Genomic DNA, 115,343 nt, shown 5'->3' with positions numbered 1-115,343 from the left:
TTCACCAAAACCGGATAAGCCGTCACTTTGTAATTCTACAATAAGGGAAGGCTGAAAATCAATTGATTCTCTTGATATGGTAAAAGTATGTTTGAGTTTTAAATTATACTCTCTTAAGATTAGTTTCATGATTGAATGATGTTTTAATTTTATTCTAATAGCCAAGCCAAAGAACAGCGTTTACAAAATTATCGCGCCAGAGCTTTTCATTATGTTCGCCGCTTTTTACAATCTTCGATTTCGTCAGATGCAGGCAATAACATCGATTACGGTCTAAAAGCGTTTCCATTTTCTTCATTTCTGCTACCATATCGTCACTTTCTTTGTCTCCACATAAAAAGTAGATTCTGGTTTTATTTTTTGGAGCTTGTTCTGTTAGGGTATAAATGTCTTTTGAAAACCAAAAGGAAGGCGAAAAAACACCTGCATTTCCAAAAACTTCCGGGTATTTTAAGATTGCATAGTAAGAAACCAAACCTCCAAGTGAACTTCCCATAATAGTAGTGTTTTTGGCTTTGGTTTTGGTTCGGTAATTTTTGTCGATATAGGATTTTAGTGTTTTTACAATAAAATCAAGATAATTGTCTGCATTTCCACCACCGTATTTTTCGTTTTTAAAAGGCGTCAATTCATCAATTCGTTTGTCATTTCCGTGTTCAATTCCTACGACAATAACAGGAGCTTTAAGGCTGTCTAGTTTTTCATCAACATTCCATTCACCAACATAAGAGGTTTTGGCATCAAATAAATTTTGTGCATCGTGCATGTAAATGACGCTGTATTTTTTCTTGGTTGAATCCGAATAACCTTCAGGTAAATAGATCCAGATTTTCTTGGTGGTTTTGAGTTGAGGAGCTTCGATCGTAAAAGTCGATACATTTTTTGAAGCAGTACTCTGTGCATTTCCTATGGAGATCATCCACAGAAAAATAAAAAAGAATAATCCTCTAATCATTAGTATTTTTGTGTTTAAATTTGACAGCAATATTTTAGCTAAAAATAATAAATTGATGAATACAGAAGCAGAAAAGAGAAGTTTACTTTTAGAAATGATAACTTTTTCTACCGTTGATGGAAAATTGCACAAAAGGGAGTATGATTTTTTGTGGCTTGTTGCCCAGGAATTAAATATTGATTTTGATGTTTTTAATGATTTGTTTCATCAGGAACATACAAAACAAATTATAAAATCAGAGTTTCAGCGCATTCAGCAGTTTTACAGACTGGCTTTAATTATGCATTGCGATGGAATTTTGCATGAAAAAGAAGCAAAAGGAATACAACAAATTGCCATTGAAATGGGTTTGAATCCCGGAGCAGTAAAAAGGGTTTTAGATTTGATGAAAAAAGCCCCAAATGCTATGATCGACCCTAAACTTTTGCTGAGAGTTTTTCAGGAACAACATAATTAAGATAATTGTTCCTGTAGTTTTTTAATATCATCACGTAATTTTGCAGCTTGTAAAAAGTCCAATTCTTTGGCTGCTTTTTCCATTGATTTTCGTTTCTCACGAATCATTTTTTCCAATTCTCCTTTAGATAAATAAGCCGTTTCTGGTTCTGCAGCAATTGACAAAGTATGTCCTAATTCATATTCGACCAACGGATTTTTGGTAAACGCACTGTCGATTTTCTTGTTTAAAGCTTGAGGAGTAATATTATTTTCAACGTTGAAATTAATTTGTTTCGTTCTGCGATAATTGGTTTCATCAATCGTTTTCTGCATGCTGCCTGTCATTTTATCAGCATATAAAATTGCTTTTCCGTTAAGATTTCTTGCGGCACGACCAATAGTTTGGGTCAATGATTTGTGATTACGTAAAAAACCTTCTTTATCAGCATCTAAAATAGCCACAAGCGAAACTTCCGGTAAATCCAAACCTTCACGAAGTAAATTAACACCAATTAAAACATCAAAAATACCTTTACGCAAATCCTGCATAATTTCGATACGTTCTAAAGTATCAACTTCAGAGTGAATGTAGCGACAACGAATATTAACTTTAGTTAAATATTTAGCTAATTCTTCGGCCATTCTTTTGGTTAAAGTGGTTACTAAAACTCTTTCGTCTAATTCACAACGAACCTGAATTTCTTCTATTAAATCATCAATCTGATTTAAACTCGGTCTTACTTCTATAACAGGATCTAATAATCCTGTCGGGCGAATGATTTGTTCCACATAAATTCCGTCTGATTTTTGCAATTCATAATCGGCTGGAGTTGCAGAAACATAAATAACCTGATTTTGCAAGGCCTCGAATTCTTCAAACTTCAAAGGTCGGTTGTCCATTGCAGCCGGTAAGCGGAAACCATATTCAACCAGATTTTCTTTACGGCTGCGGTCACCACCGTACATGGCGTGAACCTGTGAAACGGTTACGTGGCTTTCGTCTACAACCATCAAAAAATCGTCTGGAAAATAATCTAATAAACAGAAAGGTCTTGTGCCGGCTTGTCGTCCGTCAAGGTAACGCGAATAATTTTCAATTCCGGAGCAGTAACCTAATTCGCGAATCATTTCTAAATCGAAATTAGTACGCTCTTCCAAACGTTTTGCTTCCAGATGTTTTCCTATTTCTTTAAAATAATCAACTTGTTTGACTAAATCTTGTTGGATTTCCCAAATAGCGCCTTGCAGTACTTCCGGAGAAGTCACAAACATGTTGGCAGGATAAATGGTCAGTCTTTTGAATTTTTCAATGACTTGCGAAGTCTTGGCATCAAAAGATTCTATTTCTTCAATTTCATCTCCAAAAAAGTGAATCCTAAAAGCATCATCGGCATAACTTGGATAGACTTCAACGGTATCGCCTTTAATCCTGAATGTTCCGGGATTAAAATCGGCTTCCGTTCTGGCGTATAAACTTTGTACTAAGCTGTGTAATAACTTAGTTCGTGAAATGACCTGGTCTCTATGTATTTCAATTACATTTTTCTTAAACTCAACTGGATTTCCAATACCATACAGACAAGAAACCGAAGCCACAACCAAAATGTCGCGTCGCCCTGAAAGTAGGGAAGAAGTGGTGCTCAAACGCATTTTTTCAAGCTCTTCGTTGATAGATAAATCTTTTTCGATGAAAACACCCGTTACAGGCATAAAAGCTTCAGGCTGATAGTAATCATAGTAAGAAACAAAATACTCAACCGCATTATTTGGAAAAAACTGTTTGAATTCAGAGTACAATTGTGCAGCTAAAGTTTTATTATGGGCTAAGACCAAAGTAGGTCTTTGAACTTCCTCAATAACATTAGCAACTGTAAATGTTTTTCCAGATCCTGTAACACCTAATAAAGTTTGATATTTTTCGCCATCCCGAACACCTTGTGCTAGTTTTTGAATTGCTTGTGGCTGATCGCCTTTCGGACTATATTCTGAGGATACCTGGAAATTCATTTTTGACTGATGAAAAGTTTAGTTTTGTAAAGATACAAAGTTTGAATTCGATTTAAAAGATTAAATACCTCGTTAAGAGTTATTAGAGTATTAAATTAATCTAAAAAATTAACCATTGCATCATTCACGATTTTAGACTGATCAATACTTAAAAAATGACCCGCATCGGTTATTTTTTGAGTTTTATTTTTGATTAAATATTTCTGTGCTCTTTCTAAGCTTTCATCAGAATTGATGACGTCGTGATCTCCAATTAAAACTAAAACCGGATTTTTGATAGATTGTAGTTCATCATCTGAAAAGGGCATCATTTTCAGCATGCTTGAATTTGATTTTGCATATTTGTTGGCCAGATAAAATTGTCTTTTATAAATGGGGCTAATTTTTTCGGGATGCGTTGAAAATGTTGTTAGGGTTTTGGTGAATTTCTTTTCACTAGGGAAGAGTTTCAGCATTAAAGCATTACTTGTTTTTCCAACCTTATCAATAAATTTAAAGGTTTGCGCCGGACTTAATAACACTATTTTATCAATATTATTTTCCTTTTGGATAGCTAATAAAGTTGCAATCCAACCCCCTCGGGAAGCCCCAACAATATCAAATTTCTTTAATTTATAATGTTGGAAGATTTCATTGTACCATATTACCATTTCCTCACGAGAAAGTGGTTTTGCTGTTAAATTTGATTTTCCGGGTTCCATCAAAAAGTCTATCGCGTAAATACGATGATTTTTAGCTAAGGCTTTAATATTCGGATACCACATCGTAGAACTGGCGTCCATTCCATGAAGTAAAACAAGATCTTTTCCGTTTTTCGGACCTGCCATAATGATGTGTGCAGTTCCTAAACTGGTTTTAATATTTTCTTCTTTATACGGGATTTCCCAAAGTTTTAAAGCTTTATCATATGAAGTTAGATAAGCTTGTTTTTCGGTTTTTGTTTCAAAAACGTAATCTTCAAATTTTGCTTTTTTAGAAGAAGCACAACTTACAAGTAATAATAATAGGGCGATTCTCAAGCATATTTTTGGTGTATTCATAAAATTCAATTTACCTTAAAGGTACTGAGAATAATACAGATAAAGTATTAGAATTTTGTTTTAATATATCAGAATTACAATCTCTTAGGATGTAATGAAAGTTAAAAGAATAATTTTTTTTCAGTAAATTTATCTTTTGACAGATTCTTTAATTGATCGTAAGAACTTGATTCGTTGTCTTCGTGATTTCTCCAAATAAAATTTGCATACCAGTCTGCAAACCAGATCATTTTGTTATTAGTGCTTTCTAAAAAGTGGCAAGAAATTTCTATGTCGAGGCCGTTCCCCCAGATTTCGGTTTTTATGTAATCAGGAAAACTTTCCCCGTGGCTTACTTTGATAGTTCTTTTGTCCAGTATTATTTTGGCACTCTTAAATTGAATAATTTCGGGTTTTAATAATAACCCCAAAACATAATTATAGAATATATTTTTATCCTTTCTCAATGAATCAAAAACTTTTGATTTATTTACAGTAATAGAAATGATTTTGAATGAATCACATTTGTTAATTATTTTATTTGCAAGTTGGGAAGTTATGAAAGAAGAATGTTCTGGTAAAAAATTAGCACCTTTCTTTTCAATATTTGGAGTTAGATTATATTTTTTATAGATATCAGCTATGAAGCGAGAAATAAATTTTTCTTCATCTTTTGAAATAACAACACCTGTAATTGTGATAAATTTACTTGAACCTCCATGTCTATTGGGTTTATCCAACTTCCATCCTAAATCACCACTTTCGTCTATGTATATATTCATGGGCATAAAAAAAAGGGCTATAAAAGCCCTTTGGTATTTTTAAAAATAGACCCTGAGAACGATGTATTAAAAATACATTTATGGTAGATGTCTCACCGCCACGTTGAATCAGGAATTACCTATTTATTTAATGCAAATATATAATAAAAATGATGAATAATAAATTTTTGTAAGAATTGTTTTATTTTTATATGGAACTATAATCTCTTAGGATCTTTAACTGTTAAATGATAAAGCTGCACAACAGCCAAAATAGCATTTGGAATAATAACGGGTAAAAGCCATTGACTGACATCGCTATAATCTTTTAAAAAGATGCCATAAATAACAAAACAAATACATCCAAAGAGATTAATAAATCGGATTGTTCTAAGGTCTTTCAGTAAAAAACCTCCCACAATAAAAACGGAAGCCAGGTAACCAATATAATCTGCCATGTTTTTGATATTAAATGATTTACAATCAAATCTACCAAAAGCAAATAATAATATCAAGTTTTATTGCTGAAAATCAGCGTTTTGAATTTTCCAGGATTTTTGCTGTGCTTCACTTAAAAAAGTCCACGCTACAATTCGGCTTGTTTTTTGGCCCTGAGCCATATCGATAGTTTTGATGGATGCTGCATTTACTTTATTTAAAGTTTTGTAAATACTTGAAAGATTTTCTTTTTTAGAAACCAAAGTAGTAAACCATTGACATTGCATGGCATATTTGGCACTTTCATAAATCATTTGAGTTACAAAACCTATTTCACCACCGTTGCACCATAATTCGTCGCTTTGTCCTCCAAAATTTAAAACAGGATTAGTAATTTTCTTTTCCTTTGGATTTAAATTAGAAACTTTTCTAGATGTACTTTTATTCGCTTCTTCAGCTGATGCATGAAAAGGAGGATTGCACATTGTGAAAGTAAAACGATCCTCGGGAGTAATTATGTTTTTGAAAATAAAACGAGATTCTATTTGTAATTGTAAACTTATTGCATCAATTAGTTTTGGATTTCTTTCGATAATCTTACTGCAGTTTTCGATAGCTTTCTTATCGATATCAGTTCCAACAAAACTCCAGTCGTAAATTGCATTTCCTAAAATGGGATAAATACAGTTGGAACCTGTTCCAATATCTAAACCTAGCACATCTGCGCCCAAAGGAATTATTCCGTTATTGGTTTCTGCTAACAAATCGGCTAAATAGTGTATGTAGTCTGTTCTCCCGGGAATTGGAGGACAAAGATAATTTCTGGGAATATCCCAATTTTGAATATCATAATACGTTTGCAATAAAGCCTTATTCAAAACTTTTACAGAAACAGGATTACTGAAATCAACAGTTTCAATTCCATGAAGATTAATGGCAACATGCGCTTTTAATTCAGGACAATTTGAAATAAGAAGTTTGAAATCATAGCGTGAGCGATGAAGATTTCGAGGATGTAAATTGTTTTTTTCAGAATTGTCTGTTGCTTTCATTTTGTAAATTTGGTGCAAAGATAGTCATTCCTTTTTTAGAAAAGATTTTGTAAAACTTTCAATTAAATCAAATGCTCAAATCGGTTGTAGTAGGTTTGTGTGACTGCCTTTTCTTATTCGGTACATATTCTCCATAATCCAAATAGAAAAATTATGACAAAAAATCCCCTAACACGATTATCTGAACTTTTTTCACCCTCATTGAATTGGTCCTCATTAAATATTATGTAGGAGTTATCGTTTTTTAAATAATATATAGGAATAACTTCAGTTTCTTTATTTAAGTTATGCTTATTGCTTTTGTGAATTTTAATTTTAATTTTTCTGTTTGGTACCAGAGTCTCTGTTACTTCTGTCCATCTACCATAAGTGCCACCAACATAAATTCCAAAACGATTAGAATATTCTTTAACTGTAAAAGAAAGTTTGACTGGATTTCTTTGTCCACCGGTTTTCCATTCTTTATAAACGGTTACATCTAATTCAACTAACTCATTTTTGTTAATTTGAAATGTTGGATTTATGATATACAATAACCATCCAAAAAATACAAAAAAACAAATTAGTTTAAACCATTTCTCTTCGTGAAATTCTAATTTAATTTTTCTTTTATAACGCATTTTTTTTATTTCGGCTTTTTTCAAGGTAGCTCACAACGTTCTAATATTACAGCGGGTTTGGTACTAATTAAGCTCATTTTTCGAATTTGCAAAATCTCTTAAATACAAAACAAATCTTTTATTAAGACACTTGCCTAAATCCGTTGTAGTAGCTCTAGTACTTATTTACCTTTGCAAGTTGTCAGGTATTTTGTGTATTCCTTAATAAATCTATCACGCTGTTTTTTGTAGTCGTCAACATTTTCAAAATTTCTGTATTCTGGTTTGAGATTGTTGAAGTAGAAATAAACTGTAACACCATTTCCTGGGAACATAATAAAGGTTCCTAATGTACTTCCAGATTCAATACTTCCTCTGCTAAGTCCATAAATTTTGTAACCATTAAATTCAAGTTCTATTAGGTCTTTGCTTTCCATTCCACTTGAATTTGAATTTAAATATTTTAAGTTTTCAATTAGGTGTTTTTGGTCTTTTTCATATGCTTTACGCTCTGAAAGCTCTACTTTTAGATTTACGAATGGAACTTTTTTGTTATTATTATACAAAACTCTATAACCATCAATACAAGTGATTTCGACTTCGCCTTTATACGTGGTAACTTTTCTTCCTTTTCTATAAGCCTCAGGAAGTCTGTCTGGTGTTGCAGGTGTTAAATTGGTAGAAGATTTAAAAGAAATAAAACATTCTTCAATTTCATTTTTACTAGTGAAACTAAATATAAGTAAAGTGATTATTAAAATTGTTATTAATTTTGATTTCATAGTTGTTGTTCGTTTCTTTTGGTTGTATTGGTACTAACGGTGTTGGCTGTAGCTTTTTCGATTAGTTGATGTAAATTGGTATTAGGATAGTATAAAAGAACCTTCGACTTCCCGCTCAAAAGAACAATTTAATCAATACACTCCATCAACAACAAATCGCCATTGTTGTGCGTGATCGTTACAAGCCCGTCTTGTGCGACTGAATTACTACTTCCGGTTCTATAGCCCATTGTCAGCGTATCATTTTGAAGTGGATAATTTAAGTTGGTCGAATTAATTCCGTTTACAACGCCAATTGGAATCAACGAAATGGGGGTTTTTGCCGTGTACCATTTTTCGAATTTATTCGGCAATAAAAATATTTTGGAGTGATCGTCGAGAATTACAATTTTAAGCAAATTGCGATAACGAACGATATTAGTAAGATTGGTAATCGTATGATCGGCACGTCTTCCGGTGGCCCAAACTACATTGACGGCTGGAATTTTTCTCGCTATTAAATAATCGAAAGCTTTTTCAAGATCAGTTTTGTCCTGATCTGGGGCATGTACAATTTCGATTGGATATTGTGATGTTTTATAGATTTCGGGATCGAAACCACGATCAAAATCACCCAGAAGAACGTCGACTTTTATGTCTAATTCAATAACGCGTTCGATAGCCGAATCTAAAACAACAACAAGCGGTGACCATTCCAGTAATTGTCCTAATAGTTCAGGGTTGCAGGCGGCTCCATTGGCAATGATTAAAGCAGGTTCCTGATCGTCTCGAACTATATGATGTGATGACATGCTGAATTGTTTTTTTATTGTGGTGCAAAGGTACGTGTACTATTTTAGATTTCGGATTTTAGATTTTAGATTTTTTTGGAATCTAAAATCTAAAATTAAATAAGACGTCTGTGATAATTGATTTGTCCCAAATGATAGGCTAAATGTGTCGAAAGATGTACTAAAAAGAATTCTGTTGTCATTTCTTTTTCGAAAACGATTTGAGGATAAATGGCTTTTAAATCGGCTTCAGTCAAAGAATCAAGCGTATTATTTACTACTAAAATGGTTTCGTCGATTTTGTTGATTATTTCAGATCTTGGCACATCTTTCAAAGAAAACTCTAAAGGACGATTTCGAACATAACCGGTTTTTCCCAATTCGGTCCCGATATAAGTGTTAATATTTCCAATGAGATGTAAACAAAGATTTCCGGCCGAATTTGAAATGTTTTTGTCAATTGCCCAAATTTGACTTTCGTCCTGATAGGATTCTATCTCAGCTTTTAGTTTATTGAGATCACGGTTAAAAAGTGATTTTAGCGTTTCGGTTAGCATGATATTTGTTTTAATTTATCTTGAAAAAAGAAATAATATAACCATTGTTAAAATTGTACCTGCAAAAGAACTTAAGAAGACTAATATGTTGTCTCTAGTCTGTTTTGTAATTAATTTTATTGCTTGATAACAAATAAAATAAACTCCAATTATTGGGTAAAAAACAAATTTGCCTAATAAAGATGTGACTAAAATGTAGAAAATTAAACTAATTATAATGCCTATAATCATTCCAACTAAACTTCCGAATATTGTTTTTTGGTCAATTTTTCTATTCTTTAAGAATGCTTGATTTTGCTCAAATTTTAATGTCACCAATTTATCTAGTTCATTATGTTCTAATGTTTCGGATTTTATGAGACCTTTTATAAATTCTAAATCATTAAAATCTTTACTAAGATTGTAAACTTCCTGAGATATTCTATTGATCTCCTCTTTGTTAGATTTGTTAAATTCTATGTTTGATAGAAAAACGTCAAGTCCCCCTCTTTTATCAATTTCTAAAAGAATTTCATTACTTGCTTTTCCAGAATAATCCAACATTGTATTATAGGCTTCAATTAAATCTTCATTAGAATAATTTTTATAATTCATAAATGATAATAGAGTTTTATTTACGGTCTGTTTTTTATAGGAATCCAAATTTCTTCTTCAGAATCAGGATCATCCTTTTTGTATCTTTCATCCATTACAGCAAAATGTGGTCTGTCATCTACTATATAATCAGAATTAGGAAGCCATTCTGCAAAGATGGAATGATAAGTTTGATGCGCTTCAGTGGCTGGACCTTTATGTATAAAAATAGCATATATTCCGGTTGGAATAATTAACGATTCCATTTCAGCTGGTAGAGTATCAAAATCTTTGACTTCTACAGCAGCCCATTTCTGGAAGGTTCTATTTGCATCAAAATTATCAAAATAATCCTGTGGAAAAACTTCAAGCGAATATAAATTAGAATCGACCGGATTTTTTATTTCCTTTCGTCTTGGCATAAACCCGCTCCATAATTGAAAGGTTTTATTTTCCATAAACGACATGATTATATATTTGCCGATTAATTTTTTTTCGGTTAAAATTTTAATTTGGGCTTCCATTTTTGTTGGTTTATTTTACGGTGTATTTTTTTAAATCGGTTTCGCAAAGTGAGAAATAACCTAAAGGGTAATTGTTTTTATCGGTTGTATTGATGATATTTCCCTTGACAGTTGCGGGAGGGGACTGAAATGGTCCTCCAACATTACTGCCTGCAATGCTAACTAAAATATTCATGTAATTATAATACTGTTTCGAAATTCCGTAATGCGTTATTTCGATTTCATTTCCAACTTCTAGTTCATCATCATCTGAAAGACTGAAAAATTCATTTCCGTTATAAAATTCATCATCATCAACATAATAGGTTGATTTGATTTTATTAGAGTATACATATTTGTATAAATAAAAATTCTCCGAATCTGACGGATCACTATAAAAAGCTTTTATTTCAATATCTTTTCCCGTAAAACCACCTTCGTTATTTTGTTCAATTCGTGTAATGGGTACTACTGATTTTAAAACCTCAATTGCAGTATAAGTATTTCCATTACTAATAACAGTTAATGTATATTCTTCATCGATTACAGGCTTAAAATTAGTACATACATATCGACCCGTTTTTGGAACTTCTATAAAATTAAACCGTTCATTACTACTGTTATTTACATAAACCGTCGCACCAGAAACGGTTGGAATTACGTTTTCAAAATAACCAGTTGTAGTAGTTAATTTTATAGTCTGTTGTTTACCTGTTGTGCCTTTTTGCCAGTTTATTGCCGCTTCAATTACCAATTTTGGTGGTGCGGTATCTAAATCAACATCAACAACTTCTTCGCAACTGGTGAAGAAAATTGCTGTAAAAAATACGATTAGTAAAGTTACTTTTTTCATGGTATATATTTTTAACTTCTTGAGCAGAAAGTGATTTTAAAATTTAAAATTATAACTCACAGCAGGTACAACTCCGAAAATAGATACTTTTACAGCTTCGTTTTGACCAGTGTCTACATTTTGACGGAAATTAATAGAGGCTGCATTTTTGCGATTATATAAATTATAAATACTGAAAACCCATTCGCCTTTCCAGTTTCTGTCTCTGTTTTTTCTTGGAGTTAATGTCGCCGAAACATCTAAATGATGGTATGCAGGAAGACGATTCTCGTTTCTTAGACCGTAACTTGGGACAGTTATTCCTAAATATTCATATTGTCCGTTCGGATAAGTTACTGGTTGTCCGGATTGTAACGCAAAGTTAGCGCCAAATGACCATTTCTCGTTCAGGTTATAAGCAGAAGTAATGGCTAAATTATGTGTTTTGTCGTATGCAGAACTGTACCATTGTCCGTTATTGATTCCAGATTCATCAGGAGTTCTTCCCGGTGTTTGCTGTTCTGATTTGGATAAAGTGTACGAAATCCAGCCATTGAATTTACCTTCATTTTTTTTGAACATCAATTCTAAACCATAAGCTCGCATTTGTCCGTTTAAAATTACTTGTTCAATAGCATTGTTTGCAATCAAATCGGCACCATCAATATAATCCAGTCGATTTTGAATTTCTTTATAATAGGTTTCAACTTCCAGAGAGTAAGCACCGTTTTTAATATTTCTGAAATAACCCAGCGCCACCTGATCTGCAATTTGTGGTTTAATATAAGTATCACTTGGCATCCAGACATCAAGTGGAGTAGGAGATGAGGTATTCGATATCAACTGAAGATATTGTGCCATTCGATTATAACTTGCTTTTATTGCCTGATCGTCATTTAGCTGGTAAGAAGCTGAAAAACGAGGTTCGAGGTTATTAAAGCTCTTGATGACTTTATTTTTTCCGTAATATTTAGTTCCGATTGGCGTTCCTTTTTCGTAAATCTGCAAATCAGAGTTAAAGACAACTGCATTGTTGTTTTCGTATAAATTAACGGTAGATTCTCCTAAACGGTAAAATAAGCTATAGCGCAATCCATAAGCAATAGTGATTTTTTTTGAAAGCTGATTTTCGGCGTCAATGTAAAAAGAAGGTTCGAAAGCATATTTTTTGTCTAATTGATCGGGGTTAATTCCGGATTCGGGATCACTAGGTTTAATGGTTCCGGGATTAAATTCGTAATAGATTCCGTTTAAGCCATAATTCAGTTTGAATTTATCTGAAATATAATGTTTGAAATCATATTTGATATTGTAATTTCTGATGCCTGAATCCCATTTGAATCCCACAAAATCCAGATCTAATCCATAATAATAGTCGCTGTAAATTAAAGACAGGTTTGAAAATAATTTTTCAGAAAATAAATGATTCCAACGAAGATTTAAGGTTGAGTTTCCATAGATATTAGTGAAGCTTTTATTTAAACTGAAAACATCACGCCCAAAATATCCTGATAAATACAAATTGTTGTTATCGTTCAATTTATAACTCAGTTTGGTATTTAAATCATAAAAGTAAGCGGAATTGTCTTTTTGATCTTCTGATAGCTTAAGGAATAAATGTGCGTAAGAAGCTCTACCTCCAATCAAAAAGGAACCACGATCTTTTACGATAGGACCTTCCGCTAAAATCCGACTTGAAATTAAGCCAATTCCTCCATTTACATGAAAATCTTTGCTGCTGCCATCTTTTTGATAAATATCCAGAACAGAAGAAGCTCTTCCGCCATATCGTGCCGGAATTCCTCCTTTATATAGTTTTAAATCCTTAATAGCATCGGGATTAAAAACAGAGAAGAAACCAAAAACGTGAGAGGAATTAAATATTGTGGCTTCATCTAATAATATTAAATTCTGATCAGCGCCACCACCACGAACGTTGAATCCGGAAGCACCTTCACCGGCATTCGTAACACCCGGAAGTAATAAAATTGATTTTAAGACATCGACTTCTCCCAAAACAACCGGCATTTTTTTGATGGTGGCGATTGAGAGTTTGTTCGCACTCATTTCCGGAGACTTGATATTAATTTTGCCTTTATTGTCTTTGATTACAACTTCCTGAAGTTCTTCGCCGCCTTCGTTCAGTCCGAAATTCATTTTGGTATTCTGATTTAAGTTAACCGTTTTTTGAACCGTTTGGAATCCAACATATGTAATCTCTATTTGATGTTCGCCTGTTGGGGCAGTAAGCGAATAAAAACCATATTCGTTAGTGGTAGTTCCTATCTTTAATGAAGGAATATAAATATTGACACCAATTAAGGTTTCGTTATTTTTAAAGTCAGTTATAGTTCCACTCAAAGTGAATTTTTCCTGCGAAAATGAAGTAAAAGTCGTAAAAATTATAAAAATTAAAATACTGATTTTCTTTGTAATCATCTTCGTTATTTTGATTTACATAGTTAAGAATTCTTACTAAATATTAGTATGTAACGATTGTTAAACATTAGTTAAGATAAAAAAAAAGACAACCAAATGGTTGTCTTTTAAATATAATTATAACAATATGTTACTTATTTTATTTTTGCAATAATTGCATTGAATGTTTCGCTAGGACGCATTGCTTTGCTAACTAATGCAGGAGTTGGCTGGTAATAACCACCAAGTGTTTGAGGCTTTCCTTGTGCACCAATTAATTCGGCATCGATTTTAGCTTCGTTAGCTTCAAATTCAGCAGCGATTGGAGTGAAGATCGCTTTCAATTCTGCATCTTTATTTTGAGCAGCCAATGCCTGAGCCCAGTAAAATGCAAGGTAAAAATGAGATCCACGGTTGTCAATCTGACCAATTTTACGAGCTGGAGATTTATCATTAGCTAAGAATTTGTCGTTAGCCTGATCTAAAGTCTCAGATAAAACAATTGCTTTAGAATTGTCTAAAGTTTGTCCTAAATGCTCTAATGAAGCACCAAGAGCTAAGAACTCTCCTAATGAATCCCAACGTAAATATCCTTCTTCCGTAAATTGCTCAACGTGCTTAGGAGCAGAACCTCCGGCACCAGTTTCGAACAATCCACCACCATTCATTAATGGAACGATAGATAACATTTTAGCTGAAGTTCCTAATTCTAAAATTGGGAATAAGTCAGTTAAATAATCACGTAAAACGTTTCCAGTTACAGATATAGTGTCTAAACCTTTGATGATTCTGTCTAAAGTAAATTCAGTTGCAGCAATCGGATTTAAGATGCGGATATCTAAGTTAACAGTATTGTAATCCTTTAAATATTTTTGAACTTTTGTGATCAATTCTCTGTCGTGTGCTCTGTTTTCATCTAACCAGAAAACAGCAGGAGTATCAGATAAACGAGCTCTGTTTACAGCCAGTTTTACCCAGTCCTGAATAGGAGCGTCTTTCGCCTGACACATTCTGAAAATGTCATTTGTTTCAACGTTTTGTTCCATTAAAACATTTCCGTTTGTGTCAACAACGCGAACAACTCCGTCACCTTTAATTTGGAAAGTTTTGTCATGAGATCCGTATTCTTCTGCTTTTTGAGCCATCAAACCTACGTTAGGAACACTTCCCATTGTTTTAGGATCAAAAGCACCGTGTTTTTTGCAGAAATCAATTGTAGCAGTATATAGTCCAGCGTAAGAACGGTCCGGAATGATAGCGATAGTATCTTGTTGTTTTCCTTCTTTATTGTACATCTGTCCAGAAGTACGGATCATCGCTGGCATAGAAGCATCAACGATTACATCAGAAGGAACGTGTAAGTTTGTAATTCCTTTATCCGAATTAACCATTGCCAAAACTGGTCCGTTTTCAATCGCTTTAGTGATATCAGCTTCAACTTGAGCTTGCTCAGGTCTTCCTGCAATTTTTGCGTAGATATCACCTAAACCATTTCTTGTATCAATGTTTAATTCATTGAATAAAGCTTCGTATTTTTTGAAAAGATCAGCAAAATAAACTTCAACGATAGCGCCAAAGATAATTGGATCTGAAACTTTCATCATTGTCGCTTTTAAGTGAACAGAAAGTAATAAACCTTCTTTTTTAGCATCAGCAATTGCTTCAGCAGCAAAAGATTTTAACTTGTTCACACTTAAAACAGAACTGTCGATTATTTCTCCTGCTTTTAAAGGAGTACTTGCTTTAAGAACAGTAGTTGTACCGTCTTTAGCAACGAATTCAATTTTTACATCATTAGCTTCTGCAACAGTAAGTGATTTTTCACTTCCGTAGAAATCGCCATTTGGCATTGAAGCTACCTTAGTTTTTGAGTCAGCAGACCATGCACCCATAGAATGCGGATTTGCTTTTGCAAAGTTTTTAACTGCTCTTGGTGCTCTACGGTCAGAGTTTCCTTCACGTAAAACAGGGTTTACAGCAGAACCTAAAACTTTAGAATATTTTGCTTTAATTTCCTTTTCAGCATCATTTTGAGGCTCTTCAGGGAAATCAGGAATTTTGTAACCGTGAGACTGTAATTCTGCAATAGCCGCTTTTAATTGCGGTACTGATGCAGAAACGTTTGGTAATTTGATAATGTTAGCTTCAGGTTGTGTTGCTAATTGACCAAGTTCAGCTAATGCATCTCCAGTTTTTTGAGCATCTGTTAAAACCTCAGGAAAATTAGATAAAATTCTACCTGCTAACGAAATGTCTCTAGTTTCAATAGCAATCCCAGCCGTAGCAGTAAATGCCTGAACAATTGGTAACAAAGAATAAGTCGCTAATAGAGGCGCCTCATCAGTTAAGGTGTAAAAAATTTTTGAATTCTGTGTCATTTTTTTTTTTTTTTTTATAATCGTATCGTCAAAGGATGGCGATGGAAAAGGTATAGTCGGCTCAAAATGAGCGGAGCAAATATAATAAAATCAGTCCGAAAACGGTGTAGTTTTAGAGAGAAATACAGGATTTATCAGATTGTTATTTTGGAATCTTTAAATTGTCAAATCGATGATTTTGATATTAAAATTTTACGGTTTTGATATTTTAAAAATTAGGCGCAAAAAAAAACTCGTTTCAAATGATATGAAACGAGTTTTTTATAACAAAGAGATAAATGATTATCTTCTTTTATCTTTAATCTTAGCTTTTTTACCAGTAAGTTCTCTGAAGTAGAAAATTCTAGCTCTACGTACAGCACCTTTCTTGTTGATTTCAATTTTTTGTAAAGCTGGCAAGTTTACTGGGAAGATACGCTCAACTCCAACTGCTCCTGACATTTTACGAATAGTAAAAGTTTCTGTGTTACCAGAACCTCTTCTTTGAATAACAACTCCTTTAAAAAACTGAGTTCTTGTTTTTTCACCCTCTTTAATTTCGTAGAAAACTGTGATAGTATCTCCAGCTCCGAAAACAGGGAAATCTTTTTTAGCAACTAATTCGGTTTGAACGAATTTCATTAAATCTGCCATGATATCTTATAATTATGGTTTTTATAATAGAGCAACATTCACGGATCTCGCCAGAGGTTAGTCTAATTCGGGTGCAAATGTAGAAAATAATTATGAATTATAAATTGTAAATTGTGAATTATTTTAACTCATTGATAAATTGCGTGTTAGTCTCGCTTTTCGGTCGCAGTTAACAGGTACTCGAATTCACTGAAAACTGAGACTGGGACTGAAAACTACTCCTGGAGTAAATCCGGTCGTCTGTTCTTTGTGTGTTCATACGCCATATCCTCGCGCCATTTATCGATTTTGGCAAAGTGACCGCTTGTCAAAACTTCTGGAACTTTCCATCCTTTATAGTCTGCTGGTCTTGTGTATATAGGTCCTGAAAGTAAATTATCCTGAAAACTATCTGTCAATGCTGAAGTCTCATCACTTAAAACACCCGGAATTAATCGGATCAAAGCATCTGATAAAACCAAAGCGCCTAATTCTCCTCCGGATAAAACATAATCTCCAATCGAAATTTCTTTGGTAATAAAGTGATCACGTACCCGTTGATCGACACCTTTATAATGTCCGCATAAAATGATGATATTTTCATACATCGACATGGTGTTGGCCATTTTTTGGTTTAGCGTTTCTCCATCAGGTGACATATATATAATTTCATCGTATTCGCGTTGGCTTTTCAAATGCGTAATACAGTCGTCAATAGGTTGCACGGTCATTACCATTCCGGCACCACCTCCAAACGGATAATCATCGACACTTTTTTGTTTATTGGTAGTATAATCACGCAAATTATGAAAATGTACTTCGACTAAACCTTTATCAATGGCACGTTTCATAATCGAAGCTTCAAAAGGGCTTCTTAATAATTCTGGTAAAATTGTTATAATGTCAATTCGCATTGTTTTTCTTCAAAAGTTCGAGGCTGCAAAGATACAAAGTTAATAATTGAGAATTTGAAAAAAAACAAATGTCAAATGTTTAAGTCCTTATGATATGCCCTTGAGTAAACCATAAAGAACTGATTTTTTTATTTAGAATTGAATAGGTAATAATTATATAACATTAGAATGATTTTGTGTAAACACCTATCTGTTAACTTTAATTAATATTACATACCTGAATAATTCAGTCCTATTCTGCCAAAAATATTAAACACCAATCTTATGAAAAATTATATCGTGTTTCTAGCAATATTAGTTTTATGTGCCTGTTCCAGTTCACAAATTGCAGGAGATAAATGGGTTGGAAAAACGAAACAAAGCCTAATAAAAACCTGGGGAACTCCTATAAGAGTTTTTGATAATAGCACTGACGGTGAAATACTTGTTTATGCAGACCAAATCTACCATGAATCTAATGGAAGTGATTCTAGAGCTGCAGGTTCAAGTTATTGGAACTACACCTATATGTATGTAGATAAAAGTGGAAAAGTCTCTTCTTTTAGAAATGAAAAGCAAAACTATCCACCACAATCGCTGGATTCAGATAAATTATCAACGATGAATCTATTGACGGCAAAGTAATTGTTTAAAATCAGATTGATAGTTTTTTATGTCAGGAGTATTTGGCTAATTTTAGTATATTTAGATAAAATTTAAAACTAAAATTAGGATGCGAAAATTACTAACACTCATGGTTGCAGTTTTTATAATTATTTCCTGTAATAATCAAAAGCAATCAAAAGTAATAGATACTTCAAAAAACGAAAAAATTATAAAGCAATATTTTGAGTATTTCAATAGTCATAATTGGAAAAAAATGGCTGAAATGTATACGGAATCTGCTGATTTCAAAGATCCTTCATTAGGAAAAGGAATTGTAAAACAAACCCGTAAGCAAACAGAAGATAAATATGCGGAGTTAAATGAAATTTTTCCTGATCTGCACGATAAGATTATCCAAATTTATCCTTCCGGAGAAAATCATATTGTTGTAGAATTTATTTCAACAGGAACAGCTCCTGATAATTCAAAATTAGAATTACCCATTTGCACTATTTTCACGATTGAGAACGGATTAATTACCAAAGATTTTACTTATTTTGATAATTTTCAGGCGGATACTACTAAGAAATAAAGGAATAAATTGATAATGCCAAAACCAATTAAAATCTTCGCCATTACGGGCAGCACAAGAAAAAATTCAAGCAATTATAAAATCTTAAAACACATTTCGGAAAATCTTAAAACAGAATTTGAAGTCGAAATATTTGAAGATTTAGAAGAATTGCCACATTTCAATCCCGATTTAGATACGGAGAATCCACCGGCGGTGATTACTTATTTCAGAGATAAAATTGCTCTGGCCGATGGAATCATAATATGCACTCCTGAATATGTTTTTAGTTTACCCGGAAGTTTAAAAAATGCACTAGAATGGTGTGTTTCGACTACGATCTTCTCAAAAAAGAAAATCGGATTGATTACAGCTTCGGCTTCCGGAGAAATGGCTCACGAACAATTGATTTTGATAATGAAAACCTTAGAAGCGCAATTTAAAGATGAAAATTTGATTCTGATACAAGGTGTTCGTGGAAAAATTAATGAAGAAGGAAAAATCATAAATAATGAAACACTTACTACTATTAATAAGTTCATGATGAATTTCGAAAAGGAATTTTTAACTGAAATATAATAGCATTTCAATAAAAAGAGTAGCTTTACTTTTGGATTTTTTTTAAGATAAAAAATGGTTACAAGAAGAAACTTTATTATTAATACAGGCTTGGCTGCAACAGCGGTTTTAGCTTCACCATCATTTGCCTTCACCATGGATAAAAAAGAAATAGGCTTACAGTTATATACTTTGCGTGATGAACTTCCAAAAGATGTAAAATCGACTTTAGATAAAGTTGCAAAAGCTGGATATACAACAGTCGAAACATATGGCTTTTCTATAAAAGATCAATTTTGGGGGCTGACTCCAATTGAACTTAAAAAAATCTTAGATGCCAATAACTTAAAAGCGGTGAGCGGACATTATAACTTAGGAAGCTTTTTATATGATGGGAATTTAGAAGAAGTTAAAGCGGCGATTGAAGCTGCTAAAATTTTAAAAAATGAATATTTAACCGTTCCCTGGGTTGAGGAACCTTTTAGAAATGATTTTCATAAGATTGCCGCTCGCTTAAACGAAGCTGGAAAAATGTGCGTAGCTGCGGGTTTAAAACTAGCGTATCATAATCATGATTTTGAATTTAAAAAGCAGGATGGTGTCACAGGCTATGAGATTCTGCTGAAAGAAACCGATAAGAATTTAGTTTCTTTTGAATTGGATTTATATTGGGTAGTTCGTTCAGGTAATGATCCGCTTCAATTGTTTAAGGAAAATCCGGGACGTTTTAAATTGTGGCATGTTAAAGATATGGACAAAGTAAATCCTGCTCTGAATACTGAAATTGGTTCGGGTTCTATTGATTTTAGGCCCTTTTTTGCAGCAGCTAAACAATCAGGAATGATTTATTTTTTTGTTGAACAGGAAAATAATTATGTTCCAAATGCTTTTGAATCTGTTAAAACAAGCTGCAACTTTATTTCAAAAAAAATAATCTAAATAATTTGGTATGAAGAAACTTCTTTTGTTGTTTATGGTGGTTTTTTGTTCCTGTCAATCAGATAAAAAAGAAAATTCAAGTCCAAAATTACAATCAAACCCGGAAGAAAACATACCGTTGCAGCCTTATTTTACAGACATTAAAATTAATGATGTTAAACTTGGAGAGCCTACTTTTGGGGAATGGCTGGACACTCATAAAGAAAAAGGGCAAAGTTTTAAACAATTCCTGAGAACACCACATATTGTCCCATCGAAAGAAGAGAATGTTATCTATTTAAAACCTATCGGAAAATTTGATTCGCTACAAGTAAGACAAATTGAATTAGTCCGTCAATATTTGCAGGTTTTCTTTCAATTAGAAACTAAGGTTTTAGAAAATGTTTCAAACGACATTATTCCTAATAAGGCCAGACGAATTGGCGATGTGGGACAAGAACAATTTTTAGCAGGTTATATTTTAACCGATGTTCTGAAAGAAGAAAAAACACATAAAGGAATTGCTTTGATGGCGATAACAGAAAAAGATTTATATCCCAAACCCGAATGGAATTATGTTTTTGGACTGGCATCTTACAGAGATAAAATTGCAGTAAGTTCGATTTATAGAATGCAACAAGAAGCTGATTTCAATTTATGTTTAGATCGATTGTTGAAAATTTGTTCGCATGAAATTGGGCACATGTTTGGTCTGCATCATTGTATCAATGCTAATTGTGTAATGAATGGAACTAATAGCATGCCGGAAACAGATAGACATTCTATAAGATTGTGTTCTCTCTGCCAAAGAAAATTAAATTCAGGATTTAAATACGATAATAAAAAACGCTTAGTAGAATTAGAAAAGTATTTTCAGGAAAACAATTTAACTGAAGGAATAGGGTTAATGAAGAAAGACTTGAAAAGTGTTCAATAAATAAAAAAGTAAATTAAAATATAAGAGTATGCAAAGTTTCGGATCAAGCAAAGAATTTATAAAAGGAGATGATATCGAATGGGAAGTGGTTGGCGAAGGAATCAAACGTAAAATCCTGGCCTACGATGATCGCGTGATGTTGGTTAACGTTCATTTTGAAAAAGGCGGAATTGGTACTTTACATGAACATTATCATACTCAGGTAACTTATGTTTCTAGCGGTAAATTTGATGTTACGATTTCCGGAGTTACTCAAACATTAAAAGAAGGCGATAGCTTCTATATTCCGCCTCATGCGATTCATGGTGTTGTTTGTCTGGAAGAAGGAATGTTAACAGATGTATTTAGTCCAATTCGTGAAGATTTTATGAAAAAATAAAATCTTAAAAGACCGTGCAATTTCTAAAATACCGATCTGATTTGATCTTAACCTTGAAAAATTTATACTTTTTTTAAAGTTTTGGTTACAATTAGATTGGTATTTTTGCAAAATGAATTTATCCAAAACGAATGTCTTATTTATGGCAGCTTGCACTGGACTTATAGTTGCAAATCTTTATTACTGCCAGCCTTTAATTGTTTTAATTGCCAACGAATTTAAAATTCCTGAAGCCAATGCGGGAACAATAACCTATCTGACTCAAGCCGGATATGCGATTGGTTTATTTTTTATGGTTCCGCTTGGTGACAAGTTAGAACGTAAAAAGCAAATTTTAATAACCACTTTTGCTTCTGTAATTGCTTTAATATTAGCAGCTACAGCGAAAAGTTTCTTTCTTTTACAAGTTGCTTCTTTGTTAATCGGAATTACTTCAATAGTACCACAGCTTATTTTGCCTTTAGCTGCTTCCTTAAGTTCTGTAGAACAGCGAGGAAAAGTCATTGGAACAATTATGAGTGGTTTATTGGTTGGGATTTTACTTTCCCGAACTTTAAGCGGTTTTATTGGTCAGGTTTTAGGCTGGAGATCGATGTTTTATATTGCTGCCGGAATTTGTCTTTTGATCTTTTTTGTGATTCAGAATAAATTTCCAGTTAATAAACCGCAGTTTCAGGGAACTTACGGACAATTAATTCAATCCCTTTTTACTTTAATAAAAACACAACCTATTTTACGAGAAGCAACCATAATAAATGTATTTAGTTTTGCACAGTTTGGTGCTTTCTGGACGACTATGGTTTTATTGCTTTCAGGAAAGCCTTTTGACTTTAATAGCGCGACAATTGGTTTATTCGGAATTGTTGGAGCTTCAGGAGCTTTGGCTGCTCCATTAGTTGGAAGATTAGGAGATAAAGGCGGTTCAAGAGTTGCTGTAGGATATGGTTGTTTATTGATATTATTGAGTTTTATAATTTTCTATTTTTCAATAGAAAGCGTCATCGGAATTGCAATTGGAATTGTTTTTATTGATATAGGAATTCAGGGTGTTCACATTTCAAACCAAACCAGAGTTTATTCATTGCTGCCAGAAGCCAGAAACAGACTAAATACGGTATTTATGTCGTTTAGCTTTTTAGGAACTGCCGCAGGATCTGCTTATGGATTGTTTTTGTGGAAATTGGGTGGATGGCATGCCGTAGCTATAGGTTGTGTGGTTTTATCATTATTATCATTAACTGTTTATGGTCTCACATATAAATCAAAATCTAAAAAAGAGATAAAAAATTAATTCGTAAATTTGCAATCAAAATTAAAAATAACAACATGGAAAACGGAATATACGCTAAATTCAACACAAGCAAAGGTTCGATTTTAGTAAAACTAACACACGATTTAACACCAGGAACTGTAGGGAATTTTGTAGCTCTTGCAGAAGGAAATATGGAAAATAAAGTAAAACCTCAGGGACAAAAATTCTATGATGGACTAACATTTCACAGAGTTATTCCTGATTTTATGATTCAGGGTGGATGTCCTAAAGGAACTGGAACTGGAGATCCAGGTTATAAATTTGATGATGAATTTCACCCAAGTTTAAAACACGATCGTCCTGGAGTTTTAGCAATGGCTAACTCAGGACCAGCAAGTAATGGTTCTCAATTTTACATTACACACGTTCCAACTTCTTGGTTAGATGGAAAACATACTGTTTTTGGCCACGTTGTAGAAGGTCAGGATGTTGTTGATGCTGTTGCTCAGGGAGATAATCTTGATGCAGTAGAAATCATCAGAGTAGGTGAAGAAGCTGAAAAATTTAATGCTATTGAAGCTTTTATTGGTTTAAAAGGTGCACGTCTAAAAAGAGATGCAGCTTTGAAAGCAGAATCTGAAGCAAAAATGGAGCAATTAGCTGCTGGTTTTGATAAAACAGAAAGCGGTTTACGTTACAAAATGATCCAAAAAGGAGACGGTAAAAGAGCAGAAGCTGGTAAAACAGTTGCAGTTCATTACGAAGGTTCATTAGAAAACGGAAAAGTTTTTGATTCTTCTTACCCAAGAAAAAAACCAATCGAATTTAGATTAGGTCAAGGTCAGGTTATCGAAGGATGGGATGAAGGTATCGCTTTATTACAAGTTGGAGACAAAGCTCGTTTTGTAATTCCATCTGATTTAGCATACGGACCATCAGGTGCAGGAGGAGTAATTCCACCACACGCAACTTTGATTTTCGATGTTGAGTTAATGGAAGTAAAATAAGAATATTAAATACAATTTAGTATTGTATAAATAGTAATCCCATATGTTTCGGCATGTGGGATTTTTATTTTAGAATAGAAATAAAAAAAAACACCTTCATGATGAGGTGTTTCAAAAATTATGAATGGTCTGAAGTACTATTGTCAACAGCAATTATTTTTAAAGTTTTTATTCCGGCTGGTAATTCCCAATCAACCTGATCGTTTTCTTTAAATCCAATTATGGCAACGCTTAAGGGAGCTAAAATAGATATTTTTCTTTCCGTTACATTAGCTGCTGATGGCAAAACAATCTGGATTTTCATTTGCTTGTTTGCCTTTACATCTTCAATGGTAACATGAGAGCCGATTCTGATAATTGAGCTATCTAAAGTGTTTTCTTTGCTAATAATGGCACGATCGAGTTCTTGCGCAAGCTGACCGACTTCTTTAGCATTTGTTTCATTTTTGCTCTTTAAAATCAGCTCTCTTAAAAGCTGATAATCTGTTTTACAGAAAATAGGTGTTGGTTTCATATTCTAAAATATTAATTTATTAAACGTTGCTTATTAGTGTGCGTATTGGTATTTCCAATCTGTGCAGGTGTACAAATTGAAATTTAAAAATGGTTTGTTTTTGGAAAAATGGGATAAAATGAAAGCAATTATTTATTTGAAGAAAATGAATCTTTCAAATAGAATAAATAGTAAAATTTGGTAAAAAAATCCTCCGCCTTAAAGAAGAAAATGAAGTGGACGGAGGCCTAATTAATAAAGGCCTTGCTGTGTGAAATAATTATAACAGCGACTGGTTTTCTTTTTAAAGAAAACAACAATATTGGAGCTGTAAATAATATAATAGTCACCACCATGGAAATGTAATAGAATTGTAAAGATAAAGGAAAGTAGATTAAAATACTAGTTTATTTCCATTTGATACTGCATCCAACACTTGGTTTTTGCTGTTCATTCAAACTTCTGTTATAAATCAAAGCGTCTATGGCACTTCGTAGATCGCTTCCGCTTAACGGAATTCCATTGTTGGGTCTTGAATCATCCAATTGACCGTGATAGAATAAAAGATCCTGATTATCATACAGAAAAAAATCTGGTGTGCAGGCTGCGTCATACGCTTTGGCAACTTCTTGAGTTTTATCAAATAAATAAGGGAAATCTATTTTGTTTTCAAAAGCAAATTCAGTCATCAATTCCGGAGAGTCTTCAGGATATTTTTCAATATCATTACTTGAAATAGCAATTACGCCAAGTCCTTGAACACGGTAATCATTGGCTATCATTATTATTTCGGGTAACACATGAAGTACAAAAGGGCAATGGTTGCACATAAAAATGACAAGTGTTCCTTTTGATCCTTTTACATCTTCAAACGAATATTCGTTATTAGAATTGGTGTCTTTTAGATGAAAGTCTGGAGCAATTGTTCCAAGCGGAATAATATTTGAAGGAGTTCGTGCCATTTTTCTAAAGAATTAGTTAGTCAAAAATAACTTTTAATTCTGTAAAAGAAAGACCACGAGGGTAAAAATATATCCAAAGAAGTTTTTCGCATAAAGTAAACTTCTTTGGATATAAATTTAGTTTTTTACGAGTTTAGAAAATTTAATAAATCTTCATTTAAACGATCTTTCGCTGTATAGAATAAACCGTGTGGAGCGCCTTCATACACAATAAAAGTATTATTGGCTATTGCTTCTGCAGTCTTTTTTGAACTTACCTCAATCGGAACATTTTTGTCTTCGTCTCCATGAATAATTAGAGTGGGAACTTTTATAGTATGAAGTTCATCTCTAAAATCTGTATTGTTTAAAGATTCGGCGCATTTTAACGTTGCTCTTGGTGAAGCAGCCGAACAAAGCTTTGTAAAATATTCAAGTAATGACGTACTCAAAGGTTTATTTATAATAGTAACGCCAAAAAATATTTTTCCAAAATTTTCAAGAAATCCTATTCTGTCTTCTCTAATGGCAGCTGCTGTAGCTTCTCCTTTTTCTTTTGGACGCCCTTCTGGATTGTCATCCGTTTTTGCTAAAAATGGAATTATGGATGAAATTAAAGCGGCTTTTGTAACACCTTTTCCACCATGACGACTGAAATAACGAACTACTTCTCCACCTCCCATAGAAAATCCTACCAATGTTGCATTTTCTAATTGCAGCTGCTCAATAATTTCACTCAAATCGTCAGCTAGTGTATCGTAGTCATAACCATCCCAGGGTTGTGATGACTTACCGAAACCACGACGGTCGTATGCAATAACTCTATAATTATTTTTAACCAGGAACTCAATTTGATATTCCCACATTTCATTAGAGAGTGGCCAGCCGTGAATTAAAATTACAGGTTGTCCTTTTCCGTAATCTTTTACATATAACTGAACATTTTTGGCCGTTTTTATATATTTATCGGTATTCTGTTCCTGAATATCAAAATCAAAGTCTTTTAGGGAGTGGTCGCTATTAAGTATCGTATTTTCCATTTCTGCTTTTTTTTATAGTTAGCTTACAATTTGTTACTCGTAAATTTAGGAGCGCAGTTTAAAAAAAGGGTTACAGAATTAACGATATTAATTACAGAATTAATAGGTTTGTAAATCAACTATATTAAAGCAAAATGGATTTAACCTGGAGTGAATTTGAAAGAACTGAAATGCGAGTAGGAACCATAATCGATGTGAATGATTTTCCGGAAGCAAGAAAACCAGCTTATCAGCTAACAATTGATTTTGGTAATGAAATTGGAATCAGAAAATCATCGGCACAAATCACTGTGCATTATAAAAAAGAAGATTTAGTAAACCGACAAATTATAGCAGTAGTTAATTTTCCTAAGAAACAAATCGGAAAGTTCATGAGCGAATGCCTGGTTTTGGGTGCGATAGGCAAGGAGGGAGATGTAATTTTATTAACTCCTGATTTTAAGATTGAAAATGGCTTGCGAATTGGCTAGTTTTTAGTATATAAATTTAACCGCAAAGTGCGCAAAGGTTTTTGCAAATGATGCTTTATAAAAAATAAAGTTCGCAAAGCTTTGTGAACTTTGCGTAAAATCTTTGCGCACTTTGCGGTTAAATTATAAGTCTATTTTTTCAATTAATTGCTGCAATATCAATTGTCCCTCTTCCCAATATTGTAGATCAGAATCAGAGTTAATGTGTCCTTTTTGACCTACATTCACAAAATCACTTCCCCATTTTTCTGCCAAAAACTGTTTCCTTTCAAATGAAGCGTAAGGATCATTTTCGCTCGCCACAACTATGGAAGGAAAGGGTAGTTTGAAAGTTGGAATCGGCGAAAAATTACGTGTAGATTCAGGTGTATGTTGAGGTGAATCGACGTCAGCAGGCGCTACTAATAAGGCACCTACAATATTTTTGTTAGTATTGGCTTCAGCCCAATGCAATACCAATGAAACAGCTAAGCTATGTGCTACAAGAATAGTGGGTTGATTGAGTTTAGAGATTTCCTCGTTTAATCTTGCCAGCCATTCTTCGCGAACAGGTTCATCCCAGTTGTCCTGAACCAAACGAATTGAATTTTCGAATTTTTTATGCCAAAAGGTCTGCCAGTGTTTGTCACCGGAATTTCCTAGTCCGGGTAATATTAATAAGCTTGTTTCCATTGCCGTGGATTTATTAAATGATTATTTTTTGGTTTGTTTCTCTTTTATAATTCGGTTAACTTCGTTTACAAGTAACGGAAACCCTGGTTCTGTCATTCCATGACCATAACCGTCCAATTCGTAAAGTTTGGTTTCTTTGTGTCCAACCAGCTTCATCATACGTTCCATGTAGGCATTTTCTTCATATCGCCCTAACATCTCTAATTCGCGATCACCCGTAATTAATAAAATCGGAGGAGCATCGGCACGAACATGAAATAAAGGTGCGAAAGTATCAATAGTCGGTTGTTTTTCCGGAATTCCATTTTCTCTTCTAATTTCAAAATGTGTAATACATTGTGCGCTAAGCGGAATCAATCCAGCAATTTTATTAGCATCAATTCCTTCTTTTTGCAACCATTTCTTATCTAAGCCATTCATCAGAGCTAAATAAGCACCAGCAGAATGTCCTGACACAAAAATCTGAGCAGTATCGCCTCCATAACCTGCAATATTGTTAAAAGCCCAGGCAATAGCTGCTGCAGCATCTTCGATACATTTTACAGCTTTAACTTTTGGAGATAATCTATAGTTTACTCCAATAATGGCAAAACCTTTATTTTTTAAAGCTTCAGGAATTTCTTTACTTCCTCCTGTCAATCCGCCACCGTGAAACCAAACTATTGTAGCAAAACCTTTAGTGTTTTTCGGATAATAAATATCCAAAACACATCTTTCATTTATATAAGAGTCAGACTTATTAATTGTTGAGCTATAGTACTGAATGTTTGATTTGGTTTCGTATTCAAGTTTTTGAGCAAAAGAAGAAACTCCAATAAAAAGGAAACTAAGTAAAAGAATTATTTTTTTCATTCTATGTTTTTTAAAAATAGTATTCTAATGGTAGCTAGTTAAGAAAGCTCCAGAGGAGCATAATGTTTATAGCTAATGGTATTTTTTTATTAAAGCTCCAGAGGAGCGATATTTTTTTGATAACTAATATGCCACGCCACCCCGTTGGGGTTTTATTAAATAATCTAAAAAAGGTCTATAAATATTGTGTCCCCCAGGACTGGGTCTTAACACATTTAAAAAATTGCATATTGATTGTTAAAATAACAGCAAAAATTAAAGATATAAAAAAAGTCCAAAATGCAGGACAAATTGGACTCGTACTTTTTAAAAAGTTATTGGGGACTAAATATCATCAAAATCAATATCAGTAAAGCTGGATCTTTGTCCTTCAGGTTTGTCAGAACCGTATTCTTTTTTAAAATCTTTTTGGTGTCTTTCAGAGATTACTTCTTCGCCTTTGTGGTTCAAGACGTATGAAGTCATTTCTTCTAGTATTTCGGCAAAAGCTCCAAAATCTTCTTTGTACAAGTAAATTTTGTGTTTTTTAAAGTGAAAAGAACCATCTTCCTCAGTGAATTTTTTACTTTCGGTAATTGTGATATAATAATCGTCAGCCTTAGTAGCTCTTACATCAAAGAAATAAGTTCTTCTCCCTGCTCGTAATACTTTAGAAAAGATCTCTTCTTTTTCTAACATGTCATTTTCTCTCATAATACGTTCTATCATTTTTGGAATTAATAGTACTCAAAAATCATAAAAAATTATCTATTACACAACAATTAAAGTAATTCTTTTTCCGAAAGTTGTTTTAAATATAAAGATGCGTAATAACCTTCCTGATTTATTAATTGATTATGAGAACCTTGTTGAATAATTTTACCATCTTCCAGAATGATAATTTTGTCTGCATTTTTAGCAGAAGACACCCTGTGGCTGACAATAATTGTGGTTTTATCTTTGCAAATTTCGAACAAATTGTTCAAAATTGTTTCTTCGGTTTCGGTATCTACCGCAGACAAACAATCGTCAAAAAGTAAAATAGCCGGATTCTTAATAATCGCTCTTGCAATAGATACACGCTGCTTTTGTCCACCCGAAAGTGTGATTCCTCTTTCTCCTAAAACAGTGTCATATTGTTTATTAAAGGCAATAATATTGTCGTGAACAACGGCACTTTTTGCGGCATCCATCACTTCTTCATCAGTAGCATTCTGATTACCAAATTTGATGTTATTTTTAATAGTGTCTGAGAATAAAAAAGCATCCTGAGGTACAATTCCAATATTGTTTCGAAGGTCGTTTAAGTTCAAAGTACTTATTTCATTTTGGTCAATTGTGATTCTTCCTTCGGTAACATCATACAAACGGGAAATCAAGGATAAAATAGTTGATTTTCCAGAACCGGTTTTTCCTAAAATGGCTAAGGTTTCTCCTTTTTTGACGGTGAAAGTTACATTTTTCAGCGCTTCAATATTAGTATCTTCATAAGTATAACTTACATTTTCGAAAGCTATTGAACCCTGAATATCGGATGAATTTTCGTTGTTGTTTTTGATTTCCGGCTCAATTTTCAAAAATTCATTCAAACGTTTCTGAGATGCTTCTGCCTCCTGAACCATTGATGAAACCCATCCTAAAGAAGCAACTGGCCAGGTTAACATATTTACATATAAAATAAACTCAGCAATAGTTCCAATATTTGGGATTGTTCCGTTAATGTACATTACACCTCCAAAATAAATTACAACCAAATTACTAATTCCAATAAGGGCAATCATCAAAGGTCCAAATAGCGATTGTACTTTGGCTAAATCCAAACTTTTCTTTTTGCTTTCATCGGCAAGAGCCACCATATTATTTTGGTGTTGATTTTCTAATGAATACGCTTTAATAACACGAATTCCGGAAAAAATTTCCTGCGAAAAACTAGAGACTTTAGACAGATATTGTTGGAAGGTTGTACTTCTTTTATTGATTTCTGAACTCAGTTTAAAAATACAAAACGAAAGGATCGGCAATGGCAAAATAGTATAAAGTGTCAATAAAGGCGAAACATTATACATATATATAATAACGATGGCGAAACGAATAAAGGTATTGATCGTATACATAACGGCCGGCCCAACATACATACGAACCTTTGAAACATCTTCGCTGATACGGTTCATTAAATCTCCGGTGCGGTTTTGTTTGTAGAAATTCTGAGAAAGATTTTCATATTGCCTAAAAACTTCATTTTTCAAATCAAATTCAATATGACGCGACATTACGATTAAAGTCTGGCGCATTAAGAAGGTTAGAAAACCTGCTACAATGGTAGTAGCTATGATTAGCAGTACGTTATGAATTAAATCCTGACGATACGCATCGATTATTACCTGCGAAGCTTGTTGAGTTTCAGGTAATTTATCAAACTTTTCAATAGCGTTTAAAGACTTGCTGATAAGCTTAGGAGTAAACAAAGAAAAAATTTGTGCGATTATGGTTATTAAAATTCCTAGCGAAAAACTGTATTTATATTTGATGAAATATTTGTTTAAATAGCTTAATTCTTTCATTTTTTTAAGAGATTCAATGTTGAAATGAATTGGATTTGCGAATTATCTTCAATAAAAAGTAATTAAAGATATCATTAATTCAAAACAAATCTATTGTAAAATTGTTATTTTAAAGATAAAAAATTAGCACATGTGTATTTTTTAATTATGTTTGAGATGTCTTTTTGACAAATTCATAATTTTAACTAATAAACAACTAGCGCTATGGATGCAACTTTCGCAACTGGAAAGGAACTTCAAAAAATGGATCCTGTTTTTGGTCAATTATCTTTTGATGATCACGAACAAATTGTATTTTGCAATGACAAAGATACAGGTTTAAAAGCAATTATTGGTATTCATAACTCAGTTATGGGGCCTGCTTTAGGAGGTACCAGAATGTGGAATTACAATACTGAATGGGAAGCTCTGAATGATGTTTTACGTCTTTCAAGAGGGATGACATATAAATCTGCTATTACAGGACTAAATATTGGTGGTGGTAAAGCGGTAATTATTGGTGATGCTAAAACGCAAAAAACACCAGAATTGATGCGTAAGTTTGGTGAATTCGTTCACTCTTTAAGCGGAAGATATATTACTGCTGAAGATGTTGGAATGGAAACTAAAGACATGGATACTGTTAGAGACGTAACACCTTATGTTACCGGAATCTCTGAAGAAAGAGGTGGTTCTGGAAACCCTTCTCCTGTAACAGCTTACGGTGTTTATTTAGGAATGAAAGCGGCTGCAAAAAGCCAGTTTGGTTCTGATGTTTTAGACGGTAAAAAAGTTTTGGTTCAGGGAATAGGTCACGTTGGTGAGGCTTTAGTAGAATATTTAACTAAAGAAGGAGCAGTCGTTACTATCGCTGATATCAACGAAGAAAAATTATACGAAGTAGCACAAAAATATAACGCTACCATTTATACTGGTGAAGATTTATATAGTGCTGATGTTGATATCTACGCGCCATGTGCAATGGGAGCAACTATCAATGATAATACAGTAAACAAAATTAAAGCTAAAGTTATTGCTGGTGCTGCCAACAATCAGTTAGCGGATGAGAATGTTCACGGTGCAAGATTACAGGAAAGAGGTATTTTATACGCTCCGGATTTCTTAATCAACGCGGGTGGAATCATCAATGTTTATGCTGAATTAGCAAACTACGGTAAAGCGGAGATCATGACTAAAACCGAAAATATCTATAATACTACTTTAGAAATTATCGATTATGCTGTGAAAAACGGAATTACAACGCATAAAGCTGCTCTTACAATCGCTCAAAATCGTATCGATTTAAGAAAAATTGAAAATGCTTCTAAATAATTAGTATTCAGTGTTCACTTTTTTAGTGTTTACTCTTAAGTTTAAAGTCTCAGTCTACAAGTCAAATTGTATTCTGAGATTTTTTTTATGCATATGCTAAAACGGATCACTTAAAAACTGACCACTGAATACTAAAAATAACGACTTTTTCACGAATTAATTTTATTATAAGCTGTTAAATTCTTATTTTTGCAGACTAATTTTTAAATGTTCTTACAAGGTGGTAAATAGAAGACACATACGCGTTAAAGTAATGCAATCCATTTATGCAATGCATCAAAGCGGTTCTGATAATATGGAAAAAGAAGAGAAATTTCTTTTTTATAGCATAGATAATATTCAGGACTTATATCTTATAATGCTTTCTTCATTGATTGAAATTTGCAAAAAAGAATCTGTTTTTTTACATCTTTCAAGCAAAAAACATCTTGCAACTGCTGCAGAACGTAACCCGAATGAAAAATTTATCAAAAACAAAATTTTTCAACTCTTAGCTGAAAGTAATTCCCTTAGCATCGCTTTAGAAAATCGTAAAATCAATAACTGGTCATTGAATGATGATTATATTTTGTTGCTTTTAAATGATATCAAATCAAGTGAAGTGTATGCAAAATACATGTCAAACACTACAAATACTTTTGAAGAAGACAGACAATTTATAATTGATTTGTTTGCTGATGTAATTGTTCCGAATGAAAAATTATATGAGTATTTAGAAGATGATAAATTAACTTGGGTTGATGATATTCCGGTTGTAAATACACATATCGTTAAACAATTGAAAGCAATCAAAACGGAGGATCCGGACGATTTTAGAGTGCCAAAATTGTATAAAGATGTTGAAGATAAAGATTTTGCAAAAGATTTGTTCAGAAGAACAGTTTTAAACGAATCAATCTTCGCAAAAGAGTACGATGATAAAACGCCAAACTGGGATAGCGAAAGAATTGCTGAAATTGATACTATTATTTTAAAAATGGCAATTTGTGAATTTTTAAAATTCCCTTCAATTCCGGTAAAAGTAACCCTTAACGAATATTTAGAAATTGCTAAAGAATATTCTACTCCTAAAAGTAGTATTTTTATCAACGGAATTTTAGATAACCTTGTAAAAGAGTTAACTGCTAATAAGAAGATGGTAAAAGTAGGAAGAGGATTAATGTAATTGGAGAGAAATTCCAATTTTTAAATTCCAAATTCCAACGAATAAATTAATATTAATAACAAAAATAAAACCCGAATACTATGCAAGATTTAATGAAATTTGCTCCTTATTTACTAATGTTTGTAGTGTTGTATTTCTTCATGATCAGACCACAACAAAAAAGAGCAAAAAACGAAAAAGAATTTGAAAGCGGCCTAAAAGTAGGTGACAAAATAATTACTAAAAGTGGTTTTCACGGTAAAATTGTTGAGCTTGCTGAAACAAGCGCAGTTATCGAAACTATGTCTGGAAAATTAAAAATTGAGCGTTCAGCTATTTCTATGGAAATGAGCGCTGCTTTGGCTAAAAAAGCGTAATTTTTTAGAAATTCCAATAAAATTTAAATCCCAAATTCCAATGTAAAATTGGAGTTTGGGATTTTTTTTGGTTAAAATGTTTACAAAGAATGTCATTCCGAGGAACGAGGAATCCCCGTAAGTAGCTCGACAAAGATTAGTGATTTTGATTGTGGAGTTTCTCGCGGAGATTCCTCGTTCCTCGCAATGACTTTGTTTGCGCATAAAAAAACCTTTGTCAAAGTTTTAAACTTTGACAAAGGTATCTAAGATTTCCAGTTTGGAATTTGGAATTTTTTTATTGGAATTTAATTCATCTGTATTTATCATTCAGCCCAACATTTCCTAATATCATCGGAATCACTTTCTCAATTCTCGTTAATTTCGTTTTTTCCTGTTTGGCTGTTTCAATATATTCTAAAAACTCATATTGTTTATACGGACTGAATTTTTGAAAAGCTTCCGCTAAAGCCGGATTTTGATTCATTTCCTTTTGTAATAATTCAGAAATAATTGCCTCTTTTTTGGAAGGTTTAATGATTTTTCCTTGCTTTTCATTTTCAATGGCTTCAGCAATATATTCTAGTATTTCCTTCTCGTTTACGTCATCCTTTGAAGTAAATCTCCATTGACGCAACGATTTTGTTTTGTCTTCCTGAGCATTGATTAATTTCTTTTTCTCATCTTTCAGGAAAACTCCATTGTAGAACCAAATCGTAAAATAATCTTTAAAACCTCCTATTCCGATAACATTCTTTTTATTGTAAACATAAACCGGGCCTCCCCATTTTATAGTTTCTTCCAGTTCCGTTTTATCTATAATAAATTTAAGAAGAAGTAACTCTTCCTCCCATAAATGGTTACTGTGCCAAACGTGTTTTTTATCAGAATTCGGTTCCAATTTATCTTTTTCTTTTAGGTTTTTCGGTTACATCAAAAATACCAGGAGTAGCTGTTAATTCTGCAATTTTTACAATTACATCTGTTGCTTTCTGGATACTTTCTGCTGGAACATATTCGTATTTTCCGTGAAAGTTATGTCCACCTGCAAAAATGTTTGGACAAGGTAATCCCATAAAAGATAATTGAGATCCATCAGTCCCGCCACGAATAGGTTTAATGATTGGTTTAATGTCTAATTCTCTCATTGCTTTTTCAGCAATATCAACAATATGTTTTACCGGAAGTACTTTTTCCTTCATATTATAATATTGGTCTTTTACAACGGCAGTTACAATATCTTCTCCGAATTGCTTAGCGTATTTTTTATTGATTTTTTTGGCAATTTTCCCAATTAAATCTTTTCTCTTTTCAAACTTGATCTTGTTATGATCTCGGATAATCAATTCTAAAACTGTTTCTTCAATACTTCCTGTTAAGTGATGTACGTGGAAAAATCCTTCATAACCTTTCGTTTCCTGAGGCGTTTCTCCTTTCGGAAGTTCATTGATAAAATCATTAGCGATCAACATCGAATTGATCATTTTTCCTTTGGCATAACCAGGATGAACGCTTTTTCCTTTGAAAGTAATTTTGGCTCCGGCAGCATTAAAATTTTCATATTCTAATTCACCAATCTGACTTCCGTCCATGGTATAAGCCCATTGAGCGCCAAATTTCTCCACGTCAAAATGATGCGCGCCACGGCCGATTTCCTCATCTGGTGTAAATCCAATTCTGATTTTTCCATGTTTAATTTCCGGATGCTGAACAAGATATTCCATTGCCGAAACAATCTCGGTAATTCCCGCTTTATCATCGGCGCCAAGCAAAGTTGTTCCGTCAGTAGTAATGATGGTTTGACCTTTATACTGCAATAAATCTTTGAAGTAGTTTGGAGAAAGAATAATGTTTTTCTCTGCGTTTAAGACAATATCTTTTCCGTCGTAATTCTCAATAATTTGAGGTTTTACGTTGGCTCCGCTAAAATCCGGTGAAGTATCAAAATGCGAAACAAAACCAATAGTTGGCACTTCATGCTCTACATTACTTGGTAGGGTAGCCATGATGTAAGCTTTGTCGTCTATAGTAACGTCTTCGAGACCAATTGTTTTTAGTTCTTCGACTAATTTATTGGCAAGATTCCATTGTTTTTCTGTACTAGGTGTAGTTTGCGAATTTGGGTCCGATTCTGTATCAATTGTTACATAACTGATAAAGCGATCTATGATATGCTGCATTTGTTTGTTTTTTTAGCAAAGATAAGTAAATATATAGGCGTTTAAAAAGATAAAAGAGTTTGCCACGAATTCACGAATTAGTGCTACTGAATTTAAATACAAAAAACCAATTTCACGAATTACATTTTTCATGAAATTGATTTTTTTTAAGCTTTGTGATGTCACATTTTAATTAGTGAAAATTAGTGACTCGAGCGATAGCGACAGGCGAAGCAAATTCGTGGCAAAAAAAAACTTTATTGTACGCATCTAAAACCAATATGATTTGCTGGTGATTTGTAATCTCCTTTTCCTCTGGTTCCTACCATATATCGTGTACAGTATTGATCTGTACATAAAAAGGAACCTCCACGCTGTACTTTTTTAGGTAAATCTGGTTCTCCCGGATCATAAGATTTTTCAGGTCCTTGAGGGTTTTTGACAACTTGACCATTATCACTTATAACAGCATAATAGTCTGCAGTATACCAATCATTTGTCCATTCCCATACGTTTCCTCCAACGTCATATAAGCCATAGCCATTTGGTTCAAATTGAGCCGTTGGAGCAATTCCGATATAACCATCTTCTCCAGTATCGCCTTTCTCAATTGGGAAATGTCCCTGATAAATATTGGCTTGAAATTTTCCTTTAGGTTTTAAGTTATTCCCCCACGCATAAAGTTCTCCGGTTTTTCCACCGCGAGCAGCAAATTCCCATTCTGCTTCAGTAGGTAATCTTTTTCCGGCCCATTTTGCATAAGCAGCTGCATCATCATAGGAAACCTGCACAACGGGATAGTTACCTCTTCCTTTTATAGAACTTCCGGCTCCTTCCGGATGTCTCCAGTCGGCTCCTTTTGCATACGTCCACCATTGCATATAATTATTCAAATCTACTTTAGCAGGAGTAGGAGTAAAAACTGCTGATCCGGCTACTAAATTTTCTAATGGAGCATCAGGATATTCTTCATGTGTTGGTGCTTTTTCTGCTAATGTTACATAACCGGTAGCTTTAACAAAAGCTTCAAATTGATCATTTGTAACCTCAGTTTGATCCATATAAAAACCATCAACATAAACTCTGTGTATTGGTGCTGCATCTTTAGTGACACCTTTAATGCTGCATAAACTTTCGTCTTCGACATTGCTTCCCATAGAAAATTCACCACCCGGAATCCAAACCATTCCTTTAGGTGTTTTACCTGATGGTTTGTTTTTATTCTCTATTGTCGGTTTAAACAAAGAAGCAGAATCCGCATTTGGAGTTTCGGCACAATCCATTGCAGCCAATTTTTGTTTAGGAACAATAAGCTTCGTATAGCCATAGGCGATTGAAATAATGGAGATTGTTAGTATCGCAAAAATCCAGTAGGTCTTATTTTTCATTATAATAGTTTTAATCTTAGAATAGTTGTCAAATAGAGAGCGATAAAAGTAAAAAAATAACCCAATATAATTCTAGTTATTTTATAGAATTAATAAAATATAATTATTATTGTTCAATCATCTTTAAAATCAAAATGAAAAGACAGTTTTGAATATGTTTCATTTTCAATATTTTATGTTGGTTAAAGTTATGTAAAAAAGAATTTTTATCCAAAATAGATTCGCCTCTTTTGAAATTTTAAAGTGCTTTATAATGAAATGTCCCATTGTATTCTAAAGCGCCACCCTTGTTCCAAAGGCAAGGTTTTGTCCTGAAAACTAAAATAAGATACTTCTGAAGTTAATTTATTTTTGTGTCCCTTAAAAAACCAATTAAAAGCAATTGTTGTTTCATCTTGTAAATTTTGTCTGATCGAATTGTCTGGACGATAGGCTGCATGTCTACCAGCTATTTCTAAATGTTTTGGCCACCAATCGAAAGCATTATGAAAGAAATAGCCCGCCTGAACATAATAACCTTTCAGAGTAGTGGTGTTATCATTATTTAATTTATCGATGATCTCTTTGGTATGCCATTCGCTTTGCCAGGAAAAACCACGATACATAAAAGCACTTTCTAAATTCCATTGATTCACCCGATATTGACCTGGTAAGCCATTTTCGTAACCTTCTAAAGAACCTCCTCCAGATTGTGAAAATCGGGTATAAGGGCTTCGGTTTGTTAATCCTGAAAAGGCGATAATTGGAGTTGGTTTTTCGTGAAATTCCAGATCGCTTCCTTCAAAATCAAGAAAACGTCCTAGAAAGTTCCATTGCGCTCTTCCAAAATACATAAGATTATTATCATCGTTTGAAGTATTTCCTCGCCCGGTTCCTGTTAAAGCCGCTGCCCAGTAATTAAAATCCGCAATACCGCTTCCTTTAAGATGTCCGTATAGTTCAACTCCCATTTGTCTGTCTGCTGTAAAAGGACGATTGATAAGAGATCTATCGACGGTTTGTTGTTCACCGCTGCTTATAAAACGTTCTCTGGTATATTCTACCTTCCATTGTCCAACTTTAAAACTCAGCCATTCCCATTTTTCAATCATGATTCTAAAATCAAGTAAATTGGATTGACTAAGTTCATATTCCCAATAATATTTTAACCAGGGTTCAAAAGCATGACCACCCACTTTTAATCTTGCTCTGTTAATTTTGAAAGTTGTTTCTTTATCCTGACTATAATCATCATACGTCAATGGATCCTGATCGTTTGGTGTAGAAAATCGGAATTGAAATCGGCTTTGTAATTGAAAAAGAAATTTGTTGTCTCTGGTTCGTAATTCTATTCCTTTATTTCCATAACTAACATTGATTAATTTGGTAGTGTCTTTTATTTGCTGAGACCATCCATTTAAGCTTAATAGTAATATTAAGCCTAATAGGATACTTTTTGAAATACGAATTAATAGGCTGGCTTTATACATATTGTTACTTAGTGGTATAATTTGTATTTACTATCGCTATTCTTAAGTTTATTTCTTCTTTTTAAAAGGATTTGCTGTTTACATCAAATACAATTTGTAATAAGAATTTTCTTTAGTGTTTCAAATTTAAATAATAAATGATTCAAATAGTTCCATTAAAAGGCCTGACGTTGTTTCATTTTATAATTTGCAACGTTTTATAATTTGTTTTAGATAAAAAGAGCCATTTTAAACTATTATAATTAAATTTGCACCCGAAAATAACACAACAACACTCTTATGTATAAATTGATAATTCGCCCGATACTTTTTTATTTTGATCCTGAAGAAGTACATTATTTTACTTTTTCATTTGTTAAATTCATTTCGAAAATTCCGGGAGTTTCATCAATTATAAAATCAATTTACGAAGTAAAAGACAGTCGTTTAGAGCGTGAAGTTTTCGGAATTAAATTTAAAAACCCGGTTGGATTGGCTGCAGGATTTGATAAAGACGCCAAACTATACAAAGAACTTTCAGACTTTGGTTTTGGTTTTATTGAAATCGGAACTGTAACTCCGGTTGGCCAGGAAGGAAATCCTAAAAAACGTTTGTTTCGTTTAAAAGAAGATCAGGCGATTATTAACCGAATGGGATTTAATAATGGCGGAGTTCTGGAAGCCGTTGAACGTTTGAAAAAGAATTCAGGTGTTTTAATTGGTGGAAACATAGGAAAAAACAAAGTGACTCCAAACGAAAATGCTGTTGACGATTATATCATTTGTTTTGATGCCTTGTTTGATCATGTAGATTATTTCGTAGTGAATGTAAGTTCGCCAAATACTCCAAACTTAAGAGCTTTACAAGATAAGGAACCTTTGACAGCTTTGCTTCAGACATTACAAAACAGAAATGTAGAAAAGCAAAAAACAAGCAGTCAAAAAATAAAACCAATTCTTTTAAAAATTGCTCCGGATTTAACAGACGAGCAATTACTAGATATTATTGATATTGTAAAAACAACACAAATTGCAGGTGTAATTGCAACAAATACAACTATTTCAAGAGAGGGATTACAATCTCAAAATCAATCTGAAATGGGAGGTTTGTCTGGAAAACCATTAACAAAACGTTCGACTGAAGTCATTCGTTTTCTGTCTGAAAAAAGCAATAAAGCATTCCCGATTATTGGAGTAGGAGGAATTCATTCTGCCGATGATGCAATAGAGAAGTTAAATGCAGGTGCAAGCTTAGTACAATTGTATACTGGTTTTATCTATGAAGGCCCGGCTTTAATTAAAGAAATCAATAAAAAGGTTTTAAAGGGATTGTAAAATCAATGCCTGGACAACAAGTCCAGAAATTATAGCAATTCCAAAACTAATCAAAGTACCAATTAAAACATACTCGGTTAGTTTTCGGTCTTTGGCTTCTTTTAAATCCCCGAATCTAAAAATAGATTTGGCAGCCAATAGAAAACCGATCGCTTCAAAATGCCCGGTTAAGATAAAACAGAACACAAATAAGCGTTCCAGTATACCAATGTAATTTCCTGCATTGGCAAGTGAATTGTCTGCGTGTGTATTTTCATTTTCGGGACTCCAAATCGATATGATGGTTTTGATGATAATGGAAGAAGGTTTGGTAACGAATAAGATTCCGGTCAATAAAATCCAAAACTCATTATTCTGCCAAAAATTAATAATGCTTTTGTTTTCATATAAAAGTACAACTCCGATTAAAATTATAATATGTGCAATCTGGTCAGTAATGAACCAGCTGCGTTTTGTTTTTGGTTGCTGAAAATTTAGCTTTATGAGGTCGATAATTCCGTGGGTCACAGCAATTAAAACGGCATAAGGAATAAAGCGGATTTCCCAAACCAAAATTGCTGCCAACAGGCCGTGAATCAATATATGAAGGTATAAGAAAACACTTTTATGTTTTTTAATTTCTTTATCGGACACCCATGAATTGGGCTGCCAGATAAAATCGCCTAATAAATGCGCTAACAGTAGTTTTATAAATAAAATCATGGGGCTGTAAGTTGTTTTATTTGTGTTCTAAAATAACGATCTAAATTCATAACCAAATCAAATTGAGCACGTTTTTGTCTACGACTCACGGCAGCTTGATTAATGCCTAGTTTTTGTCCTAATTCTTCTTGAGATAAAGTAGGGTTTTCTATAGCGACGGCAACAAATTCTGCAGATTGTACTAGCCAGTTATCCATAAAGGTCAAAGCCAGCTGAAGCATCAAATTCATTTTTTTATCAATGTCAGTATTTCCGGTTCTCATCGCTAACGTTACTTTTTGTTTTTTCAAAGTTTCAAAAAGTTCTCCTGAATGTATAAAAGCATCGCCATTGCTTTCTGATATTTTTTCGGCATTATGTGTTTTGTTTCCAAAACCAATGCTCATTCTCGCATCTAATTTTATAGATCGTAAATGTGCTTTTATTAAGATAGCCGACAATAAGGCTTCTTCTGGATTTTGTATTTCGATTTGAAATTCATCTCCCCGATAAACTTCCCATTGGCTTGGTGTCTCGCCAAACGGAGACAAGATTTTTTTTAAACCTTCGACCCAGTCTTTTGATTTTTGCTTTCTTGAATCGATTATATCACCTGTAATTACACTAGTCATAATTCAAATATAATTAAAAATAAATAAAGTTTTATATTACAAATATAAGGAATATTTTTAAATATTACACTTTTGCGTAATATTTGAGTTTATTACCTTTTTGTGTAATGTTTTTACTTATTACAATATTAAGTAATATTTTACTTAATGAAAATTATAACTTTTATTTCTTTAAAAAAGAAGCTAACTTAGCCTTCACAAAAGAATAAGCTTTGAATAAAGAAATCAAGATTATCGAATGTCCGCGAGATGCCATGCAAGGTATCAAAACTTTTATTCCAACAAAAAATAAGGTTTCGTATATACAGTCTTTGCTTCGCGTAGGCTTTGATACGATTGATTTTGGAAGTTTTGTGTCTCCAAAAGCAATTCCGCAAATGCAGGATACTGCTGAGGTTTTGGCGCAGCTTGATCTTTCTCAAACTACAAGCAAATTACTGGCGATAATTGCCAATACACAAGGAGCGGCAGCAGCTTCAGAACATGAAGCTATTCAGTATTTGGGATTTCCTTTTTCTATTTCAGAGAATTTTCAAATGCGAAATACCCATAAAACGATTGCCGAATCATTAATTACACTGGAAGAAATTCTTGAGATTGCCAATAAGAAAAACAAAGAAGTCGTAACCTATCTTTCAATGGGGTTTGGAAATCCGTATGGAGATCCCTGGAATGTTGAAATAGTAGGTGAGTGGACGGAGAAACTTTCAAAAATGGGCGTGAAAATTTTATCACTTTCAGATACTGTCGGAAGTTCTACGCCAGAAGTGATTACTTATCTTTTTTCTAATTTAATTCCAAAATACCCTCAAATAGAATTTGGTGCACACTTACATACAACACCAGACAGTTGGTTCGAAAAAATAGATGCCGCTTCAAAAGCGGGTTGTAAACGTTTTGACGGAGCTATCCAAGGTTTTGGAGGTTGTCCAATGGCAACCGATAAACTGACGGGAAATATGCCTACAGAAAAACTGATTTCCTATTTTACAGCCAATAAAAAAACAACCGGACTAAATTCCTTAAGTTTTGAGAGTGCTTATAATGAAGCATCAAAATTGTTCGGTAAATTTCATTAAAAAGTAGTACATTTATTATTTATATGTAATAATCATTTGTAAACCAGTGTTATTACAGACGATCTAATAGAGTAGTTATGAAAGCAAACATCCTAAATAGAATTCCTAAAATTTTAGTTTTTGCATTCCTTTTTTTTTCGTGCTCAAGTGATCTGGATTTTGATCAGACCAAAGATCTTAGGCTGGAACCCGTATTTGTAGCTAATCTGGCTTATTTTAATGTTGCGGCGACCCAATTGATAAATGACGGATCGCCACAAGTAGTGTCTGATGTTCAGAGTTTTGATGCGTTTAAGGATGAATTTTTTAGAGATAATCTGGTAAAAGCCGAATTCGATTTTGAAGTTGAAAATACTATAGTTAGGGCTTTTCGAATCGAAATGTTGCTATTAGATGCTAATGATCAAACACTTGAAGCCAATTCGTATTCAGTTCCCGCTTATTCAGCAGGTTCTAATGTTATCAAATTTCCGACAGAAGTATACGAAAATCAAAGACTGGACCTTTTAAAACAGACTGTTAAATTGAAATTTATTGTCGCAATGGAGTCTGGACCGCCATTAGACGAACACAGTAAAGGAAATCTGAAATTTCGCTCAAGTGCAAACGTTTATATGGTGATCGAATGAGAAAAGCGTACTTAATTTTAATGCTGTCTCTACAGTTTGTTTGTTTTAGTCAAAACAGACAGCTTCTGTATAATTTTACATCAATTCCGCAATCATCATTGGTCAATCCGGGTGCTGACGTTTCGTATAAATACTATTTTGGTATTCCTGTATTATCTGGAATTTCGGCTAACGTTGGATCAAGCAGTTTTTCGGCTTATGATTTATTTGCTAATAATGGAGTCGATTTTAATGATAAAGTCCGAAATATTGTAAACAACTCGTCAAACAAAGACAAAGCTCAGGTTAATGAACAATTAGAATTGTTTTCGGGCGGTTTTAGAGTTGGAGGAGAAGACAGTCAGTCTTATGTTTCATTTGGGGTCTATCAGGAGTTTGATTTTTTGATGTATGTTCCAAAGGACCCTGCGATATTTGCCTTATACGGAAACAAAGATTATGTCGGAAAATCATTTAATTTGGCAGATATCAACGTTAGGGCAGAAGTACTTTCTGTTCTTCATGTCGGGTTTCATAAAAAACTAAGTGAAAAATTTGTTCTGGGAGGTCGTGCCAAGTTGTATTCAAGTGGTGCCAATGCCACCTCTACACGAAATTCCGGGTTTATTTATACAACTCAAATTCCGGGAACTCCAAATCTTTATACACAAATAATCTCTTCAAATCTGGAACTTAGAACTTCCGGACTTGCCAAATTTACCAAAGATGAATATGAAGGAAATGTAGCGGAAGATATTGCACATAATACCTTTTTTAATGGTAGTTTAGGGTTGGGGTTAGATGCCGGATTTACTTATTATTTCAGAGATAATCTACAGTTTACGGCAAGTATTATTGATCTCGGATTTGTAAATCAATCCAAAGATATTGAAACTATAACCTACAAAGGGAATTACAGATACGAAGGTGCAAATCCTATTTTCGAATTTACAAATGATCCTGAAGATGTTTTTGATGATTTCGAAAAAGCTATTCCACGCGACACGCTTTATAACAAATACACTACCTGGCGCCCAACCAAATTGTATTCATCTGTTCAATATTCTTTTGGAGAATCCAGATCAGATGAAGAATGTAATTGCAAGGCCTCTGCTAAAAAAAGATATCTTAATGCAATTGGAGGACAAATGTTTGCTATGACAATGCCAAATGAGCCTTTTATAGCATTTACAGCTTTTTATAGAAGAAGCATCTTCGAAAAATTAGATTTCAAGGCCACTTATACATTAGATTCTTATTCAAGTAAAAACATTGGCTTGGGACTTTCCGGAACGATAGGAAAAGTCAATATTTATGCTCTCGTCGACAATGTTTTAGAATATAGAGATGTCTCGAAAGCCAATAGTCTAGCATTTCAATTCGGAATTAATTTTATTGTCCCTGAATCAGAAGATTAGTTTTTAAAATTCCAATAAAAAAATTCCAAATTCCAATTTGGAAATGTATTTGTAAGAAGTTAGAATTTGAAATTTTTTTATTGGAATTTGTTTTTCTTTTGTAAGAACATTCTCTGGTATAGAAAATTAAGAAAAAGTTAGTACTCAAGTTTCCAATTTATTCACTATATTTGCACGCAATTCAACTAGAAATTGCAACATGATAGCACACAACTCCAAGATCATCGGCGAAGGTTTAACTTACGATGATGTATTATTAGTACCTAACTACTCGAATGTGCTTCCTCGCGAAGTGAGTATCAAATCAAAATTTTCAAGAAATATAACACTAAACGTTCCTATAGTATCAGCTGCTATGGATACCGTTACAGAGAGTGCAATGGCAATCGCTATGGCGCAGGAAGGCGGAATTGGTGTTTTACATAAAAACATGACCATCGAGCAACAAGCTGGAAAGGTTAGAAAAGTAAAACGTGCAGAGTCTGGAATGATTATCGATCCGGTAACATTACCGATGACTTCGACGATTGCAGATGCGAAAAATGCAATGAAAGAATTCGGAATTGGCGGTATTCCAATCGTTGACGAAAACAAAATCCTAAAAGGTATCGTTACGAATCGTGACTTACGTTTCGAAAAAAACGGTGCAAGACCAATTGCTGAGGTAATGACAAGTACAAACTTAGTTACTGTTGCCGAAGGAACTTCATTAGAACAAGCAGAAGTAGTTTTACAAGGTCACAAAATTGAAAAACTACCAGTTGTAAATGCTAAAAATGAATTGGTTGGTCTAATTACTTTCAGAGATATCACAAAATTAACTCAAAAACCAATCGCAAACAAAGACGTTTACGGACGTTTAAGAGTTGCGGCTGCAATTGGAGTTACAGGTGATGCTGTAGAAAGAGCTGCTGCATTAGTTGCGGCAGGTGTTGATGCTATTATTATCGATACTGCTCACGGACATACTGAAGGTGTTGTAAATACATTAAAAGAAGTAAAATCAAAATTCCCGCAAATAGATGTAATTGTTGGAAACATCGCAACTCCTGAAGCAGCTAAATATTTAGTAGCCAATGGTGCTGACGGTGTTAAAGTTGGAATCGGACCTGGTTCTATCTGTACAACACGTATTGTTGCCGGTGTAGGTTTTCCTCAATTTTCAGCAGTATTAGAAGTTGCTGCAGCTATCAAAGGAACTGGAGTTCCTGTTATTGCTGATGGTGGAATTCGTTATACGGGAGACATTCCTAAAGCAATCGCTGCCGGTGCTGACTGTGTGATGTTAGGTTCATTATTAGCAGGAACAAAAGAATCTCCGGGTGAAACTATCATTTTTGAAGGAAGAAAATTCAAATCATACCGCGGAATGGGTTCTGTTGAAGCCATGCAAACAGGTTCTAAAGACCGTTATTTCCAGGACGTTGAAGACGACGTTAAAAAATTAGTTCCGGAAGGAATTGTGGGTCGTGTTCCTTACAAAGGAGAATTAAACGAAAGTATGCTTCAATTCATTGGTGGTCTTCGTGCCGGAATGGGATACTGTGGTTCAAAAGATATTCCAACTTTACAAGAAACAGGACGTTTTGTTAGAATCACGTCAAGCGGAATTACGGAAAGCCACCCACACAACGTAACGATTACAAAAGAAGCTCCAAATTATTCAAGATAATTTTTAGTTTTCATTATTATAAAACAAAAGGCATAAGAGTTTTAATCTTATGCCTTTTTTTATTAGTTTTTCGAGATTTCGGAGGTTTGTTTAAAATCACTTTTTGATTTTAATTGTAAAGTAAAATCGGTACTTTTTAGATCAAGATTAAAATCCATTACTAAAGTATTTCCGGTAATAAAATGATTTGGAATATCATAAATTAAATCCCCTTTTCCTATTCCGGCTCCATTTGTTTCAAATCTACTGTCCGACATTTTCATAGTATAAGTTTGTGTTATATCAAAGAATGCATTTTTTGAATTCATGCTTTTCAAACGGTATGTTGTGGTAATTTGCATTTCAATATTAATACCTGCAATTGGTAATGTTAAAGGGCTTTCCTGAATAAAAGATTCACCTATTTTTAGTTTTTTCTGCGGCATAACCAACTGTGAAAATGTGCTTTTGACGGTTTGGAAAATGATATTTTTAAAACTTTCTTCCATGCCTTTTGAGACGATAGAATCCATTTCAGGCATAGTAGAAGATGACGTTTTACCATACAACAACGTACCGTTTGGAATTATAGTTTTTCCATTTGCGTCAATAGATTTTAAGTACTCAATTGTTATCGGAAAGTTGCCGCTTTTATCAGTTTTACCCGTTTTAGAAAGTGTTTCTAAATTAAAGCTATTTTTTATTTTCGTTGGGTTTACTATTCCATTTTGCTTTAAATTTTCTAAAAATTTTTCGTTTCCAGAATACACAACTTCATAATCTGAAGAATTAGATGTTGCTTGACGATAAATAGTTTCAAGAGAGTAACCAGGTTTGAAATCTAAAATTTGATTTGATTGTCCGTAATTAAAAAAAGGAAATGAAATAAGAAAAAGTAGAAGTATATTCTTCATGGTTTTAATCTTAAAAACTATTTTGGTTTTTAGATGTTTTAAGAGAGACGAAAATAGGAAAATAAAAGTGACCAGAAGTAAAAAAAAATACATTTTGAAGTTTAATCTTCTCGAAAGTTTAGGCTATGCTTTTTCAATTCTTCCAATAGTTTTGGAATTGAGCTTGGTCCAATTCCGTGTAATGATATGATTTCTTTTTTTGAATATTTTGATAAATCCTGTACAGTTTCGATTCCTTTATTTTCTAAAGCTCGTCTTGCCGGGGCTGACAATACAGATAAAAGCCCCGATTGTGGTTTACGCTCCTGTTCGCAAATTGGACAAGTAGGGCAATCGCTCGTTTTAAAATAGTGATGCCCTTTTTTACAAGTTCTGTTATTTTTAGAAGAGGAGATCATTTTTGTTTTAGATTGGAATATAAAATTACCTAAAAAAAACAGCTGATGCAATATTTTAAAATTGCATCAGCTGTTTTATATAAAATATAATATTCTAAAGAGCAGCAGTTTGCTTTTCTGTTTCTCTAATTTTCTGATTTTCTAAAATCTTTTGAACAAAAGGTTGAACCTGAGTTTCAATTTCCGACTCTGAGATATTTAATGCTTCTGGATTTTTTACTAATTCCAGCCATGGTTTAGGTCCGTCAAAATTATAGCTTCCAAAAACGATTACAGGTGTTCCTTTAACTTTTACATTTTCACTGTCTTTCAAAACCCATTCGTCTGCCCATTTATAAAGGTATTTTGCATCTTTTTCTAATAAACGCAGACAAGAATGCGAAGCTGGATAGCCGGGTAATTCATATTGGTGAAAACCAACTCCCAGTTTATTTTCAATATTAAAATTCCATTTTAAGTCCCATTCGTCATTAAAAGTACTTGTTGTTTTTTCAGCCTTCCAATTGGTGAAAAACAATCCTGTTGGTGTTGGGTCTTTTTTTCTTCCCATATTGGTTGGTCCGGTATAAACGAGTTCGCCGTTTTCATAAGCGGCAAAAGTCTGTGTAGGATAGGAGAAAATCAAAACTTTAGAAACCTCTTCTAAAGCTGATACGTGTATTGGAAATGGTAAATAGTAAACCAAATCGCCACTAAAATCATTCGGAATTACAACCGAATCCATTTTGGCAATATTTGCTTTATCCGTTCTATTTATAGCGTAGGCAATATAAAGTTTGGTTGAATCACCTTTAATGGAATCAAGCCATTGTTTTGTTTTTTCAAATTTAAAAGCAACAGTTGATTCTGGTTTTTTGTATTCAACGGTTTTGCGAATTTTTGTTTCACTTTGTCTTATAGTCTTCTTTTGTTCACAAGAACCTAACAAAACTAAAACAAACAGGAACAAAACATTTGATGTGTAATATAACTTTTTCATAAAACTGGTTTTTTATATGATGTAAAGTTATTTTATTAATCGTCTAAATTAATTACACAATTTGCTGAATAGTTTATTTGATTATCATCCTTGCAAATTTATCTTTTCTTATAGTTCACTCCTTATTAAACAGCATACATGTTTTTATAGTAATTACTATTTTACAGTCTGTGTAAATTCATTTACTATTTGGTAATCTTTGTTTTTAACTATGATTTTATATTCTCCTTTTTTCAGGATTAGGTTTGATTTTTCACTATCACTAGCAAGTTCAATTATATCTGCGGGAATACCATTTTTTTCAAATTCATTAATTCGATAGGCTAAGACTAATGCAGGATATTCCTTGATTTTAGAATTTTCAATTTTAATTGTTTTTCTTTCTTTTGAAAGATTCAGCCAATCAGGTCTGTTGTTTTTGTATTTTGTGATTGGGTGGATAATAGCACAGTCTATATTTTTAGTGTTTTCTCTATCTCCACTAAAAGCTTTATTTTCATTATTTATCATAATAACAGGGTAATCAAGATTTACCATTTCAATGTAAGGAGAATTTAAATTTGTATTTCCTTTTTCAGAATAATACGTCTGATCAATTGTAAAAGGATTTATTCCTGTCATTTCTATAATTCTGCCAGCCATTGCTTTTTCCCAAGTTTTTATTCCAGGAGTACCTTCTATGATGTGTTCGTATCCACAATGAATTAAGAATTTAGAATTCGGATTTTCTTTCATCATCTTAACAATGTTTTCAGCTTGCTCGATTTCTCTGGTTTTGCCGCCGTCTCTTACTTTTGAAGTTGATTCATATTGAAATACTGTAAATCCAATTTCTTTTGCTTCCTTTATTAAATTGCCAAATTGAGGTTCTTTAATGTAAAATCCATCTTGTAAAGTAGCAAATTCTTTTCCATCCAAATTTTCCCATAATGCCTCTAATCCAAGAAATCGATATCCGTTATTATATAAATCGTGGAGTAAGGATGTTGTGAAAACTCTATGTCTGGAATTATTATGAGCTTCATTTATAAGAATGATTTGTTCGTTTTTTGAGCGATCAATGATATATTTTTTAGCATTTACTGGCTTAAAGGATTTAAAATAAAGACTGTCTTCTGTTGAAATAGTTTTCTTTTTAGAAAAATCTGCCCCAGCTTGTTTGTCCCAAGTTTCAAGCCCTAATTTATAGTAGCCACTTATCGAAAAATTTGTAGCAGCAATCTGATATCTGGCGAGGGTTTTGTCATTTTCAAAATTGGCAGTAATATCTTCTGAAAAAAGGTAAGTTTCTTTTTTTTCTTGAGAATATAATTTTATAGAAAGAATAAGTAAAAAAAGGATTATTGATTTATGCATCAGTTTGAATTAATTATTGGAATTTATTTGATGTAATTGATCTAAAAGTAATTTAAAAAGGTGAAGCAATGATTTTAAAGTATCTAAACTACGAATTTCACCATCCATAAAGTAGGCTAATTCATATTCGTTTTCGGGAAGCTTTTCCTCCCATATTCCTTTTTGATCTGAAATTTGGAGATTAATTTCGTTTTGAGATTCAATAAGATTTCTAATTTCTTTATTTCGTAATAATGTTTTTATTTTAAATTCATTATTACTTTTAATTGTAAATGCTTTGTCAAATTCCGGATAGCCAATTTCTACATCTTGTGCCCCAAATATTTTCTCTATTTTTCGAATAAAACCTTCGCGATATATTTCAAACTTAAAATTATTTGATAGAGCAACTGGAGCAATAACCCTTGTGGTTTTGCTACTGTATTTTCCTGACCAAACTGTAAAATTATCAAAAATTATTTTCCAGTTTTTGTATTCGATTTCGGTTGAGTCGGAGCGCCAGGAGTACCCTTCTTTAAAAGTTCCTCCGGCTTCTTTTGCAAATTCTTGCCAGATGTTAATTTGATTTTTCATAGAATTTTAAGTCGACTGCTCTTTCCATGTTTGTAAAAACCATTTACCATCTATTTTTTCAAAGTAGAAATCGGAGTAAATTCCATTATCTACTCCTCTAATTTCGACAACTGCTCTATTATTTTTTATTTTTATTTTTTGCGTATACCGATCTAATTCTCGAGTTAATGCATCTTTTGGATAGGTGAAATCAAGTTTAGTATAATCTGATTTTAAAATAGTTCTTTCTTTAAAATCGGATTTGTTTTCGTCTAATTCTACCATAGATTCCAAGTCAATTTCTTTGACTTTTAAAGGGAACTTTACCCTGCTGATTTGAAAAATAGAATCCTGACTAAATTTATCTAAAAACATTTCAAAGTTTTCGTTAGCTACCTTTGGATTTTGTTTTGCAGCATTTTTATCTTTTTGTTCTGTAATTTCCTGTTTTTTTATTTTTTGTTTTACTATTTCATTTTTGCAATTAAAAAACAAAAACGCAATAAAAAAAAGCAACACAATCGCTTTTTGATTCATATCAAATTAGATAAAGTTCTTCATGTAGTTTTTTTGAACTAATATACTTATAAAAAATCTAAATCAACCCTTTTATCTTAGCATGTTGCAGTAAAATAATAGTTTTAGCATCTACAATTTCACCAGATTCAATCATCGCATAAGCTTCATCAAAAGTGTATTCTAAAACCTGAATGTTTTCTTGCTCAGAGGCTAATCCTCCTCCTTCACTCACTTTCATGCTTTCATTATATTCACCGGTAAATAAATATAAAATTTCTGTTACAGCACCTGGAGACATATAAGTTTGTGTTACTTTTTCTACTTTTTTGATACGATATCCAGTTTCTTCTTCCGTTTCACGAATGATACATTCTTCAGGATTATCTTCGTCTAAAAGTCCTGCACAAACTTCAATCATCATTCCAGTTTTGTTTCCATTAAGGAAAGTTGGTAAACGAAATTGTCTTGTAAGGATAACCGTTTTTTTAGTAGAGTTGTATAATAAAATTCCAGCTCCATTTCCGCGATCGTACACTTCCCGAACGTGAGTCTGAATTTTTTCATTTTCTTTTTGATAACTGAAAGTAACCTTATTAAGGATATACCAATTGTCTGATAATAACTTCGTTTCTCTAACTTTAATTTCAGGGTTTTTCATGGCGTAAATATTTATATAAAAAAAACGCCCTGATTATCAGAGCGTTTAGTGATTGTTATTTTGTTATTGTTTGCTTTCTGTCTGGCCCAACCGATACAATTTTGATTGGCACTCCAACTTCTGCTTCAATAAATTCAATATATTCTTTTAGCTCAATTGGCAATTGCTCATAAGTCGTTAAACCAGTTAAGTCTGCTTGCCATCCTTTAAATTCTTTATAAACAGGAGTTACATTCTCTGGCTCAATGTTATAAGGAAAGTGCGAAATGATTTGTCCTTTATAGTTGTATTCAGTACAAACTTTTAAAGTTTCGAATCCTGAAAGAACGTCACCTTTCATCATCATTAATTGTGTAACACCATTTACCTGAACAGCATATTTTAAAGCTACTAAGTCTAACCATCCACAACGTCTTTGTCTTCCTGTAACAGATCCAAATTCGTTTCCAACTCTTGCCATTGTAGCACCAACTTCGTCAAAAAGTTCCGTTGGGAAAGGTCCGCTACCAACACGTGTAACGTAAGCTTTAAAAATTCCGTAAACTTCTTTGATTTTGTTAGGAGCAATTCCTAAACCAGTACAAGCTCCGGCAGCAGTAGTGTTTGATGAAGTTACGAAAGGATAAGTTCCGAAATCAACATCTAATAAAGATCCCTGAGCTCCTTCACATAAAATAGATTTACCCGCTTTTTGAGCCTGGTACATATATTCTTCACTGTCAATGAAATCTAATTTTTTTAATTCTTCAATAGCTTCAAAAAACTCTTTTTCAAGTTCAGCTAAATTATATTGAATAGCGACATCATAAAAAGCAATCATTGCTTCATGTTTGTCTGCTAATGCTCTGTAACGTTCTTTGAAATCTTCCAATTCAACATCTCCAACACGCAATCCGTTTCTACCTGTTTTGTCCATGTAAGTTGGACCAATTCCTTTTAATGTAGAACCAATTTTTGCTTTTCCTTTCGATGCCTCAGAAGCTGCATCTAATAAACGGTGTGTTGGTAAAATTAAATGTGCTTTTCTTGAAATGATCAATTTGCTTTTGATGTCAAGGTTAAATTTCTCTAAACCTTCAATTTCTTTTTGAAAAACTACCGGATCAATTACAACACCATTTCCGATGATGTTTACTGAATTTTTATGAAAAATTCCTGAAGGAATGGTTCTTAGTACGTGTTTAATTCCGTCAAATTCTAATGTATGTCCTGCGTTTGGTCCTCCTTGAAAACGTGCAATAATATCATAATTTGAGGTAAGAACGTCAACAATTTTTCCTTTACCTTCATCTCCCCATTGTAATCCTAGTAATAAATCTACGGTCATTCTGTTTTAATTTGCGTTGAGGCAATTTGAGTTGCCCTACTGATTAATGTAGTTAATTTTCTTTTTTTTTATTTTTTGAATAATTCCCTTTCCGGATTATTGTTTTTGCTTTTTGTTTCCGTAGAAATAAAGTGAATGATTCGTAATTTCGATATCAAATATTTCTTCGATTGTTTTTTTGATGGTTTGAATTCTTGGATCGCAAAATTCAATTACTTCGCCAGAATCGGTCATAATAATATGATCATGCTGTTTGTCGAAATACGATTTTTCGTAGTAAGCCTGATTTTGTCCAAATTGATGTTTTCTAACCAAAGCGCAGTCTAACAATAACTCGATCGTGTTGTATAACGTTGCTCTACTCACACGATAGTTTTTGTTTTTCATTTTGATATAAAGGTTTTCTATATCAAAATGCTCTTCGCTATCGTAAATTTCCTGAAGTATAGCATAACGCTCAGGAGTTTTGCGATGCCCTTTTTGTTCAAGATACATTGTAAAAACATTTTTTACAATTTCTTGATTCTTAGTGTTGTCAGTTGAAATGAGTGTCATATCCGGCAAAGATAATTTTTTATTTTTAATGAATAAAAGTTTCGGGTTTAAAGTTTAACGTTCGAATATCAATTTGATTGATAATAATGCAATAAATACAGGCTTTTCAATCCATTATTTTTACGAAGTTCAAGGAAACTTAATTAACATAATTATTTTTATTTATGATAAAACTAACAAATTTTTATTTGGTTTTTGACATGTACATATACCAGTTCCATTCCCAGGTTTTTCCATTATCATCAGACATGGCCTGACTCCAAACGGGATTGTTTTCATCTCTGGCGTCCCAACGAAATACTTGTAATACATTTTTACCTTCAAAAATATCTTTTGAGAAAAAATGCCCAACTTTATTCTCGAATGAACCAACAACAGGTTTATCTAAAGTTCCCGAAGTTGAATCGGCCCAATAAATACTCCACAACTTTGTTTTCGGATTAAATAATCGAACAGTCATCCCTTCAAAAGGTTCGCCATCAAAAGTGGCAAGGAAATTATCGATATTGCCAATGCCATTCAAAATCTTGTACATTTCCTGAGTTGAAGTAAATTCAATCCATTCAGTACAATTGGCAAATCGCTGTTTTAGTTTTTTATTTTTGATAATAGATTTTCCCTGAAAAAAATCGAAATCATCTTTTGAAGAATATTCGGAAGCAACAATTAAAAGCGCTCCATTTTCATCAAACTGTATTTTCGGAATTTCTAAGGATTCTGTTTTCATTGATATTCTTAATATAAGAATTAAGTTCTGTATTCTCTCGTCACTTTATCAACTCCGTCAATTTTTTTGATAGCATTGATCATTTTCTTCAAAATCGTATTATTCTTTACAATAACTGCGATCTGTCCGTGGAAAATTCCGGCGTCAGTACTCAAAGATATACTCTGAATATTCACACTCATATTGTTCGAAATAACTCTTGTCAATTGGTTGGTAAGCCCTAAAACATCCATTCCGGTAATGTTGATAATCGCTTTGAATTCTTCCTGAGATGAATCAATCCATTTCGCACTCATGATACGATAGGCATAATTGGACTGCATTCCAATGGCATTTGGACAGTCTTTTTTATGCACTTTTATTCCTTCGTTAATGGTAACGAAACCAAAAACATCGTCACCCGGAATTGGGTTACAACATTGCGAAAGTTTGTAATCGAGTTTGTCATGTTCTGTACCAAAAACCAGCATGTCATAATTACTGCTGATAACCGGTTTATGAATATCCTCGTCTGCAGTATCTTTATTTCTTTTAATTTTATTTTTAAAGAAATTGATAATCGTGTTGCTTTTTTGAGCCGCATAATCTTTTAACTGCTGATTTTCGATAGCACCAATTCCAACTCTGTAAAATAAATCCAGACTGGTTTTTAATTTGAAGAAGTTTACCAACTCATTGATAACCTGTTCGCTGATGGTTATTTTAAGATGTTTTAATTTTCTTGTAAGTAGTTCTTTTCCTTCCTCAGCAATTTTTTTAGTATTCTCGTTAAGAACGTTTTTGATTTTATTTTTGGCACGTGATGTTGTTACATATTCCAACCAGTTCACTGTTGGCTTTTGATTCGCTGATGTAATAACTTCAACCTGGTCACCACTTTTTAATTCGTAATTTAACGGAACTAATCGTCCATTTACACGCGTTCCTCGGGTTCTAATTCCAATTTCAGAGTGAATACTAAAAGCAAAATCTAAAGAAGTAGCGCCTTTTGGCAGCGATTTGATTTCTCCTTTTGGTGTAAAAACAAAGATTTCTTTTGAATATAAATTCATTTTAAAATCTTCCACAAAATCCACCGCATTGGTTTCCTGATTCTCTAATGCTTCACGAAGAAGATTTAGCCAAACATCCAATCCGCTTTCTTCCGTTGCACCATTTTTATATTTGTAATGTGCTGCGTAACCTTTCTCTGCAATTTCATCCATACGTTCGCTTCGAACCTGCACTTCAACCCAACGGCCTTTTGGCCCCATGACGGTAATGTGCAAAGCTTCGTAACCGGTTGATTTTGGAGATGAAATCCAGTCGCGCAAACGGCTCGGGCTTGGTCTGTAATGATCTGTTACAATCGAATAGATTTTCCATGCCACAAACTTTTCATCGTGCGGATCTGCTTTGTAAACAATTCTAAGCGCAAATTTGTCGTAAACTTCGTCAAAGCTTACATTTTGTGCACGCATTTTTCGGCGAATCGAATAAATAGATTTCGGGCGCCCTTTTATAATATAATCTATTTCTTCTTTATCCAGAGAATTCTTCAAAACATCAGAAATATCTTTGATATAAGCATCTTGCTCTTCTTTTGTTTCTCTGATTTTGCTCACAATATCATTGTAAACATTAGGTTCTGTATATTTTAAACCTAAATCTTCGAGTTTGGTTTTAATATTATAAAGTCCCAAACGATGGGCGAGTGGGGCATAAATATATAAGGTTTCTGAAGCAATTTTGGTCTGTTTGTATTCCACCATTGAATCCATTGTCTGCATATTATGAAGACGGTCAGCCAATTTTATCAGAATAACACGAACGTCATCGTTCAGTGTCAGAATCATTTTTCTGAAATTCTCTGCCTGCATTGAGGCATTTAAGTCTTTTTGAACCAGCGAAATTTTAGTCAGACCTTCGACTAATTGTGCCACTTTTGGGTTGAATAATCTTTCAATATCTTCAACTGTAATTGGAGTATCTTCAACAACATCGTGTAATAAGGCCGCAGCAATAGAGGTCGCTCCCAAACCAATTTCAGAGGCAACAATTTTTGCAACTGCAATAGGATGAAAGATATACGCTTCGCCAGATTTACGTCTTTGTTCTTTGTGGGCGTCAACAGCCACATCAAATGCTTTCCGGATTAGTTTTTTATCAGCGGGTGTTAAAGTCTGGTAACTTATTCGAAGTAATTCTTTGTATTCCTGCGCAATTGCTTTGTTTTCTTTTTCAATATCTATTTCTATCATAACGGCATAGTTCAAGTACTAAAAATAAGCATTAGTTTGAATATACGCAAGGAATCTATAGAATGAAATTATTTTGTTTCAGGTTTCAGGTTTCAAGTTTTTTGCCACGGCATTCAACGTGAAACCTGAAACTTGAAACCTGAAACAAAACTCTATTCTTTAGAAAAATCCAAATCCTGAAAGTCATAACTAAAATCAGTCAACTCAGAAATTGGAAGCATTTTTAGGTTGATTACTTTACCAGATTCATCATATTTAAAAAGCAAATGTGCATCAGCATGGAAAAAGGCATTGTCCCATTTTACTACATAATTGCCCTCTTTGTAGAAAAAGACTTCTCCAACTAGTTGAGAAGATCGTTTTGAGGCAAAATAGAGTTTTCCTTTTTTCTCTGTTATTGTAATTTCTCCAAACCAATTGTCTTTGTAAGTTCCTGTGATTTTAGAAAAGTCGGTTTTTATTTTGTCTTTTTTGTTTTTGGCTACAGTTGCCCAAACTTCATCGGTTACTTTATCTGCGGATGCTTCACTAGCTTTCACTCGGTTGCTGTAAACGGTCACATAATCATCAGATTTAATACCTAAATAGCTGTCTTTTATTGTATTAGTAATAGCGCTAAATGCCGCTCCGGATTGTTGATTGGTTAAAACTATAATTCCCAAACCTATTTCCGGAATCAATGTGGTTTGTGTCACATTTCCTTCCAAACCTCCGGTGTGTGAAACTTGTTTGTATCCTTTTACATCACTTAAAAACCAGCCTAAGCCATACCCTGAAAAATGAGTATTATAAGGAGGTCTCGTTTTGGCTGGAATAATGGTTTGCAATTGCCACATTTCATCGTGTTCCTTCTCTGAAAACAATTGTTTATTATCCCCGTATTTCCCGTTATTGATTTGTAAAATTGCCCATTTACTCAAATCATTTACACTTGAATAAATTCCGGCAGCTCCATCAAAAAGATTATTTTCATAACGTTTGATTGTTTTTAATTTTCCATCAATCGGAACGTGAGGCGTGATGACATTTGAAGTATCTTTTAAGCGTTTTACCGAAGCCACACTTTTATCCATTTCTAATGGCTTCATGATACGTGTTTCTACAAAATCAGCCCATGTTTGACCTGTCACAACGTGTACAATTTCACCTGCGATAATGTACATCAGATTGTCATAATCGTATTTAGTCCTAAAACTTGAAACAGGTTTTAAATATCTTAAATTATGAACAATATCGGCTGCTTTAAAATCACTGCCGTCAGGCCAGATCATCAAATCTCCGGCACCAAGTCCCAGTCCGCTTCTGTGTGTCAATAGGTCGCGAATCGTGAATTCTTTGGTAACATAATCATCATACATTTTAAAATCCGGAAGATATTGAATCACTTTATCATCCCATTTTATTTTTTTCTCATCAACTAACATAGCAAGAGCAGCACTTGTAAAAGCTTTACTGTTTGATGCAATTCCGAAAAGGGTGTTTGCATCGACTTTTTCCTGCGTTGTTATCGATTTTACACCATATCCTTTTGCTAAAACTACTTTTCCGTCTTTGACAATGGCAACAGCGATTCCAGGAACATCAAAAGCTTTTATGGTACGATTGACCAATTCATCTACTTCTGGATTCGTGATTTGTGCCGAAAGGGAAAAACTAAATAATAATGCTAAAATTGATAATTTGTAATTCATAAGTAGATGATATTTAAGTTTTAGTTAAATCCTCTTTGGCGTTTGGCTTCAAAAATTAAAATCGCAGCCGCAACCGAAACGTTCATGCTGTCAATCTCACCTTGCATCGGAATTATGATGTTTTGTGTAGCCGCATCACGCCATTCTTGTGTTAATCCGGTGGCTTCGGTACCGACAACTAAAGCTGTTGGAGTAGTGAAATCCTGAGTATGATAGGATGTTGAATTTTGTAAAGTAGCGCAATAAAAATCAATCTTTTTTTCTTTCAAATAAGCAATGATTTCGTCTGTGGTTCCCGTTGCAATTTGATTGGTAAACAAACAACCTACGCTTGAACGCACAATATTTGGATTGTATAAATCACTTTTTGGATTGGCAATTAAAACCGCATCAAGATTGGCAGCATCCGCAGTACGCAAAAGCGCTCCGATATTACCTGGTTTTTCAGGTGCTTCAGCTACTAAAATTAATGGATTATCAGATAATTTTAAATCTGATAATTGCATTGATTTGGTTTTGGCTACAGCCAAAATTCCTTCGGTAGTATCGCGATACGCTAGTTTTTGATAAACTTCTTTGGTGATTTCAATTAATTGAACTGGTGAGTTTACCAATTTAGTAATTTGACTTTCAGTAACCAATTCCGGTAAAAACAAAACCGTTTCTACTTCATAACCACCTTTTAAGGCGATTGAAATCTCTCGTAAACCTTCAATCAAAAATGTTCCGGTTTGTTTGCGGGCCTTTGCTTTTTCCTGCAGTAAAACAAGTGATTTTATAAATGGATTTTGAATAGAAGTAATTTGTTTCATTTTTTTAAAGGCTCAAAGTTGCAAAGGTTCAAAGGTACAGAGTTTTTTTCTTCCTGCAAGGTTTTCGAAACCTTGTAGGTTTCAGTAACATGAAACAAAAAAGTTTGCAACGAATTCCAAAAATTTCCACTAATTACTTCTGCTTTGTTTGGATAAAATATTAGTGGAAATTCGTGGAATTCGTTGCAAAAAAACTTTTAAATTATTTTTTTAGTAATTCTGGAATTTCATTGGCAACAGGATGTGTTGTGGTGAAATTGTACCCCATAATTTTGGCGATGGTTTGAGCAAATTGTTTTTGATACAATTGACCTTCTGTTTTAATTTCACCTTTTGCTGCAATTTCTGGTCCCATCACAGCAAACCAAATTTCAGATGCTCCTGGCACATCAGAGCCATGATCTGTCCATTGGGCTTTTGTTTTGTCGCCACGGCCGTGATCTACAGTGATCAATAAAGTGGTTTTATTTTTGTATTGCGGGTCGTTTTGTACAAAGTCCCAGATTTCTTTGATCCATTTATCAACTTGGTTGGCGGCGTCCAGATACGATTTGTACTGTGCATGATGCGCCCATTCATCTGTTTCACCGTAAGCTATATAAAGTACTTTTGGTTTATTTGTTTTGAGTTCGTTTAAGGCCTGATAATGGGTGAAAACATCCAGACATTCGTCTTCATGAAATGGTTTATACGAATTATTACGCATGTCATTTAACAACTTTTGAGTTGCTGTAGGTTTGTTTCCTCCCACATTATCATACGCTGAAATAACCGGAAAACCACTTCTTTCTTCGTTCAAAATTCTGTCAAAAGCGTCCCAGGCACCAAACGCAGCTGTTTTTCCTTTAAGTTTTGGTTGTTGATTTAGAAATTCTAAAATATTCACATTTGGATTCGCTTTATAACTATTTGAATTAATAGCTACATCAACATTTCCTGTCATAATTTCGCTATATCCCGGATAACTGAACCAATAAGGATTGGATACATCGACTTTGTTCCCTAAATCACGATTACCATAAATTTGCCCTTTCGAAACAATTTCTGACCATAAAAAAGGCATTAATTTTTTACGGCTTTCTTTAATATCGGCACTTGAATATTTCTTATAAATGTAAGTACTGTCTCCCTGATTGAATCTTTTATCATTGGCAATTGCCGGATCCATTCCTTTAAATACTTCCTGCCATCTAAAACCGTCTGTGGTAATGATGATGATGTTTTCTGTTTTTTGGGCGTTACTTAAAAAGCTTATTAAAACAAACGCAGATAATAATATTTTTTTCATTGTATCTTACTTTAAATTAATAGATTTAAAACAATTATAACTAGAGTTAGGTTAAAAAACTAATGAGACAGATTATTTCTTTTTTAAATATTTTATTGCTTCTTCCAGTGTTTTATCTCTGTTATTTAAATAATCGTTAAGAGTTGGAATAATTTCAATATCTGGTTTGATACCATAGCCTACAAATTCTCGTCCATCCGGATAAGTATCTTTTTTGGTGCAAACTCTGGCAGAACCGCCACCTGGCAAATCAAATAAAAAAGGCTGTCCTGTACTGCCAAAAGATTTCTGGCCCATTTTTATCATATGTTTTTGATTATCGGCATAAATTAAAAAATCCTCAGCGGCAGAAGCTGTATTATGTCCAAGTAAAATTACTGTGGGCACAACAATTCTTTTTGCTTTTAACCGAATCGTGCCAGGATGATATTCAAAATCATAAAAATATTGATCATGATATGACAAAAAAGCTTTTTTCTGCCATGAATTATTTAAAGTATCTTTTTCATTAACAAATTTTCCCCATGCTTTAAATGCAGGAATATGAGATCGGCTTTTTTGTCTTGATCCATAAACAATGGTATCATTTGTTAAGTACTGTAATATTTGGACACCAACGTTTGTATTTCCGCCGCCATTGTATCGCAAGTCAATTATTAATGATTTTGCTTTGTATAACTCGGGGAGTTTTTCAATAAATAAACTGTCAATTTTTTGATCTCCAAAGGAGTTTAATGAAACATATGCTGTTTCTTTATTGATCCATTTGAAATCCAAAAGTTGCCTATCTGGTTCAAAAGGAGGGAACACTTCTTTTTCTTCTGTCTTTTTATGGGTTAAGGTAAGTTCAATAATTTTTTTATTAGGTTTTTTTATTTTAATTGTAAAAGTTTCTCCTTCCAAACCTTTTAACAAATTAGAAATGCTCCAATCTTGTAAAACATAATCTGTTGATGATGATATATAGGGCGCAACATCTTCATCAATGAATTTTTGCGTTGACTTTCCATTAACTTCTATAATCTCACTACCGGCTGGAATCTCTTCTTTCTTACTTAAATTAGTCCTGATTATTATTGCTTTGCCTTCTATGTTTTGAATAAAAAGTCTGTAATCACCAAACATGGTATTCATGGGCTCAATACCCTTTGGAAGGTAAACATTCGTGTGTCCGTCTTTTAATAATGCACACAACTTTTGTAGTTCGCGATAATACTCGTAATCATTTTTTGTGTTTTGAACAATTGGAATAAGTTCTTTAAATCGATTATCCCATGTGGTTCTGTTTACTTTATCTAAATAAACAAAGTTATAATTGACTTCCTGCCAGAATTTTGAAAGTCCGTAAACTTTATCACTTGGTGTTAATGTGTTCGGAATTTGTCCAAAATGGTTGATCGAACAAAATAAGAACGTAACAATAAAAGCTTTTTTCATTTTGATATTTTGATTTGACTATGATTGATGTACTTAATAGGATGAGCTTTATAAAATCCCCCTCGCCTTAATCTCCAAATACTTATTAATAGCATCCAAAGTCAAATTCTCAGGCTGTGTCAAAACCGAATGAATTCCGTATTTCTTCAATTCATTGGCGATTAAGCGTTTTTCGAACATGAATTTTTCGGCTATGACTTTATCGTAAATTTCCTGAACAGTATCTGTTTTTTTGTTGATGATAGCGTTTAATTCGGTATTGCTAAAGAAAACAACAACTAATAAATGGCTTTTTGCAATTCCTTTTAAATAAGGTAATTGTCGGTTTAAACCATCCATGGTTTCGAAATTGGTATACAAAATAATCAAACTTCTCTGATTGATATTTTTCTTAATGTCGACATACAATCGGCTGTAATCACTTTCAAAAAAATCAGTTTTGACGTTGTATAAAGTCTCCAGAATTTTTTGCATTTGCGAAGATCTTCTTTCTGCAAAAACTCTGTTTTCTACTTTTTTGGAGAATGCAAAAATTCCGGCTTTGTCTTGTTTTTTCAGAATAACATTCGATAAAACAAGTGTAGAATTTATGGCATAATCTAGTAAACTCAAACCATCAAAAGGCATTTGCATCACACGGCCTTTATCAATCGCCATATAAACCGATTGTGATTTTTCATCCTGAAACTGATTCACCATCAATGAATTTTTCTTTGCCGTGGCTTTCCAGTTTATTGTTCTTAAATCGTCTCCCTGAACATATTCCTTAATTTGCTCAAATTCCATGGTATGACCAATTCGGCGAATTTTCTTGATTCCGTATTGATACAAATTATTCGAAAAAGCCAATAAATCGTATTTCTTCAATTGAATATACGAAGGATAAGTCGGCACCATTTGATCTTTATCGAAAGTAAATCTTCGGGAAATTAATTTTAAAGGGGAAGAAACATAGATGTTTAAATTCCCAAAGTAATATTCTCCTCGTTCTGTTGGTCGTAAATCATAAACCAATTCTTTTTGAGTAGAAGCCGGAATCGTTTTAATGATTTTGAAATCACGTACCTGAAATTGAAACGGAATTTCATCAATAATTTTAATCGAAATCGGAAAAGTATAACCGTTTTTAATTGTAATCTGAATGGGATTTAAATCACCGTTTGAAAGTTTTTCTGGTGTTTTTCTTGAAGCTTCAATTCCTTTTGATACATATAAAAGCAAAATGTCCAGACCCAAAAACGTGGTTAAAACCAAAATAATAAACCAAACGCTGTTGTATAAATTCGGAAAAATAAAAGCACAAACAAACATTCCTATAATCCCTAATAGAATGTAGAAAAAGAAGTTATTGAGATAAAGGCTTTTGATGAATTTCAATTTAAAAAAGGTTTTAAAGTTTCAAGTTTCAGGCTTCAGGTTTCGCACTAATTGTCAATTCACAATTATCTTGGTATTTCAACTGTTTCAAGAATTTGCTTGATGATTTCAGAGCTTGTAATGCCTTCCATTTCACGTTCAGGATTTACAATAACACGGTGTTGTAAAACCGGAATTGCTGCTTCTTTAACATCTTCAGGAGTTACGAAATCGCGACCACGAATGGCAGCGAAACCTTTGGCTGCATTCAAAATTGCTATTGAAGCACGCGGTGAAGCTCCTAAGTATAAAAAAGCATTTTCTCTGGTGTTAACTACAATTCTGGCGATATATTCTAAAAGATTTTGTTCCACTCTAATTTGTTTTACCAAACCTTGATAGCCTTTTATTTCTTCGGCAGAAAGTATTGTTTTAATCGCTTCCAGTTTTCCGTGATCCTGCAATAAATGCTCTCTCTGAATGATTAGGATTTCTTCGTCTAATTTTGGATAATCAATTGTTATTTTGAATAAAAAACGGTCTAATTGTGCTTCAGGCAAACGATATGTTCCTTCTTGCTCAATTGGGTTTTGTGTGGCAATAACCAAAAATGGAGTTTCCAATTGAAAGGCTGATCCATCAATAGTAATCTGGCGCTCTTCCATAACTTCAAAAAGGGCAGCTTGTGTTTTGGCAGGAGCACGGTTTATCTCATCTATCAAAATTAGATTGGAGAAAATAGGTCCTTGTTTGAATTCAAATTCAGAACTTTTTAAATTGAAAATCGAAGTTCCTAATATATCTGACGGCATCAAGTCCGGCGTAAACTGAATTCGGCTAAAGCCAATATTTAAGGTTTTTGATAATAGTTTTGCGGTAATCGTTTTGGCAACTCCCGGAACACCTTCCAACAAAACATGTCCGTTTGATAAAATCGCAACCAAAAGCTGATCAATCATTTTTTGTTGCCCCACAATGACAGTTTCTAATTCTGTTTTAATAGCATTTACATGCTCCAAAAGAGGCGCTAAATTTATTCTGGTTTCAAAATTCACATTTTCATTTGTGATCTCGGTTTCTGGGGTATTGATATCGTCCATGGTTTGGTATGTTTTTCTTCTGTTAAATTTTTTATTTTTTTTTACGCAGATTTTGCAGATTTTATTTGAATTTTATTTGTGAAAATTTGCGCAGATCTGCTAGAATCTTTTTTAATCTTCGTGAAATATTTAACCTGTGCTAATTATTTCTTAATGTAAAATTTTCTCGATCGCGTTATTAATTCGGATTAAATCTTCTTCGAGACTTCCGTGATAACTATTTCGATGTTCATTAATCAGAAAAACCAATTCCTGAATATCGGCTATATTTTTTCCTGTTTTATGATGTAGTTTTTGAATAAAAACATCATCCAATTTTGTTGTGTCAATTAAATATTCATTTCTGATTTTCTCCAGAAAATAAATGATTTTTTTATCGATTAAATTCTCATGGTCACCTTCCTGATAATATAAATTTCCAATCGTTTTAGTGAAATCGACCGTTAAGTTAGGTAAAGGTTTTAATACCGGAACAATTCTTTGTTTTCGTTTGGCATTAAAAATAATAAAAATCAGAATTCCGATTAAGCTTAAATACCAGGCCCATTTCAGCGCAGGCTGACTGTGAATATAACGCAAAGGAGAATGCGAAATCGATTTGTCGTTTTGCAATTTGGTATACCAAAAAACATCGCCTTTTGGGATATAGGACAGCACATTTTCAGCATATTGAAAATGATCTTTTTTTAATAAATGAAAGTTCGTAAACGCCGCTGGCTGCGTATGCAGGTAAAAATTACCGTCTTTATAGGGGACTTTTATAAAATTGATGTCTCTTTCTTTTTTCTCATTGCTTTGATATCCTAAAACTGTTGTATTTGCAGTATCGATTTTAGTAAAATAATCTTCTACAGCTTGTTGAAAAACGTATTTTTTAGAACTTACATTTTTATTTGCCATCCAGATTATATTATTTTTTGGCTGGTGGAATTCAAATTTGGTATCAATTTTCAGGCTGTCCATTAAGGCTTCTGGAAATGTTCTCATGCTTAAAAATGCATTATTTCCGCGTGAAACAAAATAAAAAAGTTCTTTAACCGATTGTTCGTCAATATTTTCAAGATCTGAAATGCTTAAAAAAGTACCTTGTATTTTGTAATTTTCAACCAAAGTATCAGCATCGTATTTTGAATCCAAATATTCATACGGTGTTATGTCAGCAATTCTTTCAATTTTCTGATTTTTTAAAAGAGGTTTAATTTCTTTATTCAGAATATATAATCCGTACGGAATTTTATCGTGTACAGAAAATGTTGGGCGCCAGTCGATAGGCTTTTTCTCGTCGCGGTCTGAAATTAGGATTAAGGCTAAAACAAAAACCAGAATAGCGACATAAATTTTGATCGATTTATTCATTGCTAAAGGTTTTTATAGATTTCTTAAAGCGGTTTTCGGCTTTTGTAAAAGTGGTTTCATCAATTTCAAATTCGCCATACCAAATGTAATTATACAAGTAGGAGAGATAGGTAAAATCTTCTTTGTAAACCGGACTTTTTAGTTCGTATAAATAATCTGAATTGGTTTTTTCGATATCCCATTCAATGTAATTATTCTGCGCCATTACTTTTAATAACCATAGATAATAGTACCTAATGGCGAGTCTTTTTTCTCCGTTTTGAATACTTTCCTGTATTAATTTTTTAAAATCCAGTAAATGAATGTTTTTTTCGATATCAGAATATTGAATGGCTCTTTTATTGGCATTTTTTCCAAAAATCCATTGTCCTTCTTTATTGATTAAGGCTTTTACGATCAAATAAATGACCACAATAATCACCAAAACGGCCAATATTCGCAATATAATAATGGTAACGGTGATAGACGTTTTGGCATCAGTAAAAGAGAAAATTTTCCTCAATAAATTGGCAATCCATTCTTTAATATTATCCCAAAGCCCTCTTTCCGGTGCTTTTGGTTCGTAATTAAATTCCGGATCGGTATATTTTTTTTTGAAGTTTTCGGGAAATGTTTGGGCTTCAATAGTATCTGAATCGATCTGAATGTCCTTTTCAGTATATTTTATTGCAGCCACTTTTGGAGGTTCGGCTTCCGCCAAAGTATCCTGAGCATGTGAGATACTAAAGCAAAAAAAGAAAGATATAATAAGAAAAATTCTCTTCATTATTGGATTCGGTTAAGTCAATTTGGCTGATAATTGTTGTGCTTTTTTGTGTACTATAAAAGGGTAAACTAAATAATAATAGGAGATTAAACTCAAGGTTGATAGTATTATAAGAATGCTTAACCAAATAGGCATATCAATAGAATATCGTGTAACAAAACCTTCCAGAAATCCTGCCATAAAAGTAAAGGGAAGTGTGCTTAGGTAGATTTTGAAACTGTTTTTGAATCCAATTTTAAAAGAATTTAATCTCGAAAAAGTCTTAGGAAAAAGGATAGAAGCGCCAAAAATAAACCCGGCTGCCGACTCAATTACAATGGCAAAAATTTCCATAGAACCGTGAATCCAGATACCACGAACACTTTTCCAGAAAACACCATGCTCGAAGAAAAAATACTGAAAGGAACCCAGCATAATACAGTTTTGTAATAAATAATAGAAAGTACCAAGTCCGCCAAAAATGCCATAAAAATAGCATGCCGCTCCCACCTGAATATTGTTTACCGTAATACCAATAAAAGTTCCCCAGTTGGCAGAAGAACCATAAACAGCCATCGGATTCCCTTTTTTGATGTTTTCTAAAGTCATATTCACATAATCATCGCCCATAATTAATCGGGTAAAATCGGGATCATAGCGGGCAGAAATAGCGCCGATAGCAACAAAGGCAAAAAAGAAAACAAAAGCATACAATAAATACCTTTTGTATTCGTAAACAAGCAAAGGAACTTCTGTTTTAAAGAATTCTACTAACTTGTTTTTTTCAGTTCGTTTCGTTTTATATATTTTTTGATAGATCTGAGAAGCCAGATGATTTAAGTAAATAACCGTTTTACTTTTAGGATAATAAGTTTGTGCATAGGCGAGGTCATTCATCATTTGAATGTACAAATTAGCTAACTCATCAGGATTTTTTTTAGCTTTACCAAAAATAGCGAGTTCAAACTCCAGCCATTTTTCTTTATTTTGTTTTATGAAGGCAACTTCTCTCATTGTAGGCTAAAATATAAAATATGTCAGAATTATCTATTAACACAACACAAAATGTTAAAATAAATTTTATCGCTGCCTCTGTTGGCGAGCGATTAGGGTCTTATTTTATTGATTTAATCATTAAAGGATCTTATTTACTGGTTGTTGGTTTGATACTTTTTTACTTTTTTCATTTTGAAAGAGTATTCGATTCATTGGATACCTGGTCGATCAGAGCCGTTGTTTTTATTATAAGTTTCCCTATTTTGGTTTATACGATTACTTTAGAAAGTATTTTTGAAGGACAAACTTTTGGTAAAAAACTACTCAAGATAAAAGTGGTTAAAATTGATGGTTATCAGGCCGGCTTTGGAGATTATTTTATCCGTTGGTTTTTTAGATTGGTTGATTTTTCGATTATGGGCGGAATGGTCGCTTTGATATCTATAGTTACAAGTAAAAAGTCACAACGATTAGGCGATATGGCAGCGGGAACGGCTGTTATTACTTTAAAAAACAAAATAAATATCAGTCATACTATTCTTGAAGAAATTGGAACTTCTTATGTTCCAACTTATCCTTTGGTTATTAAATTATCGGACAACGATATGCGAATCATAAAAGAAACGTTTCAGAAAGCGGTGAAGAAAAATGATCATGAAATTATTTATAAACTGGTTGCCAAAATTGAAAGTGTAACCGGAATTAAAAACCAATCTGGCGATAATAGCGATTTTATTAAAGTGGTTTTGAAGGACTACAATTATTATACTCAGAATATGTAGGTCCAAGAGGCTAAGTTTCTGAGATTCTAAGAGGCTAAGTTTACTCTTTTTTCTTTTGAAAATAATTGCCCTAGCCCCGATGGGAGCAAAAATCCTTTTGTACCGGTCCCGATAGCTATGGGGAGGCACAAAAGATTGGAAGGAACGGCAGGACATAGCTCCTAAAAATTCTTATTCTTATTTGTAATCTATCATGGTTTTTGTAAGATGATTTCTTAACTTTGTTAAGAACGTTAATTTTTTAAATTTAATTTAATCTAAATACCATGAAAATAAAGAAAGTTATTGCAGTAATTTTGATGTTGTTTGTATCTGTTTTTGGTTTCGCTCAAGGCGGAAAAAAACTCGATAAAATTATTAAAAGAGATTATACGATTATTGAAGGAACAATCTCAAAAATATCTGACCAAACGGTTGAATATTCTTTACCAGGAGAAGCGATTCAAATTTCATTGGATGTTTCGCAAATTGCCAGAATTGATTTTGCGAGCGGAAGATCACAGACTTTTGATGTTTCTGCAGGAAGCACATATATACCATCTGCTCCAGGTCCAATTAGTGTTGCTGAAATGAAACCAAACACAATTGCCGTGCTCCCAGTTCCTTATGTAAATTCGGACAATATGCAAAGTTCTGAAGATATGTCTAAATTCGCCCAAAATGACATGTATAACAAATTGCTGGACAAATCGGCAAACATTTTTCCGCTAACGGTTCAGGATCTTAGAACGACAAATAGTTTATTGCATAAAGCTGGAATTGATCACCATAATATCGACGAAACGCCAATTGCAGATCTCGAAAAAATTCTGGGAGTTGATAATATCATTGCGGCAAAAATTTCATACACGATGTCAACAAGTTCAACTGCATCAACTTATGGAAGCGGAAGTACAACAATAAGCAACAACGATAAGAAAATAAAATCAAACGATTATTCGACAACAATTGCCAATACACAAATGTATTATTACTATAATGTGTATTTTGACATGTATAAAAACAATACTAAAATTTATTCTCAAACGCGCAAACCTTTCCTTAATTTGAAAGACAGTTGGATCGATTCGATTACGTATTTATTGAAGAGAAGCCCAATTTATATTAAAAAGTAATGGCAACATTTAAATCGAAAATTAGTATTGGGCTAGTGCTTTTTTTGGCAGTTGTTTTAGGCGGAATGTTTATAAAATTGCTTTATGATGGTTCGTGGTCTGTATCTCTTTTGATTTTTTGCCAAATTCTTTTTATTGCTCATATGTTTTCAACCACTTTTTACACTATAGAAAATGAAAAGTTGCATATTAAAAGTGGTTTTTTAGTCAATATTTCGATTGAAATTCAGCAGATAAAAAAGATTTCTGAAACCAATACCATTATGAGTGCACCGGCAGTTTCTTTTGACAGACTGGAAATTTTATATAATAAATTTGATACCGTTGTGATTTCTCCAAAAGAAAAGGTGCAATTTATAGAAGCAATTAAAAAAATAAATCCTCAGGTAGAAGTTAAATTAAAGAATAAAACCTTAGTAACTTAGCATCTCAGAACCTTAGCATCTCAAAAAAAAATGTTTCACTTACTAGATATTATCGGTACAATGGCTTTTGCCATGTCCGGCGCTTTAACGGCAATGCATAAAAAACTGGATCCGTTTGGGGTTTTTATTATTGCTTTTGTGACGGCCGTTGGCGGTGGAACACTTCGCGATGTTTTAATTGGGAGAACCCCGGTGGGCTGGATGAAAGATTTGCAATATGTTTATGTAATTATTCTAGGCTTTTTGCTTGCTATTCTTTTCCGTAAAAAGTTTGAAAAACTGAGAACTTCGTTGTTTTTATTTGATACAATCGGATTGGGCGTTTTTACTTTAATTGGCCTGGAAAAAGGGATTTCAAAAGGATTGCATCCTGTAATTTGTATTGCTTTAGGAACGATGACGGCTTGTTTTGGTGGTGTAATTCGGGATATTTTATGTACTGAGATTCCAACGATCTTTAGAAGAGAGATCTATGCTACGATTTGCATTTTCGGCGGAATCGTGTTTTTTGCACTAAGAAGCCTGAACTTAGATAACGATATTTTATATTTACTGACTTCGGTTGTGATTATTACCGTACGTTTGCTGGCGGTAAAATTCAAATGGTATTTACCGGCATTTAGTCATAAATAAGATTTTATAAAATAATAATTGAAGATTTTTAGCCACGAATTCACGAATTTTATTAACCAGGAAACAAATAAAAATTCGTGAATTCGTGGCTAACTTTCACTTGAAAATAAATAGCATTAGTTGAAAATGACCAAATATTCTATAAAAAAATACGATCAGAACGATTACGTCATCTGGAACGATTTTGTCGCTCTGGCTAAGAATGCTACGTTTTTGTTTCATCGTGATTTTATGGAATATCATCAGGATCGTTTTGAAGATTTTTCGCTTTTGGTTTTTGAAAATGAAAAACTCAAGGCTATTTTGCCTGCCAATATAAATGGAAAATCGGTATATTCTCATCAGGGTTTAACATATGGAGGATTATTGTTTGCAGCTAAATTAAAGGCAGAAAAAGTCGAATCCATTTTAGATGAAATTTTATCTTTTTTAAAAGAAAATTCAATTGAAGCTTTTCATTATAAACCCATTCCGGGTTTTTATTTTTCGAAGGGAAATCAGGAAATTGATTTCTTTTTGCATCAAAGAGGCGCTTTGCCAGAACGAAAAGAAATGAATATGGCAGTAAACCTGCAATTGCCTTTGCATATTTCTAAAAGCAAAATGAAGCATTTTAGAAGGATTGAGAATCTTGATTTAGATATTATAGAAGAAAAAGATTTTGAACCTTTTTGGGAAACGATTCTGGAACCAAGATTATTGGAGAAATTCAACGCAAAACCTGTTCACACTAAAGAAGAAATAACTTCACTAAAACAAAAATTCCCTGAAAAGATCAGGCAGTATTCCGTTTATCAGAAAGATGAAATTATCGCCGGAATAACTATTTTTGAAACGGAGAATGTAGTCAAATCGCAATACGGCGCCACTTCTGAAAAAGGGGAACAAGTAAGAGCATTGGATTTTTTATTCATTAATTTGATGCATAAATATAAACGAAAAGGCAAAAAGTTTTTTGATATGGGAATTGTGAATGAGGAAAATGAAAAAGGGTATCATTCCGGTCTTTTGCAACAAAAAGAAGAATTAGGCTGTGCTGTTTACAATCAGGATTTTTATAAAATCGATATTAAATGATACCATTTCTGGATCTAAAAAAAATAAACGAACCGTATGAAACTGCTTTTCAGGAAAAACTGCAATTGGTTTTAAATAATGGCTGGTATATTTTAGGAAAAGAATTGGAGACATTTGAAAAGGCTTTCGCTGAATATAACCAAACGAAATATTGCATTGGAGTAGGGAATGGTTTTGATGCCTTAGTATTGATTTTTAAAGGCTACATTCAATTAGGAAAGCTTCAGAAAGGCGATGAAGTTGTTGTTCCCGCAAATACTTATATTGCCAGTATTCTAGCCATTTTACAAGCCGATTTAATTCCAATTTTAGTCGAACCGAAATTAGAAACCTACAACATCAATCCGGATTTGATTCAGGAGAAAATCACTCCAAAAACAAAAGCAATTTTAGCCGTTCACTTATACGGACAATTGGTTGAAATGAATCAAATAAATGAAATTGCAATCCAAAATAATTTAATTGTTGTTGAAGATAGCGCCCAATCGCATGGAGCCTTTGAAAATTCCAATAATTTTAAATTCCAAATTCCAAACGATACGAATGTCACTCTGAGCGAAGTCGAAGAGCCTTTGCGAGCGATAGCTTATAGTTTTTACCCAGGAAAAAATCTTGGATGTTTGGGTGATGGAGGCGCAATTACAACAAACGATTCAGAGTTAGCGAAAGTACTTTTCTCACTTCGTAATTATGGTTCTGAACAAAAATATTATAACGAATATATTGGTGTAAACTCCAGATTAGACGAGCTTCAGGCTGCATTTTTAAATTTGAAATTACCAAATTTAAATGCAGATAATGAGAAGCGTCGTGCGATTGCAAAACGTTATTTGGCTGAAATCAAAAATGATAAAATAATATTGCCGTTTTGGGATTTCTCGACTAATCATGTGTTTCATTTGTTCGTGATTAGAACCGAAAATAGAGAAGCTTTACAGGAATATTTAATGCAAAATAATATTCAGACTGTAATTCATTATCCAATTCCGCCACATCAGCAAAAAGCTTTTTTAGAATGGAATAATTTGTCCTTTCCAATTACGGAGAAAATCCATAATGAAGTTTTAAGTTTACCAATGAGTCCGGTTTTAACGGAGACAGAAGTCGATTTTATTATCGAAATTTTAAATCAATATTAATTCGTGTCTGATAGTAAATCTTCATATCAGCAAATTCTAAAAACGACTTCACTTTTTGGAGGCGTTCAGTTTTTTAATATTTTGATTTCGATTGTCAGAACCAAATTAATTGCGGTTTTTATCGGTCCGGCAGGAATGGGAATTATTGCTTTGCTGAATTCAACTTTGAGTATAATAAGCAGTATTTCAGGCTTCGGAATCGAAACCAGCGCTGTGAAAAACATCTCAGAAGATTATAAAAATGACGATTTAAAAACAGTTTCAAAGACCATTCAAATCGTAAAAAAGATTGTTTTTTTTACGGGAATTTTCGGAATGTTGCTGACGATTCTTTTTTCAAAAGCATTGAGCGTAATGACTTTTGGAGATTCGAGTCAGACTTATTCGTTTGTATTTATTGCGATAACCGTTTTATTTAAGCAATTATCGTCGGGTCAATTAGCCGTTTTACAAGGATTACGACAAATGAAATTGCTGGCCAAAGCCAATTTATATGGTAATTTATTCGGATTGCTTTTTTCGATTCCGTTGTATTATTTTTTAAGAATTGATGCAATAATTCCAACCATAATTATTGCTTCTTTATCGGCATTAATTTTCTCATTTTATTATTATAATAAAATCAAAACCGAAAAAGAAAAGCTTTCCACTTCTGCAGTTTTATTAGAAGGAAAATCAATCGTTAAATTAGGTTTTATGCTGACAATAAGTAGTGTTTTGACACTTTTGTCAACGTATTTGGTTCAGATTTATATTGGAAAAAATGGAGGTTTAGAACAAGTTGGATTTTACAACGCCGGTTTTACTTTGCTGAATTCTTATGTCGGAATAATTTTTACCGTAATGAGTACCGATTACTTTCCGAAATTATCTTCCATCAATTTTGATAATGGTAAAGTTAGAGAGAGCGTTATGCAACAGGCATTTATCTCGATCATTATCATAACGCCAATTATTGTCTTGTTTCTGACTTTCATTTCGGTCATAGTTCCAATCATTTATACGGCTAATTTCAATGCTATTATTCCAATGGTTTGTTTTGGGATTATAGGAATGTTGTTCCGTGCCGTTTCCTGGGCGATGGGATTTATTTTGATAGCTAAAGGAGATTCGAAAATGTTTATTAAAACCGCAATCGGTTTTAATATTTTGTCCTTGATAATGAATGTTTCAGGTTATTATTTTTATGGATTAGAAGGTTTAGGATTTAGCTTTTGTGTTTATTTTTTATTCCATTTTATTGGATTAAAAATCATTACCAGAAATCGCTATGATTTCTATTTTAATTCCGATTTTTATATCATGTATTTCGTTTGTTTTATGATTTGCATAAGTACATTTTTGCTTCGATATATTGAAATTTCAGTTTTAAAATACAGCTTAATGACTTTGATGATTTTGATTTCGTTTGCGTTTAGTTTTTATCAATTGAATAAAAAGATAAATCTAAACGAAATATTTACGTCATTTGTTCAGCGAAAAAAAGATAAAAATGATTCAGAATAGTTATAGAAAATGTCGCTCTTTTTATCAGAAATTCCGGTTTTACTGCAAAGTAAACTGGATCAAAACGCTGTATTTTAATTTTAAGAAATTCCCTTTTGAAACCGCTAAAAAGCTCCCGGTTTACTTTTATGGAAGAGTAAAATTTACTTCGATAAAAGGAGATATTCAGATTGAAGGAAATATCCAAAAAGGAATGATTGGTTTTGGTCAGCCTTACGAACTCAATTCGGCTCATAAAGGAATTGCTGAAATCTTTATTTTAGGGAAATTGACATTCAAAGGAAAGTTCCAATTTGGTAAAGATTGTTTTGTTTTTGTCGGAGAAAAAGCTTCGTGTGAATTAGGAAATATGGCTTCAATGGGGTCAAACGGAAAAATAATTTGTACGGAAAAAATTGTTCTCGGAGATTATGCACGATTTGGTTCTGAAGCTCAGATTATAGATACTAATTTTCATGATTTAATTGATACGCAAACAGGCGAAAAATTGCAGAAATCAGCTCCCATTTTTATCGGAAATTACAATTTTGTGAGTAATAGAGTTTCTATTATGAAAGGAACGCAAACACCAAATTTTTGTACAATTGCCTCGAATAGTTTGTGTACGAAAGATTATAAAAGTTTAGGAGAACACATTTTGATTGGGGGAATTCCGGCAAAATTGATTAGAAATAATATTTCAAGAGATTGGGAAGGCGAGAAGGAACAATTGGATGATTTTTTGACGATTTGATTAAGATTGATAGTAAAAGAGAAGTCCCATCGGGACGTCATGTGTATAGAAACATAATTTAATATTTTCCAAAACCCCATAGGGGTGCCATGTTAAATTTACACAAAGTAACGATGTCGCTCCGCTGAAGCTTTTAATCGGAATCTACTAATTTGCTATAAACATTTTGCTCCGCTGGAGCTTTTTTAAATGTGATGTAAAAATTTTCTATAAATATTTTGCTCCTCTGGAGCTTTTCTATTTTGACATGAATGATCTTTTTGCACTTATGTGCATATTATCCGAAATCTTTGTTTTATTTCTAATAAAATATACTTGAAAAACAACCTATAATCACTCGTTTTAAAAGCCAAAGTCATTTCAAAATGCATTCGTCTCAGAATGGCTTTATGTTCGATTTTTGTTCGGTTTAACCGAATCGCTTTCTGAATTATTAGATACGTAGAATAATTTATTTTCTTAGATCTTGCATCATTTTTAATGAAAAAATGAGTTCCGAAAGAAGTGGTCGAAATCCTTTTTTTAATTAAAATTTCATCAATATAATCAAAATCATAAATTCGGGAAGCTCTAATCCAAAGATCTAAATCTTCATAAGACAGATTCTCATCGTAACCATTCAAAGCATCAAAAACTGATTTTTTGACCATTGATGAAACCGAGCAAATACTATTTCCACCAGAAATAACACTCAGATAAATATCGCCTGTTGCTCTTTTTTCGATCGTTTTTTTATTAAAATCAACAGGGAAATAATAAAAATAGAAATCGCCTTTTTCATTAATTAATTCGGCATTTCCATAAACAACACCTAATTTTTTAAACGAACTTTCCTGAAAAGCTTTTAACTGTAAGGAAACGCAATTGGACAGTAAAATATCATCGCAAGCTAAATCAATGATATAGTCACCTTTTGCTAATTTTAATGCTTTATTGAATGATTTTGTACTTCCTAAATTAGTTTCATTGGCAATAAATCGAATTTCAGGATAATCAATAAGCCATTTTTGAATTACTTTTCGTGAATTATCGGTACTAAAATCATCCACAATAATTACTTCAACAAAAGGATAATCTTGATGTATTGCCGAAAATAAACTCTCCACAACATACTTTTCCTGATTGTAACACAAGCAAATAATGGTCACTAATGATTTATCTTGCATATTGTTTTTAAAGAGTTATATATTTGATACGAAAATAAGAAATCACGGATGATAATGTCTCACAAAAAAAAGAAAATTGCTTTAATTGGTTACCGTCTGAGTGGAGGCGGAAGCGACAGAGTAATGGCAAATTTGTCAATCTTTTTTCAGCATCAGGGTTTTGAAGTCAATATAATTATTGTTTTAGACGAAGTAAGTTTTCCGTATTTGGGTAAATTGGTAAATCTCGGTTTACTCAAAAATAAAAGCAACGGAATTTTTAATAAAGCCGAAAGATTATGGGCTTTGCGAAAATATTTGAATGAAAATGAATTCGATTTTATTATCGATTTTCGTTTTCGAACCAAGATAATTCAGGAACTTGTTCTTGCTCGATTTATTTACAATACCAAGACGATTTTTACCGTTCACAGTTTTTTGATCGATCATTATATGCCGAATAATTCCTGGCTTACAAGATTGATGTATAATTATTGTTTTGCGAATGTGGCGATTACAAATGAAATGAAAACATTGATTGAAAAAAAGCATCAGTTAAAAAACGTTGTCACGATTCATAATCCAATTTATTTAGAAGAAATTATAAAAGAACAAAATGAAAAAATTGAGTTAGAATTTGATTTTATAATTGCTATTGGTCAGTATGAAAATGGAATAAAGCAGTTTGATAAACTCATTTCAGCTTACGCTCAATCTGATTTATCTCAAAAACAAATTCATTTTGTTATTATTGGAAATGGCGACGAAGCAAAGCTTAATAAAGCAATTTTAGAAAATAATATTTCAGGATTTGTCCATCTTTTGGGTTATCAAAACAATCCTTTTAAATATCTAAGCAAAGCTAAATTTTTGGTTTTAAGCAGTAAAAATGAAGGTTTTCCGAATGTTATTTTAGAAGCTTTGGCGTGTGAAATTCCTGTTGTTTGTTTTGATTGTGATTTCGGGCCGAGAGATATGATTACTTCTTTTAAAAATGGAATTTTGGTCGAAAATCAGAATTGGGAAAAACTTTCAGAAGCAATGAATTTATTTGTTTCAGATTCCTTTTTATATCAATCTTGTAAAGAAAATACACTTAGAAGTATTGATCCATTTTTATTAGAAAAAATTGGACAAGAATGGTTACATTTACTCAAAGCCAATTAAAATATGACAACAATTCAGGACATAGCATTACTAAAAATTCCGGTTGTAGAGGACTTAAGCGGGAATTTGGCTTTTATTCAAAACGATATTTTACCGTTTGAGTTCAAACGTGTTTATTATCTTTTTGATGTGCCGAGCAGTGCTTTTCGTGGCGGACATTCGCATATTGAACAACACGAAGTTTTGATTGCTTTAAGCGGAAGTTTTGAAGTAACTTTAAATGACGGTACCAATAAAAAAAGTTATTTGCTGAACAAACCCAATATTGGTTTGCATCTTCCAAAAGGAATTTGGAGAGAACTGGAAAATTTCTCTTCCGGTGCTGTTTGTCTGGTTTTGGCTTCTGATGTTTTTGAAGAATCCGATTATATTCGGGATTATGATGTTTTTTTGAAATCTAAAAAATGAGACTGCTTTACATTGTTCCTAAAATAAAAAATGCTGGCGGAGTTGCCAGAGTTTTGGCTATTAAAGCCAATTGTTTTGTGGAGCATTTTGGTTACGAAGTTCATATTTTATCTCAAAATGAAGACAAAGAAATACCATTTTATGATTTTGATTCAGAAGTTGTTTTTCATAATATGATTTTGAAAGGCAATGTTTTTAAGTTCTTCAATTCTTTTCAAAAAGAAATTAATCAAAAGATTAGCGAAATAAAACCAGATGTTATTTTGGTGGCTGATAATGGTCTAAAAGCATTTGTTTTTCCTTTTATAGCCAAAACGAAAACTCCAATTGTATTTGAATGTCATGGTTCTAAATTTATTGAAGAAGAATTTCAAAAAACGAACTTTATTTCTAAGTCAATTCAAAAAGCAAAATATCAATTCAAAGATTTCGGCGCTCGAAAATTTACCAAAATAGTAGCGCTTTCTGAAGGAAATTTAAAAGAATGGAATGTTGCAAACGGCGTTGTGATTCCGAATCCGTCCTGGATAAAAACTAAAAAATATGCCGATTTAAAACAGAAAAAAGTAATTGCAATTGCACGAAATTCATATGAAAAAGGTTTAGACCGATTGTTGTTGATTTGGAAAGAAATTGGCGAAAAATATCCTGACTGGACATTAGATATTTATACGGATGATGTCGATGCTCTGGAACAAGACGCAATAAAATTAGAAATCGAATCGGGAATCAATTATTTGCATTTTGTCAAAAACATTCAGAAGAAATATCTGAAAGCTTCTATTTGTGTAATGACTTCCAGAACAGAAGGATTTCCAATGGTTTTATTGGAAGCTATGGCTTCTGGCCTGCCTTGTATCTCATATGATTGCCCGACTGGCCCACTAGCGATCATTACAAATGCTGAAAATGGTTTTCTGATTCCCGATAATAATATTGAAATGTTTGTTGAGAAACTCTCTTTTTTGATTGAAAATGAAGAAGTAAGAGCGAAATTTGGTTTGGATGCTAAAGAGACTTCGAAAGAGTATTCGGTTAAAAAGATAATGGAGCAGTGGAGGGAGTTTTTGGAGAGTTTATAGTAAAGTCCTAGAGGGATGCAATATTTATAGAAATTGATATTTATGTTTCCCAAAACCCCATCGGGGGTGGCATGTTTAAATTTTACGCAATATGGATATCGCTCCGCTGGAGCTTTCTTTTACGATGTTGTTGGATTAGCTATAAACATTATGCTCCGATGGAGCTATGTCTTGCCTTCAAAAATGTTTCAACTTACAGAATTAAAGTCCCAGCGGGACGTGATGTTTATAGAAACAGATAGCTGATATGATTTCCAAAACCCCATCGGGGTGGCATATTTAAATTTTACGCAATATGGATATCGCTCCGCTGGAGCTTTCTTTTACGATGTTGTTGGATTAGCTATAAACATTATGCTCCGATGGAGCTATGTCTTGCCTTCAAAAATGTTTCAACTTACAGAATTAAAGTCCCAGCGGGACGTGATGTTTATAGAAACAGATAGGTGATATGATTTCCAAAACCCCATCGGGGTGGCATGTTTGTTTTATGTAATATGAATGTCGCTCCGCTGGAGCTTTCTTTTACGATGTTGTTGGATTAGCTATAAACATTATGCTCCGCTGGAGCTTTGTCTTGCTTTGAAAAATGTTTCAACTTACAGAATTAAAGTCCCAGCGGGACGTGATGTTTATAGAAACAGATAGATGTTATGATTTCCAAAACCCCATCGGGGTGGCATGTTTGTTTTATGTAATGTGAATGTCGCTCCGCTGGAGCTTTCTTTTACGATGTTGTTGGATTAGTTATAAACATTATGCTCCTCTGGAGCTTTGTTCTTTAATCTACAAAAATAGCCCAACTTATAAAGATCAAACAAGAACAAAGAAGGGTTCTCAGAAAGTAAATTCCGTTCAATTTTGATTTGATTTTTTTTGAAAAGAAAAGCTGCAAATCGAGTTAAATTTAGTTTTTTTAGCAATTCAAAAGCTTTAATGATTTTACTGTCTTCTGATGAAATTTTGTTTGAATTATAAAGAAAAACAAGATTTTCTAAAGTGGTTTTCGTTTTATTCAAAAAGACTTCTGAAGTTTCTAAATTCAAATGAAAAGTTGGATTTTCAATTTGGGAAATCTCAAGATTATGTTTTTTCAAAACAGAGAAAAAACATAAATCTTCATAGCCGTATTTTGTAATAGATTCATCAAAAGGATGTTGCAGAAAAACGTCTTTTTTAATCAATAAATTAGAAGTTAGAATTGAAGAAGTTTCTCTTTTTTGCCCATAAATCCAACGTAAAAGCTGCTCTTTCTCAGGTTTTTTATCTTCGTAAATAATTCCGCCAAAAAAGATTTTTTTTGCTGAATCTGAAATTACGTTAACGTAGTTTTGGATGAAATTAGAATCAGCTGGAAAAGTATCACAATCGAGAATTAAGAGCCAGTCATAAACTGACTTTTGAGCTAAAGAATTGATGTTTTTTCCTCTTCCTAGATTGATTTCATTTACGAAAAATGAACAACTTGGAATGAGGTTAACTTCTTGATTGATTGTGTTTTCTTGTGAATTGGATGCGTCGTCCTGACAAAGAATTTCAAAAGTAATTCGACTATCATCACATTGCTTTACTAACTCATTTAGAAGTGGTAAAACAGTATAATTATAAACCGGAATTAAGATGGAAAGCATTACACAGAGCGTTGTACCACTTCGAAGATTCTTTCATCTTCGCATTTCAATGTTTTAGAAGGGAATTTCATCAGCAAAGCATAATCGTGCGTTGCCATGATAACCGTTTTACCCAGCGCATTAATATTTTTCAATACTTCTAGAACTTCAGAACTCGTTTGCGGGTCAAGGTTTCCGGTTGGTTCATCAGCAAGGATAAATTCAGGATCATTCAATAAAGCACGGGCGATTGCTACACGTTGCTGTTCACCTCCGGAAAGCTGATGTGGCATTTTATTAACGAAATCTTTCATACCAACTTTGTCCAGAACTTCATCAATTTTGTGTTCCATAGCTTCTTTTTCAGTCCAACCTGTTGCTTTCAAAACAAACAACATATTGTCTTTTATAGAACGGTCCGGAAGCAATTTGAAATCCTGAAATACAATTCCAATTTTACGTCTCAAATACGGAATATCACTTTCCTTTAAAGTCGCCAGATCAAATTCAACTATATGACCTTCTCCTTCTGTTAAAGGTAAATCTGCATATAAAGTTTTTAAGAAACTACTTTTTCCGGAACCTGTTTTTCCAATGATGTAGATGAATTCGCCATGCTGAACATCTAAATTAATATGAGATAAAATTTTTCTTCCTTCCTGATATATAGTGACTTCTTTAAGAGACAGTACGGTTTGTGACATAATAAAATTGATTTGATTGGTAAAAGTAAGAAGTTAACGGTTGGATTCAAAATAAATTTCAATCATTTCTGATAAAATATTGAAATAGAAATTTTTCACCATATAAGTGATATGAGGTCATTTCCGTAGATTGTGGAAAACATTTTATTGCGAAAAATTTTCCACCATATAAGTTATATAAGGTCATATTAGTAGATTGTGGTTACGGTTTTTATTTCAAAAAAACTTATATGACCTTTGGCGTTAATTAAGTTGCTAAAAACACCTAACTTATAATTACTTACATGACTTATATGGTGGAAAAATCCCCGCACAGAAGCTGTAAAATAACACATGTTATATTTTTTGTTCATAATAAATGCGCGAAACGTTTCGTTATAGACGGTATAAAATGATACATTTGAATACTAAATATAATTACAATGCGTAAATTTTCCTGGTTCTTTTTACTCCAAATAATCCTCATTTCGACCACAGTTTCGGCACAAAAATCAGCTATATATACTTACGATTTAAAGGATTTTGACAAAGCACTGGCTTTATATAATGACAAACAGTACGCTTCGGCAGAACATATTTTTGAATATGTAAAAAATAATGCACAGACTGAAGAAGTAAAATCAGATTGCGCTTATTATATCGCCAATTGCGCCATCAGAACCAATCAGCCGAATGCCGATGCATTGATGGAAAAGTTTGTCAGCGATTATCCAACAAGTACCAAACAAAATCAAGCCTATATTGAAGTGGCACAGTTTTTCTTTGAACAGGGAAATTATCCAAAAGCGCTATTATGGTTTGATAAGGTCGATGAAAGCTACATGAGCAAAGCGGATGCTGATAAATTCAATTTTCAGAAAGGGTACAGTTATTTCAATGCTAAAAAGAAAAAAGAAGCCACAACTTATTTTAATAAAGTAGTAAACTCTCCTGAATTTGGTTCTCAGGCCAAATATTACTTAGGATTTATGGCTTACGAAGGTGACGATTATAAAGAAGCAACCAAATATTTTGATGAAGTTTCAGGCGAAGAAAAATACAAAGAAAAACTTTCGTACTATCAGGCTGATATGAATTTCAAGTTAGGAAACTTCCAAAAGGCAATTGATTTGGGTCAAAAAGCAATGGGGAAATCAAATGAAATAGAAAAATCAGAACTGAATAAAATTATAGGAGAAAGCTATTTCAATCTAAAACAATACGGAAAAGCGATTCCGTATTTAGAGCAATATGCCGGTAAAAAAGGAAAGTGGAATAATACTGATTTCTATCAATTGGGATATGCTTATTACGAGCAAAAAGAATATGAAAAAGCGATTTCTCAATTCAACAAAATCATTGAAGGAAAAGATTTCGTAGCACAAAATGCGTATTATCATCTGGGATTAAGTTATTTAAATACAGGCAAAAAACAAGAAGCTTTAAATGCTTTTAAAAATGCTTCTGAAATGGAATTCAATGCACAAATTCAGGAAGATGCAGCATTGAATTATGCTAAATTAAGTTATGAAATAGGAAATGCTTACCAAACCGTTCCTGGAATTCTGCTTGATTTCTTAAAGAAATACCCAAACAATTCCAGCAAAGCTGAAGTAGAAAAACTATTGGTGGACTCTTATATTTCTTCCAAAAACTACAAAGAAGCTTTGGTCTTACTAGAGAAAAACAGATCGGCTGAAAACAAGGCGGCTTACCAAAAAGTACTTTTTTACAGAGGATTAGAATTGTATAATGAATCGAATTATGCTGAAGCCGGTAGAATGTTCGAAAGCGCTGTCAGCGAACAAAAAACACCTGAGTTTACGGCACGTGCAACTTTCTGGAAAGCGGAGACAGAATACCTTTCAGAGGATTTTCAGAACGCATTGTTAACCTACAAACAGTTTGCAGGTCAGGCAGCAGCAAAATCGACTGAAGAATATAAAAACATCAATTATAATATTGGATACACGTATTTTAAATTAAAGGATTACGATCAGGCTGCCACTTCATTTCAGGCTCAAATTGATAATGCTCCATCAGATAAATCACGTTTGAATGATTCGTATTTGCGTTTAGGAGACTCCCGATTTGTAACTTCAAAATACACTGCAGCAAACGAAGCGTATGCAAAAGCAATCGCTGCAAAAGGCGTTGATGCTGATTATGCACAGTTTCAAAAAGCAATTTCATATGGTTTTATGTCTAAAAATGATAAGAAAGTAGAGGAGTTGAATAATTTTCTTCAGATGTACAAAAAATCAGAGTATCGTGATGATGCTTTGTATGAGTTAGGAAATACGTATGTATCGGAGAAAAAGAATGATCAGGCGATTAAAACCTATGACCAGTTAATTTCAGAATATAAAAATGGTTCGTTTACTTCAAAATCGATTTTGAAACAAGGTCTGATCTATTACAATTCCGATCGTGATGAGCAGGCTTTGATAAAATTCAAAAAAGTGGCGGCCGAATTCCCAAAAACACCAGAAGCTTTAGAGGCTGTTTCTACAGCAAGATTAATTTATGTTGATTCAGGAAAAGTAGATGAATACGCGACTTGGGTGCGTACTTTAGATTTTGTTTCGGTTACCGATGCTGAATTGGATAATGATACTTATGATGCTGCTTTTAAGCAATACAGTCAAAATAATAGTAAGCAGGCAATTACTGGTTTTAATGGTTATGTGAGTAAATTTCCGTCAGGCTTACACGCACTTGAGGCTAATTTTTATTTGGCACAATTGCTTTATGCTGAAGGTTCAGAAGTTAAATCGATTGCCAGTTATCAATATGTAATTGAGCAGCCAAGAAGTGAGTTCACTGAGCAATCTTTAAATAAATTGGCTCAGATTTATCTTAAAGCAAAAGATTGTGATAAATCGATTCCTGTACTAGTGCGCTTAGAAAATGAAGCCGATTCTGCTCAGAATAAAAACTTCGCGCAAGCTAATTTGATGAAGTGTTATTACGACAAAAAAGATTATGATAACTCGGTAATTTCAGCAGATAAAGTATTACAGAATCCAAAAGCAGATGCGAATGTAAAAGCAGATGCTCAGATTATAGTAGCACGTGCCGCAATGCAGACAGGCGATGAAGATAAAGCTAAAACTGCCTACGCAAAATTATCAACCACTTCTAAAGGAGAATTAGCGGCAGAAGCTTTGTATTACGATGCATACTTTAAAACGAAAGAAGGAAAGTTTGATGCTTCGAATGTTTCAGTTCAAAAACTGGCAAAAAATTATTCTGGTTATAAATATTACGGAGCGAAGAGTTTGGTCTTAATGGCAAAAAACTTCTACGGATTAAAAGATAGTTATCAGGCAACTTACATTCTAGACAACGTAATCAACAATTTTACAGATTTCCCGGATGTAGTTGAAGAAGCTAAAAAAGAATTAAGTGCGATTAAGTTAGAAGAGTCTAAAACGAATTCGTCTATCAGTAAATAAGAATAAAGAAGCAAGAAGAAAGAGGAAAGAAGCAAGAAGTCTATTTTCTTGCATCTTGCATCTTTTCTCTAAAAAAAATAAAGAAATGAGTTTACCTTTTTATATAGTTGATGTTTTTGCCGATAAAAAATATGCCGGAAATCAGTTGGCGGTTTTTTTGGATGCAGGAAATTTGAGTTTAGAAGAAATGCAAAATATGGCACGCGAAATTAATTTTGCGGAAAGTACATTTATAACAAAACTGGATAGAGAAAATAATAGTGCCGACGTTAAAATTTTTACGCCGGCCCATGAAATGCAATTTGCAGGTCATCCTATTATTGGTACTTCCTGGGTTTTGATGAATAAAGTATTTGAGAATTCACCTGAAAATATAAAATTAAATGTTCCGATAGGACCCATTGCGATTCACAAAACGGAAGAACTGATTTGGTTAAAAGCGGCACAGCCAAAATTTTGGGATATTTTTTCAAAAGAAGATTTTACAGGATTTAGTAATCTGAAAAAAGAGGATTTTGAAAATCAATTTCCAATTCAGGAAGTGACAACCGGAAGTGCTTTTGTAATGGTAGGGTTAAGTAGTAAAAGAGCATTAGAAAATTTAGTTCTGGATAAAGATAAAACTGATGAATGGCTAAAAAAGCATTGTAAAACAGCACACAGAGGCTTGTATTTCTATTATTTAGAAGGCTCTAAATTGTTTAGCAGAATGTTGTGTATTGAACATAATCAATTGGTAGAAGATGCGGCAACAGGAAGTGCAAGCACATGCCTGCAGGCTTTTTTGCTAAAGTATCATAAACCTGAATTTGAATTGACTAATTATCAGGGAGATTATATAGGCCGTCCTTCCCAGATTTATTTCAAAGGGAAATTAACGGATAATCAATTTGATATTCAGATTGGAGGGAAAGCGCAGTTTGTTGCAAAAGGAGAGTGGGACATCTAGAAAATAGAGACAAGAGTAAAGAAGAAAGATATTAGAAAATAGAAAATAGAGAACAGAATAAGAATATAGATAATAGAATATAGATTGGAAAGCAAAGATTGGAAGTCTACTCTTTACTCTTTGTTCTTTTCTCTGAAAAAAAAATAAAGTATGAAAATTAAATGCCAAAATAAAACCATCATTTTACTACTGTTGTTTGTTGTTCAGCTTTCGTTTGCTCAGAAGAAAAATGAAAGCATCGGAACTGAAACGGTAAATGTAGTAAAGCCTTATTCACCAACAATATCGGATGCTTTTAAAGTGAAAGAAACTCCTTCGCTTGACGATAGCGGAAATCAGCCAAAAGAAACTATTAAATATAGTATTTTGTCGGTTCCGGTGGCATCAACTTTTACGCCTTCCAAAGGAAACGCTGCAGGTGTTGAGAAATCAAAAAAAGAAAGATTATTCAGTAATTATGCAACTCTTGGCGTTGGGAATTATGGGACTCTAAATGCTGAATTATTTGTAACACAAGATTTAGGAAACAATGATTATTTGGCCGGAATGTTTCGTCATCATTCTTCTCAGGGTGGAATCAAAGATGTGAATCTGAATGATGAATTTTATGATACGGCTCTGAATGTGGGTTATGGTGTAAATAATCGCGACATGTCATGGGCGATAGATTTAGGATACCAAAATCAATTATATAATTGGTACGGTTTGCCGACTGATTTTGGAATGACTTTGCCTCCTGAAACACAAGAAGATTTAATTAGAGGAATTAATCCGAATCATTCTTATAATACAATTTCTTTAGGTGGAAATATAGAATTCAACGAAGGAATTTTTAATAAAATTGACACCAGATTTACGCATTTTTCAGATAGTTTTTCCTCTTCAGAAAACCGTTTTTATCTGAAGCCTTCTTTTAAAGTAGATGTAATGGATCAGTCGATAAATACAAATATTATTTTGGATCACGTAAGTGGCTCTTTCGAAAATAATTATGCCCGCGATAATACGGAACCTTTAAAATACAGTTTAACTAATTTTGGAATTGAGCCAAGTTTTGTAGTACATGAAAACGACTGGACATTAGAATTGGGAGCAGGATTATACTACGGATTAGATTCTGAAAACAGCGGAAACAAATTCTATATTTATCCAAAAGTAAATGCTTCTTATAAATTAGTGGGTGATTTAATGATTTTCTACACAGGAGTAAATGGTAGCTTAAATCAGAACTCATATGCTGATTTTGTGACTCAAAATCCATTTTTATCTCCAACTTTAAACATGAGACCTACAAGTAATCAGTATAATGTTTTTGCTGGTTTAAAAGGAAAATTGGCTAACAATATCAATTATAATTTGACAGGTTCTTATTTAAACGAAAAAGACAAAGCATTGTTTAAAAGCAATGATTATACAGAGAATTTTGATAACCAGAATTATGCTTTTGGAAACTCGTTTGGAGTAGTTTATGATGACGTAAGAACGTTACGTTTTTATGCAGAATTAAAAGCTGATTTTTCTAAAAGTGTTTCTTTCGGAATCAACGGAACTTTTAACAGTTATAAACAAGATGGTCTAGAGGCATGGAATTTACCTTCAATGAAATTAAGTTCAAATTTAGATGTAAACATTACCAAACAATGGTATGCTGGTTTGAATGTTTTCTTTGTGGGAGAACGTAAGGACATGCAGACCAATTTAGATGTTGCAACACTTGGTGTTCCGGTTACATTGAAAAGCTATTTTGATGCCAATGCACATTTAGGATACAAATACAGCGAGCGTTTGACTTTCTTCTTAAAATTGAATAATATAGGAAATCAGGCTTACGAAAGATGGTTGAATTACCCGGTTCAGGGATTCCAGGTTTTAGTAGGCGGAAATTATAAATTCGATTTTTAAAAGAAGTTTGCCACTAAGGCACAAAGGCACAAAGTTTATTGTAATATAATTTTTAGCCACGAATTCACGAAGTAAATTAATATTTTATTCGTGAATTCGTGGCTAACTTTTTTTTACGATCTTTGCGACTTAGCGCCTTCGTGGCAATACACATATGAGCTTCAAACAAAAAATACATTCCCATTATTTACAAATGGTTCAGGATCGAATAGATGTTTTTAGAGACATGATTTCGGCTTTGACGGAAGATTCTAAAAACGATGCCAAAGGTTCCGCTGGTGACAAGCATGAAACCGCTTTGTCGATGATGCATATTGAACAGGAGAAACTCACTAATAAACTAAAAGAAGCCATAACGCAAAAAGCGATTTTAGATAAAATTGATGCTTCAAAAACAACAGAGAATATTATTTCCGGAAGCTTGGTAAAAGCCAATGGAATTCATTTGTATTTGAGTGTCGCGCTTCCTAAAATTTCAATTGACGGAACTAATATAATTGCACTTTCTCCACAATCTCCTTTAGGTTCTCATTTAATGGGGAATAAAGTTGGGTTTCAATTTGAAATTAATAAGACGCATTATACGATTGAAAGTGTTGAATAATTTATTCAGGATTGAGTAAAGGGTAATTTATGAACAAGTTTTGTTCTTCTTGTTGAATTTTTATTAGCGTTTCTTTAAAATATCAAAATATAGTTCAAGGATATCTTTAAAACCTTGAATTTTGTGCTTCATTTAGCCCTGAAATTGAAATTTTCAAGTTCAGGGCTTTTTTTTGTGTTAAAATTTTACATTTTATATGTAAATATGAAATTATGGTTAAAAATTATAACTGAAATGAATATTTATGTTTTTCAATTATAACCAATACCGCATCTTTGCCTTATCAAAATAAAATTTACAATTAAAAATATAGAATTATGTGCGGAATCGTATGTGCCTTTGATCTAAAACAAAAAGCCGAAACTTTAAGACCTCAAGTATTAGAAATGTCTAAAATCATCCGTCACCGTGGACCAGACTGGAGCGGGATTTACAGTAATGATAAAGCAATTCTTTCTCATGAACGTTTGGCGATTGTTGATCCAGCTTCTGGAAAACAACCTTTATTTACAGAAGATAAAAAGTTAGTTTTAGCTGCAAATGGTGAAATATACAACCACAGAGAATTGCGTAAACAATTTGAAGGAAAATATAACTTTCAAACGGAAAGTGACTGTGAAGTTATTTTAGCACTTTATAAAGAAAAAGGTCCACACTTTATTGATGAAATGAACGGAATCTTCGGATTTGCAATTTATGATGTCGAGAAAGATGAGTATTTTATTGCTCGTGACCATATGGGGATTATTCCATTGTACATTGGTTGGGATCAGCATGGGACTTTTTATGTAGCTTCTGAATTAAAAGCTTTGGAAGGATATTGTACAAAAATTCAATTGTTTCCTCCAGGACATTATATGACTAGCAAAGACGGTGAATTTGTACAATGGTACAAAAGAGACTGGACAGAATATGATGCCGTAAAAGATAACGAAACCAGTATTCCTGCAATTAAGGAAGCTTTAGAGGCAGCAGTTCACAGACAATTAATGAGTGATGTTCCTTACGGAGTTTTACTTTCCGGAGGTTTAGATTCTTCTATTACTTCTGCTGTAGCCAAAAAATTTGCACAAAAGCGTATTGAATCTGATGATACTACAGATGCCTGGTATCCGCAATTACATTCTTTTTCAGTTGGATTAGATGGTTCTCCTGATTTAGCAGCGGCTCAGGTTGTAGCAAAACATATTGGAACGATTCACCACGAAATTAAATTCACCATTCAGGAAGGATTAGATGCGGTTCGTGATGTAATTTACAACTTAGAAACGTACGATGTAACTACGGTTAGAGCTTCGACTCCAATGTGGTTGATGGCGAGAGTTATTAAATCAATGGGAATTAAAATGGTGCTGTCAGGAGAAGGTGCAGATGAATTGTTCGGAGGATATTTATACTTCCACAAAGCACCAAATGCAAGAGAATTCCACGAAGAAAACGTTCGTAAATTAGGAAAACTTCATATGTACGATTGTTTAAGAGCTAATAAAAGTTTGGCTGCCTGGGGAATCGAAGGTCGTGTTCCATTCTTAGATAAAGAATTTATGGATGTTGCAATGCGCATCAACCCACAAGATAAAATGATCAACAAAGAACACCCGATGGAGAAATGGGTAGTTCGTAAAGCTTTTGAAGATATGTTACCGGAAAGCGTAGCATGGAGACAAAAAGAACAATTTTCTGATGGAGTAGGATATAGCTGGATTGATACTTTGAAAGAAGTTGTGGCTAAAGAAGTTTCAGATGAACAATTGGCAAATGCAAGATTTAAGTTCCCGTTACAAACACCAACTTCAAAAGAAGAATATTATTACCGTTCTATCTTTGCTGAGCATTTTCCAAGTGATGCTGCCGCTTTATGTGTGCCGCAGGAAGCTAGTGTGGCTTGTAGTACAAAAATTGCTTTAGAATGGGATGAAGCTTTCAAAAACATGAACGATCCTTCAGGCAGAGCAGTAGCAAGTGTACACGATGATGCTTATGAGAAAGCATAAAAAAAAATGAATTTTGAATTTAGTATATATTAAGTAAAGACGTTCTCTATTTTAGAGGACGTTTTTTGTCTCTTAAATTATTAAGTTCGTAATTTCAACTACTTAGGGTCTTTTTTTAGTAATATTTTAACTTTCTTTTTTATATTTGACATTTGTTGAAAAAGAGTTAAATCGATAAGATTAAGGAAGGATTCTCAGAGAAAAGCGGGAATAATAATTAGTTTTGCTGAAGGTTGAAATTTCAATCAACTTTTAAAGTTAATTCACTTCATGAGGGAAGTGAAAAATTAATAATAAAAAATAGAATTTTATGTCTGGATTATTGGCAGTTATCGGTAAAGGAAAAGATCCAAAACTTGTAAAAGAGCTTTCTAAAAGAATGTCGCATCGAGGCCCCGATGAGAATGATATGCGTATAATGACAAACGGGAGTGTTATTTGTCATGAAAGTTTATCAATTGTTGACTTACAGACAGGTAAGCAACCAATTCAGGGAACAACTAATGCATGGATGGTTCATGATGGCGAAATTTATAACTATCAGGAATTAAAAAACACTGTTTTAAAAGAGTATACATTTAGAACAAAATCAGATTCAGAAGTTATTGTCCATTTGTACGAGGAATTTGGATACAATTTTTGTAATATGCTTGACGGAGATTTTGCTTTCGTGGTTATTGATGGGGATGATTATATCGCCGGAAGGGATCCAATTGGAGTAAAACCTTTGTATTATGGATTAGATGAAAGAGGAAGAATTTATTTTTCTTCTGAAATGAAATCAATTGCCGATCAGTGTAAGTCATTTTCAACTTTCCCTCCTGGACATTATTATACAGCTAAAACTGGTTTTGTAAAATATTACCGACCTGAGTACGAAGATCACAAAAAAGCTGTAGAAAGTCTGGATTTAGATTTGATTCGCGAAACTTTAGTAGAAGCTACCCGTAAACGTTTAATGAGCGAAGCTCCTCTTGGTGTTTTGTTATCAGGCGGTCTAGATTCATCTCTAATTTCGTCAATTACAGCTCGTGTATATGCTGAAAGCGGTAAGAAATTAAATTCATTTTCAATAGGATTAGGTGCTAATTCACCAGATAATATTGCTGCCAGAAAGGCGGCAGAATTTTTAGGAACAGAACACCACGAAATACATTTTTCTGTAGAGGAAGCTGTAGAAATGATTGAAAAAGTAATTTATCATATTGAAACTTATGATATTATTTCAGTAAGAGCTGGTGTACCAATGTATTTATTGTCAAAAGCAATTAGTGAAAAAGGAATAAAAGTGATTCTTTCAGGTGAAGGTGCCGATGAGATTTTTGGAGGCCATTTGTATTTTAGAAATGCGCCCTCTACAGAAGAATTTCAGGATGAAACAATTGAACGAGTTCAGAAACTTTTTACAGCCGATTTATTACGTGCTGATAAAACAACAATGGCGGTAGGTTTAGAAGCGAGAATTCCATTTTTAGACACAACGTTTTTGGATGTCGCTATACGAATTAAAACAGAAGAAAAACAGCCGAAAACTTACGATGGTATCGAAAAATATATTTTAAGAAAAGCATTTGATACACCTGAAAATCCGTATTTGCCAACAGAAGTTCTGTGGAGACAAAAAGAACAGTTCTCAGATGGAGTTGGTTACAATTGGGTTGATGAATTGATTGAATATTGTACTGAACAGGTCTCAGATGAGCAATTGAAAGGAGCTGCTGCAGAATTCCCATACAATTCGCCAACAACAAAGGAAGCTTATTTTTATAGATCTATTTTCCATAAGTACTATCCACAGGTGAGCGCTGCTCAAACAGTACGCAAATGGATTCCGAAATGGCAAGATAATCAGGATCCAAGCGGTCGAGCAAATTCAGCGCACGTAAATGCGGATAAGGAGATCTCGAAATCCGGAGTAGTGATTTAAAAAATTCCAAAAAAGAAATTCCAAATTCCAATTCTTAAATTCCGTAAGAGAATTTAAGAATTTAAAAAAAAAATATAAATCCGAAATGATATAGATTCATTTCGGATTTTTTTATGCTCAAAATTGGAATTTGGAATTTAATGTTTGGAATTTTTCACAAGTAATTGGAATTTGGGATTTCTTTTTTGGAATTTTATTTTTTTTATAAATTGCTAAAACTAAGTTAATAAGGTTTTTTCTTATTTAAGAAAAATACTATATTTGATTACCAAGAACAATTTATTTTAAATAATCAAACACAATCTATGAGAAACCTATTACTAAGTGGAATTTTGTACTGCTCATTTGTTTCGTTGAGTTCAGTTTATGCCCAAAAATCTGAAATGCCCAAATACATTACTAATGTAGAAGGTGTTAAAGAGTATTCATTAAATAACGGATTAAAAGTTCTTTTGATACCAGATGCTTCTCAAAGCAATATGGTGGTGAATATTGTTTATAACGTAGGTTCCAGAAATGAAGGTTATGGAGAAAAAGGTATGGCGCATTTATTAGAGCATATGCTTTTTAAAAGTACTAAGAATCTGGGCGACATCAAAAAAATGCTTTCTGATAAAGGAGGAGCTGCCAACGGGACAACCTGGTTAGACAGAACTAATTACTATGAAGTTTTTCCATCAAATGATGAAAATTTAAAATGGAGTATTGAAATGGAAGCAGATCGAATGATTAATGCGACTATTTTACAAACAGATCTTGATAAGGAGTTTTCTGTAGTAAGAAATGAGTTTGAAATAGGTGAAAATAATCCGGATGGCGTTTTACAGGAACGAATTCTTTCAACAGCTTATTTGTGGCACAATTACGGAAACAGTACTATTGGAAGTAAAGAAGATATTGAAAGAGTTAAAGCAAACACACTTAGAGTTTTCTATGAGAAATACTATCAGCCAGACAATGCCACTTTAATTATTGCAGGTAAATTTGATGAGCAAAAAGCTTTGCAGTATGTTGGGCAATATTTAGGCGCTATTCCGAGACCGAAAAGAGTTTTAGATAAAACATATACAATTGAACCAGCACAGGATGGAGAAAAATTCGTGGAGCTTAACAGAGCAGGTGATAGTAAGAATGTAGGGGCGTTGTACCATACGGTTCCTTATGCAGATAAAGATTTTGCTGCTATTGATGCTTTAGGAGAAATTTTGACTGCTGATCCATCGGGCTATTTGTATAAAACTCTGGTTGAAACCCAAAAAGTTTCAAGTGTATATGTTTGGCAGCCAAATGTTAGAGATGCAAGTTTTATGTATTTTGGGGTTGCTGTTCCTAATGACAAAGATATTAAGGCTACGAGAGATATTGTAAGGACAGAATTGGATAAAATACCTACTACTAAATATACAGACCAAGACGTAAGCAGAGCCAAAGCAAAGATTATTAAACAAATTGAAGGTGTTAAAAACAATACTATTTCTTTTGCAATTAATCTAACAGAAATTATTGGAGCAGGTGACTTTAGATTAGGTTATTTGTATAGAGATGCTGTAGAAAAATTAACAAAAGAAGATATTCAAAGAGTTGCTGAGAAATATTTCAGAAGTAATAATAGAACGGTTGGAATATTTATTCCTTCAAAAGATGAGCAAAGAGTTAAATCTGTTGAATATACAGATGAGCAAGTACTTGCTTTAACTAAAGATTATAAAGGTAAGGCTTTAGAAAAAGAAGCAGCTGCATTTGAAGCTTCCATTAAAAATTTAAAGCAGAATTTTGCTGAAGGTAAACTAAGTAATGGAGTAAAATACGGTTTGATCAAAAAAGAAATAAAAGGAGGAAAAGTTCAGGCTAATTTTAAATTTCCAGTGAGTAATGAAAAAGATTTGGCTGGAAAAACGGATACTGGCGGAATTCTTGCGCAATTACTAAAAACAGGAACTAAGACCAGAACAAAAGAACAAATTCAGGACCGTTTAGATCAATTGAAGTCTAGTATTTATTTTAACTTTTCAGGACAAACGTTGTCGGTTAACATTAGTACTTATAAAGAAAGTTTTAAAGAGGTGATGGAGATTTTAAATGATTTGCTTGTTAATTCTACTTTCCCGGAAAACGAATTAACCAAAACGATTACAGAGTATAATACTTATTTGGAGTCTAATCTTAATGATCCTCAAACAGTCGCTTTTACCGAGCTTTCAAGACAAACTACAAAATATGATAAGTCCAGTATTTTTTATACACCAACAATTCAGGAGCAAATTGATGCTTTTAAAAAGATAAAACAAACCGAGATCGTTGATTTTTATAAAAACATACTAGGTGGAAATAATGGTATTGGAAGTGTAGTGGGAGATTTGGAGGCAAAATCTACAGTTCAGATTTTAGAAAACACTTTTGGAAAATGGAACTCTAAATCAAAATATGAATTAGCTAAGCCTACTTATTTTGAAACAAAAGTATTGGATAAAGATTATATAACTCCAGATAAAGAAAATGCAGTAGCTCTTGGAAGAATTGGTTTTAAAATGACCAGAAGCAGTGCAGATTATCCAGCGTTTGTAATGGCTAATGAAATATTAGGAAGCGGAGGTTTTTTAAGTGCAAGAATCCCGATGAGATTGAGAGAAAAAGAAGGAATCAGTTATGGTGCGGGTTCGTTTATTGACGTGCCTATTACGAGTGATGTTGCTTCATGGTCGTATTATGCTTTTTTAAATCCGACTAAAAAGAGTGCAGTTGAAACGGCTACAAAAGAGGAGATCGCAAAAGCATTAAAAGATGGGTTTACTGCCGAAGAGCTAAAATCAAACCTGGTTAGCTGGCAAAATGAAAGAAAAACGAGATTAGGAAGTGATGACACTTTAATGAATCTTGTAAATACGTATTTGCAATACGGCGTTCCGTTGGAAGATTATGATGACTTAGAAAACAAAGTTAAAGCATTAAAAGTAGAAGAAGTTAATGCTGTTTTGAAAAAATACTTAAGCTTAGATAAAATGACTTCTGTTTATGCAGGAGATTTTAACAAAAAACTATAAAGGAGGAAAAATCCAATTTTAGAAAACCCAAATTCCAATTTGGGTTACATTATAGAATCCGAAACAACATCATTTAGTTGTTTCGGATTTTAATTTTGTATCTAATAAGTTTAAGTTTTTTTGAATTTGAAAATTTAAAATTTGGATTTTTTTTATGTTATTCCTGTTTTTGGAATTTGGAATTTTCATTATTGGAATTTAAAGTAGACTTTTAGGTCTATTTTTTAGTTTTTTAAACAATTGTGTTAATAACTTAAGTGCTTTAAATGGGAATTTAACGGATATATAATTTGCGTTTTTATATATTTGCGTGTTAGACAATAATTACATTTTTTAGAATAAATTATATGAGCGAAGAAATCAAGAAGAACAATTATTCAGCAGATAGTATTCAGGCATTAGAAGGAATGGAGCACGTAAGAATGCGTCCATCGATGTATATTGGAGATGTGGGGGTTCGAGGGCTACATCATTTGGTTTATGAGGTTGTTGATAACTCTATTGATGAGGCGATGGGAGGACATTGTGATACCATTGGTGTTGCAATAAACGAAGACGGTTCGGTAACAGTTGAAGATAACGGTCGTGGTATTCCAGTTGATTTACATAAAAAAGAAGGAGTTTCTGCACTTGAAGTTGTAATGACTAAAATTGGTGCCGGAGGTAAATTCGATAAAGATTCTTATAAAGTTTCAGGAGGTTTACACGGTGTTGGGGTTTCGGTTGTAAACGCGCTTTCTGTTCATATGAAATCTACTGTTTTTAGAGACGGTAAAATCTACGAGCAAGAATATGAAAGAGGAAAATCATTATATCCGGTAAAACAAATCGGAGAAACAGATAAAAGAGGTACACGTCAGACTTTTTATCCTGATAATACCATCTTTACTCAGACTACAGAGTTCTCTTATGATACGTTGTCAGCACGTATGCGTGAACTTTCTTTCTTAAACAAAGGAATCACAATTACGTTTACAGACAAAAGAGAAGTTGATGAAAAAGGAGAATTTAAAGTTGAAGTTTTCCATTCTGATGAAGGTCTTAAAGAATACATTCGTTATTTAGATGGTAACCGTGAGCCAATTATTTCTCACGTTATCAGCATGGATAATGAAAAAGGCGAAATTCCTGTTGAAGTTGCCTTGATTTATAATACGAGTTATACAGAGAATATTTTCTCTTATGTAAATAATATTAATACACACGAAGGAGGAACGCATTTACAAGGTTTTAGAAGTGGTTTGACAAGAACCCTTAAAAAATACGCAGATGCCTCTGGAATGTTGGATAAATTGAAATTCGAAATTGCGGGAGATGACTTCCGTGAGGGATTAACAGCGATTATTTCGGTAAAAGTTGCAGAACCACAGTTCGAAGGACAAACAAAAACTAAGCTTGGAAACAGAGAAGTAGTTTCTCCGGTTTCTCAGGCTGTTGGGGAAATGTTGGAGAATTATTTGGAAGAAAACCCAAATGATGCCCGTATCATTATCCAGAAAGTAATTTTGGCTGCCCAGGCCCGTCACGCTGCTAAAAAAGCGCGTGAAATGGTGCAACGTAAAACTGTTATGGGTGGCGGTGGATTGCCAGGAAAACTATCAGATTGTTCTGAGCAGGATCCTGCAAGATGTGAGGTTTACCTTGTCGAGGGAGATTCGGCTGGTGGAACAGCAAAACAAGGTCGTGATCGTAACTTTCAGGCAATTTTACCTTTACGTGGTAAGATTCTGAACGTAGAGAAAGCGATGCACCATAAAGTATTTGAAAACGAAGAGATTCGAAACATATTTACTGCTTTAGGAGTTACAGTAGGAACTGCAGAAGATAGTAAAGCATTAAATCTTGAAAAGTTAAGATATCATAAGGTAATCATCATGTGTGATGCCGATGTCGATGGTAGTCATATTTCTACCTTAATATTAACGTTCTTCTTCCGTTTTATGAAAGAGCTTATAGAAGAAGGTCACGTTTATATTGCAGCGCCACCTTTATACTTAGTTAAAAAAGGAAATAAAAAGGAATATGCATGGAATGATGTTCAACGTGATCAGGCGAATGAAAGAATGGGAGGTAGTGCAGCGATCCAGCGTTATAAAGGTCTTGGAGAGATGAACGCGGAGCAATTATGGGAAACTACAATGGATCCGAACTTCAGAACTTTACGTCAGGTTACTATTGATAGTTTAGCAGAAGCCGACAGAGTTTTCTCAATGTTAATGGGAGACGAAGTGCCACCACGTAGAGAATTCATCGAGAAAAATGCTGTTTACGCAAATATCGATGCATAATAAAAAAGTTTAGCCTTCAATTCGTTTAATTGTTTAAATTTACTTAAACGATTAAACGAATTGTCGTTTATAAAATAAATTAATTAATAACCGATAAAGTATAAAATATGAAAGTTACCATTGTAGGAGCAGGAAATGTTGGAGCTACATGTGCAGATGTTATTTCTTATAGAGGAATTGCCAGCGAAGTAGTGTTGTTGGATATTAAAGAAGGTTTTGCCGAAGGGAAAGCGTTGGATATTATGCAATGTGCTACAAATACAGGTTTTAATACCAAAGTATCCGGTGTAACCAATGATTATTCTAAAACAGCAGGAAGTGATGTAGTAGTAATTACATCAGGAATTCCAAGAAAACCGGGAATGACACGTGAAGAATTAATAGGTATTAATGCAGGAATTGTAAAAACAGTTGCTGAGAATGTATTAAAGCATTCACCAAATACTATTATAGTTGTTGTTTCGAACCCAATGGATACGATGACGTATTTAGCTTTGAAATCTACCGGATTGCCAAAAAACAGAATTATTGGTATGGGTGGTGCTTTAGATAGCTCTCGTTTCAGAACGTATTTATCTTTGGCTTTAGACAAGCCTGCAAATGATATTTCGGCAATGGTAATTGGAGGTCACGGTGATACTACTATGATTCCTTTGACGCGTTTAGCATCTTATAATGGAATTCCGGTAACAGAATTTCTTTCAGAAGAGGCATTGCAAAAGGTCGCTGCCGATACTATGGTAGGAGGAGCAACACTTACAGGTCTTTTAGGTACGTCAGCATGGTATGCTCCGGGGGCTTCTGTAGCGTATTTAGTTGATAGTATTTTGAATGATCAAAAGAAAATGATTGCCTGTTCTGTTTTTGTTGAAGGAGAATACGGACAAAATGATATATGCATTGGAGTACCTTGTATTATAGGTAAGAATGGTGTAGAAGAAATTTTGGATATTCAGTTAAATGATAATGAAAAGGCTTTATTTGCTAAAAGTGCAGATGCAGTAAGAGGCATGAATGATGCCTTAAAGTCGATTTTAGTATAAAGAATTTGGTAAAAAAAGGAAAAGGCTGCACTTTTGCAGTCTTTTTTTTGAGATTAATTAATAAATAAATTGGTTAATCTTTTCGAGAATTATATATTTGCTCGGTTTAAAAAAAATGCTGTAATTCGTGATCTGGTTTTTTAGTTTTAAAAAATGATGTCAGGGCTTATTTTATGGGACTTTAAAACAAAAACAAACAATAAAACATAATTAATTTTTAGTAATAATGCAGAATAAAGGACTTATTAAATTTTTCGCAATTCTATTTGCATTGGTAAGTATTTACCAACTTTCGTTCACTTTTGTGGCAAACAGCGTCAAAAGTGAAGCTAAAGCTTTTGCAGGAGACAATCCTGATAAAGAGCTAAAATATTTAGATTCTATTGGTAAAGTAGAGGTACTAAATCTTGGTTTTACAAATTTTACTTATGATGAAGTAAAAAACAAACAATTAAATAAAGGTCTTGACTTAGAAGGAGGAATCAACGTAATTCTTCAAATCTCTGTTAAGGATGTATTGAAAGGATTGTCTAACAATTCTAAAAATCCGGTATTTAATAAATCATTAGCTGATGCGACTGCAAATTTAGAAGGAAACAAAACCTATTTAAATAAGTTTTTTGAGGCATTTGAAGCAAACTCAAACGGAACTACAAAATTAGCTTCACCAGATATCTTTGCAAACAGAAGTTTACAAGGTGAAGGTGGAATTGATTTCCAAATGACTGATGCGCAAGCTCAAAAAGTAATTAAGAAAAAAGTTGATGAGTCTATCGAAAGTGCTTACAAAGTATTAAGAGAGCGTATTGACAAATTTGGTGTAACACAACCAAACATCCAAAAATTAGGAGAAACTGGAAGAATTTTAGTTGAACTTCCTGGTGCTAAAGATGTTGATAGAATCAAGAAATTATTAGGTGGAAAAGCTCAATTAGAGTTTTGGGAAACTTACAAAATTGAAGAAATTGGAAACTTCTTAGTTGCTACTAACGAAGCTTTGAAAAAAACTGAAGTTAAGAAAACAGAAACTAAAACAGTTGCTAAAGATTCATTGAATGCTTTATTAACTGATGCTAAAGATTCTGTTGATGTTAAAAAAGGAAACAACCCATTATTTGACAAAATGTTAGGTCAGGGTGGTGGACCAGTTTTAGCTTACTTTGCTCCAAAAGATACTGCTACTATCAATGCGTATTTCAAAAGACCAGAAATTAGAGTTTTATTGGCTGCTGACCAACACAATGCAAAATTTGTGTGGAGTAAACCAACTACTTTAAAAGATGCTAAAGGAAAAGAAATTGAAGCAGTTGAATTATATGCTTTAAAAGGAAACAGAGATAACGTACCTGCTATGAGCGGTGGTGTTGTTACTGATGCAAAAGATACTTTTGACCAATTAGGAAAACCAGCTGTTTCTATGCAAATGAACAGCCAGGGTGCTAAAGTTTGGGAAGAATTAACAGGAAGGGCTTTTGCTCAAAAAAGTTATATCGCTATTGTTTTAGATAACATTGTATATTCTGCACCTGGTGTTACTAGTGGTCCAATTGCTGGAGGAAGATCTGAAATTACAGGTTCTTTTGATGTGGCTGAAACTAAAGATTTAGCAAACGTATTGAATGCAGGTAAATTACCAGCTTCTGCAGATATTATCCAATCAACTGTTGTAGGACCATCTTTAGGTCAGGCTGCAATTGATGCTGGTACTATCTCATCTGTATTAGGATTTTTATTAGTTTGTTTATGGATGGTATTCTATTATGGTAAAGCAGGTTGGTATGCTAACCTTGCGTTATTATTAAACTTACTATTCTTGTTTGGAATTATGGCAAGTTTTGGTTTTGTATTAACATTGCCAGGTATTGCAGGTATCGTATTAACATTAGGTACTGCGGTAGATGCTAACATTATTATATTTGAAAGAGCAAAAGAAGAATTGCGTGAAGGTAAATCATTGTCTGAAGCTGTTGTTGCTTCTTACGGATGGCACGGAGCAATGCGTTCTATTATTGATGCGAACGTAACGCACGTTTTAACTGGAGCTATCTTGTTTATTTTTGGAACAGGACCAATTAAAGGTTTTGCTTTAACATTATTAATTGGTATTGTAACTTCATTGTTTACATCAATTTTTATTGCTAGAATTTTCATTGACAGAAATATTGCTGGAAAAGGTGATTTAACTTTCTCTACTAATATTACTAAAAACTGGTTTACTAATTTCCACTTTGACTTTATTAAAATCAAAAAATTCACTTATATCTTCTCTTCTATTGTAGTTGTGGTAAGTTTGATTTCTATCTTCTTCGTAAATGGATTAGATGAAGGTGTTGATTTTGTTGGAGGAAGAACTTTCCAGGTTAAATTTGAAAAACCAGTAGACGCTACAGTTATTTCAGATGAATTATCTGCTGCTTTTGGAACTCCTGTTGAAGCTAAAATTTTAGGTGATGATGATCAGTTGAAAATCACTACTAAATATAAAATTAAAGAAGACGGTGTTGCTGTTGATGAAGAAGTGAACAAAAAATTATATGATGCATTAGCGAAATATTTCCCTAATGTTACTTATGAGAAATTCACTAACACTTTTGATGGTAAAAAAGTTGGAGTTTTACAATCTTCTAAAGTTGGAGCTTCTATCTCTGAAGATATCAAAACAAACTCATACTGGGCTGTTCTTGGTGCGATGGCAGTTATTTTCTTATACTTAATGATCTCTTTCCGTAAATGGCAATATTCATTAGGTGCGATTGCAGCTGTTGCGCATGACGTAATCTTTGTATTAGGAATCTACTCTTTATGTTATAAATTCATGCCTTTCCACATGGAAATGGATCAGCACTTTATCGCTGCAATTCTTACCGTTATTGGTTACTCTATGAATGATACTGTAATTGTATTTGACAGAATTAGAGAGTTCATTATCGGAAACCGTAAAGGTACTTTTGAAGATATCGTAAATGCTTCTATTAATACTACATTATCAAGAACATTGAATACGTCATTAATGATGATCATTGTATTATTAACGATGTTTATCTTTGGTGGAGAATCAATCAGAGGGTTTATCTTTGCGATGTTAATTGGTATTGTTGTAGGTACTTATTCTTCATTATTTATTGCTACGCCAGTATTGGTTGATACAATTTCTAAAGATGATAAACATACAATTGAAGACAAACACAACGAGGCATAATTAATGGTTAGTTGCTATATAAAAAAGATCCAGTGAAAACTGGATCTTTTTTTTGTGCTCATTTTTTTAGTTTCGGTATTTAAATGTATTTGGAAAAGCGGTGGTTTAATATTATTTTGCTATTATTTGACGTGTATCGTTAATCCTTATGGATTGAATTAATTTTTCCAGTTGTTATCATGTCAGGAGTGATAAGTTGATTTTGACAGTGCTGTATTTCTTTTGAAAAATAGATTTTCTTATCTAGCCCCGATAGGAGCGATATCTCCCGATTTAGAAAAACAAGGTTCTTTAACCGTAGTTTTTATTAATCGGGAATATAGCGGATAGCGGGACTGAACGTTCTATTGAAAAAGCTAACTTTCTGCTCCTGAAAAGAAAAATTAGGAGAAGAAACTTCAATAGATCAAAGATGTTACAAGTTGTAAATGAATTTTCTATTTATTATTAAGACAAAAAAAAATCGCCCACTACTAAATGTATTGGCGATTTTGTATGTTGTAGTTATATTTTAAGACGCTGCTAAAGGATTTCTTTGTGCTCTAATGATAAAGAAAAGACCGATAATGATAAAAGGTATACTTAGCCATTGTCCGGTTGAGAAATAGCCTAATTCTTCTTCAATTCCGCCCTGGCTTTCTTTTACGAATTCGACGATGAAGCGTACAACAAATAAAAGAACTAGAAATAACCCGAATAAGAATCCTGATTTAAGTCTTGCATTTGTTTTCCAGTATAAAAAGTACAAGATGGCAAATACGAAAATGTAGCAAATTCCTTCGTATAATTGTGTTGGATGTTTTGCAGGAACCTGTGCTAATAATTCAGCGAATTTTGGATCGTGAGCAATTGCATTGTAAGCTTCTTTTGGATCGGCAATTTGAGTTGCATTAACAGCTTCACCTTTGCTGAATTTGTCGTGTAAAAAACGAATTCCGAAGGCAGAAGTTGTTTCGTGTCCGATAATTTCGGAGTTAAAAAAATTTCCTAAACGCACAAAAATTGCACCGCTGGCTACCGGAATAACTACGCGGTCTAAAATCCATAATAAAGGGCGTTTTAAGATTTTTTTGCTGTAATAGTACATTGCGATAATAATTGCAATGGCAGCACCATGACTTGCAAGACCTTGGAAACCTGTGAATTCAAATTTTGGTTCAAATCTAAAAGGTAAAAAGATTTCAAGTAAATGATTTCTAAAATACTCCCAATCGTAAAAGAAAACATGACCTAAACGTGCGCCTGCCAAAGTTGCTAAAACGGTCCAAACAAATAAAGAGTCTAATTTGTCAATTGATTCATTTTCGCGCTCGAAGATTTTTTTCATTATGTACCATCCTAAACCAAAAGCAATTACGAACATTAGGCTGTAATAGCGAATCATAAAAAATCCTAAATCGATTCCTTCTGAAGGGTTCCAAACGAGGTTTAAGGCGTGTGTCATGTAGTATTGTATTTTTTTATTGGTTGTAAAAATAAATATTTAAAGTAGAGTTCCTCTTTATAAAAAGTTAATGTTTGTGTGAACATTTCTTCTCAGGAACCGGATCGTAGCCTGTTCTTCCCCAAGGATGACAGTTCAAAATGCGTTTCATTCCTAAGTAACCACCATAAAATAATCCGTGTTTTTGCAATGCTTCAATCATGTAGCTCGAACATGTTGGTTCGAAGCGGCATGACGCTGGTGTAAAGGGCGAAATGGCGGTCTGATAAAAGCGTACTAATAAAACAAATGGAGTGATTACTTTCATGATTTATTAGAAAATGAATGATTATACAGAAAAGGTTGTACCATCTTTTCCGTCTTTCAGTTGGATACCTAAAGCAATCAATTGATCACGGATTTGGTCAGAAAGTGCGAAATTTTTATCTGCTCTGGCCTGATTTCTCATTCCGATAAGCATGTTAACAACACCTTCTAATTTATCATTGTTACTGTCGGCGGCTTTTTCATCGCTTAAACCTAAAACATCAAAAACAAAAGCATTAATAGCTGTTGCGAATGTTGCAAGGTCTTCGGCTGTGATAGTTTCTTTTCCTTCTTTTAATAAATTGATATAGCGAACGGCTTCAAATAACTGCGCAATTAAAATTGGCGTATTGAAATCGTCGTTCATCGCGTCGTAGCACAATTGTTTCCAGGAAGCGATATCAATAGAACTTGTTGCGCCGGCTGAAATAACAGGCAAGGCATCAACAGCTTCCATTAGTCGTTTGTATCCTTTTTCGGCAGCTACAATTGCGTCATCAGAAAAATCTAAAATGCTTCTGTAATGTGCCTGCAACATGAAAAATCGTGTTACTGATGCAGAGAAAGCTTTGCTTAAAATGTTGTTGTCTCCGCTTAAAATCTCTCCCGGTAAAATATTATTTCCAGTTGATTTTGCCATTTTTTTACCATTTAAAGTAAGCATATTGGCATGCATCCAGTAATTTACTGGAGACTGACCTGTACAAGCTTCGTTTTGAGCTATTTCACATTCGTGATGAGGGAATTTTAAATCCATTCCGCCACCGTGAATATCAAAGTGATTACCAAGATATTTGGTACTCATGGCAGTACATTCAAGATGCCAGCCTGGAAAACCATCACTCCAGGGTGAAGGCCATCTCATGATATGTTCTGGTTCTGCTTTTTTCCAAAGTGCAAAATCTTGCGGATTTCTTTTGTCTGACTGACCATCAAGATCACGTGTATTGGCCAACATATCTTCGATATTTCGACCGCTTAAAACTCCGTAATTGTTGGTTTCGTTATATTTTACAACATCAAAATAAACAGACCCATTGGCTTTATAACCAATTCCTGTATCAATAATTTTTTTGATGATTTCGATTTGTTCGATAATATGTCCCGTTGCAGTTGGTTCAATACTTGGCGGTAGGAAATTAAATGACTTCAGAATATCATGAAAATCTACCGTATAGCGCTGTACAACTTCCATCGGTTCTAATTGCTCCAAACGTGCTTTTTTGGCGATTTTATCTTCACCTTCATCAACATCATCTACAATGTGTCCAACGTCTGTAATATTACGCACGTAACGAACTTTATAATCAAGATGTAAAAAATACCTGAATATAACGTCAAACGACATAAAAGTTCTCACATTTCCTAAGTGTACATTGCTATAAACCGTAGGTCCGCAAACATACATTCCAACATTTCCTTCATGAATTGGGTTGAAATTTTCTTTTTCACCCGAAAGTGAATTGTATATTTTTAGAGGCTGTGTTGTATATAATGGCATTGTTTAGGTGTTTGTTGATGTTTTAGGAGCTAATCCTGCTATCCGCTATATCTTTTATGGTGAACCCCACCATAAAAGGATGTCGCTGCTATCAGGGCTAGACCATAAATATAATAGAAATATCGTATAAATTAGAACTGAGTATCCAATTTAATATAATCTAGGAACTCTCTTTTCGTTTGAGGATCTTTAAATTTTCCACCAAATTCAGACGTTACTGTGCTGCTTTCAATATCTTTAATTCCTCTTGAATTTACGCAAAGATGTTTAGCGTCAATAACGCAGGCAACGTCTTCAGTTCCTAAAGCTTTTTGTAATTCCTGAACAATTTGCATAGTAAGACGCTCCTGAACCTGAGGTCTTTTTGCATAATATTCTACAATACGGTTCATTTTAGATAAACCGATAACTCTTCCGCTGGAAATATAAGCTACGTGGGCACGACCAATAATTGGCAATAAGTGGTGTTCGCAGGTAGAATAGACAGTGATGTTTTTCTCAACTAACATTTCACCGTATTTGTAATTATTATCAAAAGTAGAAGCTTTTGGTTGTTTTGAAGGGTTTAAGCCACCAAAAATTTCCTTTACAAACATTTTTGCTACTCTGTTTGGAGTACCTTTTATGCTGTCATCTGTCAAATCCATTCCAAGAGTTTGGAGAATGTTTTCGACATCTTTTTTTATTTTTTCTATTTTTTCATCATCTGTTAAGTCAAAAGCATCCTGTCTTACAGGGTTTTTCGCGTTGCTGCTAAAATGATTGTCTCCTATTTCGTCTAAAAAATCTTCGTTATTTATCATTAAAAACTACTATTATAATGGGTATATCTTTTTAAGGCGGTAAAGATAATTAATAAAAAGGAAACCTTTTCTATCGTTTTTACTATTTAATCGATCCTTTTTAGATATAGTTTAAATTAAGACTGTTCAGGTGTTTTTTTATTTAGTGTTAATATATTTATTGATCGAAGAAATAGGAGTAAGTCATTACAAAATCAATGGAAAAATCAGCAAAGGCAAATTTCCTGGTATTCGTTTCTTCAGGCGAGAATTTTGTTGCAGATTGGTATTTTGTTATTTCTTTCTCAGGTTTAGTAAATCCGTAGTTATAGGCAGTGGCGAAAAATCTAATTTTGTCTTCTGTGGTTTTAAAATCAATGTTTTGAAATTTTAATTCAGCAACATACCAGAATGCTTTTAGATATCGAAGTTGCCATTGAAAATTTGCCAGACGCTTTATTCTTTCTTTTCTGGCTTCTATTTCATTTTTATTCGGAATTAAAATCCAATTGTATTGCTTAAAACTTTTGTTTTTAGCAATATAATCTTCTAAATCTTCTATAAAAGAAGGTTTCATCTGAAAGTAACCAGTCGAAAAATCGGATGCATTCTTTCCTTCATCCACATATAAAATTCTGTTTGAGGAGGCTTCTAGATAGTCTGAGTAAGAATCGTATCGTAACATTTCCGGAAAAGCAATGGAAAGAATTTGTACTTTTTCGCTTTTATTGAGTTCTAAATCAATATACTTTTTTTGTTTTTTTAATAGTGAGAAAGCGCGATTAATCTGTTTACGATAATATTCTACACTTTCGTTTTGAGGATTTAAAAGAGGTTTAATTCTAAGATTATCTTTTACATGCAAACTATTGTAATTAATAGTAAATGATGTAGATATCAGAAAGAGAAATACTAGTATAATTAACTTTTTCATGATAAAAAGTCTATAAATCTATAGCTAATTTACTAAGAACTAATGATATCAAGGTTTTTTTAGGATCTTATTTTTAGAAAAATACAACGCAAAAAAAAACTGTTTCAACATTTAAGTTAAAACAGATTTTGGAATAAATATTTTTTACTTTTATCTGTTATTGTAAACTAGAAGCGCTTCTTTTAAAACGTTTACAGCTTTAATTAAATCTGGTTTGTTTAAAACGTAGGCAATTCGAACCTGATTTAATCCCATTCCCGGAGTCGAATAAAAACCAGCCGCAGGTGCAACCATTACAGTTTCGCCATTAAGATCGTAGCTTTCTAAAAGCCATTGTGCGAAGTCTTCTGAATTTTCAATTGGCAATTGCGCAATACAGTAAAAAGCGCCTTTCGGTTTTGTTACAACTACACCTTCAATTTTGTTAAGTTCTGTGATTAAGGTATCACGACGACTTTTATATTCTGATATCACTTCGTCAAAATAGCTTTGTGGCGTATCTATAGCGGCTTCACAAGCAATTTGTTCAATAGTTGGCGGACTCAAACGTGCCTGAGCAAATTTCATAACAGTTGCCAAAACATCTTTATTCTTAGTAACCAGACAGCCAATTCTTGCGCCACACATACTGTAACGTTTTGAAACAGAATCGACCATAATTACGTTTTGTTGCACATCTTCAAGGTTCATTACAGAAAAATGAACGTCATCTCCATCGTATAAGAATTCACGGTAAACTTCATCAGCGATTAAATACAAATCGTGTTTTTTGATTAAACCTGCTAATTGTTTAATTTCAGATTCAGAGTATAAATAACCTGTTGGATTTCCAGGATTACAAATTAAAATGGCTTTAGTTTTTGGCGTAATCAATTTTTCAACCTCTTCAATACCTGGCAAAGCAAATGCCGTTTCGATAGTCGAAACAAGAGGGACTACTGTTGCACTTGTTGATGATGCAAATGCATGATAATTAGCATAAAAAGGCTCAGGAATAATGATTTCATCTCCCGGGTCTGTAATAGTGGCCAGTGCAAATAATAAGGCTTCAGAACCACCAGTAGTTATAATGATATCTTCTGAGTTAACATTTACGTTTTGACGTTGGTAAAATTTTGCTAATTTTTTTCTATAACTTTCATATCCGGCAGACGGACTGTATTCTATAAGAGTTAAATCAATATTTTTTACCGCCTCGATGGCCACTTCGGGTGTCTTGATATCCGGTTGACCAATGTTTAAGTGATACACTTTATGTCCTTTTTGTTTTGCAATGTCTGCATAAGGAGCAAGTTTGCGTATCGGTGATTCGGGCATGTTTCTGCCTTTGTGTGAAATTGTTGGCATGAGCTTTATTATTGAAGTGCAAATTTGCATTTTTTTTTCCAATTTAACGTAAACATTATTGGGTGTTACGAAAATGTAACAATTATCAATATTTTTATTAATTTTATCCTAAAATTTTATCAATGAAAAAATATTTCATGTTGTTTTTTGGACTTTTCTTACCTTTTTTACTTTTGGCTCAGCAAGATTTTACTATTTCGGACCACAGAACCGAGGTTTCTATACCCTTCAAGCTCATTAATAATCTTGTTTTTATACCTATAAAAGTAAATGGAATCGAATTGAATTTCTTGTTAGATTCAGGTGTCGAGGAAACTATTTTGTTTAGTATGGAAGACAAAAAGGAAGTAAGCTTTAATAATGTGGAAAAGGTAAAATTAAGAGGATTGGGAGCTGAAGAAGAAATTGAAGGGCTGAAATCTGCTAATAATGTATTGGAAACACATGGATTGGAATCGCATAATCATTTATTGTATATAATTTTAGATCAAAGCTTTAATTTGTCTTCTCATATTGGGATTCCTGTTAATGGCATTATTGGGTATCAATTTTTTAAAAATAATTTGGTTGAAGTCAATTATCAGAAGAAAAAAGTTATTATCCATAGTAACAATGTAAAAAACCAAAAAAGAATCGAGAAAAAATTTAAGACAGTTCCTATTACAATTGAAAGAGCGAAGCCTTATATTGTTGCAAATGTTGTTGTTGATAGTGTTGATATACAGGCTAAGTTACTTATTGATATTGGTAATAGTGATGCCTTTTGGATTTTTGAGAATGACAAAATTAAATTGCCAAAAAGGAATTTTGCTGATTTTTTAGGAAAAGGATTTAGCGGTGATGTTGAAGGACATAGGGCAAGAATCGCAAAATTTTCTGTTGACGAGTTCGACTTTAAAAATCCAATAGTTGCTTTTCCTGATTTAACTTCTATTAAAAATGTCAGAATGGTTCCTGGTCGTATTGGTTCTGTTGGCGGAGAAATCTTAAAACGTTTTACCGTCATTTTAGATTATCAGGATAAAAAAATGTTTCTTAAAAAAAATAGTAAATTTTCAGAACCTTTCACTTATAACAAAAGTGGAATCACTGTTCAGCATAATGGTTTGCAATGGGTTCAGGAGACAGTTCATTTGCAAACTGTCCAGGTTGCTTCATCTCCAAATGAGGTTACGGATAACCGGAAAGATGATAATTTCAGGTATAAGTTTTCATTAAAGCCGGTTTATGAAATTGTAAATATTCGTAAAAGCTCAACAGCTGAAAAATGTGGTTTAAAACCTGGAGATATTATCGTTAGTATAAATCAAAATAAACCTTATAAATATTCTTTGCAACAAATAAATGCACTTTTAAAATCAGAAGAGGATATCTGGATAACTTTGGAAGTTGAGCGGGATAGTTTGGTTCTGAAATTTAAGTTTAGATTAGAAGATGAATTATAGGAAAATGCTGCTGAAAAATATATAGAATTTTATATTAAAATAATGATTATCAATAATATTTTTTGATATTATTTGAATTTCGCTTAAATTTTGTTGTTTAAAATAAAATAGTAGTTCACTAGCGCTATAATTTTACTAAGTTTATGCCAAATTAATAGTTTATGGTTGAAAAATACTCTAATTTCTTAAAATTAAGTCTGCTTTTTGTTTTTCTTTTTTCTGTCTCTGCAACAACTTATGCACAATGCGCTGGTGAAGATAATGAAGTGACTATTTGCAACGTTTCTGACACAAGTAATCAAACATTCAATTTATTTAATTATTTGAATGGTTCACCTGTTTCTGGTGGAGAATGGACTGATGATGATGAGGCAGGAGGTTTAGATGTAGTTACAGGAATTTTAAATGCCCAGCTTATTCGCCAGAGTGGTGTTTACCATTATACATATAAGGTTGAAGGCCTTCCACTTTGTCCGGATAATACTGCAACTATTACACTTACCATTGGTGGATTTTCGGGTATAACTTCGCCAAACGTGTCCGTTTGTAGTGCTGTTGAAACATTCAATCTTTTTTCGGCTTTTAATGGTGTTGGCATGGGGCCTCATTCCAATGGTCAATGGCATAATGATACAACAAATCGAGATGTTGGTGCTGTCATTAATGTAGAAAAAATACAAGGCACATTTCAATTCACATATACAATGCCAGCTATTGGTACTTGTCCTGCTATGTCTTCAACAGCTGTAATCACAATTTTTAGATCACCTGAGCCAGGAGAGCCCGAAAATTTAATTTTATGCGGTACAGATGGTTTGGCTGGTTATACAAATTATGATTTAAATAATTTGATTACAGGGGAAGATACTGATGGAGTATGGGTTGACCTTAGTTCCACGGGAGAGTTGACATCTTCCACAGACCATTTTGTTGACCTTCAAAAAATATTTAATGCAAAAGGACAGGGAATTTACTCTTTTAGTTATAGAGTTGCCTCTACAAATCCTATTTGTTCAGACAGACAGTCCACTGTCAGAATAATTCTTGAAAGAAAACTCGATTTTAGTGGAGCTCAAGTTTACATTGATCCACCGTATTTATGTGAAAAAGATATTTCAACAGCCAGTTATTCTGTGAAAATTACAAAAGGACCAGCAGCTATTCCTAATACGACTTATTTTGTTACCTATCACGTATCCGGACCTAATGCTGCTACCGAAACTATAACGGCAAATTTTATTAATGGAGTTTTGATATTTCCTATAAGATCGAGCTACTTTCAGCAAGTTGGCGATTTTACCGTAGATATCCTCAATATTGCTGCTGAAAATAGTTTCCAGGCCTGCGCCAATATTATTAATGATTTATTTGGCAAATTAACTATTTATCCTATCCCAGATTTAACAGGAGCTAAAATTGTGCAGGCAGTAACCTGTCAAGGGACTGATGCCACGGTACAAATTTCGGATGCGGCTAAAGTAGCAGATGGGATCTATCAAATTACATATAATTTGTCAGGTGCAAATACGGTTTCAGGTCAGAGTGCTAGAGTTACCTTTAGTGGAGGTGTTGCCAATGATTTTATAATTCCCGGAATATTAAATGCTAAAAGTGGTACAAGTGAAATTCAAATTACAAGTATTGCACTGGTTGTAACACCGTGTGAAAATGCAGCAAATTTAAAAGGAAACCTTCTTATAAATCCATTGCCGAATGTATCAGGTGTAAGAATCCAAATTAACGATGTTTGCTTTGGTTCACCTGTTACAGCTTCAGTTTCAGGATTAGGAAGTTTAACGAATGTTAAATTATCTTATGTTCTGTCAGGAAGTAATATAGCAACATTACAAACAATCGATTTAAGTCCTACGGCTGGAAATGCAAATTTTGTAATTCCTGCTGATTTACTTTTAAACTTAGGATCAACAACTGCAACAGTAACCAATTTAACAAACAATAGTACAAATTGTGGTGTGAATATAAGTGGTGTTTCTGACTCTTTTTTATTAAATCCGATTCCTGTTGCACCAACAGCTATTGATCAGTCTTTTTGTAAATCAGACAGAGCTACGATTGCCAGTCTGGAACCAAAAGGAGCTCAATACAAATGGTACATTTCTGCAACTGAAACAACACCTCTTGCGGAAACTTATCTTTTAAAAGAAGAAAGTTATTGGGTAAGACAAACAATATTAAATTGTCCTTCAGATCCAACAATGATTACAGTAACCTTAAAAGATACTCCTGCGCCAGAATTGAATCAGGATGGACAAAACTTTTGTGGTACCGATCTTCCGACGATTGCAGACTTATCTAATAACACAAATATTCCCTCGTCAATCGTTTGGTATGATGCTCCTGATAATGGAAATATTCTTCCGTCAACTACTCTTTTGCGCGAGAATATTACGTATTACGGATTTGATTTTGATACAACCACTGGTTGTCTTTCTTCTGAAAGTCTTTCTGTTATTCCTGATTTAACTGATTGTAATACTGTACCTGATACCTTCTTTGTGCCAGATGGATTTTCGCCAAATGGTGACGGTATAAACGACACTTTTGTTATTCCGGACATTGATTTTTTATATCCGGATTATACACTTGAAATTTTCAACCGATACGGAAATGGAATGTATAGAAGTTATAAAAATAAACCAGGCTGGGACGGTATAAATTACGAAACGCAGGGACTTAGCCACGGTGTAGCACCTAATGGAGTTTATTTTTATATTCTCAATTTTAATAAAGGCAATAAACCTCCACAACAGGGACGTCTTTATTTAAATCGATAATTTCTTTTTTGCATTCCTAATATATTTTTCAAATGAAAAAAATAATACTCTTTATAAGTTTTCTCTTTTATATAAACACTATTTCTGCGCAACAAGATCCGGAGTACACGCATTATATGTACAATATGAGCATAGTAAATCCGGCCTATGCGACAGGTGTTCCGGCGATGATGAATTTTGGAGGTTTGTATAGAACGCAATGGGTTGGTGCGGTTGGATCTCCAAAAACTTTTACATTTTTTGGACACAGCGCTTTGACCGAAAAGGTCGAAGTTGGTCTATCCTTCATTTCTGACGATATTGGAGACGGTGCGAAAACAGAAAATAATATTTACGCCGATTTTGCTTATGTACTGAACTTAGGAGGAAAAAATAAACTTTCCTTAGGACTTAAAGCTGGCGTATCTTCAATGCAGACTAACTTTAATGGATTTCGTTTTAGTGATCCCGATGTTGATAGGGCTTTCGCCGAAAATATTAATGCAACAAAACCAAATATTGGAGTTGGAGCTTATTATTTTAGAGACAATTTGTATATAGGATTTTCAGCACCTAATTTATTGAAGACAAAATACATCGAAGAAAAATCAGGGGTAAATGCTTTTGGTGCTGAAGAAATACACATGTTTTTTACAGGAGGATATGTTTTTCAACTTAATGATAATTTAAAATTGAAACCGGCATTTATGTCACGACTTGTAAAAGGAGCTCCAGTTTCTGTTGATTTGACAGCCAATGCATTGTATAATGAGAAGTTTGAATTAGGGGTGGCCTATAGAATTGATGATTCAGTAAGTGCATTATTTAATTTTAATGTTACGCCTACTCTTAGAGTTGGTTATGCATACGATTACACGCTTTCAAATTTAGGACAGTTCAATTCCGGGACACATGAAATTATGCTGCTGTTTGATTTAGACTTATTAGGAAAAGGATATGATAAATCACCTAGATTCTTTTAAAATGAAAAATATGAAAAAACTACTTGTTATTATATTCGTATTTTCAATACAGTTTATAAACGCGCAGGATAAAGATGTGGCGAGAGCCAAACGTTTTTTTGATAAAACATTTTACAGTGAAGCCATTATTCTTTATGAAAAATTAGCTGAAGAAAAACCTTCTCAGGAAGTAATTAAAAACCTGGCCGATTCTTATTATTATACCAATGATCTAATAAAAGCACAACGTTATTACAGGCTTTTATTTCAAAAGTATGGAAAAGATTTAGATCGGGAATATTATTTCAGATATGCACAAACCTTAAAAGCGAGCAATACTTATGCAGATGCCAATGAAGTTTTAAAACAATATTATGCCTTATCTACAACTAGCAAGGATTCTGTCTATTTTAAAAATGAGCTTCATGAGCTAGAGAATGTGTCGGCAATCGGTAATCGATTTGATATAAAAAACCTCGCTATTAATACGCCAAATTCTGAGTTTGGAGCTGTAAAATATAAAGGTAATTTAGTTTTTGCCGGAGTGAAATTAAAACCTGGTTTATTTGATAAAAAGTTTAAGTGGGATAATGAAACCTATTTAAATCTGGTTACAGTTCCTTTAACTGAACTTAATGCTTCTGAACCAAATACCGGTTACTTTGCTGACGAGCTAAAAACCGGAATGCACGAGGCAAATGCAGTTTTTACTAAAGATGGTAAAACAATATATTTTACACGTAATAATTCTAAAAACGGAACTAAAAAGAAAAATGAGGAGAAGATTTCAAATCTTCAAATTTTTAAAGCTGACTTAGTGGATGGAAAATGGACAAATATTACGGCGCTACCATTTAATAGTCCAAATTATTCTGTAGAACATCCTGCACTTAGCCCTGATGAAAAAGTATTGTATTTTGCTTCTGATATGCCCGGAAGTGTTGGCTCTTTTGATATCTATTCAGTAAATATTAATAAAGGAGCGTTTGATAAACCGAAGAATTTAGGATCACTAATCAACACCGATAAAAGAGAGCAGTTCCCTTTTGTTTCAAAGGATAACAAATTGTATTTTTCTTCTGATGGACATTTAGGTTATGGATCTCTGGATGTTTTTGTTTCAGATAGTAATGGAAATGAATATGTCGAACCTGTAAATATTGGTTTGCCATTAAATTCTAATTTGGATGATTTCTCTTTTAACATTGATTCTGATACTAAAGAAGGATTTTTTGCATCAAACAGAGAAGGCGGAAAAGGAAACGATGATATATATCAATTCAAAGAAATTAAAGATTTAATTGTTGAAGATTGTAAACAGTTTATTGCCGGAACAATTACAGATGTCGATACTCAGTTAGTACTTGAAAATGCCACTGTAATGTTACAGGATGCTACTAAAAAAGTTTTAAATACAATTACGACTTCTGCCGACGGAAAATTCAGTTTTGCGGTTGCCTGCGAAAGTTCCTATACAATTGTTGCTTTTAAAGAAAAATACACCAACGAATCAAAAACGCTGGAAATTGGAAAAACCAGAAACATTACAAATGACGGTTCATTGGCATTAAAATCGTTGGATGCTATTAAATTAGAGGAACAGAAAAATGCGGAGGACAAACGAAAAGAAGAAATTCGTCAGGAAAAAGAAAAAAGGGATAAAGAAGCTCTGGCTCTTATCGCCCTAAATGAAGCAGCAAAAAAGGCTAAAGCTGACGAAATTGCAGCTGGTGAAGCGAAGAAAAAAGAAAAAGAGAATCAAATTATGACACAGGAAAAAGATGTCGTAAAAGATAAAGACCGTTTAATTATCAAAACAGATCCTATTTATTTTGATTACAATATGTGGTACATCCGTAAGGAATCTAAAGTGGTTTTAGGCAGAGTTATAGCTTTAATGAACAAATATCCCGGAATGGTCATCGAAATTGGTTCACATACAGATTCAAGAGGAAATGCGAAATTCAATGAGGAGTTATCTCAAAAAAGAGCTAATTCTACAAGAGAATTTATAATCCAGTCTGGTATCAATGCCAATAGAGTTTCAGCTAAAGGATATGGAGAATCTGTACCAATTATAAAATGTAAAACAGATGATGCCTGTTCAGAAGAAGATCACGAATTGAACAGACGAAGTGAATTTGTAATTAAGAACTTATAAAATTCATAGGAATAAAAGATAATTTAATTGAGAAGCCTTTTTTTTGGCTTCTTTTTTATTTATTTTTATAGGATAAGAATGAACTTAAAAATTAAATTATGAAAAAAACTGTGTTATTATGTTTGGTTTTGGCTTCTGTTGGATTTCAAAGTTGTAAAAATGATGAAAAGCAAAAGCAAATTGAAGCTACAAAAGCCGAAGGTGAAAAGGTTGTAAATACGGAGTGTTTTAAAGCAGTATATGAAAAGGATACGATTGACTTAAATGTAAATACATTAAAAAATGGAAAAGTATCCGGAGATATGGTAATGAAAGTTGCTAAAGCCCCGCAAAGAACCGGAGAAATAACCGGAGAATTTAAAGGAGATACGCTGTTTATTGATTACACGTTTGTAGATACCGAACATAAAGATACAAAATTCAAAAATCCGATGGCATTGTTAAAACGTGACAAACAACTTATCCTGGGTAACGGAACTATGCAGACTACAATGGGAGTCACATATTTAGTAAAAGACAAACCTATCGATTTCGAAAATGTGAAATATAAATTCTCAGCTGTTGATTGTGTTGAAAAAGCAAAATAAGTAGAGAAAATTTAAAATGAAAAAGCCGTTTCACAAATTTTATGAAACGGCTTTACTATTTTGATTAAATTATTTTTTATAAAACTTCACCTTTAATTTTTAAGGCCACACGACCATCAGGATAATTCACCGCATTGGTTTCAACTGTAAT

105 protein-coding genes (2 of these 105 cut by a window edge) are annotated in these 115,343 nt (G+C 33.3%); 44 read left to right on the top strand and 61 right to left on the bottom strand.

The genetic code is table 11. The features are described from left to right. A protein-coding gene (locus tag BUA98_RS21270) for a dipeptide epimerase (protein WP_072976050.1) crosses the window boundary here: on the bottom strand, positions 1-129 show its 5' end (the start). The gene continues 882 nt to the left of window position 1, outside the view; 129 of the gene's 1,011 nt are visible here — the first part of the coding sequence; it begins with the start codon at positions 127-129; its stop codon lies off the left edge, out of view. 25 nt (positions 130-154) lie between these two features. Continuing rightward, on the bottom strand, positions 155-955 hold the full coding sequence (locus BUA98_RS21265; RefSeq protein WP_072975872.1) for an alpha/beta hydrolase: 801 nt from the start codon (positions 953-955) through the stop codon (positions 155-157). Positions 956-1,010: 55 nt separating this feature from the next. On the opposite strand from BUA98_RS21265, the gene BUA98_RS21260 reads away from it, so the two are divergent. Further along, positions 1,011-1,412 carry an excinuclease ABC subunit B gene (locus BUA98_RS21260; protein WP_072976048.1) on the top strand — a complete coding sequence of 134 codons (402 nt, stop codon included), beginning with the start codon at positions 1,011-1,013 and terminating at the stop codon, positions 1,410-1,412. On the opposite strand, the gene uvrB is transcribed toward BUA98_RS21260, so the two are convergent. The 16 genes from uvrB to trmD form a co-directional block, all read right to left on the bottom strand. Then, entirely contained in the window at positions 1,409-3,400 is a 1,992-nt protein-coding gene (gene uvrB / locus BUA98_RS21255; protein WP_072975864.1) for an excinuclease ABC subunit UvrB, read from the bottom strand. The genes BUA98_RS21260 and uvrB overlap by 4 nt on opposite strands. Before the next feature lie 95 nt (positions 3,401-3,495). Continuing rightward, entirely contained in the window at positions 3,496-4,440 is a 945-nt protein-coding gene (locus tag BUA98_RS21250; RefSeq protein WP_072975862.1) for an alpha/beta fold hydrolase, read from the bottom strand. Positions 4,441-4,541: 101 nt separating this feature from the next. Next, positions 4,542-5,201, bottom strand: a complete 660-nt coding sequence (locus BUA98_RS21245; protein WP_159433481.1) for a DUF3800 domain-containing protein — start codon at positions 5,199-5,201, stop codon at positions 4,542-4,544. A gap of 197 nt (positions 5,202-5,398) precedes the next feature. Beyond that, a complete protein-coding gene (locus BUA98_RS21240) occupies positions 5,399-5,638 on the bottom strand; it encodes a uroporphyrinogen decarboxylase (RefSeq protein WP_072975852.1) in 240 nt (79 codons plus the stop codon). A gap of 60 nt (positions 5,639-5,698) precedes the next feature. Continuing rightward, positions 5,699-6,670: a 23S rRNA (adenine(1618)-N(6))-methyltransferase RlmF gene (gene rlmF / locus BUA98_RS21235; RefSeq protein ID WP_072975850.1), complete on the bottom strand. Its 972-nt coding sequence runs from the start codon at positions 6,668-6,670 to the stop codon at positions 5,699-5,701. Positions 6,671-6,783: 113 nt separating this feature from the next. After that, positions 6,784-7,314 carry a hypothetical protein gene (locus BUA98_RS21230; protein ID WP_072975848.1) on the bottom strand — a complete coding sequence of 177 codons (531 nt, stop codon included), beginning with the start codon at positions 7,312-7,314 and terminating at the stop codon, positions 6,784-6,786. A 137-nt stretch (positions 7,315-7,451) separates the two neighbouring features. After that, a complete protein-coding gene (locus tag BUA98_RS21225; protein ID WP_072975846.1) occupies positions 7,452-8,051 on the bottom strand; it encodes a hypothetical protein in 600 nt (199 codons plus the stop codon). 128 nt (positions 8,052-8,179) lie between these two features. After that, positions 8,180-8,842 carry a thiamine diphosphokinase gene (locus tag BUA98_RS21220; RefSeq protein ID WP_072975844.1) on the bottom strand — a complete coding sequence of 221 codons (663 nt, stop codon included), beginning with the start codon at positions 8,840-8,842 and terminating at the stop codon, positions 8,180-8,182. A 95-nt stretch (positions 8,843-8,937) separates the two neighbouring features. Beyond that, positions 8,938-9,378, bottom strand: coding sequence for a DinB family protein (locus BUA98_RS21215; protein WP_072975842.1), 441 nt, complete (start codon positions 9,376-9,378; stop codon positions 8,938-8,940). 15 nt (positions 9,379-9,393) lie between these two features. After that, positions 9,394-9,972, bottom strand: coding sequence for a hypothetical protein (locus tag BUA98_RS21210; protein ID WP_072975841.1), 579 nt, complete (start codon positions 9,970-9,972; stop codon positions 9,394-9,396). 20 nt (positions 9,973-9,992) lie between these two features. After that, positions 9,993-10,475 carry a GyrI-like domain-containing protein gene (locus BUA98_RS21205; protein ID WP_072975840.1) on the bottom strand — a complete coding sequence of 161 codons (483 nt, stop codon included), beginning with the start codon at positions 10,473-10,475 and terminating at the stop codon, positions 9,993-9,995. Between the two features lie 10 nt (positions 10,476-10,485). Next, positions 10,486-11,307 (bottom strand): DUF4249 domain-containing protein, encoded by an 822-nt coding sequence (locus BUA98_RS21200; RefSeq protein WP_072975839.1) that lies wholly within the window; start codon positions 11,305-11,307, stop codon positions 10,486-10,488. Between the two features lie 36 nt (positions 11,308-11,343). Continuing rightward, positions 11,344-13,725: a TonB-dependent receptor gene (locus BUA98_RS21195; protein ID WP_072975838.1), complete on the bottom strand. Its 2,382-nt coding sequence runs from the start codon at positions 13,723-13,725 to the stop codon at positions 11,344-11,346. Positions 13,726-13,859: 134 nt separating this feature from the next. Next, positions 13,860-16,082 (bottom strand): NADP-dependent isocitrate dehydrogenase, encoded by a 2,223-nt coding sequence (locus BUA98_RS21190; protein WP_072975837.1) that lies wholly within the window; start codon positions 16,080-16,082, stop codon positions 13,860-13,862. 282 nt (positions 16,083-16,364) lie between these two features. Next, on the bottom strand, positions 16,365-16,715 hold the full coding sequence (gene rplS / locus BUA98_RS21185; RefSeq protein WP_072975836.1) for a 50S ribosomal protein L19: 351 nt from the start codon (positions 16,713-16,715) through the stop codon (positions 16,365-16,367). A 215-nt stretch (positions 16,716-16,930) separates the two neighbouring features. Next, complete coding sequence (gene trmD / locus BUA98_RS21180) at positions 16,931-17,608, bottom strand: tRNA (guanosine(37)-N1)-methyltransferase TrmD (RefSeq protein WP_072975835.1); 678 nt, start codon at positions 17,606-17,608, stop codon at positions 16,931-16,933. 279 nt (positions 17,609-17,887) lie between these two features. Here trmD and BUA98_RS21175 point away from each other — a divergent pair, with 279 nt between their 5' ends. The 8 genes from BUA98_RS21175 (at position 17,888) to BUA98_RS21140 (ending at position 23,815) form a co-directional block, all read left to right on the top strand. After that, positions 17,888-18,232 carry a hypothetical protein gene (locus BUA98_RS21175; RefSeq protein WP_244279245.1) on the top strand — a complete coding sequence of 115 codons (345 nt, stop codon included), beginning with the start codon at positions 17,888-17,890 and terminating at the stop codon, positions 18,230-18,232. 88 nt (positions 18,233-18,320) lie between these two features. Then, positions 18,321-18,785, top strand: coding sequence for a nuclear transport factor 2 family protein (locus BUA98_RS21170; RefSeq protein ID WP_072975833.1), 465 nt, complete (start codon positions 18,321-18,323; stop codon positions 18,783-18,785). A 15-nt stretch (positions 18,786-18,800) separates the two neighbouring features. Next, positions 18,801-19,343, top strand: coding sequence for an NADPH-dependent FMN reductase (locus BUA98_RS21165; protein ID WP_072975831.1), 543 nt, complete (start codon positions 18,801-18,803; stop codon positions 19,341-19,343). Between the two features lie 54 nt (positions 19,344-19,397). Further along, entirely contained in the window at positions 19,398-20,261 is an 864-nt protein-coding gene (locus BUA98_RS21160) for a sugar phosphate isomerase/epimerase family protein (RefSeq protein WP_072975829.1), read from the top strand. A 10-nt stretch (positions 20,262-20,271) separates the two neighbouring features. After that, positions 20,272-21,177 (top strand): archaemetzincin family Zn-dependent metalloprotease, encoded by a 906-nt coding sequence (locus BUA98_RS21155; RefSeq protein ID WP_072975827.1) that lies wholly within the window; start codon positions 20,272-20,274, stop codon positions 21,175-21,177. A gap of 28 nt (positions 21,178-21,205) precedes the next feature. Next, positions 21,206-21,556, top strand: a complete 351-nt coding sequence (locus tag BUA98_RS21150) for a cupin domain-containing protein (protein WP_072975825.1) — start codon at positions 21,206-21,208, stop codon at positions 21,554-21,556. 142 nt (positions 21,557-21,698) lie between these two features. After that, positions 21,699-22,847, top strand: coding sequence for an MFS transporter (locus BUA98_RS21145; protein ID WP_244279244.1), 1,149 nt, complete (start codon positions 21,699-21,701; stop codon positions 22,845-22,847). 35 nt (positions 22,848-22,882) lie between these two features. Then, positions 22,883-23,815 (top strand): peptidylprolyl isomerase, encoded by a 933-nt coding sequence (locus BUA98_RS21140; protein ID WP_072975822.1) that lies wholly within the window; start codon positions 22,883-22,885, stop codon positions 23,813-23,815. A 118-nt stretch (positions 23,816-23,933) separates the two neighbouring features. On the opposite strand, the gene BUA98_RS21135 is transcribed toward BUA98_RS21140, so the two are convergent. The 3 genes from BUA98_RS21135 to BUA98_RS21125 all read right to left on the bottom strand — a co-directional run bounded on the left by BUA98_RS21135 (position 23,934) and on the right by BUA98_RS21125 (position 26,289). Further along, entirely contained in the window at positions 23,934-24,329 is a 396-nt protein-coding gene (locus tag BUA98_RS21135; RefSeq protein ID WP_072975818.1) for a GreA/GreB family elongation factor, read from the bottom strand. Between the two features lie 386 nt (positions 24,330-24,715). After that, positions 24,716-25,270 (bottom strand): thioredoxin family protein, encoded by a 555-nt coding sequence (locus BUA98_RS21130; protein WP_072975816.1) that lies wholly within the window; start codon positions 25,268-25,270, stop codon positions 24,716-24,718. 125 nt (positions 25,271-25,395) lie between these two features. Further along, entirely contained in the window at positions 25,396-26,289 is an 894-nt protein-coding gene (locus BUA98_RS21125; protein ID WP_072975814.1) for an alpha/beta fold hydrolase, read from the bottom strand. Positions 26,290-26,423: 134 nt separating this feature from the next. Between BUA98_RS21125 and BUA98_RS21120 the strand changes: the two genes are divergently transcribed. After that, on the top strand, positions 26,424-26,759 hold the full coding sequence (locus BUA98_RS21120) for a tRNA-binding protein (protein WP_072975808.1): 336 nt from the start codon (positions 26,424-26,426) through the stop codon (positions 26,757-26,759). A 123-nt stretch (positions 26,760-26,882) separates the two neighbouring features. Here the strand turns inward: BUA98_RS21120 and BUA98_RS21115 are convergent, their stop codons facing one another. From BUA98_RS21115 to BUA98_RS21095, 4 genes are all read right to left on the bottom strand, one after another. Beyond that, complete coding sequence (locus BUA98_RS21115) at positions 26,883-27,431, bottom strand: RBBP9/YdeN family alpha/beta hydrolase (RefSeq protein ID WP_072975807.1); 549 nt, start codon at positions 27,429-27,431, stop codon at positions 26,883-26,885. Positions 27,432-27,452: 21 nt separating this feature from the next. Next, positions 27,453-28,283, bottom strand: a complete 831-nt coding sequence (locus BUA98_RS21110; protein ID WP_072975806.1) for an alpha/beta hydrolase — start codon at positions 28,281-28,283, stop codon at positions 27,453-27,455. Positions 28,284-28,607: 324 nt separating this feature from the next. Beyond that, the gene (locus BUA98_RS21100) at positions 28,608-28,976 is read right to left on the bottom strand and encodes a PUR family DNA/RNA-binding protein (protein ID WP_026981839.1); all 369 of its coding nucleotides are present in this window, start codon (positions 28,974-28,976) and stop codon (positions 28,608-28,610) included. 68 nt (positions 28,977-29,044) lie between these two features. After that, a complete protein-coding gene (locus tag BUA98_RS21095; protein WP_072975804.1) occupies positions 29,045-30,823 on the bottom strand; it encodes an ABC transporter ATP-binding protein in 1,779 nt (592 codons plus the stop codon). A 204-nt stretch (positions 30,824-31,027) separates the two neighbouring features. On the opposite strand from BUA98_RS21095, the gene BUA98_RS21090 reads away from it, so the two are divergent. The 3 genes from BUA98_RS21090 (at position 31,028) to yajC (ending at position 33,655) form a co-directional block, all read left to right on the top strand. Continuing rightward, positions 31,028-32,134, top strand: coding sequence for a Glu/Leu/Phe/Val family dehydrogenase (locus BUA98_RS21090; RefSeq protein ID WP_072975802.1), 1,107 nt, complete (start codon positions 31,028-31,030; stop codon positions 32,132-32,134). A 253-nt stretch (positions 32,135-32,387) separates the two neighbouring features. Continuing rightward, positions 32,388-33,299: a transcription antitermination factor NusB gene (nusB, locus tag BUA98_RS21085; protein ID WP_072976046.1), complete on the top strand. Its 912-nt coding sequence runs from the start codon at positions 32,388-32,390 to the stop codon at positions 33,297-33,299. An 80-nt stretch (positions 33,300-33,379) separates the two neighbouring features. Next, positions 33,380-33,655, top strand: coding sequence for a preprotein translocase subunit YajC (gene yajC, locus BUA98_RS21080; protein ID WP_056247152.1), 276 nt, complete (start codon positions 33,380-33,382; stop codon positions 33,653-33,655). A gap of 292 nt (positions 33,656-33,947) precedes the next feature. Here yajC and BUA98_RS21075 read toward each other — a convergent pair whose 3' ends face one another. The 4 genes from BUA98_RS21075 to BUA98_RS21060 form a co-directional block, all read right to left on the bottom strand. Further along, positions 33,948-34,535, bottom strand: coding sequence for a YdeI/OmpD-associated family protein (locus BUA98_RS21075; protein WP_072975801.1), 588 nt, complete (start codon positions 34,533-34,535; stop codon positions 33,948-33,950). 1 nt (position 34,536) lies between these two features. Then, a complete protein-coding gene (gene pepT, locus BUA98_RS21070; RefSeq protein ID WP_072975800.1) occupies positions 34,537-35,814 on the bottom strand; it encodes a peptidase T in 1,278 nt (425 codons plus the stop codon). A 236-nt stretch (positions 35,815-36,050) separates the two neighbouring features. Further along, positions 36,051-37,181 (bottom strand): formylglycine-generating enzyme family protein, encoded by a 1,131-nt coding sequence (locus tag BUA98_RS21065; protein ID WP_072975799.1) that lies wholly within the window; start codon positions 37,179-37,181, stop codon positions 36,051-36,053. A 248-nt stretch (positions 37,182-37,429) separates the two neighbouring features. Continuing rightward, a complete protein-coding gene (locus BUA98_RS21060) occupies positions 37,430-38,650 on the bottom strand; it encodes an OprO/OprP family phosphate-selective porin (RefSeq protein WP_072975798.1) in 1,221 nt (406 codons plus the stop codon). Between the two features lie 279 nt (positions 38,651-38,929). Here BUA98_RS21060 and BUA98_RS21055 point away from each other — a divergent pair, with 279 nt between their 5' ends. Further along, positions 38,930-39,964, top strand: coding sequence for a quinone-dependent dihydroorotate dehydrogenase (locus tag BUA98_RS21055; RefSeq protein WP_072975797.1), 1,035 nt, complete (start codon positions 38,930-38,932; stop codon positions 39,962-39,964). Here the strand turns inward: BUA98_RS21055 and BUA98_RS21050 are convergent. Beyond that, positions 39,950-40,666: a DUF3307 domain-containing protein gene (locus BUA98_RS21050; RefSeq protein ID WP_072975789.1), complete on the bottom strand. Its 717-nt coding sequence runs from the start codon at positions 40,664-40,666 to the stop codon at positions 39,950-39,952. The two genes, BUA98_RS21055 and BUA98_RS21050, sit on opposite strands and share 15 nt — an antisense overlap. Continuing rightward, positions 40,663-41,277: a SatD family protein gene (locus BUA98_RS21045; RefSeq protein ID WP_072975788.1), complete on the bottom strand. Its 615-nt coding sequence runs from the start codon at positions 41,275-41,277 to the stop codon at positions 40,663-40,665. Before BUA98_RS21045 ends, BUA98_RS21050 begins: the two co-directional genes overlap by 4 nt. Positions 41,278-41,489: 212 nt before the next feature. Here BUA98_RS21045 and BUA98_RS21040 point away from each other — a divergent pair, with 212 nt between their 5' ends. The 4 genes from BUA98_RS21040 (at position 41,490) to guaB (ending at position 46,054) form a co-directional block, all read left to right on the top strand. Next, positions 41,490-42,356, top strand: coding sequence for a hydroxymethylglutaryl-CoA lyase (locus BUA98_RS21040; RefSeq protein ID WP_072975786.1), 867 nt, complete (start codon positions 41,490-41,492; stop codon positions 42,354-42,356). A 77-nt stretch (positions 42,357-42,433) separates the two neighbouring features. Then, positions 42,434-42,985, top strand: coding sequence for a hypothetical protein (locus tag BUA98_RS21035; RefSeq protein ID WP_072975784.1), 552 nt, complete (start codon positions 42,434-42,436; stop codon positions 42,983-42,985). After that, positions 42,982-44,382: a DUF5723 family protein gene (locus BUA98_RS21030; RefSeq protein ID WP_072975783.1), complete on the top strand. Its 1,401-nt coding sequence runs from the start codon at positions 42,982-42,984 to the stop codon at positions 44,380-44,382. The genes BUA98_RS21035 and BUA98_RS21030 overlap by 4 nt, the downstream gene beginning before the upstream one ends. 199 nt (positions 44,383-44,581) lie before the next feature. After that, positions 44,582-46,054: an IMP dehydrogenase gene (gene guaB, locus BUA98_RS21025; RefSeq protein WP_072975780.1), complete on the top strand. Its 1,473-nt coding sequence runs from the start codon at positions 44,582-44,584 to the stop codon at positions 46,052-46,054. Positions 46,055-46,116: 62 nt separating this feature from the next. On the opposite strand, the gene BUA98_RS21020 is transcribed toward guaB, so the two are convergent. From BUA98_RS21020 to BUA98_RS20925, 20 genes are all read right to left on the bottom strand, one after another. Next, positions 46,117-46,947 carry a hypothetical protein gene (locus BUA98_RS21020; protein WP_072975778.1) on the bottom strand — a complete coding sequence of 277 codons (831 nt, stop codon included), beginning with the start codon at positions 46,945-46,947 and terminating at the stop codon, positions 46,117-46,119. 101 nt (positions 46,948-47,048) lie between these two features. Further along, a complete protein-coding gene (locus BUA98_RS21015; protein WP_086065482.1) occupies positions 47,049-47,345 on the bottom strand; it encodes an RNA polymerase alpha subunit C-terminal domain-containing protein in 297 nt (98 codons plus the stop codon). 94 nt (positions 47,346-47,439) lie between these two features. Further along, positions 47,440-48,324: a L,D-transpeptidase gene (locus BUA98_RS21010; protein ID WP_072975776.1), complete on the bottom strand. Its 885-nt coding sequence runs from the start codon at positions 48,322-48,324 to the stop codon at positions 47,440-47,442. A 156-nt stretch (positions 48,325-48,480) separates the two neighbouring features. After that, positions 48,481-49,680 carry a hypothetical protein gene (locus tag BUA98_RS21005; protein ID WP_072975774.1) on the bottom strand — a complete coding sequence of 400 codons (1,200 nt, stop codon included), beginning with the start codon at positions 49,678-49,680 and terminating at the stop codon, positions 48,481-48,483. Between the two features lie 9 nt (positions 49,681-49,689). Then, positions 49,690-50,253, bottom strand: a complete 564-nt coding sequence (locus tag BUA98_RS21000; RefSeq protein ID WP_072975772.1) for a hypothetical protein — start codon at positions 50,251-50,253, stop codon at positions 49,690-49,692. 6 nt (positions 50,254-50,259) lie between these two features. Continuing rightward, the gene (locus tag BUA98_RS20995; protein ID WP_072975770.1) at positions 50,260-50,769 is read right to left on the bottom strand and encodes a DUF4348 domain-containing protein; all 510 of its coding nucleotides are present in this window, start codon (positions 50,767-50,769) and stop codon (positions 50,260-50,262) included. Between the two features lie 58 nt (positions 50,770-50,827). After that, positions 50,828-51,409 carry an NUDIX domain-containing protein gene (locus BUA98_RS20990; protein WP_072975769.1) on the bottom strand — a complete coding sequence of 194 codons (582 nt, stop codon included), beginning with the start codon at positions 51,407-51,409 and terminating at the stop codon, positions 50,828-50,830. A 55-nt stretch (positions 51,410-51,464) separates the two neighbouring features. Beyond that, positions 51,465-52,736, bottom strand: coding sequence for an adenylosuccinate synthase (locus tag BUA98_RS20985; RefSeq protein ID WP_072975767.1), 1,272 nt, complete (start codon positions 52,734-52,736; stop codon positions 51,465-51,467). A 96-nt stretch (positions 52,737-52,832) separates the two neighbouring features. Continuing rightward, a complete protein-coding gene (locus BUA98_RS20980; RefSeq protein ID WP_026981862.1) occupies positions 52,833-53,291 on the bottom strand; it encodes a Fur family transcriptional regulator in 459 nt (152 codons plus the stop codon). Positions 53,292-53,475: 184 nt separating this feature from the next. Then, entirely contained in the window at positions 53,476-54,018 is a 543-nt protein-coding gene (locus BUA98_RS22240) for a hypothetical protein (protein ID WP_086065480.1), read from the bottom strand. Between the two features lie 20 nt (positions 54,019-54,038). Continuing rightward, a complete protein-coding gene (locus BUA98_RS20970; RefSeq protein ID WP_072975766.1) occupies positions 54,039-56,258 on the bottom strand; it encodes a RelA/SpoT family protein in 2,220 nt (739 codons plus the stop codon). 152 nt (positions 56,259-56,410) lie between these two features. Further along, positions 56,411-57,949 carry a serine hydrolase gene (locus BUA98_RS20965; RefSeq protein ID WP_072975765.1) on the bottom strand — a complete coding sequence of 513 codons (1,539 nt, stop codon included), beginning with the start codon at positions 57,947-57,949 and terminating at the stop codon, positions 56,411-56,413. 20 nt (positions 57,950-57,969) lie between these two features. Continuing rightward, entirely contained in the window at positions 57,970-58,761 is a 792-nt protein-coding gene (locus BUA98_RS20960; protein WP_072975764.1) for a TrmH family RNA methyltransferase, read from the bottom strand. A 202-nt stretch (positions 58,762-58,963) separates the two neighbouring features. After that, positions 58,964-60,049: an alkaline phosphatase family protein gene (locus tag BUA98_RS20955; RefSeq protein ID WP_072975763.1), complete on the bottom strand. Its 1,086-nt coding sequence runs from the start codon at positions 60,047-60,049 to the stop codon at positions 58,964-58,966. Between the two features lie 72 nt (positions 60,050-60,121). Then, positions 60,122-61,486 (bottom strand): S41 family peptidase, encoded by a 1,365-nt coding sequence (locus tag BUA98_RS20950; protein WP_072975762.1) that lies wholly within the window; start codon positions 61,484-61,486, stop codon positions 60,122-60,124. Positions 61,487-61,534: 48 nt separating this feature from the next. Further along, positions 61,535-62,863, bottom strand: a complete 1,329-nt coding sequence (locus tag BUA98_RS20945; RefSeq protein WP_072975761.1) for a DUF58 domain-containing protein — start codon at positions 62,861-62,863, stop codon at positions 61,535-61,537. Between the two features lie 65 nt (positions 62,864-62,928). Next, the gene (locus BUA98_RS20940) at positions 62,929-63,942 is read right to left on the bottom strand and encodes an AAA family ATPase (RefSeq protein ID WP_072975760.1); all 1,014 of its coding nucleotides are present in this window, start codon (positions 63,940-63,942) and stop codon (positions 62,929-62,931) included. A 150-nt stretch (positions 63,943-64,092) separates the two neighbouring features. Next, on the bottom strand, positions 64,093-65,298 hold the full coding sequence (locus BUA98_RS20935) for a DUF4350 domain-containing protein (protein ID WP_072975759.1): 1,206 nt from the start codon (positions 65,296-65,298) through the stop codon (positions 64,093-64,095). Then, complete coding sequence (locus tag BUA98_RS20930) at positions 65,291-66,064, bottom strand: DUF4129 domain-containing protein (protein ID WP_072975757.1); 774 nt, start codon at positions 66,062-66,064, stop codon at positions 65,291-65,293. The genes BUA98_RS20935 and BUA98_RS20930 overlap by 8 nt, the downstream gene beginning before the upstream one ends. A 12-nt stretch (positions 66,065-66,076) precedes the next feature. Further along, positions 66,077-67,057 carry a stage II sporulation protein M gene (locus BUA98_RS20925; protein WP_072975755.1) on the bottom strand — a complete coding sequence of 327 codons (981 nt, stop codon included), beginning with the start codon at positions 67,055-67,057 and terminating at the stop codon, positions 66,077-66,079. Between the two features lie 20 nt (positions 67,058-67,077). On the opposite strand from BUA98_RS20925, the gene BUA98_RS20920 reads away from it, so the two are divergent. The 8 genes from BUA98_RS20920 to BUA98_RS20885 all read left to right on the top strand — a co-directional run bounded on the left by BUA98_RS20920 (position 67,078) and on the right by BUA98_RS20885 (position 74,449). Beyond that, on the top strand, positions 67,078-67,821 hold the full coding sequence (locus BUA98_RS20920; protein ID WP_072975753.1) for an RDD family protein: 744 nt from the start codon (positions 67,078-67,080) through the stop codon (positions 67,819-67,821). A gap of 266 nt (positions 67,822-68,087) precedes the next feature. Further along, a complete protein-coding gene (locus BUA98_RS20915) occupies positions 68,088-68,936 on the top strand; it encodes a hypothetical protein (protein WP_072975751.1) in 849 nt (282 codons plus the stop codon). Further along, positions 68,936-69,361, top strand: coding sequence for a PH domain-containing protein (locus tag BUA98_RS20910; protein ID WP_072975749.1), 426 nt, complete (start codon positions 68,936-68,938; stop codon positions 69,359-69,361). Before BUA98_RS20915 ends, BUA98_RS20910 begins: the two co-directional genes overlap by 1 nt. Before the next feature lie 30 nt (positions 69,362-69,391). Beyond that, complete coding sequence (locus BUA98_RS20905) at positions 69,392-69,994, top strand: trimeric intracellular cation channel family protein (RefSeq protein ID WP_072975748.1); 603 nt, start codon at positions 69,392-69,394, stop codon at positions 69,992-69,994. A gap of 126 nt (positions 69,995-70,120) precedes the next feature. Beyond that, positions 70,121-71,071: a GNAT family N-acetyltransferase gene (locus tag BUA98_RS20900; protein ID WP_072975746.1), complete on the top strand. Its 951-nt coding sequence runs from the start codon at positions 70,121-70,123 to the stop codon at positions 71,069-71,071. Continuing rightward, entirely contained in the window at positions 71,068-72,210 is a 1,143-nt protein-coding gene (locus tag BUA98_RS20895; protein WP_072975744.1) for a DegT/DnrJ/EryC1/StrS family aminotransferase, read from the top strand. The genes BUA98_RS20900 and BUA98_RS20895 overlap by 4 nt, the downstream gene beginning before the upstream one ends. A gap of 3 nt (positions 72,211-72,213) precedes the next feature. Beyond that, positions 72,214-73,716, top strand: a complete 1,503-nt coding sequence (locus tag BUA98_RS20890; protein ID WP_072975742.1) for an oligosaccharide flippase family protein — start codon at positions 72,214-72,216, stop codon at positions 73,714-73,716. Next, positions 73,703-74,449, top strand: a complete 747-nt coding sequence (locus tag BUA98_RS20885; protein WP_072975740.1) for an acyltransferase — start codon at positions 73,703-73,705, stop codon at positions 74,447-74,449. The genes BUA98_RS20890 and BUA98_RS20885 overlap by 14 nt, the downstream gene beginning before the upstream one ends. 266 nt (positions 74,450-74,715) lie before the next feature. Here the strand turns inward: BUA98_RS20885 and BUA98_RS20880 are convergent, their stop codons facing one another. Further along, positions 74,716-75,615, bottom strand: coding sequence for a glycosyltransferase (locus BUA98_RS20880; RefSeq protein WP_072975738.1), 900 nt, complete (start codon positions 75,613-75,615; stop codon positions 74,716-74,718). A 54-nt stretch (positions 75,616-75,669) separates the two neighbouring features. On the opposite strand from BUA98_RS20880, the gene BUA98_RS20875 reads away from it, so the two are divergent. From BUA98_RS20875 to BUA98_RS20865, 3 genes are read left to right on the top strand one after another with little or no spacing between them, the layout of a single operon-like run. Further along, complete coding sequence (locus tag BUA98_RS20875; protein WP_072975736.1) at positions 75,670-76,761, top strand: glycosyltransferase; 1,092 nt, start codon at positions 75,670-75,672, stop codon at positions 76,759-76,761. A gap of 3 nt (positions 76,762-76,764) precedes the next feature. Then, positions 76,765-77,169, top strand: a complete 405-nt coding sequence (locus tag BUA98_RS20870) for a sugar 3,4-ketoisomerase (RefSeq protein ID WP_072975734.1) — start codon at positions 76,765-76,767, stop codon at positions 77,167-77,169. Further along, positions 77,166-78,251 carry a glycosyltransferase family 4 protein gene (locus BUA98_RS20865; protein WP_072975732.1) on the top strand — a complete coding sequence of 362 codons (1,086 nt, stop codon included), beginning with the start codon at positions 77,166-77,168 and terminating at the stop codon, positions 78,249-78,251. The genes BUA98_RS20870 and BUA98_RS20865 overlap by 4 nt, the downstream gene beginning before the upstream one ends. 743 nt (positions 78,252-78,994) lie before the next feature. Here BUA98_RS20865 and BUA98_RS20860 read toward each other — a convergent pair. Both BUA98_RS20860 and BUA98_RS20855 read right to left on the bottom strand, forming a co-directional pair. After that, positions 78,995-79,882 (bottom strand): glycosyltransferase family 2 protein, encoded by an 888-nt coding sequence (locus BUA98_RS20860; RefSeq protein WP_072975730.1) that lies wholly within the window; start codon positions 79,880-79,882, stop codon positions 78,995-78,997. Then, positions 79,882-80,565 carry a cell division ATP-binding protein FtsE gene (locus BUA98_RS20855; RefSeq protein ID WP_026981884.1) on the bottom strand — a complete coding sequence of 228 codons (684 nt, stop codon included), beginning with the start codon at positions 80,563-80,565 and terminating at the stop codon, positions 79,882-79,884. The genes BUA98_RS20860 and BUA98_RS20855 overlap by 1 nt, the downstream gene beginning before the upstream one ends. Before the next feature lie 422 nt (positions 80,566-80,987). Between BUA98_RS20855 and BUA98_RS20850 the strand changes: the two genes are divergently transcribed. From BUA98_RS20850 to secDF, 10 genes are all read left to right on the top strand, one after another. Further along, entirely contained in the window at positions 80,988-84,002 is a 3,015-nt protein-coding gene (locus BUA98_RS20850; protein ID WP_072975728.1) for a tetratricopeptide repeat protein, read from the top strand. A gap of 85 nt (positions 84,003-84,087) precedes the next feature. Beyond that, entirely contained in the window at positions 84,088-84,951 is an 864-nt protein-coding gene (locus tag BUA98_RS20845) for a PhzF family phenazine biosynthesis protein (RefSeq protein ID WP_072975727.1), read from the top strand. Positions 84,952-85,101: 150 nt separating this feature from the next. Then, positions 85,102-86,853, top strand: coding sequence for a TonB-dependent receptor (locus tag BUA98_RS20840; RefSeq protein WP_072975726.1), 1,752 nt, complete (start codon positions 85,102-85,104; stop codon positions 86,851-86,853). A 154-nt stretch (positions 86,854-87,007) separates the two neighbouring features. Then, complete coding sequence (locus tag BUA98_RS20835) at positions 87,008-87,457, top strand: hypothetical protein (RefSeq protein WP_072975725.1); 450 nt, start codon at positions 87,008-87,010, stop codon at positions 87,455-87,457. A gap of 317 nt (positions 87,458-87,774) precedes the next feature. Continuing rightward, positions 87,775-89,451 (top strand): asparagine synthase B, encoded by a 1,677-nt coding sequence (asnB, locus tag BUA98_RS20830; protein WP_072975724.1) that lies wholly within the window; start codon positions 87,775-87,777, stop codon positions 89,449-89,451. Between the two features lie 310 nt (positions 89,452-89,761). Then, positions 89,762-91,378: an asparagine synthase B gene (gene asnB, locus BUA98_RS20825; protein ID WP_072975723.1), complete on the top strand. Its 1,617-nt coding sequence runs from the start codon at positions 89,762-89,764 to the stop codon at positions 91,376-91,378. 305 nt (positions 91,379-91,683) lie between these two features. Beyond that, positions 91,684-94,419, top strand: a complete 2,736-nt coding sequence (locus BUA98_RS20820) for a M16 family metallopeptidase (protein ID WP_072975722.1) — start codon at positions 91,684-91,686, stop codon at positions 94,417-94,419. Between the two features lie 347 nt (positions 94,420-94,766). Next, positions 94,767-96,707, top strand: a complete 1,941-nt coding sequence (gene gyrB / locus BUA98_RS20815) for a DNA topoisomerase (ATP-hydrolyzing) subunit B (RefSeq protein ID WP_056204073.1) — start codon at positions 94,767-94,769, stop codon at positions 96,705-96,707. A 107-nt stretch (positions 96,708-96,814) separates the two neighbouring features. Further along, positions 96,815-97,750, top strand: a complete 936-nt coding sequence (gene mdh, locus BUA98_RS20810) for a malate dehydrogenase (RefSeq protein ID WP_072975713.1) — start codon at positions 96,815-96,817, stop codon at positions 97,748-97,750. A gap of 226 nt (positions 97,751-97,976) precedes the next feature. Next, a complete protein-coding gene (secDF, locus tag BUA98_RS20805; protein WP_072975711.1) occupies positions 97,977-100,949 on the top strand; it encodes a protein translocase subunit SecDF in 2,973 nt (990 codons plus the stop codon). A 511-nt stretch (positions 100,950-101,460) separates the two neighbouring features. On the opposite strand, the gene lgt is transcribed toward secDF, so the two are convergent. The 6 genes from lgt to BUA98_RS20775 all read right to left on the bottom strand — a co-directional run bounded on the left by lgt (position 101,461) and on the right by BUA98_RS20775 (position 107,263). Beyond that, positions 101,461-102,393, bottom strand: coding sequence for a prolipoprotein diacylglyceryl transferase (lgt, locus tag BUA98_RS20800; protein ID WP_072975709.1), 933 nt, complete (start codon positions 102,391-102,393; stop codon positions 101,461-101,463). A 67-nt stretch (positions 102,394-102,460) separates the two neighbouring features. Continuing rightward, positions 102,461-102,700: a membrane protein insertion efficiency factor YidD gene (gene yidD, locus BUA98_RS20795; protein ID WP_072975707.1), complete on the bottom strand. Its 240-nt coding sequence runs from the start codon at positions 102,698-102,700 to the stop codon at positions 102,461-102,463. A 21-nt stretch (positions 102,701-102,721) separates the two neighbouring features. Beyond that, a complete protein-coding gene (gene cysS / locus BUA98_RS20790) occupies positions 102,722-104,200 on the bottom strand; it encodes a cysteine--tRNA ligase (protein ID WP_072975705.1) in 1,479 nt (492 codons plus the stop codon). Positions 104,201-104,331: 131 nt separating this feature from the next. Then, a complete protein-coding gene (gene folE, locus BUA98_RS20785) occupies positions 104,332-105,003 on the bottom strand; it encodes a GTP cyclohydrolase I FolE (RefSeq protein ID WP_072975704.1) in 672 nt (223 codons plus the stop codon). A 157-nt stretch (positions 105,004-105,160) separates the two neighbouring features. Then, entirely contained in the window at positions 105,161-105,916 is a 756-nt protein-coding gene (locus tag BUA98_RS20780) for a hypothetical protein (protein WP_139257035.1), read from the bottom strand. Positions 105,917-106,066: 150 nt separating this feature from the next. Further along, a complete protein-coding gene (locus BUA98_RS20775; protein ID WP_072975700.1) occupies positions 106,067-107,263 on the bottom strand; it encodes a pyridoxal phosphate-dependent aminotransferase in 1,197 nt (398 codons plus the stop codon). Positions 107,264-107,385: 122 nt separating this feature from the next. Between BUA98_RS20775 and BUA98_RS20770 the strand changes: the two genes are divergently transcribed. The 5 genes from BUA98_RS20770 (at position 107,386) to BUA98_RS20750 (ending at position 115,192) form a co-directional block, all read left to right on the top strand. Then, complete coding sequence (locus tag BUA98_RS20770) at positions 107,386-108,708, top strand: PDZ domain-containing protein (protein ID WP_072975699.1); 1,323 nt, start codon at positions 107,386-107,388, stop codon at positions 108,706-108,708. Positions 108,709-108,869: 161 nt separating this feature from the next. Next, positions 108,870-111,503 carry a T9SS type B sorting domain-containing protein gene (locus BUA98_RS20765; RefSeq protein WP_072975697.1) on the top strand — a complete coding sequence of 878 codons (2,634 nt, stop codon included), beginning with the start codon at positions 108,870-108,872 and terminating at the stop codon, positions 111,501-111,503. A gap of 32 nt (positions 111,504-111,535) precedes the next feature. Beyond that, complete coding sequence (locus BUA98_RS20760) at positions 111,536-112,465, top strand: PorP/SprF family type IX secretion system membrane protein (RefSeq protein ID WP_072975695.1); 930 nt, start codon at positions 111,536-111,538, stop codon at positions 112,463-112,465. A 10-nt stretch (positions 112,466-112,475) separates the two neighbouring features. Continuing rightward, positions 112,476-114,605, top strand: coding sequence for an OmpA family protein (locus BUA98_RS20755; protein ID WP_072976040.1), 2,130 nt, complete (start codon positions 112,476-112,478; stop codon positions 114,603-114,605). A 98-nt stretch (positions 114,606-114,703) separates the two neighbouring features. Continuing rightward, positions 114,704-115,192 carry a hypothetical protein gene (locus tag BUA98_RS20750; RefSeq protein ID WP_072975693.1) on the top strand — a complete coding sequence of 163 codons (489 nt, stop codon included), beginning with the start codon at positions 114,704-114,706 and terminating at the stop codon, positions 115,190-115,192. Between the two features lie 76 nt (positions 115,193-115,268). Here BUA98_RS20750 and BUA98_RS20745 read toward each other — a convergent pair whose 3' ends face one another. Then, positions 115,269-115,343, bottom strand: the 3' end of a protein-coding gene (locus BUA98_RS20745) for a DUF1573 domain-containing protein (RefSeq protein ID WP_072975691.1). 306 nt of this gene lie beyond the right edge of the window; the window shows 75 of its 381 coding nt (coding positions 307-381); its start codon lies beyond the right edge, outside the window — the gene reads right to left on this strand; its stop codon occupies positions 115,269-115,271.

The organism is Flavobacterium saccharophilum (assembly GCF_900142735.1).
GTDB lineage: Bacteria > Bacteroidota > Bacteroidia > Flavobacteriales > Flavobacteriaceae > Flavobacterium > Flavobacterium saccharophilum.
The sequence above is the reverse complement of the archived record's forward strand: the minus strand, read 5'-3'. Positions and strand labels throughout refer to the sequence as shown.

What these genes read in the sequence shown, in the direction of transcription:
- BUA98_RS21265 (WP_072975872.1), bottom strand. Translation starts at nt 955, where the DNA reads ATGATTAGAGGATTATTCTTTTTTATTTTTCTGTGGATGATCTCCATA.
- BUA98_RS21260 (WP_072976048.1), top strand. Translation starts at nt 1,011, where the DNA reads ATGAATACAGAAGCAGAAAAGAGAAGTTTACTTTTAGAAATGATAACT.
- uvrB (WP_072975864.1), bottom strand. Translation starts at nt 3,400, where the DNA reads ATGAATTTCCAGGTATCCTCAGAATATAGTCCGAAAGGCGATCAGCCA.
- BUA98_RS21250 (WP_072975862.1), bottom strand. Translation starts at nt 4,440, where the DNA reads ATGAATACACCAAAAATATGCTTGAGAATCGCCCTATTATTATTACTT.
- BUA98_RS21245 (WP_159433481.1), bottom strand. Translation starts at nt 5,201, where the DNA reads ATGAATATATACATAGACGAAAGTGGTGATTTAGGATGGAAGTTGGAT.
- BUA98_RS21240 (WP_072975852.1), bottom strand. Translation starts at nt 5,638, where the DNA reads ATGGCAGATTATATTGGTTACCTGGCTTCCGTTTTTATTGTGGGAGGT.
- rlmF (WP_072975850.1), bottom strand. Translation starts at nt 6,670, where the DNA reads ATGAAAGCAACAGACAATTCTGAAAAAAACAATTTACATCCTCGAAAT.
- BUA98_RS21225 (WP_072975846.1), bottom strand. Translation starts at nt 8,051, where the DNA reads ATGAAATCAAAATTAATAACAATTTTAATAATCACTTTACTTATATTT.
- BUA98_RS21220 (WP_072975844.1), bottom strand. Translation starts at nt 8,842, where the DNA reads ATGTCATCACATCATATAGTTCGAGACGATCAGGAACCTGCTTTAATC.
- BUA98_RS21215 (WP_072975842.1), bottom strand. Translation starts at nt 9,378, where the DNA reads ATGCTAACCGAAACGCTAAAATCACTTTTTAACCGTGATCTCAATAAA.
- BUA98_RS21210 (WP_072975841.1), bottom strand. Translation starts at nt 9,972, where the DNA reads ATGAATTATAAAAATTATTCTAATGAAGATTTAATTGAAGCCTATAAT.
- BUA98_RS21205 (WP_072975840.1), bottom strand. Translation starts at nt 10,475, where the DNA reads ATGGAAGCCCAAATTAAAATTTTAACCGAAAAAAAATTAATCGGCAAA.
- BUA98_RS21200 (WP_072975839.1), bottom strand. Translation starts at nt 11,307, where the DNA reads ATGAAAAAAGTAACTTTACTAATCGTATTTTTTACAGCAATTTTCTTC.
- BUA98_RS21195 (WP_072975838.1), bottom strand. Translation starts at nt 13,725, where the DNA reads ATGATTACAAAGAAAATCAGTATTTTAATTTTTATAATTTTTACGACT.
- BUA98_RS21190 (WP_072975837.1), bottom strand. Translation starts at nt 16,082, where the DNA reads ATGACACAGAATTCAAAAATTTTTTACACCTTAACTGATGAGGCGCCT.
- rplS (WP_072975836.1), bottom strand. Translation starts at nt 16,715, where the DNA reads ATGGCAGATTTAATGAAATTCGTTCAAACCGAATTAGTTGCTAAAAAA.
- trmD (WP_072975835.1), bottom strand. Translation starts at nt 17,608, where the DNA reads ATGCGAATTGACATTATAACAATTTTACCAGAATTATTAAGAAGCCCT.
- BUA98_RS21170 (WP_072975833.1), top strand. Translation starts at nt 18,321, where the DNA reads ATGCGAAAATTACTAACACTCATGGTTGCAGTTTTTATAATTATTTCC.
- BUA98_RS21165 (WP_072975831.1), top strand. Translation starts at nt 18,801, where the DNA reads ATGCCAAAACCAATTAAAATCTTCGCCATTACGGGCAGCACAAGAAAA.
- BUA98_RS21160 (WP_072975829.1), top strand. Translation starts at nt 19,398, where the DNA reads ATGGTTACAAGAAGAAACTTTATTATTAATACAGGCTTGGCTGCAACA.
- BUA98_RS21155 (WP_072975827.1), top strand. Translation starts at nt 20,272, where the DNA reads ATGAAGAAACTTCTTTTGTTGTTTATGGTGGTTTTTTGTTCCTGTCAA.
- BUA98_RS21150 (WP_072975825.1), top strand. Translation starts at nt 21,206, where the DNA reads ATGCAAAGTTTCGGATCAAGCAAAGAATTTATAAAAGGAGATGATATC.
- BUA98_RS21145 (WP_244279244.1), top strand. Translation starts at nt 21,699, where the DNA reads ATGGCAGCTTGCACTGGACTTATAGTTGCAAATCTTTATTACTGCCAG.
- BUA98_RS21140 (WP_072975822.1), top strand. Translation starts at nt 22,883, where the DNA reads ATGGAAAACGGAATATACGCTAAATTCAACACAAGCAAAGGTTCGATT.
- BUA98_RS21135 (WP_072975818.1), bottom strand. Translation starts at nt 24,329, where the DNA reads ATGAAACCAACACCTATTTTCTGTAAAACAGATTATCAGCTTTTAAGA.
- BUA98_RS21130 (WP_072975816.1), bottom strand. Translation starts at nt 25,270, where the DNA reads ATGGCACGAACTCCTTCAAATATTATTCCGCTTGGAACAATTGCTCCA.
- BUA98_RS21125 (WP_072975814.1), bottom strand. Translation starts at nt 26,289, where the DNA reads ATGGAAAATACGATACTTAATAGCGACCACTCCCTAAAAGACTTTGAT.
- BUA98_RS21120 (WP_072975808.1), top strand. Translation starts at nt 26,424, where the DNA reads ATGGATTTAACCTGGAGTGAATTTGAAAGAACTGAAATGCGAGTAGGA.
- BUA98_RS21115 (WP_072975807.1), bottom strand. Translation starts at nt 27,431, where the DNA reads ATGGAAACAAGCTTATTAATATTACCCGGACTAGGAAATTCCGGTGAC.
- BUA98_RS21110 (WP_072975806.1), bottom strand. Translation starts at nt 28,283, where the DNA reads ATGAAAAAAATAATTCTTTTACTTAGTTTCCTTTTTATTGGAGTTTCT.
- BUA98_RS21100 (WP_026981839.1), bottom strand. Translation starts at nt 28,976, where the DNA reads ATGAGAGAAAATGACATGTTAGAAAAAGAAGAGATCTTTTCTAAAGTA.
- BUA98_RS21095 (WP_072975804.1), bottom strand. Translation starts at nt 30,823, where the DNA reads ATGAAAGAATTAAGCTATTTAAACAAATATTTCATCAAATATAAATAC.
- BUA98_RS21090 (WP_072975802.1), top strand. Translation starts at nt 31,028, where the DNA reads ATGGATGCAACTTTCGCAACTGGAAAGGAACTTCAAAAAATGGATCCT.
- nusB (WP_072976046.1), top strand. Translation starts at nt 32,388, where the DNA reads ATGCAATCCATTTATGCAATGCATCAAAGCGGTTCTGATAATATGGAA.
- yajC (WP_056247152.1), top strand. Translation starts at nt 33,380, where the DNA reads ATGCAAGATTTAATGAAATTTGCTCCTTATTTACTAATGTTTGTAGTG.
- pepT (WP_072975800.1), bottom strand. Translation starts at nt 35,814, where the DNA reads ATGCAGCATATCATAGATCGCTTTATCAGTTATGTAACAATTGATACA.
- BUA98_RS21065 (WP_072975799.1), bottom strand. Translation starts at nt 37,181, where the DNA reads ATGAAAAATAAGACCTACTGGATTTTTGCGATACTAACAATCTCCATT.
- BUA98_RS21060 (WP_072975798.1), bottom strand. Translation starts at nt 38,650, where the DNA reads ATGTATAAAGCCAGCCTATTAATTCGTATTTCAAAAAGTATCCTATTA.
- BUA98_RS21055 (WP_072975797.1), top strand. Translation starts at nt 38,930, where the DNA reads ATGTATAAATTGATAATTCGCCCGATACTTTTTTATTTTGATCCTGAA.
- BUA98_RS21050 (WP_072975789.1), bottom strand. Translation starts at nt 40,666, where the DNA reads ATGATTTTATTTATAAAACTACTGTTAGCGCATTTATTAGGCGATTTT.
- BUA98_RS21045 (WP_072975788.1), bottom strand. Translation starts at nt 41,277, where the DNA reads ATGACTAGTGTAATTACAGGTGATATAATCGATTCAAGAAAGCAAAAA.
- BUA98_RS21035 (WP_072975784.1), top strand. Translation starts at nt 42,434, where the DNA reads ATGAAAGCAAACATCCTAAATAGAATTCCTAAAATTTTAGTTTTTGCA.
- BUA98_RS21030 (WP_072975783.1), top strand. Translation starts at nt 42,982, where the DNA reads ATGAGAAAAGCGTACTTAATTTTAATGCTGTCTCTACAGTTTGTTTGT.
- guaB (WP_072975780.1), top strand. Translation starts at nt 44,582, where the DNA reads ATGATAGCACACAACTCCAAGATCATCGGCGAAGGTTTAACTTACGAT.
- BUA98_RS21020 (WP_072975778.1), bottom strand. Translation starts at nt 46,947, where the DNA reads ATGAAGAATATACTTCTACTTTTTCTTATTTCATTTCCTTTTTTTAAT.
- BUA98_RS21015 (WP_086065482.1), bottom strand. Translation starts at nt 47,345, where the DNA reads ATGATCTCCTCTTCTAAAAATAACAGAACTTGTAAAAAAGGGCATCAC.
- BUA98_RS21010 (WP_072975776.1), bottom strand. Translation starts at nt 48,324, where the DNA reads ATGAAAAAGTTATATTACACATCAAATGTTTTGTTCCTGTTTGTTTTA.
- BUA98_RS21005 (WP_072975774.1), bottom strand. Translation starts at nt 49,680, where the DNA reads ATGCATAAATCAATAATCCTTTTTTTACTTATTCTTTCTATAAAATTA.
- BUA98_RS21000 (WP_072975772.1), bottom strand. Translation starts at nt 50,253, where the DNA reads ATGAAAAATCAAATTAACATCTGGCAAGAATTTGCAAAAGAAGCCGGA.
- BUA98_RS20995 (WP_072975770.1), bottom strand. Translation starts at nt 50,769, where the DNA reads ATGAATCAAAAAGCGATTGTGTTGCTTTTTTTTATTGCGTTTTTGTTT.
- BUA98_RS20990 (WP_072975769.1), bottom strand. Translation starts at nt 51,409, where the DNA reads ATGAAAAACCCTGAAATTAAAGTTAGAGAAACGAAGTTATTATCAGAC.
- BUA98_RS20985 (WP_072975767.1), bottom strand. Translation starts at nt 52,736, where the DNA reads ATGACCGTAGATTTATTACTAGGATTACAATGGGGAGATGAAGGTAAA.
- BUA98_RS20980 (WP_026981862.1), bottom strand. Translation starts at nt 53,291, where the DNA reads ATGACACTCATTTCAACTGACAACACTAAGAATCAAGAAATTGTAAAA.
- BUA98_RS22240 (WP_086065480.1), bottom strand. Translation starts at nt 54,018, where the DNA reads ATGAAAACAGAATCCTTAGAAATTCCGAAAATACAGTTTGATGAAAAT.
- BUA98_RS20970 (WP_072975766.1), bottom strand. Translation starts at nt 56,258, where the DNA reads ATGATAGAAATAGATATTGAAAAAGAAAACAAAGCAATTGCGCAGGAA.
- BUA98_RS20965 (WP_072975765.1), bottom strand. Translation starts at nt 57,949, where the DNA reads ATGAATTACAAATTATCAATTTTAGCATTATTATTTAGTTTTTCCCTT.
- BUA98_RS20960 (WP_072975764.1), bottom strand. Translation starts at nt 58,761, where the DNA reads ATGAAACAAATTACTTCTATTCAAAATCCATTTATAAAATCACTTGTT.
- BUA98_RS20955 (WP_072975763.1), bottom strand. Translation starts at nt 60,049, where the DNA reads ATGAAAAAAATATTATTATCTGCGTTTGTTTTAATAAGCTTTTTAAGT.
- BUA98_RS20950 (WP_072975762.1), bottom strand. Translation starts at nt 61,486, where the DNA reads ATGAAAAAAGCTTTTATTGTTACGTTCTTATTTTGTTCGATCAACCAT.
- BUA98_RS20940 (WP_072975760.1), bottom strand. Translation starts at nt 63,942, where the DNA reads ATGGACGATATCAATACCCCAGAAACCGAGATCACAAATGAAAATGTG.
- BUA98_RS20935 (WP_072975759.1), bottom strand. Translation starts at nt 65,298, where the DNA reads ATGAATAAATCGATCAAAATTTATGTCGCTATTCTGGTTTTTGTTTTA.
- BUA98_RS20930 (WP_072975757.1), bottom strand. Translation starts at nt 66,064, where the DNA reads ATGAAGAGAATTTTTCTTATTATATCTTTCTTTTTTTGCTTTAGTATC.
- BUA98_RS20925 (WP_072975755.1), bottom strand. Translation starts at nt 67,057, where the DNA reads ATGAGAGAAGTTGCCTTCATAAAACAAAATAAAGAAAAATGGCTGGAG.
- BUA98_RS20920 (WP_072975753.1), top strand. Translation starts at nt 67,078, where the DNA reads ATGTCAGAATTATCTATTAACACAACACAAAATGTTAAAATAAATTTT.
- BUA98_RS20915 (WP_072975751.1), top strand. Translation starts at nt 68,088, where the DNA reads ATGAAAATAAAGAAAGTTATTGCAGTAATTTTGATGTTGTTTGTATCT.
- BUA98_RS20910 (WP_072975749.1), top strand. Translation starts at nt 68,936, where the DNA reads ATGGCAACATTTAAATCGAAAATTAGTATTGGGCTAGTGCTTTTTTTG.
- BUA98_RS20905 (WP_072975748.1), top strand. Translation starts at nt 69,392, where the DNA reads ATGTTTCACTTACTAGATATTATCGGTACAATGGCTTTTGCCATGTCC.
- BUA98_RS20900 (WP_072975746.1), top strand. Translation starts at nt 70,121, where the DNA reads ATGACCAAATATTCTATAAAAAAATACGATCAGAACGATTACGTCATC.
- BUA98_RS20895 (WP_072975744.1), top strand. Translation starts at nt 71,068, where the DNA reads ATGATACCATTTCTGGATCTAAAAAAAATAAACGAACCGTATGAAACT.
- BUA98_RS20885 (WP_072975740.1), top strand. Translation starts at nt 73,703, where the DNA reads ATGATTCAGAATAGTTATAGAAAATGTCGCTCTTTTTATCAGAAATTC.
- BUA98_RS20880 (WP_072975738.1), bottom strand. Translation starts at nt 75,615, where the DNA reads ATGCAAGATAAATCATTAGTGACCATTATTTGCTTGTGTTACAATCAG.
- BUA98_RS20875 (WP_072975736.1), top strand. Translation starts at nt 75,670, where the DNA reads ATGTCTCACAAAAAAAAGAAAATTGCTTTAATTGGTTACCGTCTGAGT.
- BUA98_RS20870 (WP_072975734.1), top strand. Translation starts at nt 76,765, where the DNA reads ATGACAACAATTCAGGACATAGCATTACTAAAAATTCCGGTTGTAGAG.
- BUA98_RS20865 (WP_072975732.1), top strand. Translation starts at nt 77,166, where the DNA reads ATGAGACTGCTTTACATTGTTCCTAAAATAAAAAATGCTGGCGGAGTT.
- BUA98_RS20860 (WP_072975730.1), bottom strand. Translation starts at nt 79,882, where the DNA reads ATGCTTTCCATCTTAATTCCGGTTTATAATTATACTGTTTTACCACTT.
- BUA98_RS20855 (WP_026981884.1), bottom strand. Translation starts at nt 80,565, where the DNA reads ATGTCACAAACCGTACTGTCTCTTAAAGAAGTCACTATATATCAGGAA.
- BUA98_RS20850 (WP_072975728.1), top strand. Translation starts at nt 80,988, where the DNA reads ATGCGTAAATTTTCCTGGTTCTTTTTACTCCAAATAATCCTCATTTCG.
- BUA98_RS20845 (WP_072975727.1), top strand. Translation starts at nt 84,088, where the DNA reads ATGAGTTTACCTTTTTATATAGTTGATGTTTTTGCCGATAAAAAATAT.
- BUA98_RS20840 (WP_072975726.1), top strand. Translation starts at nt 85,102, where the DNA reads ATGAAAATTAAATGCCAAAATAAAACCATCATTTTACTACTGTTGTTT.
- BUA98_RS20835 (WP_072975725.1), top strand. Translation starts at nt 87,008, where the DNA reads ATGAGCTTCAAACAAAAAATACATTCCCATTATTTACAAATGGTTCAG.
- asnB (WP_072975724.1), top strand. Translation starts at nt 87,775, where the DNA reads ATGTGCGGAATCGTATGTGCCTTTGATCTAAAACAAAAAGCCGAAACT.
- asnB (WP_072975723.1), top strand. Translation starts at nt 89,762, where the DNA reads ATGTCTGGATTATTGGCAGTTATCGGTAAAGGAAAAGATCCAAAACTT.
- BUA98_RS20820 (WP_072975722.1), top strand. Translation starts at nt 91,684, where the DNA reads ATGAGAAACCTATTACTAAGTGGAATTTTGTACTGCTCATTTGTTTCG.
- gyrB (WP_056204073.1), top strand. Translation starts at nt 94,767, where the DNA reads ATGAGCGAAGAAATCAAGAAGAACAATTATTCAGCAGATAGTATTCAG.
- mdh (WP_072975713.1), top strand. Translation starts at nt 96,815, where the DNA reads ATGAAAGTTACCATTGTAGGAGCAGGAAATGTTGGAGCTACATGTGCA.
- secDF (WP_072975711.1), top strand. Translation starts at nt 97,977, where the DNA reads ATGCAGAATAAAGGACTTATTAAATTTTTCGCAATTCTATTTGCATTG.
- lgt (WP_072975709.1), bottom strand. Translation starts at nt 102,393, where the DNA reads ATGACACACGCCTTAAACCTCGTTTGGAACCCTTCAGAAGGAATCGAT.
- yidD (WP_072975707.1), bottom strand. Translation starts at nt 102,700, where the DNA reads ATGAAAGTAATCACTCCATTTGTTTTATTAGTACGCTTTTATCAGACC.
- cysS (WP_072975705.1), bottom strand. Translation starts at nt 104,200, where the DNA reads ATGCCATTATATACAACACAGCCTCTAAAAATATACAATTCACTTTCG.
- folE (WP_072975704.1), bottom strand. Translation starts at nt 105,003, where the DNA reads ATGATAAATAACGAAGATTTTTTAGACGAAATAGGAGACAATCATTTT.
- BUA98_RS20780 (WP_139257035.1), bottom strand. Translation starts at nt 105,916, where the DNA reads ATGAAAAAGTTAATTATACTAGTATTTCTCTTTCTGATATCTACATCA.
- BUA98_RS20775 (WP_072975700.1), bottom strand. Translation starts at nt 107,263, where the DNA reads ATGCCAACAATTTCACACAAAGGCAGAAACATGCCCGAATCACCGATA.
- BUA98_RS20770 (WP_072975699.1), top strand. Translation starts at nt 107,386, where the DNA reads ATGAAAAAATATTTCATGTTGTTTTTTGGACTTTTCTTACCTTTTTTA.
- BUA98_RS20765 (WP_072975697.1), top strand. Translation starts at nt 108,870, where the DNA reads ATGGTTGAAAAATACTCTAATTTCTTAAAATTAAGTCTGCTTTTTGTT.
- BUA98_RS20760 (WP_072975695.1), top strand. Translation starts at nt 111,536, where the DNA reads ATGAAAAAAATAATACTCTTTATAAGTTTTCTCTTTTATATAAACACT.
- BUA98_RS20755 (WP_072976040.1), top strand. Translation starts at nt 112,476, where the DNA reads ATGAAAAAACTACTTGTTATTATATTCGTATTTTCAATACAGTTTATA.
- BUA98_RS20750 (WP_072975693.1), top strand. Translation starts at nt 114,704, where the DNA reads ATGAAAAAAACTGTGTTATTATGTTTGGTTTTGGCTTCTGTTGGATTT.